Raw genomic sequence first — 88,066 nt, 5'->3', positions numbered from 1 at the left:
ATCTGTAAAGCAACATGAGTAATCCTCGAACCGCAGCTTGGGGATCTTTTATTTAGGGGCGGTATGTTATTAGGCGGTTACAGTTTAGTGTTATTGAGTTTTTGAGGAAGAGGTAAAAAAAGAAGAGCCCCTGTACTGTGTTTTTCAGTACAGGGGCGGGTGATCTTACAAGATTTAAAATACTATTAATTTATCTAATAAAATTCGTATAATTTTTTTGACACAGATGGATTGCGTAATCTTCTCAATGCCTTTGCTTCAATTTGACGTATTCGCTCACGAGTTACATCCATTTTATCACCTATTTCCTCAAGCGTGTATTCATGACCTGATAATAATCCATATCTCATGCACAAAACATCTCTTTCTCTTTTAGGTAATTGATTGAGTGCAGCATATATTTCTTTAGTTTTTATAATATCAGTAATTTGTTCTTCTATATCATCATCGCTTACAATATTAATTTCATCAAGGGATTCAAAGCTATCGTATATGTAATTGTTTTCCTTTACCCCAAAAACCTTCAATATGTTTAGTGTTTGTTTGTACGTCAAATCAGTTTTGGTCGTTATGAGTTTTATTAACTGGGACTCATTTTCATAAAAATTTTCTGAAACAATATTTTCAATAAAATTAATCTGATTTTGAGCATGCACCGGTATCCTAATAAAACTTTCATGATCAGCTATATATCTATCAATTCTTTGCATTACCCATCTTGAACAATATGTAGTAAAATTAGAATGTTCATAAGGATTATACAAGTCTATAGCTTTTAAAATACTAATACAAGCCTCTTGAAAAATATCCTCTAAAGAAATTGTTGTCCTTTTTCTATAGTTGTATGCTGCCTTTAATGCAGCTCGCATATTTTTTCGAAATAATATTTCTTTTGCCTGATTATTTCCACTTCGAATTTGAGTAATAAGTTTATTAACTTCTCCATGTTGTATAGGTAAAACAGACTTTATGGTATCTATTATGTATTTCATATTAGGATAATTAGAGAGAAAATAATTATAGATTTTGTTGTAATCAACTTGAGCATAATCTACAGTTTCTTCGTTTATTTCAAAACTATCGTTTTTATCTGCAGTGTCTGTTATAAGAATCCCCAAATATAGAATTCTATTCATTACATAGTCTGTGTCAAAAATTGATAAATTTAATTCATCACAAACATCGTAAATATTATTGCTTGTAATAAAACCATTTTTATCATATGTTTTTTGAAGATTCTGAACAGCTAGATCTTTATTGCTCATTGTTAAGTCCTTTAATATGATAATTTTCGAGCCATTTTAAGAACATCATCCACATTTACGTCAGTATTATATCTGTTTTCAAACGTTTCAAGAAAATCGTATAAATTTGCAATATAATCAGAAGATTTATCAATTAAGTTCTCGTATAAAACTTCTACACCTCCAAGAACGTAGCTATTATAAAGTTGCTCATCTGCCTCGTTTTTTATTCCTCTGAAAACTTTATCTATTCTTTTTTCGGGATCCGGTTCATTTTCTTTATCTAATAGCATAATTAATTTATAGTTAAAGTTTAAATCATCAGAATTATTCATCTGTATATCCGCCCATATTTTGGTCGATCCACCTTGAGGTGTTGTATCAATATCTGCTTTTCTATTATATAAAAAACCAACAATTGGAGCAAGCAGGTATACATCAAAGTTTCTCTTAAACAAAGAATGCTTTTTCACATTTGTTCCGTCTTCACTTGTCAAAGTAAACTCGCCCGTTAATTTTATAACCATTTCAGAGTGTTTTCCTCTAAAAGAATATTCTCTGTCAAACATACTTTAACCCCTCTCCTTAAAACAAGTTTCGGTTTCTGATTTTTTATCAAACTCAAAACTTGCTCCTATTCTACCAGACATATACTTTTCCGCAATTTCACCATCAGTATCTTTAATGAAAATTATTACCTGTTCAGCAATACTAGGCAGTGTTTCACAAACAGATTGAATTCTTCTTTTATCAAATGCAGACAGTGGTGCATCCATCACAAGTGGATATGCTTCTGCTGACAAATCATAATTGTTGCTGTTATTTGCATCACGTGCCACTTTTATAACACCTGCAATAAAGGCAAAAATAACAGAAATACTCTGAGCTGTAGATGTATCATTCATTATACCACTGTATGCGCTTTCATCTGAAATTATTGTATGAATATTATACTTGTGATCAATTTCAAGTGACAATCCGCCCTTGTAAATGCTTTTAAAAATATCATTAATTGCCGATTGAAGCTGCGAACGGACTTCCTTTTCTCGCTCACTATAATCATGTGACAAAATTTCATAAATCCTTTCAGCATATGCTTTATAAACAGCAATTTTTCTATTATCATTACTTTGTAATGCAAGTTTATTTCGCTCTGTTTCTTGTCTATCTCTCTCCCTTGTAAGACTGCCTATCTGAGTATTTATATTATTTAATTCAGATTGTTTTTTTATTTTATCCTCTTTATAAGAGTTTAATCTTTTTTGGTATTGCCCAATACTCTCAAATGATTTTATTAAATTTTCGAGTTCGACAATCTCGGCTTGTAAATCTTCGTTGGCTACTTTTCTTGCCTCAACGTCGGCAAGAATGTCACGTATAGCTTCATAAATATTCTCGCCTCCTCTTGTTCTATTTTTACACTCATTTGAAAAAGCACTTATCATTGTTCCAAGTGATTGAGGTGGAATATAAGCAAGTAAGTCCTGTAAAGCTTTCAGTTCTTTGCTACCATCACAAATCTCATTTCCACAAATGCAAAAACCTCTTTTTACCAAAAAATCGATTGTTCTGGCATGAATATCTGGTATTCCCTTATCTACTTTATTAGCATCTTTAAGAACACTCAGTGCTTCTGACACAAGTTTTTTAAAAAAAAAGTACCTGTAATTATTCCTAAACGATAATAAAATTTTTTCCGATGATGCATCTATAAAAGTATTATTCCTTTTGATCTCTTCTCTCTTACGATTACATTCGTTCTGGTATCTTTCTCCATCTTTGTTAATGGCAATTTTCTCGCTAAGTTTTTCACACTCAGTGTCTATCATGGGTAACTGCGTTTCTATATCTTCTTTCCTTGATTCTAGTTTGCTAATATCTGCTTGAAGCTCATCATATCTTTGCGAATAGGAAGCAATCTTACTGTCTGTACTTGCATCAAAGGCGCTATTATAACTTCCAATTACAGAACTTTTGCTGCCCGCTCTTTTATCACCACCAATATGCCTTAGTGCTTCAGAATACGTATCTAATCCCAACAGCCGTTTTACAGCAGTGGCGAATTCCTCACTTTTGCCAGATTGAATTTCATCACTCATTTTGTCAATGCGTTCACCATCAAAGAAAAAATAGCGAGAGAGCTCTTTTGGAAGTATTTCCTTTATCTTGGAATTCGTTTGTGACTCTTTTACTGTTTCGGTTTGACCATTTTTATCTTTATAATGAATAATTACCCTTGTTGGTGATGATTTTATATCGCCAGTTCTTTCTTTTTCATAACCCTGACTTCTTACCACTGTATATTCAATTTCTTTATGTATGAGTTTCAGTTCTACAACAACTTTTGTTGCATCACCCTCAGGCATTTCATTTGCGTACGATAAATTTAATACAGATTTTGTCTTAAAATCTGTTTCGCCGTACAAACACCAAGTAAAAGCCTGTGCAAGAGTTGTTTTACCCGAACCATTTTCGCCCATAATAACCGTCACATTTTTCTGAGGATCAACTGAAAACTTAATGTTATGGGTTCCCCTAAACTGACGAAAGTTCTTTAGAGTAATTTCATTTAATAACATTCAACTTCCTCCTCAATAATTTTCTTGATTTTCTTCACCATTTCTGAATCAGAAATACCCTTTGAACCAATATTTTTACCTTCTTCAATGATAATCTGTCTAAGGATATTGGTTGTCTTTTTTTCATCAATAGGAATGTCATTTTTAGTCATAGTAATCAAAATCCTCCCTAATCTCTGATATTTCATCAGTAATATTATAAACATCTCTTATTCTTTTAAGTTTCAAATCAGCTTCAACATAGTTATCAGCAAGCCTTGCGAACTCAAAAGCTCTTTTTAACTCATTTCGTACAAGTTCCAGACCTATTTTTAGTTCAGCCTCAGTTGCAGAATAGGCATTTCCAAGTTTTTGAGGCAAAGTAATAAAGTCGTATATTTCAGCATACTGTTTTCCCTCGTATAACCTTAGTACTCTACCGCGTCTTTGAACATATTCTTTTGGATTGGTTGTGCTTGCCAAAATAAAAGCAATTTTGATACTTGGTATGTTTACGCCTTCATCAAGGCACTTAATTGCTATCAGCGCTTGTAAAATGTCGCCGTTAGCAAACTGTTCCTTTAGTATTTTTCGTTCTTCAATATCTTCTCTTGATGTATATTGTGACACTCTCATGTTAAGTTGGTTTCCCAATAAATCTGTAACAGCATCAATCTGCCTTATTTCATCCTCATCAACAGGGTATGTATCACTATGAAAATCTTTTAATGAGGCCGATCCACAATAAACAAGTATATGATTTTCAGCCACAAATGGGCTAATTTCTTGTCGAAGTGCATAGAGTTTATTCTGAGCAGCTGAAACCAGTCTTGAACGTTTTAAAGTTAAACGCTTTCCTTGTTCTGTAATAGTGTATTTACCATCTTTGCCTTTTTTTATGCACTGTTGAATGGATTTTGTTAACTTATAGTAATCTGTAAGCTCTTCATCAGTTAAATTCACAAAGATAGGATGATAATGGTATTTAGTCAAAAAACCATTATCAATTGCCATTTCAAGTGTGTATTCAATGCATTTATCCCCAAAGTAGGAATATAACGCTTCTGTTCCTGCTTCATCGTTGTGTCGTTCTAACGTTGCAGAAAGTGCCAATCTGTAATTAAAAATAGGATTTAAGTATTTTCGTAAATTTATCGCTCCAAAGTTATGAGCTTCATCAACTACTAAAAGACAATCACCTTTAATTTTGTTTATAGTTTCCTGGACGAATTTTGATGAATAAGTTACATTCGTACATATAAAGCAAAAGAATTCCGCTCCTTTTACGTTCAATTTCTGTCGTCTTATTGCATTTTCAAGCCTATTTTTCCAATCCTTTTGACTAGAAGAACTGTAGCCAATAATCGGTTTCATTCCGAATTTTTCTATATCCTCGACCCATTGCTCAACAAGGTGTTGATAAGGAGCAACTATAACAACAGCTAAATGTCCTCTCAAATCTATATTTAATCTTGAAATTGCTCCCAATCCTGTATATGTTTTACCAGTCCCCGTTGCCATGTCAAATATGCCACAATAGTTATGGTGTACCCATGTATCTATCGCCTTCTTTTGGTAGTCATGAAACACAAATCCATCAGGAATTTTTGCACCAGGAATAGTATATTTTATTAGCTCTCTATAATAAGAAGGCGAATGTGAATAATCAAGGTTTTCACGTTTATATTTATTTATAATTTCTGTTTTGATCTCAGGAAAATCCAAAACTACAAGGTTCGGCTCTGTGTCGTTCCAAATTGATTGAAACGCATTTTCCTTTGCTGCAATACGTTCTTGATCTCCCTTCCAAGAACAAAAAACATCTATCGTTTCATAATTCGCACTTAATGCATTTTCGGATTCGTTCATTGAACCTGAAAATGCAATTACATTGCCATCACTATCTCTTATCAATCCTAGCTTTTCATGATACATTCCCAGTTTTGTTGTGTCTTCAGTAAAAGCAATTTTTATATCAAGTATACCATCACTGATTAGATTAGCAAGTAAATTTAGTTGTTCCTGTTCAATATCGTTTTGTGGTTCACGCAGTTCTCTTAAAAGTGCATTCTTAACTACTTCATGTCTATTTTCATATCCTTTACGAATTGCCTCTTTGTCTTTTTCTGACAAATACGGGGAGGTGACAAGCCTAATTTCACCTCCGTTTCTTGCTAATCCATCTATACCGTTTGAAATGCTTGCTAAAATAGAAGATGAAAAGAAACCGACTGCTCTATCATAACTAACCGCTTTATTTAGCACAGGAATATAAAAATCATTTGCTATGTTATGTAAAAGTGAACGATATTCTATTTTTACGTCTATATCTTTTAAACTCATAATTTTTTATCCCCTATGAATTTTCATTTATATAGTTAAGGATTTCGTTTAGTTTCTCAAAATCTGACTCATTATTAAAAAAACCAACGCTAAATCTTACTGTTCCAGCGGGAAATGTACCTATATATTTGTGCGCATACGGAGAACAATGTAATCCTGTCCTGACAGCTATATTGTTTTGACTTAATATTTGCCCTATTTCATCGCTACTATATCCATCGAATAAACATGACACAACTCCAGCGTGGTCAGTCGGTCTAAAATAATTGATATTGTTCTGTTTATCAAGAATATCGCATAACCTGTTGTAATTTTCTTGCTCTTTTCGACGAATTGTATCTATACCGACTTCTAATATCCATTTGAGCGAAGCATTTAATCCAGCAATCGCTGTAGTATTATGACTTCCAGCTTCGTATTTAATTGGTATATCTTCAGGCATAAATTGATTTGCCGACTCAACCCCGGTGCCGCCTATAATAATCGGATCTAATTTTTGAGGAAATGCGCTTATGAATCCGGAAATGCCAAGTGGCCCATATAATGTTTTATGTCCAGCAAATACCACATAGTCATAGTTATTACTACTAATATCAGTATCTAATAATCCAGCACTTTGACACATATCGGCAATTGTTATTGCCTTATATTTTTTTGCTAATGAAAAAATCTGCTCAATTGGTGCTATAGAACCTGTTACATTACTAATATGACTTACAATAACACAAAAAGGTGCCTGCTCAACAAATTGCGATTTGATCTTGTCAAGATCTAGCATTAAAGTTTTTGAATCTGTTTCAAGTTGAATCAAATTAAAATCAGTATTTTGAGATATGTAATTCAGAGTACGAGTAACAGCATTGTGCTCAAATGGAGATATGTATACATTTGCTCCATCTGGTACACTAATACCTTTTATTATGATATTTAGGGCTTCTGTTGCAGTATTTGTAAAAACCACTTTTTTATTAGAACAGTGGAAAAGCTCTAGTAGTAACTCTCTCGTGTTATCAGCGAGAGCACTTGCACTTGCTGATAACACATGTTGTCCACGCCCCAAGCTAACGCCATTAGTCCTTGCAAATGCATCCATAGCCGTATATACGCATTCTGGCTTTGGAAAAGTTGTTGCCGCATTATCAAAATACGCCAAGTTTTCCATAACCCACACCTTCCTTCTATTACTCACATAGTTTTGATAAAATATCTATTAAAACCTGTCTCTTTTCCTGCTCAGTAATTGACTGTCCCATTTCTTCAATAGCAGCAGTTATGTCCTGATACAACAAATTTGCTCTACTACTATATTTAACCTTTTCGAAATATCTCGTCCTTTCAATTCCATCATTATCAGTAATTATCATTGTGAATTGCTGTGTGGTATTATTTGATTTGTTGCCTGTTTGTTTATCAAAAGCTTCTATTGACTCCTTAAATGCTGTAAATAACTCTCGGAAATTTTGAGCAATAGTATTATTCCAATCATTCAAGCGCAAACCTGTAATAGCTTTTCCTATTCTTTCAGCGAATAAAAATTCATCGTTTGTAATGGTCGAAATAAGATTAAGAATAGCATTTTCATTATTCGCAAATAAATGCTGTGTTGTTTCTGGTTTTAGTTTCTCGTACCACTCTACAAGCGCAGAATTGAAAGTCTCATCCCCACCGCTACCAAATATTTCATATGTCACATTTACAATATAACGCACAAGAGAATTTTTACTATCATCAAATAAATTTTTAACTCTTTCAATTTCATTGGCAAGGTTTTCATTAGGTCTAATTCCGTATATTTCGCTCAATGTATTTAAAAGATAATCCCTCGAGTTAGTAATCGGTTTCTTTAGACTATTTATAAACCTCAGATCATTTTGAAAAAGTGGCCTTTCCGTATCATAGATAATTGTCATTTCTCTTGAACATTTAGGCAAAGAAAGATACCATCTGTTTATGGCGTTTACAATGTATGAAAAACTATTATAACTCTTATCTTTTTCATAAATATAATCAGAAAATATGTTGTCAAGAGTCTTTATGTATTGAGATTTATTGTTATCCCAATCTTCCATCACAACTGAATATAATTCAGGTTTTTCATTTATTGCGTTTAATAAATCTGAAGTCAATCTTATGTCATTACCAGCTTGTTTGAAAACAAGATCCTTTTTTACAGTATTTAAAACAACTGCAATATATATAGGGATAACTCCTCTTTTTAATCCTATACCATGTTCAGGATTAATAAGAACATCGTATAATTTATCAAATGTTTTTTCACCTTTTTCAATTGTGCTTCTAAAAAACGCTTTAATAATACCAAGTACATTAGCAAGGTTAGCATCATGTGGCATTAGATTCAAGCTGTAATTTCCATCGTTGCAAACTAATACCCCTGTTTGAACAAGAGTACTTCTCATAAAAGAAACATCTTGTCCGGAACCTCTTAAACCTAAGTTTTCAAATACTTCTTCATTTTCAAGAAGTGCAGATAGTATTTTTGCTCTGCTATTAATCGCAACACTTGGAAGCTTGTCTTTATTTAACGATTCGTTATTTATAATAGGCGTTAACGGATAAATTGTTTCACAGATTTTTGAAAGCTGATCACTTAATTGTGATTTTCGTTTTATGTTCAGAATTTTGCCTTCATAATAATACTTTGATTTTTGGTATTCTGGCGAAATATATGACATAATAAAGTTTGATACTATTTCACTAAAATCATCGAGATAAAGTGAATATTCATCAAAAAGCACAGAATCATTTACAGCCGCTTCTCTCAATTCCTTTATTGCAAGATATTTTGCAAAAGATGAAGTAACAGCAGTTTCAAAATTAGGAACAACTGTAATATGTCTTCTATTTAATGATTGATTTTTATGTATTTTGCTTATAAAATCATCAAAAGGTTGATTTTCTGAGTTGAACACAGCATAAACTTTACCTGCAATTTCAAATGGCATATCTTTTTTTGCGTCCTTTACATAATTTCCCAAGGTTACGTATTTTATCTCAAAATATCTTGTGATACATTTATCATTGTTATATGCGATCGGATACAGGTATTTTACGTTTACACATTCCTCAATTATTTCTTGTTCTGTTTTTTTCGATATAATAGACAGTGTTCTCTTATCAATTTCTTCTTTTATATCAATGCCACTTGTTTCCTTTAAACAAAGGAAGTTATTGCTAAGCTTTCTATACAGGATATACTGTTCATCAATAAGATTCTGTATACAATCAATTATTTCCTTTGAATCATACTCAATACTGTAAATATTACATATAACATCTGTAGTTGGAGCTAATCGTTCAAACTGTTGTACGAAATTGATAACAGCAATACACTTTATTATCTTAGCCGAAAGAGAGTCAGGGTTGAAATTTCTAAGGATTTTAGTAGCTAAAGAATATACCTTGTGTATATCAGAAGAATTCAATTCCTTGCGAAGTTCATTTTCAAAATAGTCATAAAGATAATCAGGTGTGATAAAGGCTAACTCATCCTTATTAATTTCTACAAACTGTCTTAATGTATTTTTTTGATTTGAACTTAAAAAAGTAAATAGGGTTCGTTCATTTTGAGCTACACGTTCTGAAAGTCTTGGTAAGGCAAATGTAGTAACCGGATGCAAAGGATAACAACCTTCTATCACAAGGTTTTCTTTACCACTAAGCATTGGCGAATTATTATATATGGTATAGAGAGATGAAAAAATAGATTCATTTTTGCTTCGAAATGCTTTCCACAGGTATTCATTTTTTTTGATAGTATGTGAAATTATCTCATACATTTGTGAAAAATTATTCGTTAGATTAATATGTTCAAATCTTCCAGATATTCCGCGCCAACCATCGACTTTATCCTGAGGAAGATTCATGTCAATGTAATTAGAAATATCTTTATGACAAATGAGCATAAGGTGAAGTTGCTGTGATGACGATCGGTTGCATTTTTCGGCTAAATCTTGAAGCATCTTAGTTTCACTATCATTTGCTGACGATATATTAGATTCAAGATATTTACCAAATTCATCGTAAACAATAAAAATACCGCTAAAGCCCTTTTTCTTAAGCTCATAATTAACGTTGTCATAAATATCAACAACATCACCATTGAAAAATGGATTAAAAGTGCCGCCTGAGGAAAGATCCGGATACAAAGCTATAAACTTTTTATATTCATTAACGTCATTTTCAGCAAGCCTATCAATAAAACGGCTGACTGGCTCATTTAATAAGTCACTAAATTTTGCAAAAGTATTTGGATAATCTTTTTCCCATCGTTTTATATTGTTAATAGCAGACTGAAAATGAGTTTCTGGCATAATATCATCTAAATCATTAAGTCTTAATGACTTTTGAAGTGCATTTAAGAACGATTGTGTCATGCTTCCGCCATTTCCACTTATAATCACAGGCAACATTCTCTTGTTTGCAGATATATAATTTTTTATTCTTTGAGCTAATTCCTCATTGCTTTTTTTTACCTTTCCAATAAGAGGTTTAAAATCTATATTGGAATTAAAGAGAATAGATAAAGCAATCATAACACAAAGAGATTTACCCCTGCCATATGCTCCCGTAAGTATTTTTGCTCTAGTATTTGTAGATTCATCAGTACTCACCATAATACTATTAATAATATCAAGGCAAGCATTTGTAGGAATAAAAGCGTTTATTATCTTTTTATCATTAAAGTCATATTCTATATTAACAGAGGACTGAAATCCTTTTGAAATTTCAATCATTTCATTTCTCATAAGTAACACCTATTTCACTTATTGGTTTAATTTATCGTAATAAAGTTGAATGCAGTCAATATATTTCATATCTGTAAGAATTTCAACAATATCTAATCCTGCAGTTCTTACCACTTTTACATAACCTGTTTTTTCAAGTCTATAAAGAATATTAATTATTCTTACCATATCAAGATTAAAGATTCTTCCTATGGATTTTTTTCCTCTTAATAAGCTGCTTATTTTAAGTTCTTTTTTACCATCTGCATTATTTAGTATAATAGCCAACGCAATTAAATCAGGAAGAAGTTCTTCTTTTATCATCACTTTTTTATATAAGCGGATATTATTTTTACTATAAAGATATTCTATTAGGCCTAACTCTACTAAAGGACTTTCGATATTATCTTCTGGGTTATTATTGCTATTTGGTTTTGAATAATATGTATTTATAATGCACTTAAAGTCATCTGATATTGAGCGTTCGCTTGGTAGATTGTTTCCTGACATACGGACGTATTTTTTTACATGACTTTGAAAATCATCTTCTGAAAATTCGATATAATCAAATTCATTAAAAAAAATATACCAGGACGTTGCATCTCCTTCATTCGAAGCTAATCCATAATGAACAAGAGCAAGTGATCCTATCTCTTCAAAATAGGGGTCATTTCTATAAATTGTGGCACCAATATCAGTAAGGCTCTGTTTTCTCTTACCTGAATGGGGTTCATCTGCGATTTTTGTAGCAATCATCCAATATCTTAAGGCTTTCACCATATTCGCACCAATGCCCAATACATCCATTGGATTTCCAGCATCACCAAGAAAAACCCCAGAATTTAATTCTATATTCTTTATTCCTTTATTAAGCCAACCTTTTCTAATGGCAAACGTTTCATGACCTCTAAATTTCATATTTACTAATCCTCTTTAGTTTTTAAATATTTATCCATAAGACAACCGCCGTCAAGATATTTTGCTGTTACACACATTTTACATCGTTTACATTTATTCTCATCTATACGATAAATTCCACCAGATATTGATATTGCACCAAATTTACAAAGTGACTCACATTTAAGACATTTTCTACAAGCGTTAAATTTTCGGACTTGGTATCCTACCATTCTTTGCAAGTCCTCATGCTTGGCTACATTCATAGTTTTAACCTTTACCGAATATTCATAATCAGCTTGTTGAAAAGGCTGAATCGAAAGAATTGGCACATTATTTTTCACGTCAAGTACTATAACTTCGTTTAAGAGCTTTCTTCCAAGCTCTTTTGAAACGCGGCCAAATGGTGTTAGCATATTTAAAAATTCATCATTCAGTGGACGATTCAATCTATAAATCTTTGCATTATCTTCTGCTGTACAATTAGTAAATCGAATTTTTACGTCATCTGCTGCTTTGACTCCATTCCCCCCCTGTCGGGCTTTCCATTTTCCTGTATCAACATAAACTTCAGCGTCAGGTTTACCTATTCTTTTAGCAAAATCAATTAAAAAATCTCTCCATTTTTTGTATTGTTCAGGCATATATATAGATGATAAAAATTGCGCTCGTTCATTATTATTAGGGCAGCACCAGCATCCGACGCGATCATATCCCAAACGATATGCATCATTAAAATCAACATCTTCGCCCAATAGGTATAGCCAAATTTCTATATCCATCCAATAGAAAATAGGAGAAGCAACTTTTTGCTTTTGAATTTTTACGGATTCTGCATCATCTTCCACTCTGTTATATTTACTTCTGCTTACAGATTCACACTTTCTTATTCCATAGAATGTAAGAATATTTTCATCACGATAATAGCGATTTAGTATACGTGTAATAGGTCCAGTCTTAAACATTGAACAGCACCATCTCATCATTCTTGCTGGAGGACCAATATCTTCGCATACAGACATAAAATCCTGTTCGCGATTCATTGCTATTCTAAATATTGCTTTAGGGTTATTTTTTCTAAATCGTTCAGCATATTCTATGGTAGAGGGAAACTCAAGGGTTGTATTTCCAAAAATATGAACTAAACTCGGTTCACTTAGGGCTTTTACAGCTAAATCCGCAGTTACAGTTGAGTCTTTTCCACCGGAAAAAGAAAGAACAACACTTTCTATAGGAAATTTTTCAGCTTCTTTTTTTATGAAAGAATGTGCCTCATCTATTATGTAATTTAGCCTTTCCTTATTTGCGCAAATAAATTTAGTAATTATGCCCTTAAAGTAATCATAATTGTTTTCTTTGCTGAATTTTTGCAATTGTTCTCTGATGTATTCAGGCGAGAATTTTTTGTAATGTTTTGACGTTATAGCAAAAGGCTTTCCATCAAAGTAATATCTATTATTGTTTGCCCATACTGAAGTTTCACAATATTTCATAGGCTCATCTAAGAGTATTTCAATTAATAATCTTTCTTCAGGAAACACAGGGCGCAAATCGGATGATAAATAATTAATTTGACCTCCACATAATGGGCATTCACAATTCTGTTTTTCATTTACGGCTATAATAATTGGTGTCTTGCATTGATTACACCAATAAACCTCAGTTGGAATAACAGCTTCAGTTTTGTCACCGCACAATTCACAAAATTCCGAATTTGTTTCATGCTTGCATTTGTCACACCACATTTTTTTCACTCGATTCTTGCACATATTTATTATATTTTAACACAAATTGTTTAAAATGTCAAGTGCAAGCTCGCTAATGTTAGTGCAACTTTAACAATAATCATATAATGATCTGTATGTAGAAACAACTTTGGCAAGCCACAAAAATTTCTACCAATTAAAGAAAAATGACTATGAGCTATTTAGAAAAGCCTGTATTCCTCATTTCGCTTATCTCAGACGGATCCTTCCTTTGATCCCTACAAATCTCCACCATACCAAAACACCTCCTTCCCCCTAGACTTCCTGCGTATGTATTCATACAACGCCTTTTCCTCCTCACTCGGCGGAGAAAACCCAAAAAGCGTGTTCAGCGACTGTAAAAACGGAGTTCCCTTGTCGCTTGTCGTAACCGATGAAATGCCCATATCCTCAAATTTGCTGAGCAGCTTTGAAACTGACCGCTGACATTTTTCGCTGTTCTCTATCACGCTCTCCATAGTAGGTCGTGAAGCGTGCGCAAGCTGCTTTGAAAAATCATTCATCTTTTCGCCAAGCTTTGTCTTGCCTGAAACGTACTTTTTGATCTGTTTTTTCTGCCAGTAGGGCGATATAAAACAACTGTCTTTGTTAAGCACAAAAACGTCATCGAAAACATCTCTTATGACCTCCATTCTCATGCGGTAAATTTCCACCAGCTTTTGAGCCGTGTATGCTTTCTCGGAAAGCTTGTCCGCAAACTTTTTCCTGCACCTCACTTCAACACGCATCGTGTCTTTGTAATGTTCTTTCTGTTCATCACTGCTGTTCTTCTTACTGCGAACTTCGTGACCCTTATTATATACAACAAATTCTACCTTTTTAGAGTCATTGACAGCATTGAATGAACTGTCAGGATCAAAATCCTCAGTATTCTCCTCAAGCTTCTTGTTGTGATGAAAACCAAGCGTCAAATAAAGCTGACGCATAATGCGTATGTACTGAGTAATTTTGTCCTCAGGGATACCGTGAATATCCTCCGTTAGATCGACCCTCGTGATCTCAAAGTCATCTATCGTCAAGCCGCTAAAACAATACTGTATCTGCATATCCAACCGCTCGACCATATCGCAAAATTCTATAATATTGCTTATATGCTCAGTCTTCATATAAGGCTTATAAAATTTATTAGGATTTATCTTAAGTACTAATTTGTACTTATTGCTGTTTTTATACAATTCAGCCTTACTGCTTCTTCTTGTTTTTATTATAATACCCATGCCACTTAATTCAGTGGAAATAAATTCTTTATTACCTGCCCCTTTTTTAGGGTCTACCATTTTAAAATTTTTAGTTAGTTTAATTATGTCATCGAAGTCGGAACTGTAAGTAAGTTCCAGCGTATCTATGAAATAAATATTCAAGATAATACCTCCTAACAATTAATTTTCAACAAATATTTGTCAAATTAATTTCATGTTATCTTGCTATTTGAATTTTATGTCACAGACAAATATATAAAAATATTAAACTTACAACTATTATTTAGTAAGCAGTATTTATATAATACCAGCTATCAAAACTCCCTAAAATTAGAAATAAGAATTATGGGGGTAAGGGGGAGAGGTATCCTAAAAATGACAAAAAAGGTGCAGCGGTTTCCCATTTATATATAGACAGAAAATCTGAAATACTTACGAAAAAAACACAATGGTAACGGTTGAACCCTTATCATTGTGGTTTTTAAACTTATTTTTTCATAGTAAAATTACAGTATATTTTATAATTTACATATATAGTATGTTAGCTGCTTGCGATAATATGTCCTTCGCTTATGGTAAGATCAAGCAGAAGATTCTATTTATTGGAGGCGGGCGATTTAGAGTTCTTATTATTATAATCCTTTCTGCTGCCACAATTTTTTCTCTTATTGTCTGTTAATGACATAAGAAAATATTCATAACACCTTGTGCAGCGTCGATACCCCTGACCTTGCTTATAATTCAGTAATAAAGAATAATACATCGCCTCCAAAAGTGTGTTCACCCTTAATGAAAGTCCTTTTTCTAAGTCAAAACTCGGTCTAATATTTTTTATGTTATGCTCGATCTCATCGCAAATAACCTTCTTAGCTATGATTATCAATGCTTCTTTCATCTTTGGTGTGAACTTCTTCAAATCCGGTTTGCCGACATATTCTAGTTGGGTTACTATACGTTTGTCTGCTGCACAATTTTCTGTTACATTTTCTATATCTGCTACTTCTTCTATACATCCCTTCACTATCCCAACTTGTTCAAAATACAGCTTCATAAAAACAATAATTTTGAGATCATCTATATTGTTTTCGAGATTTTCAAAATTAAAAAATAGCGCATTGTTTTGATAATAAAGGGAACCTACGTGGTTTACATCATTTATATTTAAATCCGCTTTAATCTTTTCAAGATCAGATTTTTCTTCGCTTTCCTTGGAATTCTCTGCTTCGATTATCTCAGTATCAGATTCTTCTTTGTTTTCCTTGGAATTCTCCGCTTCTTCGTTTTCTTTTTCTGAAATTTCGGGAAAGCACTCTTCAAATATTTCATTCAATTCATCGTTGCTAATTTTTGTTTCATAAGAACCATACTTATCATCGTCACTGTTCGTTCCCCAACTCCCTAGTCTACTACTATCTGTTTTCAAATGATATGGACCATTTATTAGATCATAATAGTTATGCACACAGGATCTGTATGTATAGTTTCGCATTTCTATTTCTACCGGCTTAGAAAGCAATAATTTTAATACAAGTGCAAGTATAGTTTGATAATAATTATCATTATCTAGATTTAACGAGATCTCATGGATCAGGTCAACGAGAATCGAGAATCGCTCTATTAAACAGATCATTTTACCATACTCTATATACTCATCATCTGTAATATGGAAAAAGAAGCCATAGTTCTTTATGAAGTTAAAAAGATTTTTTTTAGTTTTTTCCGGATCATCCTTGATTCTTTCAACATTTCCCTTAGCATCTTTGGCTTTTTTCTTATTTATTATATTCAAGAACAGTTTGACGACATCTTTTTCGCTTTTTAAAGGCACCAGCGTGTGTGCGTCGTCGTCAAACTCAAATCTTCTTGTGCTGATGACGGGAACAATACCGCGAATCGAATCACAACATATTTTACTTGTATCATGTTTCGGAGTAATCAGTATCTTCTGAGACATATCATTATACAAAAGATTCCAAAAATCAAATCTTTCTTCCTCAGAAATGTTACATAATGTGTTGTCAAAGCTATCACATCTTAGATCATTGAAATTTATGATTTTTTTACATTTTGATTTTGCCACCACAATTACCTCCCTATAATTACAAAAACGGATAAAAAATTTTTATTTAGAAAAAAGTCGGCTCTTTTTTTCTAAAATATATCACATTTTTATTATACAAAATAGCTGAAATTGTTCCGAAGCTGTAAAAAGTGTAAAAAGTGCGAATTTGCAACATAAAAAAGAAGGTGATATAATGTGAACATTAAATTATTCGAAAGGATCTTACTTATGGAAATAAAAAATTACCCCAGGGGCTACTCAGCAGGTCCGGACGGTATCTACTATCACGGCGAGCATTTTTCAAACGCTCTTATAGAAATAACCGATTACTACGAAGTAAAGTCATTGACGACAGTTGCCTCAGGTGACTGCTATGTAGAGGTCGCATTTAAAGTCGGCGAGAAAACCTACCCGGCGGTAATTCCGTACATCGGTCTTGAAAAAGCTATGCGCTTTATTCCTCGCAATGAGGTCAAATTTAATAAAAGAGAAAGCACATGTAACGATTTTTTGTCGGGAACTATTAAAGGGGCTATTCTTAATATGGAACCCCGAATCAGATATTCTCTTACCCAAGGGTATAATCGCTTTAAAATAGGTGATGACCAAAATGCGCACTACGTCTTCCTGCTTGGCAACTGCATTATTGGCGATACGGAACGTATAGGCGTTGATATAGCACCGCAGAACGAAGCCCTCGCAAAATTTAAACGCCCGCTGTCAACGCAAAATGCTGAATTTATGCCGTGGGTATCGGATTTTCTTGATTCAGATAATATACCCGGCGTATTGCTTATGGCGGCACTTACGCCATTCATAATGCCACTTATAGACGAATCGCAAAGAAGCAGATTTGAGTTCAACACTTACGTTTACGGCGATTCGGGTTCGGGAAAATCTGCGATAACCAAACTGCTTGTAGATTATTTCGAGGGCAGTCCAAATATTATAAATCTGCACAGCAATAAAAGCGAGATCGACAAGATATTCGAGTACAAGCATTGTTGCGTGGCAATTGACGACCTCTGCGGCACTGATTCCAACAGAGAAAGAGAGAATAACGAACAGAAACTTTCGGAAAATCTCAAACGTGTTCAAACTCCGGGGCAGATAGTCCGTGACGGCAAAAGGATCAAAAATGAAAGTATGCTTTTTGTGACGGGTGAATATCTGCTTAAAAGTTCAAGCACGCTAAATCGCTGTCTTGTAGTAAATCTTAAAGATCCGATACCGCCGAAGGAGATCAACAAGCTTTGCCGTAATAAAGATCAGTATCTTGAAATGGTGCGGTGTTTTATCGAGTGGGTCTGCAAAAACTATGACAGACTTAGCAAGAATCTAAACAGCAGGCTTAGCGATGTGAAAAATCACAAAAGCAAGGCTGTGAGGTATTCGGGCTTTAACCGAAACTATGCTATAAAGTCCTTACTGTTTTGCACCTGCGATATATTTTGTGAGTTTATCAGAAGCGTTTCGAACGATGATATGACAATGATCACAAGGCGCCGTTCTATCGAAAACTCTATCGAAGCACAGATAGATGACACATTGCGTCACCTTGAAAACCGCAGCAGTGAATATGCCTCCTCTCGAAACATAGTCGAGGAAGCAGCCGCCGCTATTTTAAATTCACAAAACGTCTCTAACGATATTAAGGATTTTCGTAACGCGATACGCTTAGATGAAGATCCTCGTTATTTAGATGAAGGCCCTCATTATTATGATAACCAGCTTGAGGGAAGCTTTATCATCAGCGGCAAGGAATTGAGAAATATTTTTTCGTCAAGGCTTTCTGCAAAGTCCATAGGTGAAGCCCTTGCTGACGAAAATGTGCTTATTCTGTCAAAAGACGGAAGCAGAACATACCCTATCAGAAAGCAGGGCAAATCGCAAGGCAAATGGACGAAAAAGTTTTATCACATAAACGCCGATTCGCTCAAAGAGTATGCCCCTTGTTCCGATGAAACGGAAGATAAAAAGCCTAAAAAGCCTAAAAAGCGTGAACCGGGCATGTTCCCGCTACCAAAACAGTATGGAGTCTGGAACAAACGGAAAAAGCAATGATTTAACTTATACATTATTTTCAAGATACCAAGGAGGTAAGCAATTATGGATATGGTCAGAGAAAGGGAACTCAACGTCCCTATATTTCAAAAGCAAAACCTCACTATCGAGGAAGCCGCCGTTTATTCAAACATCGGTCAGCACAAGCTGAGAGAACTCACGGCAGACGAACGCTGTCCGTTCGTTTTGTGGGTGGGGAACAAAAGGCTTATCAAGCGCAGGCAGTTTGACGAGTATATGTCGAGAGCTTATTCTATCTGAACTGCGAGAAATGTGAAAAATGCCGACCGTCCGGAAAGCCGATGGTCGGCAGAATTTTGAAAGGAGAGTTTTATTATGGCAAAAAGGCGCAGAGACAGCAAAGGCATTATGCTGAAAAAAGGTGAAAGCGAACGTGCGGGCGGCGGTTATGATTACCGCTGGACGCAGAACGGCGAAAGGCGCGTGATATATGCACCCACGCTGCAGGAACTTCGTGAGAAAAAAGAGGAAATCTCTGCCGATGTTTTCAGAGGCATAAGGCCTAACGCCCGAAACCTCACGGTAAATGACATCTACAAAATGTGGGTGAGAGATAAAATGGGGCTAAAGGACAACACTATGCTGAACTATATGTATATGTATGAAATGTTCGTTGACCCCTATATCGGCAAAAGCAAGATCTCAGGACTGCTGTATTCGGACGTTAAGGGCTTTTACAATATGCTTTACAGAGAACGCGGGCTAAAAGTTTCTACTATCGACAACGTAAATACCGTGCTTCATCAAGTGCTTGAACTTGCCGTGCAGAACAGGCTTATCCCCGCGAACCCCTCCGACAATGCGATAAGAGAACTGAAACATATGCACGGCAAGGAGATACAGAAACGTCAGGCGCTTACCGCAAAGGAACAGGAACTTTTTCTTGATTACCTCCGCAGCACGCCGCGTTATCAGCATTGGTATCCTGTATTTCTTACAATGCTTTATACAGGTCTGCGTGTCGGCGAGATAACGGGGCTGCGCTGGTGCGATGTTGATCTTGAAAACGGCTTTATCAGCGTCAACCACACACTTGTTTACTACAAGCACGATACAAACAAATGTCAGTTCAGCATACACAAGCCTAAGACAGAAGCGGGAAGCCGCAGCGTGCCTATTATGAGCGAAGTCAGGGAAGCACTCGAACAGGAGAAAGAGTATCAGGATATAGCGGGGCTGAGATGCAAAGTTAAAGTCGACGGCTTTTCTGATTTTATTTTCATAAACCGCTTTGGCAATGTACATAATCAGAACAATCTCAACAGGGCATTGCGCAGGATAATTCGCGACTGCAACAAAAGAGTGCTTTCGGAAGCGCAGGACGGCGAAAACGTCACCCTATTACCTGATTTCAGTTGTCACACCCTCCGCCACACCTTTGCAACGCGAATGTGCGAAATGGGCATAAATCTCAAAGTGATTCAAGACGTACTCGGCCATTCAGATTTCAGCACCACGATGAACGTCTACACCGACGCCACGAGCGACTTCAAAAAGAAAGAATTTCAGACCCTTGAAAAGCTTCTCAAAGGCGGCAGTGCCGAATAATAAAAAAGAGATCACCGATGAACCAAAACATCAGTGATCTCTCATATGTTATCATATTTTTTTATAAGTTTCTGACCGATTGGCGTAAAATTGGCGTAAGCCGTCGGTCAGACCTGCTGAAAACCCCGCAAGATCAAGGGTTTATCACTCCAACGTCTTCATCGTAGGGAACAACAGCACATCTCTAATAGCCGGTGAGTTAGTCAGCAGCATAACAAGTCTGTCTATGCCGTAACCAATTCCGCCTGTAGGTGGCATACCTATCTCCAAAGCTCTCAGGAAGTCCTCGTCTGTGTGGTTTGCTTCCTCGTCACCCTGCTTCAATGCCTCTTCCTGCGCTGCAAATCTCTCACGCTGATCTATCGGATCGTTCAGCTCTGAGTATGCGTTGCACATCTCTCTGCCTGTGATGAAAAGCTCAAATCTCTCTACATAATCAGGATTTTCAGGCTTCTTCTTTGTAAGTGGAGAAATCTCGATAGGGTGATCCATTATGAATGTAGGTTGAATAAGATGCTCCTCAACATATTCCTCAAAGAACAGGTTGAGTATGTCGCCCCTCTTGTGCCTTGCTTCGTATTCAATGTGATGCTCGTCTGCAAGTGCCTTTGCCTCTTCTGTTGTGGCTACCTGTGAGAAATCAACACCAGAATACTTCTTTACTGCGTCGATCATTGTCATTCTCTCAAAAGGCTTGCCAAGGTCGATCATTACGTCACCATATGGTACGCAAGTTGTGCCGCATACCTCCTGTGCAACGTGCCTGAACATATTCTCTGTGAGATCCATCATGCCGTAGTAATCTGTGTATGCCTGATAAAGCTCCATAAGAGTGAACTCAGGATTGTGTCTTGCGTCAACACCCTCGTTTCTGAATACTCTGCCTATCTCGTATACTCTTTCAAGTCCGCCGACAATAAGTCTTTTCAGATAAAGCTCCAGAGAAATTCTAAGCTTAACGTCCTCGTCAAGTGCGTTGTAGTGTGTCTCAAATGGTCTTGCGGCAGCTCCGCCTGCGTTAGATACCAGCATTGGAGTTTCAACTTCCATGAAGCCCTGTCCGTCAAGATATCTTCTGATAGATGAGATTATCTGCGACCTCTTTATAAATGTATCCTTTACCTCAGGATTGCATATAAGGTCTGTGTATCTCTGTCTGTATCTAGTGTCCTGATCCTTCAGACCATGCCACTTCTCAGGCAACGGCAGAAGCGACTTTGAAAGCAGTACGAACTTCTGAGCGTGAATTGATATCTCACCCATTTTTGTTCTGAATACAAAGCCCTCAATGCCAACGATATCACCGATATCGCCCTTCTTGTAATCGTCAAATTCTTCCTTGCCGATCTCGTTCATTCTCAGATAGACCTGAACCTTGTCGCTCTTATCTCTCAGATCGAAAAAGCTTGCCTTGCCCATAAGACGTCTTGACATTACTCTGCCTGCAACGCTTACTGTTATGCGGTTTGCCTCGAGAAGCTCCTTGAGCTTTTCTTCGTCTTCGCCTGCCTGCTCCTTAAGCTCAGCCTCAAGCTTTTCATACTGTGCTTTAGCCTCGGCACAGCTTGCCGTAACGTCATACTTTGTTATCTCAAATGGATTCTTGCCCTTGGCTTTCAGCTCTTCAAGCTTGTCCATTCTTATCTTCTTTAAGCTGTTTATGTCCTCCTGAGTAAGCTCTTCCTCAGGAGCGTTTGTGCGGTTTTCCTCGCTCATTTATATTTTCCTTTCCGTGTGTTTTGTAAGTGGTCTGTTACTTTGAAATGTCGATGACCTCGAATTTCAGCAGACCGGCAGGTGTTTCAGCCTCGAAAATGTCGCCTACCTTGTGCTTGAGTGCAGCCTTGCCTATAGGTGACTCGTCAGAGATCTTGCCGTTGTCAGGGTCAGACTCAGTTGAACCTACTATCTGAAGATCCTCAATCTCGTCAAGCTCGATATCCTTTATCTTGATGATAGAGCCTACGCCTATCTCGTTTACAGAAATATCATCGTCCTCAACGACAGTTGCGTTTGAAATGAGAAGCTCTAACTCATTGATCTTTGATTCAAGGATAGCCTGCTCGTTCTTAGCCTCGTCGTACTCAGCATTCTCGGAAAGGTCTCCGAAAGAACGTGCTTCTTTAAGCTTCTGAGCAACTTCACGTCTTTTTACTGTAATAAGGTATTCAAGTTCCTCCTGCAATTTAGCATAACCTGCTTTTGAAACAGTCTTAGAAATAGCTGCCATAATTAAACACTCCTATATCAATATAATTTTATACGGGTACTATCAACTTAATATTATACACGATTTGCCCTCTTTTGTCAAGGTCGGAAGCCGTCGCAAACGGGCTTTTTTGCACCTTTGGACAGTCTGCACGATTTTACATTTTGCACAAATTTTCACCTCTGACAGCGTGTTAGGATATTGAAAATAATAATAGTATGATTTATAATTATCTTATGATAAAACAAGTTATGAAAAAAACATAGGAGGAAATTTTCATGCCAAACCCCATTTTGCCTGCATGGGAGTATATCCCTGACGGCGAGCCGAGAGTTTTCGGCGACAGAGTTTATCTTTATGGCTCACATGACAGAGCCGCTCAAAGCGACTTTTGCGACTATAAACTGAAAGTCTGGTCTGCACCACTTGATGACCTTAACAATTGGGTCTGCCACGGACACAGCTTCCATACCCGTGATGACCGTGACCATAAGTCCGATACCGAGGGAATGACCGACCGCAAGCTGTTCGCTCCGGACGTTATAGAAAAAGACGGCAGGTATTATCTCTATGCCTATATAGTCGGCTCAAAGGGCGTTGTTGGCGTGTCCGATAAGCCCGAAGGTCCTTTCAAGCTCCTTTCCCAGTATAAATATGACCCTGAGGACGCAGGCGATGACGGCATTTATAATGATGCAGGCGTGCTTGTTGATGATGACGGCAGAGTGTATATTTATTACGGCTTCACAGAATCTAACTTCAACGAGATAGACCCTGCGGATATGTATACCATTAAAAAGGGAAGTTACAAAAGAGCGGTCATTGATGACAGCGACAACGCACCGCAGGAACAGCGCTTCTTCGAGGCAAGCTCCCCAAGGAAAATCGGAGATACATACTATCTTATATATTCCCCATGTGTAGGAAGCAGGCTTGCCTATGCAACCTCAGATAAGCCACAAGGTCCGTTCAAATATCGTGGATATATAATAGACAACGGCGTTGACTATCCGGGTGGAAATGACCACGGCTCAGTGTGCAATATAAATGGTCAGTGGTATATTTTCTATCACAGAATGACAAACAATACCATAATGTCAAGACGTGCCTGCGTTGAGAAAATAGAGATTCTCCCTGACGGAACGATACCGACAGTGGAAATGACCTCGCTTGGCTTTGAAGACAGCCTTGACCCTTTCAAGCCTTATCCTGCGGATATAGCCTGCGTGCTGAAAGGCGGTTGTTTTATCACCGAAAAGGATATCTTTACAAGAAGTATCGTGAACATCACCGAGGGTAATGTTATAGGCTATAAGTATTTTGATTTTGGCGAGGACTTTTCCTCAAAGACCATGAAGATAGCCCTGAAAGTCAGGGGCATGGGAACAGTCGCAAAGGTGGCGATCTATGCTGATGACTATGAGAACAGCGAGCCTGTAGGCTATGTTGATATTGGCACAGGCGACGGAGTTTACACAGGAGTAATCAAGTCACTCACAGGCAGACATTCTATCTATTTTGTGCCTACAGCTTTTTCAGATGAGCTTGCCGATTGGATAGCAGATTATTTCAAAAACAAGCCGCTTTTTGAACTTGAAGAATTTGTATTTATGAAATAGGAGGAAATGACATGGAAAAGTTTAGGCTTATCCCGCTTCTTACTGCGGCGGTCATGGACTGTACTGCACTGCTTGCAGGCTGTGGAAAGGGAAGTGACAGCTCTTCAAAGGCAGAGGAGGGCGCAAAGACCTCTGATGACGGAAGTATAAACAAAGACCTTACCGCAACCGAGCTTGCAAGACTTCTGGGCAACGGCACAAACCTTGGAAACACCATGGAAGCCTACGGCCACAAAAGCTATTCCGCAGACACCGACCCTGAAAGCTTTGAAACTTTCTGGGGTCAGCCTGTCACAACGGAAGAAATGATAAAGGGCATGAAAGCAAGCGGCTTTGACTCTCTCCGTGTGCCTGTGGCATGGACAAACGCAATGGAGTATGAAAAAGGCGATTACACCATAAATGAAGCCTATCTCGACAGAGTGGAGGAGATAATAAACTACGCTTTGGATAATGATATGTATGTTATCATAAACGACCACTGGGACGGAAGCTGGTGGGGAATGTTCGGTTCTTCAGAGCAGAGCGACGTTGACAAGGCGTTTGAAATGTATAAGTCCATGTGGACGCAGATAGCGAACAGATATAAAAAATACTCCGACAGACTTATATTTGAGGGTGCAAACGAAGAGCTTGGTGACAGACTCAATGACACAGACGTGTGCAAAAACTCAGGCTCGCTTTCAAAAGCCGAGTGCTATGAAATGGCCAACAAGATAAATCAGACCTTTGTTGACACTGTTCGTGCAACAGGCGGAAACAACGAACAGCGTTTTCTTCTTATCGCAGGCTACAATACCGATATCACAATGACCTGCTCAAACAAGTTCCAGATGCCAACTGATACCGCAAAGGATAAGCTTCTGCTTTCTGTTCATTATTATACCCCATGGGATTATTGCGGAACAAAGGGTCGCTCAGATTGGGGAACAAAGACAGACTATGAGGAGCAGAACAGACTTTTCAAGAACATGACAAAGTATTCCGAGCAGGGCTATGGCATAATAATAGGCGAGTATGCAGTGCTTACAAACGGCGGTGACCTAAAGAAAGGCACTGACAAGTTTATTGACAACCTCCTTGACAACTGTGACGCCTACGGCTTTGCACCATTCCTTTGGGATTGCAGTGATTTCTTCTCACGTTCAGAACTTAAAATGCGTGATGAAACTGTGGCAAAGATATTTGATGAAAGACGCCGTGATAACCAGTCCTCGATGACAGTGGAGGAGGAAAGAGCCACTGCTGTAAAGAAGCTTGATGAAACTCTTGCGGCTGCACCTGAAAAGCTAACAGATGATACCGCACCGCAGGCTGACGAGAACACAGCGGTGGCATGGATAATGTATCAGAGTGCAGATTTTTCCGTATGCTACAGCGTTGGTGACGAGTATGATCCGGTTTCAAAGAGCGACGGAGTTATCGCAGAAAACGCAGTTATAGACGGTGAGGGAACTTACACAGTAAGCCTTGATATGTCATCAAACAACGCCAACGGCATTGCATTCTCGGCTTTGGGTATCGCAAACGGTGAGAAGCTTTATCCGAACTATATCGCAACTATTGACGAGATAAAGATAAACGGCGAAGCTGTTGAAACCCTAGCGGAGGGCTATACGACCTCTGACGACCAGCTTTGCACAAGAGTGAATCTTGTGAACCAGTGGGTATCCACACCGCCTGAGGACGCAAGGATAGCAGGCGGTGACCTTTCAAAGGCTTCTCCAATAATACTTGACTATGCAGGAAAGATAAACACCCTTGAAATAACATTCACATACGCTCCTGCGGCATAGATCAGAGCATATAAAAACGGCAGTTCAGCATATGCTGTTCTGCCGTTTTGGTTTGTGAAATATCAGAACTGCGAATTTGTCCAGTCCACAATACTTTGGATAGACTTATCACGCTTGTTAATGAACGCTCTTATGCAGTCTGATGAAGCATATCCTCCATGAAGCGCTTCTTCAGCCGAGCCTGTTTCTGGGTATCTTGCAAAGAACTGCTCATAAAGAGGGGAATATATGCTCTCAAATTCTGCGAGTCTATCAAGTGCCTTTTCTTTTTCAAACGTACCCTCAGACATCTTTAAAAGCCTGTCATTGAAATCGTTCCTGAAATCTTCGTTTGACATAAGATAAGCAAAACTCAGAACCGCAGGATTTTTCGTGTCCGTGTCAAGCAGTCCCTTTGGCTTGTAGTTATCCTCTTTCATGGTGTTCGTCCATGCGTCGCCTTCACCGCTCACTCCGCCGAACTCAACGTCATAGAACATGAAACGCCATTTGCCGTCTGCATATTCGTTGGAACTGTCTGTGTTCTGAACCTTCCACATTGACCAGTTTTTGCCCGGCCAATCCCACTTGTTGTTTATCCAAACCTCGGCAAGGAAATAATCTCTCACACTGTCGGTGTCAACAAGCTTTGAGAACTCCTCATAATCTGCCTGTGCGGATAAGTCTCTGTGAGAAGCGAAGAAATCTGTAAGCTCCTTGAAGAAATATCCTTCGTCTGTTTCTCCCTCCGGAAGCTTGCCCTCGTCTAGCTTGTAGCCGCTCTGATAGGTTTCTGCGTCGCCTTTGTAGACCACCACATCGTCTTTGTTCACACCATAGTGGCTTTCAAAATAATTGTCGGAATAGTCCTCTTCCAGCACATAAAGTCCCCAGTATTCGCCATTCAGATAAACAACGCATGGTCGTGAAGCCTTTGTTGAGCCGTCAAGCTCTGTCATAAGACTCTGCCAATAGGTGTCATTGAATTTTGCTGTAAAAGCACAATTTCCACCTGCACGGAGAGTAAGCGTCTTAAAGCTGTCGATAGTTTCATCAGACGCGTTTTTCAGCCCCTCAAAGACCTCATAATTAAACTTCTTTTCACCATATTTCTTTCTGGCATAAAGCCTGAATCCCTTTTGCAGGTCGGAGCGTGAATAGTTTCCCTGTATCCTTATGCCGCAATCCTGTGACAAAGCGTTCGTCACATTTCCCTCGGCTGAAATCTCGTTAAGCTCGATGTGACAATCACGTTCCCATTCCTTGCCACGCTGTTTGTAGTTTGCGTCAAGCTGTCTTGCAGTTTCGTTTTCTATGCTTTCTCCGCTGGCTTTATAGTCCTCAAGTGCCTTGCTGAAAATATCGCCCTTGACGTATATGCCGATCTTGCTGTCGAAAAGGTCAGCGTAGTCCATTGTGATGTTCATTACCGCAAGGTCATGCCCAGCCGCTTCACAGCTTTCTTTAAGTCCTTTTATATGCTCCTCTGCGCTTCCTATGTAAAAGCTGCCTGAGAAGCTTTGCGAAACGCTTCCGTCGCTTTTTTCGCTTGACGCCCTTATAACAGTGCATTTGTCCACCGCATTGTCAGAAGGTGCCTTTTTGTTGCACCAGAAATCCCCTTCGCCAAAGCTGAACTCATTGAAATTTCCCGATATCATTTCTGTCGGCACGGCTGAAACCACATTAGGGTCATTGCTTCTGTCTTTTATCTCGATAGGGGCAGTGTATTCTTCTCTTGTGGCAGAGGTCCTAGGGTCTGTGCCGTCAGTGGTGTAGTATATCTTCTCGCCCTCGTTTGCGGTAAGCTCAAGGCTGAAACCGCTGTCATAAAAGCCGCTTTCCTGCGAAAAACCTATCACGCTGTCATTGAGGTCAAATTCAGGCTTGTCTGTTTCAGGCTCGGTGGTGGTATTATCATAGTCTGAAACACTGCTGTCCGTTTTGCCGGAGCTTTCAGCCGCTTTTGATGAAGCCTGTGAACCGTCCACACCCTTTGAACAGCCTGACAGCATAAGCACTGCGGCCATAAGGCATAATATTTTTCTTGCGTTCATATATTTCCTGCTTTCTGTTTTATGTAAACGTTTTACTTTGCACATATGATTGTACCATAACAAAGTCCTGGAAGCAATAGAAACGCTCCATTTTCGGCATTTGCAACTGTTTGAAGCCCGTTTGTTTGTCTATTATGGATATAAAAAGCGACATAAAAAAGCGTCGGATAAACTACCCGACGCCGTGTGTATTGTATTTTAAATTATTGTTTGTTTTTATTGTAGATTATCATAAGCCCTTTGAGCAGAAGCTCATCGTCAATGACTATGTCACGCTTGCAGTAAGGAACTATTATCTTTGCCACGCCGCCTGTGGAAACCACAGTGCATTTTTCACCAAGCTCGTTTTCTATCCTCTCTATAACTCCGTCAATGCTTGCGGCGTTGCTATGGATTATACCGCTCTTCATACAGTCGATAGTATTAGTGCCTATGACCTTTTTAGGCGGTACAAGGCTGATGAAAGGAAGCTGTGAAGCCTTGCCCGAAAGCGAGTCGAGGGAAGTTCTAAGTCCCGGTATTATCATTCCGCCTATGAAATTCTTTTCCTTGTCTATTACTGATATGGTAGTAGCAGTGCCCATATCTATCATTATGATAGGCACAGGGTAGAGGTTTATCGCCGCAACTGCGTCTGCAACTCTGTCGCTTCCAAGCTGTGCGGGATTGTCGAGATTTATCTTAAGTCCCGTCTTTATTCCAGGTCCTACCACCATGATGCGCTTTTTGATAAGCCTCTCCATTGCCTCTTTCATCGTGAGGGTAACAGACGGCACGACCGACGAGATTATGCCGCCCCTGAAATCTGACATATCTATAGAATGTATCTCAAGAATGTTCTTGAGCATTATGGCATATTCAAGTGCCGTGGACTGCTGATTTGTAGAAAGTCTTTCAACAAAAAGTATCCTGTCGCTTTCAAAACAGCCCATTACTATGTTAGTGTTTCCTATATCGACTGCTAAAACCATTTGTATGTTATCCTTTCGGTGAATTTATGCCTGCGCTTTGTTTTTGCTGGGTATGAACCTTGCCTTATAAAGTGCAGCACCCACTGTACCTGTAACAAATGTACATACAGCCATTTCGACCAGAGCGTTTATGCCTACAAAGGTGCAGATGAATACTATGATATTCTTTCCGCCCATAAGCTCTTTTACATAATCGGTGTTGCCGAAAAGCAAAACAAGTGCGCTCATAAAGAACGCAGTGTTCAAAAACGCAGTAAAAAAGCCCGTAACAGCATATGAAACATAATTGTTTGTTACCTTGCTCATGCCTTTTGCAATAAATCCTACGATAATGCCGTCAAGAAGTCTTGGTACAAATCGCTGAACGAAAGCCAGGACCGGATCGATCGCAACAAGTGCTGCACCCATTCCGCTTGGCACGCCTATTCCGAAACACTGCAAAAAGCTGAGCAGTCCGAAAACTCCTCCAATGACTGCACTTCCCACAGGGCCTACCGTTACAGCCGCTATGGCAATAGGAATTACGTTGAGAGTAATTACCAGCGGTCCGATAGGTATAGAACCGATAGGAGTGAACGAGAAGATCATTGTGAGAGCTGTCATCAATCCCAGTATCACCAATGATTTTGTGTTGACCTTTGTTTTCATATTAAATTTCCTCCTTGTTATTATTCCTCCATCATGGGAGGATACAATACAATACCAATATATTATAGCATATTTTTTCGCATATTTCAATAGCTTAAGCAAATTTTTTATGAATTTTTTTATCTTCATAAACAGGAATATTTCTACACTCACAAATGTATAATTTATTAACAAAAGAAAACGAAATAAGCACTGCAAAATTCCATATAGTGCAAACAAAATCGTGATTTTTCATGTAATTGTGATATTTTTTTCACCTATTTTACACATTCATATGTACATTTAGCTGTATGCACATACTTATATATGCTATGTAAAAGTTAATAATTAATAGAATATTCATAGATTATGTTAGAATAGTTCATTGACATTTTGTATAATTAAAATCAAGCAAAGAGAGAATTTGTGTGAGATTTACACAAACCTCTTTGAACACATTATTACATTACATATAGGAGGAATTAGAAATGAGATTTACATTACCAAGAGACCTTTATCACGGCAAGGGAGCATTGGAGAACCTGAAAACACTGAAAGGTAAGAAAGCTATCATCGTAGTCGGCGGCGGCTCAATGAAGAGAAACGGTTTTCTCCAGAAAGCAGAAGCTTATCTGAAAGAGGCCGGTATGGAAGTTAAGCTTCTTGAGGGCGTAGAGCCAGACCCTTCTGTAACAACAGTTATGAACGGTGCAAAGGTCATGCTCGAATTTGAGCCTGATTGGATCGTAGCAATGGGCGGCGGCTCACCTATCGACGCTGCAAAGGCTATGTGGATCAAGTATGAGTATCCTGACTGCACATTTGAAGATATGTGTAAGGTATTCGGTATCCCTGAGCTGAGAAAGAAAGCACACTTCTGTGCAATTTCTTCAACATCAGGTACAGCTACTGAGGTAACAGCATTCTCTATCATCACAGATTATGACAAGGGTATCAAGTATCCTATCGCTGACTTTGAGATCACACCAGATGTAGCTATCGTTGACCCTGACCTTGCAGAAACAATGCCACAGAAGCTGACAGCTCATACAGGTATGGACGCTCTGACACACGCTATCGAAGCTTATGTTTCAACAGCAAACTGTGCATATACAGATCCGCTTGCTATCCACGCTATCGAAATGATCCAGAAGGATCTCATTGATTCTTACAACGGCAATATGGGCGCAAGAGATAGAATGCACGACGCTCAGTGTCTTGCAGGTATGGCATTCTCAAACGCTCTGCTTGGTATCGTTCACTCAATGGCTCATAAGACAGGCGCAGCTTTCGCTGACTATGGCGCACACATTATCCACGGCGCAGCTAATGCAATGTATCTGCCAAAGGTAATCGCATTCAATGCTAAGGACGAAACAGCTAAGAAGAGATATGGCGTTATCGCTGATTATATGCACCTGGGCGGTTCAAACGATGACGAGAAGGTAAAGCTCCTCATCGAGTATGTAAGAGGCATGAATGATAAGCTCAACATTCCTCACTGCATCAAGAACTATGGTACAGACAGCTATCCATGTGAGCAGGGATTCGTTCCTGAGAACGTATTCCTTGAGAGACTCCCTGAGATCGCTAAGAACGCTATCGCAGACGCTTGCACAGGTTCTAACCCACGTCAGCCTTCACAGGAAGAAATGGAAAAGCTCCTCAAGTGCTGCTACTACGATACAGAAGTTGATTTCTAATTCTCCAGATTATAGAACAGAGAGCGTCCCGAACTTGTTTCGGGGCGTTTTCTGCTTTTTTGTGTATTTCGCTTAAAAACGCTTGATTTTTGCTAGGTTTTATGTTATAATTTTAGTAGACTTGGGAATTTTTATTATATAAGCAGGGGAGAGTGTTTATTTTGCAGGATATGGACTATTATTTTTCTCATTTTCCTGTGCTGGAAACAGAAAGACTCATACTCAGGGCGAAGACCGCTACTGACGCAGAGGATATGAAAACATATATGGCTGACGAGAGCCTTTACAAATATTGGGGAAGAAACATGACAAGGCAGGAAAGAGAGCCATCACTTTTTTTCGGACGCACTCTTAACAACGGCAAAAAGGATCATATAAGCTGGGGGATAGAGCTAAAGAAAAATCATAGGTTGGCAGGGGAGGTAAATCTCTTCAATATCGAGAATGACAGACAGGCAATGATAGGCTATCGAATCTCGGCGGCGTATCAGAACATGGGCTTTGTCACCGAGGCTCTCAGGCGTGTGATCAGATTTTGCTTTGAGGAAACAGGCATTCAAAGGCTTGAAGCTGAGGTCATGACGGTGAACGTGGCTTCAAACAGAGTAATGGAAAAATGCGGCTTTACCTGTGAGGGAACAAAGCGTCAGGCAAAGTTTGTGAACATCTATACAGATTTCAACATCTATGGGCTTCTCAGAAGCGATATTATGGGAGAGCATGCGGCTTCTACATAAGACAGAAAAATAACGGGCGGAAGATTTGGTCTTCCGTCCGTTTTGTGTTGTTCTGTATCAGCTTATCAGCCTATAGCTTTGAACGCTTCTCTTATTGAGCGCACACCGATTATTTTCATTGAGAACTTGCTTGTGTCAACGCTTTTCAGCGAATGTGCAGGAACGATACAAGTTTCAAAGCCCATTCGTTCGCACTCCGCAAGGCGCTGTTCACAGTGGGAAATGCTCCTAAGCTCTCCACCTAAGCCTATCTCGCCAAGGGCGATAAGCTTGTCGCTTATAACCTTGTCTGTCAGCCCCGAATAAAGCGCCAACGCCACCGATAGGTCAGCCGCAGTGTCATCAAGCTTTAATCCGCCTACAATGTTGATGTAAACGTCCAGCCCACCGAAAAAATAGCCAAGCCGCTTTTCAAGCACAGCTATTATTATCGCCATTCTGTAGTAGTCAAAGCCCGTGGCAGTACGTCTTGGGGAGGCAAGCACGCTCTTGCACACAAGTGCCTGAACTTCCGCCATAACAGGCCTTGTGCCCTCCATTATGCAGGCAACGCAAGTTCCCGAAGCGTCTGTCGGTCTGCCCTCCAAAAACATCATAGAGGGATTTTCAACTTCCAGCAGACCGCTGTCAGCCATTTCAAACATACCTATCTCATTCGTTGAGCCAAAACGGTTTTTTATGGCTCGCAGTATCCTGTAGGTGAGATTTCGCTGGCCCTCAAAATACAGCACGCAGTCAACAATGTGTTCCATGACCTTTGGTCCTGCGATAGCACCGTCCTTGTTGACGTGACCTACTATGAACATTGGTATCTCTTCTGACTTTGCCGTCCGCATGAACATATTTGTACATTCTCTTACCTGCGTCACAGACCCCTGCGCTGAGGATATTCCGCTTATGTTCATGGTCTGGATAGAGTCGATTATGACTATCTCAGGCTTTTCTTTTACTATCACAGAGCATATCTGCTCGCAGTCATTGTCTGCAAGAAGATACAGATTTTCAGAATCAACATGAAGCCTGTTTGCACGAAGCTTTATTTGCCGTACAGACTCCTCTCCAGATACATAAAGTATGGTGTGGTCTTGCCCTAAATACTGACATATCTGCAAAAGCATTGTGGATTTTCCTATGCCCGGTTCACCGCCCAGAAGCACCAGAGAGCCTTTCACAAGCCCTCCTCCAAGCACTCTGTCAAGCTCTTTCAGCCCCGTTGCATAACGTATCTCGTTGTAGCTTGCGTCAACACCGCCTATGCCAACTATCTTGTCGGAAATATCCCTGACAGTCGTGGGCTTAGACTTTGCACCGCCCGCCCTGACTGCAAGCTCGACCTCCTCAAAGGTGTTCCATTCGCCGCAGTTAGGGCATTTGCCGTTCCATTTTGAAGTTTCATATCCGCATTGACTGCACACATACGAAGTTTTCACCTTTGCCATATGGACGTTCCTTTCTTCATATTTATCTGATGATTTGCTGATATATAAAAATGCTGCGCCGATTTGTGTAGGGGCTGGAGCCCCCCACAGCCCGTTTATGTTGCGGTGATCGCTCGTGCAAAGCGCTGAAATTACTTGCCCTCAAGACCCTTGAGAGCCTTTATCTCGTCACGGTCGAGCCTTATAACAGAATCCTTTATTACCTCAATATCGTCTTTCTTCACCACAACAACATTGTCGTTTTTATCCATTTTAACTCTCAGCTTGCCTGTGAGCAGATTTACTTCCTCAACAACGCCCTTTCCGTCAGCCGTTTTTACGATAGCGCCCACCTTTGGTGTGTGCTTGAGAAGATCCTCATAGCTGTCCTGCTCGTATTTCAGACAGCACATAAGTCTTCCGCAAGTGCCTGAGATCTTTGTAGGGTTAAGTGACAAGCCCTGCTCCTTAGCCATTTTAATAGAAACAGGCTGGAACTCTCCCAAAAATCTTGAACAGCAGAAAGGCTGTCCGCAGATGCCAAGACCACCAAGCATTTTTGCCTCGTCACGAACGCCTATCTGACGAAGCTCTATCCTCGTTCTGAATACCGCGGCAAGGTCTTTTACAAGCTCACGGAAGTCAACTCTGCTCTCGGCGGTAAAATAGAAAAGAAGCTTGTTGTTGTCAAAAGTACATTCAACGTCGATAAGATTCATTTTCAGCTTGTGAGCGGCTATCTTCTGCTCGCATATCTTGAAAGCGTCCTTTTCCTTTTGTCTGTTTTTTTCGATTGTTTTCATATCGTTAGGGGTGGCAAGCCTTATAATGCCTTTTACGGGGTTTGTGAATCTTGTTTCGTCTATTTCCCTGTCCACAAGCGCAACTTCACCACATTCAACGCCCCTTGCGGTCTCAACGATAACTTTGTCGCCCATTTTCACGTCATAGTCTTTTGGGTCGAAGTAGTATATCTTGCCAACGCTTTTAAAGCGTACTCCGATTATTTTTAACATCTCTTTTTCCTTTCAAATATATATCACGGCAAGACCGCTGTGCCAGATCTGTATCCAAGCGGGTGAACTGTTCACCCTGCAATTTTTTGTAACACAGCCGCAAGCCGTCAGCTACTTTCCTGTGACAGAATATATCTGTCCTGCCAGACTGTTTATAGTCAGGCTTATGTTGCAGTTTGCGTCTATCCTGCCTATGTAGTCAGAAACTATATCGTAAAGCCTGACCGCCTGATCTGAGGAAAGGCTTCTGCTGAGCGTCTTTGCACCCTCTTTCGCACAGCTCACAGACTTTTCACTTTCTCCCCCGAGTCTGAATGCCGCACTGTCACGGAGTATCTCCTGAAAAAGGCTCAGCCCCTCTCTCAGCAACGTTTTTTTGCCGTCTGCCACAAATAGCGTTTTCAAAACGTCATATTCGTTTCCGCCGCACATTGCGTCGCACAGACCTCTTGCAAGCTTCACGCTGTCAAAAAACTGGGAGTGTTCAAGATACTCGACACATCTGCCGATATTTCCACGCCCTGCTGAAACAGCTTCGCTTATGAGCGCAGGGGCAACGGCAGGATATTTCTCCTGCAAACACGCCATGCTCTCCGCCTCCGTGACAGAGGTCATGCCAAGGGAAAGCACTCGTGAGATTATGGTAGGCAGAAAAATTTCCTTGCTTCTCGCCGTAAGTATTATAGCGGTATGCTCAGGCGGTTCTTCTATGACTTTAAGCAGAATGTTCTGCACCTGAATAACAGTGTTCACCGACAAGTCAAGGTCGGGAATTATGTATACTTTCATTCTCGCCTCGTTCGGTGCAACGGGAGCTTCCGCAACTATAGGTCTGATAGAATCGTCAACGATGTAGTTGCCGTTGCTGTTTGCCTTTGCCACCATAACGTCAGGGTGAGCTCCGTCGGCTATCATTCTGCAGGTTCTGCAAACACCGCAAGGCTCGCCTGTCTGACGTTCGCACAAGAGTGCCGCCGCTATCCACCGTGCAAGGGTCTTTTTACCAAGCCCCTTTTCTCCGTGTATCATTATGGAGTGCGGCTCTCGTTTCTTTTTTATCATCTCAGATACGAGCCTGCGAGGCTCACTGTTTCCGTATATTATCAAGCCCTCAGACCCCTTTCTGAAAATTTTCTATCCCTTAGACTTTCTCGAAACGCTCGATATCAGTAACGAAAATAGTTGCGCCGCCGATAGCCACCTCAACAGGATATGAAGCTGCACCGTCAGGCTCCATGATAGTTGATGACGGAACGAACTGCTTTCTTTTCTTTGAATACTTTTTGCAAACCTCTATAACAAGGTCTACCTGCTCATCAGGGCAGCAGATAAGAAAAGTGGTGTTTCCTGACATAAGAAAACCGCCTGTTGAAGAAAGCTTTGTGGCTCTTATGCCGGCTTTCAGAAGTCCTTTATTTACAGCGTAGGTGTCATCGCTGTTTACGATAGCATAGACAAGTTTCATGATTTTGCCTCCTGTTATTTTGATGTAATAATAGCTTTTTTAGCTACACCTTATATTATAGCACATTTATGCGTTCAATTCCATAGTTTTTCAAAATTTTTATTACCTGCGGTGTTATCTCCTCACCGCTCACTGCCACAGGCACTGACGGCTGACAGCTTGTGACGGTCATTCCGCATATAAGACCGCAGGCGTCCTCCACGTTTACGGTGTGCTGAGCCGAAAAAGCCGCCTGCCTTATACCCATTCGTTTTATCCCTTTGGGTATAGCAGGTAAGTCACCGAAAAGCCTTATCCTAGGCTGTTTTATCTCTGAAAACGCCTTTTCAAGTTTCAAAAAGTCCTCCTCGCTGTTGAAAGGCGACGGCATAAGCACAACATATTGTGTGTCGCTGTATTCAGGCTCGATGCCATATTCCCTCAGCCTGTCTGCAAGGTCGTCACCTGTGATACCGCTTTTGTATGCGGCAACAGTTATCTTCATAGGCTCTTCGCCTATGGTATGCCAGCCGAAAGCTGTTATCCTATCTTTGCAGACTTTCACCCTTTCCACAGTGCGTTCAAGGTCACGAGGAAAATCACCATTCACATAGTCAGCGCAAAGGTCAAGGCTCTCCATTATAAGATAGGAGGGGCTTGTTGAGCCGAACATTGACATTATCTCTTTGGCGCAATCATCATAATTCACAGGGGCGTGATTTGAAATATGAAGCATTGCTCCCCCTGTGTAGCATGGAAGCGTTTTGTGAGCAGAGTCACAGCACATATCAGCCCCCAAGTCCATGGGGTGCAGGCTCTCAGTGAGAAACTTCAGATAAGCTCCGTGAGCGTTGTCGCAAAGAAGAGGCACACCGTATTTCCTGCAAACCTCGCTCATGCCCTTTATGTCGCTGAGATCGCCAAGATAGTCAGGTGAGGTCACATAAACGCAATCTGCCTTTGTCCTTGACAGCACCTCCTCAACGTCCTCGGGAGTGACGCTTCCTGCGCATATAGACGTAAACTCACCCTTTGGATATATCCACTCCACGTCAATGTCAAGGAGTATGCAGGCATTTATAAACGCCTTGTGGACGTTTCTTGGTGCGGCAACAGTTATCTTTTTTCCTTGTCCACTGCGACATACTATGCCAAGCATTGCCTTTATGCAAAGGCTCGACCCCTCGGCAGAGTAAAAAGTCCGCCTGCTGCCATAGGCTTTCGCCATTTTGGCTTCGCTCTGTGCGATGATCCCCTCGGCCTCAAAAAGATAGTCCGCACCCTTTATTTCGGTGATGTCAAGAGCCTCAAGACCATGAAATTTCTGCCCTTTGTGACCAGGCATATGAAACCTCGCTATGCCTGACTTTGCATATTCTCTAACGAATTTATTCACAGGTGCGTTCAATGCTATCTCCCTTTCAGTGCGCTTTTGAGCATGGCAGGTTTCATTCCGCAGGAAATGCGCTTTCTTGCAAGCCCGATAGTCCTGGATACTGTGGATTTTGAAACACCCTCTGCGTCGGCTATCTCCTGCATTGTCATGCCCTTTGTATAATACATTATTATATAACATTTCTGCCGTTTCGTCAAATTTTCCCGCACTATTTCACGCATGAGCCTGTTTTCTATGGCAGAGGCAGGGTCGGGACTATCTTTCTCAGTGACCTGAGGACTTGGGATATAGTTTTGTATAAGCTCGTATGATACCTTTGTGTGCTGCATAAAAATCCTTTCTTTATCTTTTTTCGATGTTTTCTGACCATTTTTTTACCCACTATATATTGTGGGCAAATTTTTGGACAAACACAATTTTCAAAATTCTTGTTTAATTTGTGGGAAATTAAACGGACTGTTTGTGCATTTTACCATTGCAATTTAAAGAAATATGTGTTATAATGTATCTGCAAATTTGTTTGAGGGTGTTTTGTTGGACTTATAAATATAAATAAAGAAAAAAGCCGATATGAACATCTTTTGAATGAAAAGGGCGGTATTGTGTAAGCTGCCCGTTCTATTTTGAGCCGAATACTGCGGATAAAAATAAAAACACAGGACAGTGTGAAGCTTTAAGGAGAAGTGTAAAAATTTATGGAGAAAGTAAAGCTTAACAGATTGTCTGAGCTTACTGCTATTGCGAGAAAAAGAGAGCTTACCCCAGAGGAGAAGTCTGAGCGTGAGGCTTTGAGAAATGAGTATCGCAGAAGCGTTATAGCTAACCTGACAGGTCAGCTTGAAGCCACGACGATCATTGAGCCGGACGGCTCAAGAATTAAGGTTTCGGATATGAAACGCAGCGGGGAGGATAAAATAAAGTGACAGGAGTTTCCAGACAGAAACAGAAGCTTTTGACCATGAAAAAGCTTTTTGAGACCAAGACAGACGAAAAGCACACCATTACAGGAAACAGGCTTATCGAGATCCTGGGCGACTACGGCATAAAAGCTGAGCGTAAGACTATCTATGACGATATCAAGACCCTCTGCGACAGCGGAATGGATATTGAGATAACTAAGGACGGTCACTCCAACGCTTATTATCTTGCTCAAAGGCTGTTTCAGGACGAGGAGCTGTATGTTCTTGCAGATGCAGTTGCTTCAAGCAGGTTTCTTACACAGAAGAAATCGAAGGAGCTGTTAAAGAAGATACAATCACTTACATCTGAACACAAGGCAAAGGATCTGCGCCGAATGGTCTATGTGTCAAACAGGACAAAGACCTTCAATGAGCAGATATACTATGCTATAAACAGCATACAAGAGGGCATTTTCAGCGGCTTGGAGATACACTTCAAGTATTACGAATACACCGTTGAAAAACGCAAACAGCTTCGTCACGGCGGCGAGGTGTATACGGTTTCACCGTATTCTCTGGTTTGGGAAAACGACAACTATTACCTTGTGTGCTATTGTGAAAAGCATGAAAAGATATGCCGCTACAGAGTTGACAGAATGACTCAGGTCACTGTTACAGATATCCCCAGGAGGGAGCTTTCCGAGGAGGAGAAGACAGAGGTCACAAATCGTCAGACTATCTACGGAATGTACGGCGGCGAGCTTATGACGCTGCAATTGCAGTTTGACAATAAGCTCATAGATGTTGTAATGGATCGTTTTGGTGAGAAAACCATATGTCACAAAAATTCCGACAATACCTTCTATATAAATGAGGAGGTACAGGTCGCACCAACATTCTGGGGCTGGCTTTTCCAGTTCGGCTCACAGGCAAAGGTGCTTGGACCTGAAAGGGCAGTGGAAATGGCAAAGGACGCTATTTCAGATATTGCCGATTGCTACAAATAAAAATTTGGACAAGGATAAAAGAGCCGAGATATAAATAGGCGAACGTCTGCTGTAAAAGGCAGGCGTTTTTTTATTTGGATATACTGTTTCACTATTGATTATAGCACATATGTTCGATATTGTCAAGGGGTAATGTAAAATTTCCGTAAGATGTGGGCAAAAAGTTGACAGCACAGGGGCGAATATGTTATAATATTTACACAAGCAAAGGCGCTTTGAGTAGAAGATACCCAAAGCGCTATTTTTATAATAAGACAATAACTGCCATATCTATATGTAGGGGCGAACAGTGTTCGCCCGTGTTCAGAAATTGCCATAAATTCTGAATTGTAGGGGACGGCGCCCTCGACGTCCCGATCGAAGTGACGAGGCTTGAATTATCCGGAATTTGTGTAGATCAACATTGTGCGGATACACAAATGAGATCGCAGTAAATGCGATGTGTTTGTTGTGAAAGGAGTGATATACTTGACCACAATGCTCATTTTATCTTCTGTGATAGTGCTGTGCTGTGTGTTTTTCAATAAAATATCGGACAAGTTTGGACTTCCAGCATTGCTGGCGTTCATTCTCCTTGGAATGTTGTTCGGCTCTGACGGGCTTTTTAAAATAGAGTTCGATAACTATAAATTTGCCGAGGAGATATGCTCGGTGGGACTTGTTTTCATAATCTTCTACGGAGGCTTTGGCACGAAATGGAGCGAAGCCAAAAAGGTGGCAGGCAAGTCACTTATACTCGCTTCCGCAGGAGTTTTGCTCACAGCCTTTGCAACTGGAGCATTCTGCAAGCTTGTGCTGGGCTTTGAGTGGCTGGAAAGTCTGCTTATTGGCGCTGTTATAAGCTCCACAGACGCCGCTTCGGTGTTCTCTGTACTTAGAAGCAAAAAGCTGAACCTGCGATACGGTACGGCTTCAATACTGGAGCTTGAAAGCGGAAGCAACGACCCTTGGGCTTATATGCTCACGGTTATAATACTTTCAGTAATGAAAGGCGGTGCAACGGCAGGAGGCTTTGTTGTGAGCTTGCTTGCACAGGTGTTCTTCGGTGTGGGCTTCGGTGCGCTTATATCTTTGGGTGCGGTGTATCTCATAAAACGTGTGCGATTTGACGCCGCAGGCTTTGACGCTATCTTTGTTACTGCCATAGCCATACTATCCTACGCCCTGCCGTCAGCGGTGGGCGGAAACGGCTATCTAAGCTGCTATATAGTTGGCATTGTCCTTGGCAACACAAAAATATCAGGCAAAACAGCCCTTGTGCATTTCTTTGACGGAATAACGGGCTTCACACAGATATTGCTGTTTTTCCTCCTTGGACTTTTGGCATTCCCGTCACAAATGCCGTCAATAATACTTCCTGCGGCGGCGATAGCATTGTTCCTTACATTCGTTGCAAGACCTGCGGCTGTTACTGTTATCATGAAGCCTTTCGGTGCAAAGTGGAAGCAGATAGCCCTTATCTCATGGGCAGGATTAAGAGGAGCGACCTCCATTGTTTTCGCTATCATGGCGACAGTTGATGACGCATATATGAAAAATGACGTTTTCCATATCGTTTTCTGTATCGTGCTTATGTCTATCGGTATTCAGGGTACGCTTCTGCCGCTGTTTGCTAAAAAGCTCGATATGATAGACGATGAGGAGAACGTAATGAAAACGTTTAATGACTACAGCGACGAAACGGAAGTGCAGTTTATAAAGCTTTCAGTTCAGACGGACAGCAATTGGGCAGGGAAGAAGATAAAGGATATACCTTTTCCGAGAGGTCTGCTTGTGGTGATGATACTCCGTGACAAAGAGAAGATAATACCAACAGGCAAAACCCAGATACTTGCAGGGGACGTTGTGGTGCTGAGTGCGGCAGGCTTTTATGACGACAGCCATTTTGTCCTAAGCGAAATGAACCTTGATAAGCATCACGAGTGGTGCGGTCTGAAAGTGTCAGAGATAACAATGTCAGAGGACAGCCTGATAGTAATGATAAAACGTCAGGGGCGTATACTTATCCCAAACGGCAGGTTGCGGCTCAAAGAGGGAGATGTGCTTGTTGTCACATCAGGATAGAGAATATGCAGGCGGCGGATTGACTTGCGTTTTGTGTGAGCCGTTTATATGAAAACCACTTTGCTTTTCTTATCAGCTTATTTTCAGTGTCTTTTCATAAAACTATCATATTGAACAGGTATTATATACACAAGGTCAGAGGAACACCGAGAAAGACCTCAGGCAAAAGCTTTGAGAGCTTGATGAAAGTTCCGTCAACCAATTACTCATAATGAGTTTTTCATATAATGAGTTTTCATATATAATTTTCCTTCATTCTTCTTTTCATTTCATCTCGCTGTGCTCTGAATTTTCAGAGTGCGGCAAAAGTGAAATGGCATGGGAAAATACATAACTTTAGCATTCCCCATTCATAATTTTTTCTTCATATTATACTTCTTACTTCTCTGAAAGACCCTGTGGCTTTTGCCATGGGGTCTTTTGGATTTGTAGAATTTATATCAAAACAAATGTTCTTATCTGTGCATATCGACAAAAAACTTGCTGTCCAAAAAATTACCCCTCAAATTCATGAAGTTGTGTTATCATACATACAGCCCCGAAATAGAAAAAGAAAAATATGAGGATGTGTGTAAAAATGATATGGATAATCATGATGAATGTTTTTATCGTTGCGGCAGGTGCAGGCGGCGACAGGTGGCTTATGAAAACTATAATGAGAATGGTGCTGTTTTTCCTGTTTGTTGCGGTGGCAGAGAGGAACATGGGAGCAGTGTTTGCCGCAGGCATCGTGTTCACAGCGGCATGGGCGGCACTGTCGCTTTTTGAAGCGGAAACCAAAAAGAAACGCCATGCAAATAAGGTCAGACAGTGCCGTGTCAGAAAAGATATAAACCGTACAATACAAATTGAGCAATAATTAACAAAAAAATCACTTATTTTATGGGCATATGTGTTATAATTAATAATGATTATAGTAATTTAGCCTGAGAGGTGATTTAGCTTTTGAAAAATTCTGCTGATTTTGAACTGTATGATAAAATAAAAAAATATAGAAGATCTATTTTGAAAACAAGCGTGTTAGTGCTGTTCGTTGCTTGTCTGCTTGTGTATGCGTGTGCCTGCTATTACAGCGGTGTGAACGCATTTCAGAAAGAGGCTCAACTTTGCTCTGCCATAAATGCGGAAGCAGACCAGAATGTGGCTGCCTTTATGAAGAAAATGGAGGACACTGCCAAGCTTGTAATGGGCAATGAGGACTATGCGAAATATGATCCTACTGATACATCAAAGAGTGAATTTGCTGTGCTTAATGAGGAGAATGTTCTCACTGAGAGGCTTATAGAGCTTAGTACATTGGGCAACTATACTGATTTTGGCATTGTAAGCAGTAATGAACATAATGTAGGAAAGATAACCGACGGTACAAAGGATATCTTTGACGATGAGATATACAAGAGAGTTTCCGACCTTATGGGTGACAGCAAGATAAAATGGTTCACGGGACAGGACGATAACTACAGACGAGTGTATTTCGCAGGCAGGATAAATGACGATCTTATTTTTATCTCCTCTGTGTTTTCAACGGAGTTTGATCTTGTTTTTCTGCCCTCTGACAATTACAGCGAGATAAATACCATGCTGTGTGATGACGATGGCAGGATAATCTATGCTAACGACGGAAAAAGTGTTGTCGGCGAAAAGCTCGATGAAAAGCTCTCTAAATTCCTTGATGGAGGCACTGGCGTCACCGTTTCGGATATGACTACTATCTGTGCTATTGATGATTGCAGTGACGATTGGGTGGTCATTACTACCGTGGATATGTCAGACACTTTGCGTCACTATGTGAAAACAGGGCTTAAATGCCTTGGTATCTTTATTTGCTGCGCAGTCATATTTATTATGATATCTGCGGCAGCGGCGGCGGATAACGACCCGCAGAACGGACCGAAGTTTGGAAAATATCCAAAGGTGGACGAAAATACAGGGCTTTTCACTGCGGAATATACCGAAAACAGCATTATGGATAAAATGGAAACTTGTATCTCAGGCTCGACTATCGCATTTATTATCGTGAAAATAACAAATCTGGAGCTTATAAGGCTCAACTATGGCGAAGAGATAGTGGCGGAAGCTGAGCGAAAGGTCGCCGAAATACTGGTGGAGAACCGCAAGGAGGGCGATATCTGCGGAATTTTCAGGGAGGGCGAGTTTGTTCTGTTTGCAGACCACACGAACTTTGACCTTATGAGAGCCTATGGTAATGTGAGGGCTTATGTTAAAGAGCTTAACGATAAGCTGAAGGAATGTTGCCTTGACGATGACAGGGGTTACATAAAATGTGCAGTGGGTGCGTCGGTCTACCCTGAAACAAGCGATGATTATGATGAACTTTACGAAATGGCAGAAAAAGCCTGCGAGAAAGCAGAACACAGTGAGGACGCAAGAGCGGTGATATATGATAAAAAAGAGGAAGAGGTGAGCCGCAGTTGAGAACACGCATTGTAAGGTGTGCGGCTTTGACCGCTTCAGCAATCTGCACAGTGACTGTCATGACGGGCTGTGCATTGTTTGAAAGAAGAATGGAGCATAATGTAAAGACCGAGGTGTCCTTCTCGTGGTGGGGCAAGGACGCGCGTAACGAGTATACTCTCGACGGGCTTAAAGCCTATCAGAACAGCAATAAGAACGTTGTGGTAAGACCTGAGTATGCAGACTTTGACGGCTTCAAAACACGAATGGACGTGGAATTTTTCTCTGACACTACCGCAGATATCATGCAGTTAAACTACAGTTGGCTCTATGAATATTCTCCCGACGGCGAGGACTTTTATGACCTTAATGAGCTGTCGGAATACATAAATCTCTCAGCATTTGATGATGACAGCCTTTCATATGGCACAATAAACGGCAAGCTTAACGCCTTGCCTACCGGTACGAACTGTATAACCTTCTACTATAATAAGACCATGTATGACCGCTATGGTCTGAGCCTGCCTGAAAATTGGTCTGACCTTATAAAAGCGGCAGAGGTCATGAAGTCAGATGAGGTGTATCCCGTTGAAATGACGAAAAAGGCGGCTTATCTCAGCTCTGTGGCGTATGTGGAGCAGGTAACGGGAAGAAAAATGTTATCTGACAGCGGTGAGTTTCAGTATACCTCGGAGGACGTAAGGCTCATGCTCGCCTTTTATCAGGAAATGCTAAATAAAAAGGTCACAAAACCTGCGTGGGATTTCGATAGGAACGATCTTGAAAAGTGCCTGACGGCAGGCGTGGCTTCCTGGATATCAGACGCAGAGTATTACTGCGAGCCTGCTCAGAAGTTTGGTTTTGACATCGTTATAGGCGACTATCCAAAGCATAAGCAGGCAGTGAGCAGCGGTTGGTATAAAAAGCCCACTAGCGTTTATGCCATAAAGAAAAATACCAAGTCCCCTGAGGAAGCCGCAAAGCTTCTTGACTATCTTGTGAACGGTGAGGAAATGGCTCTCCTGCAGGGTATGGGAAAGGGCGTGCCTGCATCAAAGGCGGCATTGGAAGCCCTTGAAGCGAGGGATATGCTTGACGGGATAGAGTATAAAGCCAACGAGAAAATGGCAAACTCAGACGAGCTTGAAATAATGTCACCGAAGCTCGAAAATCAGGAAGTACTTGACCTTTTTATAAGCACCTCCGAGTCGCTCTATTATGGCAGGGCGGAGATAGAAAACGCTTCTGAAAATCTGTATAATAAGATGAAGGAATTATACAAATAGTTAAACTTGTGAAACAATTAGTGCAAAATGTATTCAAAAATGAATGAGAAGTGTACAGAGTTCACAAAAATAACGAAAGTGTTAAATAAGTCTTGACAATTTATTTGTTTTAAGATATAATTAAGGACGATGTAAGGTAATACATCATAAAACGGTGTGTGACAAAGTGTGTGACAGAATTTTTTGTGAGAATGTCAACATAGTGTTACAAATCGTCAAAATGACCGATTGAAAATTAGTTTTTCGTCAAGTTGAACAAAGTTGAGAAAAAATCTGAAAAACTATTGACATTTTGGACAAGATGATGTATACTTTAATCATGGTGATAAGGAGAACACAAAGAACTCCGAAAGCCGTTTAATTATTGGAAAGTAGCTGCTTAAATCGGCTTGCAGCACTTTTATAAAACAAATTTATTTAATTTATTATGGAGGGATTTTCTATGAAGAAATCTAACAGAAAAGGTTTCACCCTTGTAGAGCTCGTAGTTGTTATCGCTATCATCGGTATCCTTGCAGCTATCCTCGTTCCTACAATGATGAACTATGTAAAGAAGTCAAAGCTCAAGACAGCTAACTCAAACGCTAAGCTTGTTTTCACAACTGTAAACAACGAAGCTGCTGATTTGCTTGTTAATGGCGAAACAGTTGGTTCTGGCGACGGTCAGACAACAGCTGTAAACATTAAGACCGATCTTGGTTCTCTTACTGGTACAACCACAGCGGATAAGCTTGGTAAGGCTGTATACGAGGCGCTTAAGGACAATGGCGACGGTGCTGGTTACTGCGTATATTCTATCGGTACTTCTGGTAACGTTGAATACGCTCAGTGGTCTGATGTTCCGAACCCAACAAGTGGTGTTCTTGGTCAGTATCCTGATCCTTGCAAGGACGCAGACAAGGCTAACAAGGCATTCGGCGCAAAGGTTACTAGCTGGTAATTTTAACTTTGAATTTTCAAGAACCGCTCACATGAGCGGTTCTTTTTTTGTCTGAAAATATATGAAATAGCCAATAAGAATAGTCTGTCTTTGTGCAAATGGTAAAAATGCGCAAAGCGGTTTGCCTTTTCCTTGACAAAATCGGGTAAATTTTGTATAATATACTTGTCGAAATATTAAATGGGGATCAATATTCCGATGAAAGAATTGAGGGAAAGACATGAATAAAAAAGGCTTTACTTTGGTGGAGCTTGTGGTGGTTATTGCCATTATCGGCGTGCTTGCGGCTATTCTTGTGCCAACTATGATGAGTTATATCAGAAAGGCAAAGCTTAAAAGTGCGAACAGCAACGCAAAGATAGTGTTCAATACTGTAAATGCGGTCGTGACTGATATGCAGTGTGAGGGCAAAGATATCGACGTTCAGTCATGTACGGCTGTGGTCGATTGCACCGCAGAGCCTGACGAATCCAAAAAGCTTGAAAAAGCAGTCCATGACGCACTTAGCGTCAATGGCGACGATGCAGGCTATGCCTTTTGGATAGCAGGGGAGGACGGCAGATATAAGCTTGCACAGTGGTGTGATACAAGTTCGCCAAGGTCTAAAGGCATTGTAGGGCAGTATCCTGACCCTGTGAACAAACCTGACGATCTCCCTGAGAATTTCAGTTGGGGCGTTAAATTCTGAAGCTATTGACGATCTGTCATTGCCGTGGAATAATTAAGATAACAAAAAAGAGGCATACTGCTGTAAGCGGTTTACCTCCAATATAGTTTTTTCTTTAAGAAATAACCGACCTATTGGACGTGGGGCGGTTATTTCTTTTTATTGCAGACATTGAGCACAAGCCTAATCATGTCAATATTTGCCGCAAAAAGTTTTACGAAAACATTGACTATTTTCTTAATAAATGGTACAATTTATATGTCAATTATTTTTTGGGAGGATATTAATGAAAGAGAAATTTAAAAGCTGGGCGTTCAGCAAAGAGCATGGAAAATGCGATGTTATAACGCTGATAATATACCTGCTTGGTGTTTGCACTGTATCGTTTTTTCATGAACCGTGGTTTGATGAAGCTCAGGCGTGGGCGATTGCACGTTCGGGAACTATAAAGGAGATACTTTTTGAGATACCACACTATGAGGGTCACCCGCCACTATGGCATTTGATATTGGCGCCTTTCGCAAAGCTTGGCGCACCCTATGAGCTGTCCCTTGCGGCAGTAAATATATTTTTTATGACCCTTGCTGTGGCGGTCTTGCTTTTCAAGTCGCCTTTTCCAAAGCTTATACGTTGTCTGTTGCCGTTTAACTTCTTTTTGTTTTATCAGTACGGCGTTGTAAGCAGACCTTATTCAGTTTTGACACTTTCATTTTTTCTTGCAGCAGCATTTTATCCTTCACGAAATAAAAAGCCACTAAGGTATGTATTTTCATTGGCATTTATGTGCATGATACACTCGTTTGGTATAATATTTGCAGGTGGATTGTGTGTGGTGTGGCTTTCAGAAATAATAAGCAAGTATGTTAAAGAAAAAACATTTTTAAAAATATTTTCTGACAAACACTGTTGGATGATGCTTGGTCTGCTTGTTCTGGCAATAGCTATAATTATAGAGATTTTTCCAAATAGTAACACATATACCCAAGGGCATGAAAACGCAGAGGAACTGTTCTCATTCTCTTTCAGCTATGTTCAAGTAATGTGGTATATAATGTATCTTTCAGAAGCTTTTCTGATACAAATGCCGGACAGTAAACTGGATTCATATGATGTGGCAAGTATTATACCTCAGTTTATCACCGCAGTTTTTGTGTTTGTCATTGCATTAAGTATTTTGCATAAAAATAAAAAGATTCTTACTTTTATAATACCATATTCGTTTTTTGGATTGTTTTCGGCATTAATTTATTCTTCGCCATATCATTCGGGGATGGTTGGTGTATTTTTGATATTTGTGTTTTGGGGTATATTCGCCGATAACGGCAAAATTGAGTTGCCAGAGTACATAAATAAGGCGGTTTCTTCCCTTAGAGGAGGTTTAAAAAAAGCAGTAGTAGCTATAGCTTTTTTGCCTATGATAGTGCCTATTGCATGGAGCGCATATTCTTCATATATTGATATCCGTTTTGATTATTGGTATAAAGAAGCGGCAGAGTTTATCAAAGAATATAGGCTTTATGATTATAAAATTTTGTCGTCATGGACTCAAGATGTGATAAGTGAGGAAAATGATAGCTGGAGGATAGATGAAGTTTATGCGTGTCGTGATTATCCAAAACTTCAAGGTCTTGCTACCGCCATTCTTCCATACTTTGATGACAACATTTTTTATAATTATAACATTGATGACCATGACAAAACTTTTATGTATTATCAATCCTCAACTGAGGAAGAGGCAGAGGCTATAATAAATAAATGGCGAGAGCAAGGTCCACCCGATGTTGTACTTGACCGCTGTCAGCTTACAAGAGTGTATCCTGACATTGACGTAAATGATTATGTTGCGGTAAAGCGTATCACGGCATATAAACCTTATAAGTTTAAAACAAATGACCAATATATAACCATCTATGTAACAAAAGACCTTTTCAACAAAATAGGCACACTAAAAGAAATTACAGCCAAAAAACTCTACTAAAAACCAACACCGCCGAGGACGCCATCGCCCTCGGCGGTATTTTTCTACCCAAAATAAACCCCATAATACCTGCAAGCCTTTATCATAAAATCCTCGCTCACATCAAAATGCTGCGCAAGCAGATAAATACTGTCCAGATTTTTCTTTATGGCTTTGATAAGCTCGCTTTTAGGTATCAGATTTTCTATCGCCCACTTGTCTGCACGGTATTCATGCTGTGAGATGTTGTCTGCCGTGGCGTATCTGTTGTAAAACGCACCCTTTACGCAGTGACCTATCTCGTGAGCAGTGCGCTCTTTCAAAAGCCTTGCAGGCGTCTGACTATCTATGCCGATCGCACAGCCACCTGCGCCAAAAAGCGATATCGCCCCGCACTTTGGACAATCAATAAAATCTATAGTTATGTTCTCTCTACTGCAAATATCATACAATTCCTGTATGTTCGTCATCTCTCACTTTTCACCAGCCTTTCTGCGCTTTGCTTCCTCTCTGAGCATGACCATTTCTGCATACTGCTTGACCTCGTCAAACATTTCGTCCGTCACTCCAAGCGTGCCGTTGAATAATGCATATTTCAGCTTCGTGTCAAAATCTTCTTCCCTACCAGATATAAGATATTGTACGCTCACTCCAAATCTGTTCGCTATCTTTGTAGAATTCTCTGCGGAAAGTCGTTCCGTCCTGCCTTTGCTCAGCTCAGATAAACAGCTCCTCGTTATAGACAGCTCCTTGCACATCTGCGATACCGTCATATTGTTCTCCTCACATAGTTCTTTTATCCTTTTGTACATTTCAGTCATATTTTCTTCCTCCAATTGTGATTATTTCACAAAAGATACAGAAGTCTGTATCAAATTCGCTGATAGCTATTGACTTTTGCAGAAACCTGTAGTATACTGTATGTATCGTTAGTACAGATATCTGCATAAAATCTGGCTTTGATATAATTATAATACATTTTCCTGTAAAAGTCAAGAGGATAAACCGCCCCCTTTTTGACATCTCCGCCCCGAGAGATATACAGAAAACGGTTATCTGAAATGTCATTGCTTTATTTTATTTACAGTATATCATACTAACTGTCCAAATGTCTGTACAAAAAAGGCGAAAGGAGAAAAATGTACGATAATATAGATTATTCCGTAGAGGTAAATTCCATAAAAAGGCTTGCACCCTCAGCGAGCCGATATAATTTCAGAAGCGGTGGAAGCAGAGTTAATACAGCCGCACTGCGAAAGCTTTCACAGTATCGCAAACTAAGGTGGCAGGAGTGGAGGCTTAAAGAAGATATCTGCGAAATGTCCTCGCAGCTTGCCGCAGTGGGGGAGCATTGCGGCAGGGTAGCCCACAGAGGGAAAAAGCTTACTGACTTGTGGCTTGACCTTGCAAAGGTGCAGCTTCGCTTGAGAGAATGTGAGGGGCTTGCGGCAAAAATGCCAAAACGCTATCGTGGCGTGGTGAAAAGCCGCTATTTTGACGGCTCAAAGAAGCACCCACCTGAGTGGGGAAGCTCCGCCGCAGAGTTCGGCTTTCCCTTTGGAGGAGAAGAACTGCGCAGGCAAGTGACAAAGTGCCTGAATGAAATATGTAATTAATAAAACGCCTTACACAAGGTAAGGTTTAAATGCCCGCCACGGCGAACATATAACTCTCCCAGCATATCGCTCCTATGGGCGGAAATAAAAAAATCCGCTACCATAAATGATAGCGGATTTGGTGCAGGTGCAAGCACCTACAAAGTAAAAATAACAACTCAACTACACCTAGCGGCGTAATAGTAAGATTTAAAAGAAAGATGGGCGTAAAATGCCCGCCACGGCGAGCATATAACGCTCCCAGCATATCACACCAATGGGCGGAAATAAAAAAAATCCGCTACCATAAATGATAGCGGATTTGGTGCAGGGGCACGCCCCTGCTGGTGCGCCTGACAGGAATCGAACCTGCGGCCTCAAGAGTCGGAGTCTTGCGCTCTATCCAACTGAGCTACAGACGCATATAAGGAGCGGAAATCCGCTCCTTGTTTTTTTATAAATTTTTTATCTAAGCTTAGCTCCGCATGGCAAGTCCTGATCCGGGAAAATAACGCTTGCCGCACCGTCAGGTGTGTCAGCCGCACATATCATGCCGTTTGACTCAACTCCGCAAAGCTTCACAGGCTTCAGATTGGCTACAATAACTACCTTCTTGCCAATAAGATCTTCAGGCTTGTACCATGCCGCAATGCCCGATACTACCTGCCTGCCGCCAAAACCATCGTCAAGCTGTAAGCAAAGAAGCTTCTTGGACTTCTTTACCTTCTCGCAGTCCTTAACAAGAGCAACTCTCAGATCTACCTTTGCAAAATCATCTATGGTTATCTCGTCAGCTATAGGCGCAGGCTCAAATCCATCGTCAGCCTTTTCCTCAGGCTCTGCATTGCTGCCTATTATCTTGTTAAGCTCCTCTATCTCCTTGTCAACGTCAATTCTTGGGAAGATGATCTCACCCCTGTGAACTGTAACGTCAGCAGGAAGTACACCAAACTTGCCAGCGTTCTCGTATGTGATGTCGCTCTCAGCCGCACCTATCTGCTCCCATACCTTTGGCATTGTTGTAGGCATAAAGTTGCTGAGAAGCGTTGATACTATCCTGATAGTTTCAAGCAGATTGTAAAGAACTGTCGCAAGTCTTGCCTTTTTGCTCTCGTCCTTGCCAAGTACCCATGGAGCTGTCTCGTCAATGTACTTGTTAGCCCTGGATACTACCTTGAATATCTCAGCCAAAGCATTGTTTATCTGAGTCTTGTCCATGAACTCGTCTACCTTTGCAACAAGTCCCTTAGCCTCAGCCATAAGCTCAGCGTCAAAATCGCCGGCCTCTCTGTCAGCAGGAAGCGTGCCGCCAAAATATTTGTCAGCCATAGCTACAGTTCTTGAAACAAGATTGCCAAGACCATTTGCAAGGTCAGAGTTTATTCTGTTTATCATTATCTCGTTTGAGAATGAGCTGTCTGCACCCAAAGCCATTTCACGAAGAATGTGGTATCTGATAGCGTCAGCACCATATCTCTCGCCAAGAATGAACGGGTCAACAACGTTGCCCAAAGACTTGGACATCTTCTGTCCGTTGAATGTTATCCAGCCATGTACAGCAAGATGCTTAGGCAGTGGAAGATCAAGCGCCATAAGCATTGCAGGCCAAATGATAGCGTGGAATCTCATGATATCCTTTGCTACCATGTGAACGTCAGCAGGCCAGAACTTGTCAAAATCATTGTACTGCTCGTTCCAGAAACCAAGTGCAGAAATATAGTTAGAAAGTGCGTCTATCCAAACGTAAACAACGTGCTTGTCATCAAATGTAACAGGAATACCCCACTTGAAAGTAGTTCTTGATACACAAAGATCCTCAAGACCGGGCTTGATAAAGTTGTTTACAAGCTCAGTGGCTCTTGTCTTTGGCTGGAGATAATCTGTCTCAGTGAGAAGCTTCTCTATCCTCTCAGCAAATGGCGACATCTTGAAGAAGTAAGCCTCCTCCTTAGCCTCTGTTACCTCTCTGTGACACTCAGGGCAGCAGCCGTTCTCATCAAGCTGTGACTCAGTCCAGAAGCTCTCGCAAGGCGTGCAGTATTTGCCCTTGTATTCGCCCTTGTAAATGTAGCCCTTGTCATAAAGAGCCTTGAAGATCTTCTGAACAGTTTCAATGTGATAATCGTCAGTAGTTCTGATGTATCTGTCATAGCTGATGTTCATGTAGCTCCAAAGCTTTTTGAAAGTCTTGACTACCTCATCAACATATTCCTTAGGTGTAACACCTTTTTCAGCAGCCTTCTGTTCGATTTTCAGACCATGCTCGTCAGTGCCTGTGAGGAACATGACATCATAGCCCTGCATACGTCTGTATCTGGCAATAGAATCGCAGGCAACAGTGGTGTAGCAGTGACCGATATGAGGATTACCGGAAGGGTAATATATCGGGGTAGTGATATAAAACGGTTTTTTCTCCATATAAAGGACCTCCGTAAAAGAATTTGCATAAGCAGCATTTCTTATATTATACTACTTTACAGTTGTTTCGTCAAGCGGTAAAGCGAGTAAAGTTAGGAGTTAGGAGTGAGGAGTGAGGAATGAGGAGTGAGGAATGAGGAATGAGCAAAGCTGACCAAAGTTGTGCCCCCCGCACCGAGCGTAGCGAGAGATAAAACGCAGGCACAAGCCCGGCGTTAGAGGGCTTGCAGGGTCAAGGGACAGAGTCCCTTGCGGAGTTTGAGGCAGAGCCTCATTCGGCGTAAGCCGACAAGGTGCAGATTAAAGTGTAAAAAGCACACGAGAGCCATATATCAAACAAACCCCATATCGGAGTACAAAATCTGCACCGCCCACCCTCGCCCTGAGCAAATGTAAATCCGCAAAGAGCGTAGCGATTTTGCGGCACAACAAACTTTCCCTAACAATCTGTATGGGCTGGCAATGCCGTGATTGTAATAACTTTGATGCCAATTTATATTAGGCGTACATTGCTGCGATATGTCCCAATAATTCAATGGGTGAAAAAAATATCGGGGCATCGAGAACACCGTCCCCTATACCACCCGATTTGTGCTGATTTAACAAATAATTCATACACCTTTCGTATAAAAATGCTATAATAAAAAGGTTAAAGTATATATTCTAAGAAAAAGTAACTCTAAGGTGGGAATCGTAAAATGGAAGAAGTAAGAGAAAATAAAATGGGAACGCAGCCCATAGGTGATCTGCTGTTCAAAATGTCCCTGCCGATCATGATATCCATGCTCGTGCAGGCTCTCTATAATATCGTCGACAGCATATTTGTTGCCAAAATAAGCGAGGACGCACTCACTGCCGTGTCACTGGCTTTCCCTGTGCAAAATCTTATGATAGCCCTCGGTGCAGGCACTGGTGTCGGTATCAACGCACTGCTGTCAAAATCACTTGGTGAAAAGAATTTCAAGCAGGCTAACAGCGCCGCCAATAACGGCATTTTCCTCTGCCTTGTGAACTTCGTTATCTTCGTGGTTTTCGGTGCATTTTTCACTGAGATCTTCTATCGCTCACAAACCTCAAGCAAAATAATTATCGAATACGGCGACCAGTACCTCACTGTTATCAGCCTGCTAAGTATCGGTCTTTTCTGTCAGATGACCATGGAAAAGCTTTTGCAGGCAACAGGTAAAACTATCTATTCAATGTATACTCAGGGAATAGGCGCAGTGATAAATATTATCCTTGACCCTTGCTTTATCTTTGGCGTGGGCTTCTTCCCTAAGTGGGGCGTAACAGGTGCGGCTGTGGCTACCTGTATCGGTCAGTTCACCGCTGCAGCTTTCGGACTTTTCTTCAATATGAAGTTCAACAAAGAGATAACCATAAACCTTGTGAAGTATAGACCGCAGGCGAAAATAATCAAGAAGATCTACGCTGTCGGCCTGCCGTCCATCATAATGCAGTCTATCTCTTCTATCATGACATACGGCATGAATAAAATACTTATCGGCTTCTCAAACACCGCCGCCGCAGTTTTCGGTGTGTATTTCAAGCTTCAGAGCTTCGTTTTCATGCCTGTTTTCGGACTTAATAACGGTCTTATCCCTATCGTTGCCTATAACTATGGTGCAAGAAAGAAAAAGCGTATCACAGGTGCAATAAAATACGCCATGATATATTCTGTGTCTATCATGATAGTCGGCACTATCATAATGCAGATTTTCCCTGCACAGCTTCTGAAACTCTTTGACGCAAGCGATAATATGCTAAGCATAGGTGTAACAGCCCTGCGTATAATCAGCACACACTTCTTCTTCGCAGGCTTTGATATAATCATAATCTCATCATTGCAGGCTCTCGGCAGGGGACTTTCCTCTATGCTCGTTTCATTTACAAGACAGCTCGTCGTGCTTCTTCCTGTGGCGTATCTTCTTTCCCTTACAGGCAAGCTTGACGCTATCTGGTGGGCTTTCCCTATCGCCGAAATATTCTCGATCATGGCGTCGCTGTTCTTCCTTAGAAGAGCCTACAACGCTGAAATAAAACCAATGGCAGACTAACTAGGAGGTATTTTTATGCGTCTTATTTTTATCAGACACGGCGACCCCGATTACGTTCATGATACCCTTACAGAAAAGGGCAAGCGTGAAGCTGAGCTTCTTGCACAGCGTGTAAAGAATTGGGACGTTTCAAAGTTCTACGTTTCTCCCCTTGGCAGAGCACAGCTCACAGCGGAATATTCCCTGAAGCTTCGTGGCGATACAGCGGAAACTCTCCCATGGCTGAGAGAATTTAACGGCATAATACCCACCTCTGACGGAGGACATCGTATCCCATGGGATATGTACCCCACCGAGTGGGCGGATAAAGAGATATACTATGACCGCAATAATTGGTTCAAGTCCGATTATATGCAAACAGGCAATGTTGAAGAACAGCTTAAATGGGTGCATGAGGGTATTGATAAGCTTCTTGCCGACCATGGTTATATCCACGAGAACGGTATGTTCCGCATTGAAAAGCACAGCGATGAAACCCTTGTGTTCTTCTGTCACTTCGGCGTATCAATGGTGATAATAGGACATATCCTCGGCATTTCCACCATGAATATGTGGCATGGCTTCAATATGCAGCCTACCTCTGTGACAGTCCTCGGCTGTGAGGAGCGTGAGGGCGACTATGGCTTTTTCAGATGCCACGTCATGGGCTGTACAAAGCACCTTGCAGGCGGCAATGAACCTATCTCCAACGCAGGCTACTTCACCGATGTTTTTCAGGATTAAATAAACCCGTAAGGGTGACTTTTTCGCTCGCATATTATTGCATACAAAAATATCCTCTATCCGCTCTGTTATTTCAGGGCGGTTATTTTATTGTGCGAAACCTTAGTTTAAGATAATATAACAGTTAAAGAAAACGTTTTCTTCTAAATATGACTATCATTAGATAACAACATATTCATAATTTGTGAAAAAGCACAACAAAAGCTTCGTGTTTTCGTTGATTTTTTAGCTTGCTTTATGTAAACTAAATGCTTTTACCCCCTTGACTTTATTTTGAAAAGGGCTTATAATATCCCATAGCTTAAAAGAGTATGGGTTTCATATTTTTATATATGTGCCTATGAGAGCATGAAGTTTAGAAGAATAAAAGGAGAGTGAAAGAATATGTTCCAGCTTCAATGGATATGGCACAATCTGAAAGGCTACCGAAAATTCTATGTAACAGCCCTTGTGCTGTCTATCGTATGCAACGCCTTGTATCTTACCACACCTTATTTCAGCAAAGAGCTTGTGGATAAGTTTCTTTCAAGCAAGGACGCACTTTTTAATCTTGAGCATGAAAGAAAGCTGTTCTGGCTGCTGCTTGCAGGCATGGTGGGCTTTACCCTGCTTAGAACTATCTGTCAGTACACCTGCAACATGACCTATGAATTATCATCTCAGGGCATGATATACAGAATAAGGACACACCTTTTCAGACGTATCGAAAATCAGGATATGGAGTTTTATGACCGCAACCGCACAGGCGACCTTATGACAAGGCTCACAGGCGACCTTGATATGGTGCGTCATGCAGTGGCATTCGTTTTTAAAGGTATGCTTGAATCATGTTCGCTGTTTATAGCCTCATCAGTTTATTTCTTTATGGTAAGCTGGAAAATGGCACTTCTTCTGCTGGCTGTTACACCGTTCATATTCGGCGTGGTGGTGCTTCTTGATAAAAAGGCAAAGCCGGTCTACGTTGACCTCCGTGAGAAGCTGTCCCAAATGAATACCGACGCTCAGGAGAACATCTCAGGCAACAGAGTTGTAAAAGCCTTCGCCCGTGAGGACTATGAGATAGAAAAGTTCCAAAAAGCCAATAAAGAATATTCTGATGCCAACAAAAAAGCGTCACTGCTGTGGCTTAAATTCTTCCCTTATATGGAAGCTTTCGCAAACGCCTTGTCAGTTGTAATGCTCCTTGGCGGTGGATTTTTCCTTATAAAAGGGGAAATAACAATGGGCGAGTATGTTGCTATCTCAGGACTTATCTGGGGCATCGCGAACCCTGTCAGAAACCTTGGTATCTATGTGAACGATATGCAAAGGTTCATGGCTTCCGCAATGAAGGTCATCGAGATATACTATGCAAGACCTATCATCACCGACCGTGAAGACGCAGTTGACCAGACAGAAAGGCTTCACGGAGATGTCGAGTTCAAGGACGTTACCTTTAAGTTTGGCAAGCATATAGTCCTTGACAACGTGAACTTTAAGATAAAAGCAGGTCAGACAGTTGCCATAATGGGCGAAACAGGCTCAGGCAAGACCTCGCTTATAAATCTCATTCCAAGATTTTATGATACCAACTCAGGAGAAGTCCTTGTTGATGGTGTGAATGTAAGAAAGCGTAAGCTCTCACAGCTCCGCTCACAAATAGGTATGGCAACGCAGGACGTCCTGCTTTTCTCTGATACCATAGACGGCAATATCGCATACGGCGACTCTGATATGTCCGAAGAGGACGTTAAGCACTATGCAAAGCTTGCGGCGGCAAACGAGTTCGTTGAGAAAATGCCTGATGGCTATGAAACTATCGTGGGAGAGCGTGGCGTAGGTCTTTCAGGCGGACAAAAGCAAAGACTTTCCCTTGCAAGAGCCTTAGCCATAAAGCCTGCCATTCTTATCCTTGACGATACCACCTCCGCCGTGGATATGGAAACAGAAAAGTATATTCAGGACAGCCTTAGAAACCTCGATTTCCCATGCACAAAGATAATAATAGCCCAGCGTATCTCCTCCACAAAGGACGCCGACGTGATAATAATCCTCGATGACGGCAAGATAACCGAAATGGGTACTCATGATGAGCTTATCGCCAAAAAGGGATACTATTACGAGGTGTTCAAGCTGCAGAACGATGGCTTCGGAAAGGAGGCGGTCTAAATGGCAAGAAACCGTTATGACGTTGACGAAGTCCTTGAAACCCCATTTGACTTCGCCCACCTGAAACGCTCCTTTGTGTATATCAAAAAATATAAGGGCAAAATGATAACCGCCCTTGTGCTCAGCGTGTTCGCCGCAATATCAGGACTTCTCGGACCGCTCATCACACAGTACGCTCTTGATAATACCATACCTCAGAAAAATATGGGACAGCTCGTCCTGCTCACCCTCGCATTTGTCGGCACTATAGCCGTGTCCATAACATTCTCCACTATCCGTTCAAGGATAATGACAGTTGTTGGTCAGGATATAATCTTCGATATCCGTACCGATCTTTTCAAGCATTTGCAGGAGCTTCCATTTGAGTATTACGATAACCGCCCACACGGCAAAATTCTTATAAGAGTTGTAAACTATGTAAACTCCGTGTCGGATATGCTCTCAAACGGTATCATCAATGTTATACTCGAGTGCCTTAATATGCTTTTCATCATGATTTTCATGTTCTTTGTGAATGTGAAGCTGTCATTGGTGGTGCTTTCGGGTCTGCCGATATTTGCAGTCATAATGATGATGATAAAGAAAAGACAGCGTAAAGCATGGCAGGACGTTTCAAACAAATCCTCAAACCTTAACGCCTATTTGCAGGAAAACATCACAGGCGCAAGAGTGACCCAGATATTCACCCGTGAGGAAGAAAACGCCCAGATATTCGACAGACTTTCCGAGAAATATCGTAAAAGCTGGATAAACGCCGTGAAATATTCTAACCTTGTCTGGCCTGCTACCGACAACGTTTCTACTCTTGTGAGAGCCGCAATATTCGTGGTGGGTCTGCTGGTGCTGACACCTGCGGCAGTGAGCCTTGGAACTATCGTTGCCATGACAAGCTATGCTTCAAGCTTCTGGCAGCCTATCATGAACCTGTCAAACATCTTCAATAACTTCATCAACAATATCGCCTACCTTGAGCGTATCTTTGAAACCCTTGACGAGCCTGCCACTATCGCAGACAAGCCGAACGCTCAGGATATCGGTGATATCACAGGTGAGGTAAAATTTGATGACGTTACATTCAGCTATGAGCAAGGCAAAACAGTTTTGGAGCATATCTCCTTTGACGTTAAGCCGGGCGAAAGCGTTGCCCTCGTTGGACCAACAGGCGCAGGAAAATCTACAGTAGTTTCTCTCCTGTCAAGATTTTATGACCTGGACAGCGGTAAAATAACCATAGACGGCAAGGATATAAGTCAGGCGACCTTGCATTCACTCCGCTCACAAATGGGCATAATGCTTCAGGACAGCTTTATTTTCAGCGGCACTATTTACGATAATATCCGTTACGGCAGACTTGACGCAACGGAAGAAGAAATAAGAGAAGCCGCAAAGATAGTCTGCGCAGACGAGTTCATCAGCGAAATGAAAGACGGCTATATGACCGAAGTCAACGAGCGTGGCTCAAAGCTTTCAGGCGGACAGAAACAGCTTATCTCCTTTGCAAGAACGCTCCTCTCCGACCCGAAAATACTTGTCCTTGACGAAGCAACTTCATCAATAGACGCACGAACAGAAAAGCTCCTTCAGCAGGGACTTCAAAGACTTCTTGTTGGCAGAACTTCATTTATTATCGCACATAGACTTTCCACTATCAAAAACTGCGATAAGATAATGTATATCGACAACAAAGGCATTGCCGAGTGCGGCACTCATGACCAGCTTATCGCAAAGAAAGGCGAATATTACAAGCTTTATACCGCACAGCATATGGACGAATAAAATAGCATAAAAACACGGGCGAACACTGCCCCCTGCAAATGTGGCTATCCACATCTGTAGGGGCGAACAGCGTTCGCCCGTTTGTTATTTCACCATGTTATCACGTTGTTTATCTTTACTTTATCACTATCTTATCCAGCGTTTCCCCCACCTTGTCGTGGATAACAAGGTCGCAGGAGCCGTCCATGGAAGTCTTGTCCCGATTTATCAGCACAAGATTATCCCCTTGAAAATATCTCACCATTCCTGCCGCAGGATAAACTGTCAGGGAAGTGCCTGCAATAATAAGCGTGTCGCACTGAGATATCTCTCTCACCGCCTCCGTCACAGTTTTATCATCAAGCCCCTCTTCATAAAGCACAACATCAGGCTTGATTATTCCGCCGCAGGTGCATTTCGGAATGCCTGTGCTGTTTAAAATATCCTCCGCAGTGTAGAATTTTCCGCAGTCCATGCAGTAGTTGCGGTGTACGCTTCCGTGAAGCTCCAGCACCTTTTTGCTTCCTGCCGCCGTGTGAAGTCCGTCGATATTCTGCGTTATCACCGAAGAAAGTATGCCTGCCCTCTCCATTTCCGCCAGCTTGTAATGCGCCTTGTTAGGCTTTGCCGTCAGACAAAGCATTTTGTCACGGTAAAAATCATAAAACGCCTTTGTGTGCCGCATAAAAAACGTGTGGCTGAGTATCTGCTCAGGGGGATAATCATATTTCTGATTGTAAAGTCCGTCCACCGACCGAAAATCAGGTATGCCGCTCTCCGTTGATACCCCTGCTCCACCGAAAAATACTATCCTATGTGACTTGTCTATTATCTGCTGCAGCTCCATTTTTATCACTCCTATGAAAAATGCGGTCTATACCGAAGCACAGACCGCATTGATTATTCACGATATTAGTCGATCTTAACGATCCAGCCAAACTCGTCTGGTATCTTGCCCCACTGAATGCCTGTCATTGTATCATAAAGCATCTGTGAAACAGGGCCGATCTTGTTGTTGTTTATCTCCATTACCTTGTCGCCCCACTTAAGATGACCAACAGGTGAGATAACAGCAGCAGTACCTGTGCCGAATACCTCGTCAAGCTTGCCGTTGTCGTAAGCCTCAGCGATCTCCTCGATAGAGATCTTTCTCTCGCTTACCTTGTAGCCCTTGCTCTTGCATATCTCGATAGCAGACTTTCTTGTGATGCCAGGGAGAACAGAGCCAAGAAGCTGTGGTGTAACAACTTCGCCGTCAATAACGAAGAAGATGTTCATTGAGCCAACTTCCTCAACATACTTTCTCTCAACACCATCAAGCCAAAGTACCTGCTCGTAATCCTGCTCGTGAGCTTCTTCCTGACCTGCAAGTGAGATAGCGTAGTTAGCGGCTGTCTTAGCAAAGCCTGTACCGCCTCTTACGGCTCTTACATACTTGTTCTCAACATAGATCTTAACAGGGTTAAGACCGGTTGAATAGTAAGCGCCTGAAGGTGAAAGAATAATGATGAACAGATAGTGGTCAGCAGGCTTAACACCTACATATGGGTCAACAGCGATGATAAATGGTCTGATGTAAAGGGAAGCACCCTCAGTGTGAGGTACCCAGTCCTGCTCCATTTTAACAAGAGTTTTCAGAGCGTAGAGCATATCCTCTTCGTTTATTTTAGGAATTACCATTCTCTCAGCAGAGTTGTTCATTCTCTTGAAGTTCTCCTGCGGTCTGAAAAGCTGAACAGAGCCGTCAGCAGTACGATAAGCCTTAAGGCCTTCAAATATCTCCTGACCGTAGTGCAGGCACATAGCAGCAGGGGAGAGTGAAAGGTCGCCGTAAGGCACGATCCTAGCGTCATGCCAACCCTGACCTGCGTCATAATTCATAACAAACATATGGTCAGTAAAAATGTGACCGAAACCAAGCTTTGTCTCGTCAGCCGGTTTTTCCTTTGGAGTAGTGGTACGTTCGATCTTGATATCTAACATACAGATCCTTCTTTCTTAAATTAATGATCGGCTCGGCAAGCGAACCTTTACCACATATATTATAATACTTATTGTGATCTTTTTCAAGAGGTTTTGCAAAAAAAATTCCTTGTCGCAGGAAAAATATGCAGGATAACATTTTGAAAACTGCATTTTTATACAACTGTATGAAAACTGTTGAGAAATCGTCATAAAATTGTCTTTATATTGTAGGAAATACTCCTTGAAAAAAAGGTGATAGTGTTGTATAATAGGGTAAAATAAATGTGAAACGATTATATTATAATAAGGTTATATAAGGAAAGGTAATGTTATGAACGATAGAGAAAGAAAGGATAATGAGCTTGGTATAGATCTTGATATGAAAGGTCTTACCCTCGACAGCGATGAAGCCGCAAAACCGCAGGCGCAGAACCGCCCTGTGAGCCATGAGGATATGGCAAGAATGATCGCTAAAAATATGGCAATGCAGGACGGCGGCTTTGACGAGCCTATCACTCCCGTAAGAGGAGTTTCAGACTTTGGCGAGGAAACTATCAAGCCTAAAAAGCCCAAAACAACTGAAACACGCAGTAAAAATGCAAAGCCTTCATCAAAGCAGACTTCAAAGAGCGGCTCAAAGAATGGAAAAAAGAAGAAAAAGAAGTCCTCGTCAGGAAAGACTGTCGCAATAGCAATATGCTCAGTTGTTGGTGTTATGATAGTCGCCGCAGGTGGCTTCTATCTGTGGGGCATGAATTCGTATAAGGATAGATTTCTTGGAAATACATATATAAACGGCATCGAGGTCAGCGGAAAGACCAAGGCGGAAGCCTATAAGCTCGTAAGCGAGCAGGCTGTTATCCCCGAAGCCATCACCGTTACAAAGAAAGACGGCACAACATTTTCCATAAAGCTGTCTGAAATAGGCTATAACGATAATACTCAAAACCTTATCACACAGTATTATACTCAGCAAAACCACTATTCATGGTTCTCTTCGGCCATGAAGCGTACGGATTTCACCTTTGAATCTAAGTTCAAGTACGATAAGGCTAAGCTTGAAAAGGTGCTGAAAAGAAAGGTGCTTGACTCTCAAAGCACAAAAGATCCTGAGGACGCCTATATCAAAAAAGGCGACGACAACAGCTATGTTGTGGTAAAAGAAACCACGGGCGACGCTGTGGAGGAGAATAAGATAGACGAGCTTTATTCCTATGTGGAAAATCAGCTTGACGACGGTAGCTTTGACGTTGATATCTCAAAGGCAGATTGCTATAAAAAGCCTGCCATAACAGCGGATATGCTTGAAGAGACCTGCCAGAAGCTCAATAACCTTAACGATATCGAAATAACATTCGATTTTATCTACACCACCGAAACTCTCACGGGTGATACTATCATGGATTGGATAACCTTTGACGAGGATAATGCCGAAGCCGGCTATACAGTTGATGAAGATAAGGCAATGGCATATGTTGAAGACCTTGCAGATAAGTATGATACCTATGGCAAGGACAGAGAGTTCAAGACCACAAAGCGTGGAACTATAACTATCTCCGAGGGCCAGGGCTGTTACGGCTGGTGGATAGACCAGCAAAAGACCTGCGACCTTATCGTGGACCTTGTTGAAAAGGGAGAGTCTGCCGAAACTGAGCCTGTCTACTATGTAAACCCTGACTCAGCCTATGAGTACACCTGCAATAAGGATTGGCGTACAGCCGATAAGGATTACGGCAACACTTATATCGAGGTAGACCTTACCGCACAGCATTTGTGGTATTATAAAGACGGCAAGCTCACAATGGAGTCTGATATAGTTTCGGGCTATCCAAGCAAGTCAAGAAATACCCCTGGCGGTGTTTATAAGCTTTGGTATAAGGAAAAGGGCAAGACCCTCAGAGGATCAGCAGACGGACAGTCTTACGCTTCCTATGTTGACTATTGGAATAACGTTTCCACTATCGGCATAGGACTTCACGACGCATCATGGCAGAACGGCAACTTTGGCGGTGAGCGTTATAAGTCAAGCACATGGGGCTCACACGGCTGTATAAATATGCCTTTAGATAAAGCAAAATACGTTTATGAAAAAATAGATATGGGTACTCCTGTATTTATGTATTGGTAAGAGATAATAGCAAGGCAATACGGACAACTCGTATTGCCTTTGCTTTTAGTTTCAGTTAGGAGAATTTATGTACATTACAGATGAAGACAACCCACGCCTGCCATTTCTGCGTGATAAAACTTCAAAGCTCACCACCTCACCGGGCTGTTATATAATGAAAGACAAAATGAAAAAGATAATATATATTGGCAAGGCGAAAAATCTCCGCAACCGTGTGACAACTTATTTCAGAAAGTGTCAGGATCATCTGCCAAAGGTGTGGAAAATGGTGTCCCACGTCTATGACTATGACTTTATCGTCACCGACTCTGAGTTTGAAGCCCTGGTGCTGGAGTGTTCTCTTATAAAGCAGTATACCCCGAAGTATAATATCCTGCTGAAAGACGATAAGGGCTATAGCTATATCAGGGTCACAAATGAGGACTATCCACGCCTGCAAGCCGTATTGCAAAAATACGATGACGGAGCAGAGTATATAGGACCTTATACAAGCTCGTTCGCAGTAAAACAAGCCGTTATCGAAGCCAATAAAGTCTTTATGCTCCCTACCTGCACCCGAAAATTTCCGCAGGATTTCAGAAAACAGCGTCCCTGCCTTAATATGCACATAAAGCAGTGTATGGGCGTTTGCACAGGAAAATTCTCCAAAGATGAGTATAATTCTATCGTCCGTCAGGCGGTGGACTATATCCGAAACGGCTCGTCAGATTCAGTTGAAAGACTCACCGATGAAATGAACAAAGCCGCTGAGGAGCTTGACTTTGAGCTTGCCGCAAAGCTTCGTGACCGTATCCAAGCCATACAGAAAGCCGCTGAAAGTCAGAAGATAATTAATGACGATATTCGTGACACTGATATAATCGCCATTGCTCAAAATGGCGAAATGGCGTGTGCCAGCGTTATAATGTATCGTGGGGGCAGACTTTTTGATAAGGCTTCCTATTTTCTTGGAGAAAAAGACGACAGCATAAAAATGCGTGAAGATTTTCTCATGCAGTATTATTCCTCCAAAGACAGTATACCGAAAGATATCCTCCTTGACGAGGATATCACAAACGGCGAGATAATAGAGAAATTTCTCCGCCAGAAGTATGACCATGCCGTGAATATCTCCACTCCGAAAAGAGGACAGTTTCTCCGCCTTACCACCCTTGCCAAAAGCAACGCCACCGAGTATCTCTCCATAAAAGTCGGCAGAACGAGCCGTGAGATAACCGCCCTTGAGGAGCTTGCCAAAGCATTGGGACTTCCCAAGACCCCGAAATATATCGAGTGCTACGATATATCAAACCTCGCCTCTACAAATATGGTCGCAGGCATGGTGGTCTTTGAAAACGGCAGACCATGCAAGAAGTATTATAAAAAGTTTTCTATCAAAACAGTTGCAGAGCAAAATGACTATGCCTGTATGCAGGAGGTCATAGAACGTCGCTTTAGAAACTACTTTGAGAAAACAGACGAGGGCTTTTCCATTATGCCCGATCTTATCTTGCTCGATGGTGGAAACGGCCACGTCAATGCCGTTGAGCCTGTCTTAGAGCGAATGGGCGTCACCTGCCCATTGTTCGGACTTGTGAAAGACTCCAAGCACCGCACAAGAGCAGTCGCCACAGGCGGCGGAGAAATAAGCCTTGCAAAGTGCAGAGCGGCGTTCAATCTTGTTACCGCCATTCAGGACGAAGTCCATAGAGTAGCCATAACCTATCAGGCACAAAAGCATAAAAAGAATGCCCACCGACTTGAAATAACCAAGGTCAAAGGCATAGGCGATAAAAAAGCCGCAAAACTCATCACCGAGTATAAGACCAAAGAGGCTCTCAAAAAAGCCACAGTAGAGGAGCTTGCAAAGACCGCAGGTGTGAATATAGACACCGCAAGAGAGCTTAAAGAAATAATAGACGAAATGTAGGGATAACATTGATAGAAAATACCAAAGACATAGACGAACTTGAATTTATAAACAGCTTTTCCCATTCAGGCAAGCCCGTTAAAGACCTATCCAGAATAAAAGCCTTGCTTTCCGACCTTGGCGACCCGCAGGACAGCCTTAAATTCGTTCATATCGCAGGCACGAACGGCAAAGGTTCAATGGCGCAGATGTTCAGCGAGGTCTTTCAGTGCGCAGGGCTGAAAACAGGTCTTTTCACCTCGCCTTATATAATAAGCTATACCGACAGGATAAAAATAAACGGCGTCGATATACCAAAGCCTGCCCTTGCGAAAATGGCAAAGCGTGTGAAAGCCGTCACCGATATGCACTGCGACCGTGAGAATTTCTCTCAGTTTGAAATAACCACCGCCATAGCTTTCCTCTATTTTGCCGAGGAAAACTGCGATATAGTCGTCCTTGAAACAGGTCTTGGGGGACTTTTGGACAGCACCAACGTTATAAAAACCCCTGTTCTCACAGTCATAGGCTCAGTGGACTTTGACCACACCGCCATTTTAGGTGACACCTTGGAGAAGATAGCCTATCAGAAAGCAGGCATTATAAAGCCCCACTGCCCATGCGTTTTGAGCGCAGGCAACGATATGAAAGTTATCCGCACCGTCAGAGAGCAGGCGGTGAAAAATCTTTCTCAGCTGGTTATCCCCGACATCAGCCAGCTCAAACTTATAAGCTGTGACGTTTTCGGCTCAAAGTTTGAGTTCAAAGGACAGCCCTATGAAGTCACCATGGGCGGCGCACATCAGGTGCTGAACGCCATGAGCGTCATAAGCGGCATACGCCTTGTCAACGATACCCTGAAAATTCCGCAGGATAAAATTGCCGAGGGCATCAAAAAAGCCCAGCTCCAAGGCAGAGTGCAGATACTCAGCCGTGAGCCGCTTTTGATACTGGACGGAGCGCACAATCCCGACGGCTTGTCAGCCTTGGCAGGCGTATTGGAGCATTGTGAAAAACACCCATGTTACGCCGTTATGGGAATGTGCAGGGATAAAAACATCACCGAGGCTGTAAAGAAACTCATACCGTATGTAGACAAATTCTACACAGTTGACGGTTTCAGCGACAGAGCCGAAACTGCCTCTGACCTTGCCGACATTATAACAAACGCAGGCGGCAGGGCAGAGCAAAGTCCAAAGCCTGCCCTTGAAATGGCACGTCAGCTAATAAACGAGAATCCTCACGGAGTGAATCTTATATGCGGTTCGCTTTTCCTATGTGCCCAGGTGCTTAATGAAATGAAAGATATATAACAGAAAGGGCGACCCACCCAAGGTCGCCCGATTTTTTTACCTTTATTCCCTAATAGCCGCTTGAACCGCTTTCTTCCAACCACCTATCAGATCACTGCGTTTACCCTCACTCATAGACGGAATAAACTCTCTAAACTTATCCGAAACTCCCACAAGCTCTTCCATACTGCCCCAAAGCCCACAGCCAAGCCCAGCAAGATATGCCGCACCTGTTGCGGTGGATTCCACGTTATAAGGCCTTATGACCGAATGACCCAATATATCAGCCTGAAATTCCATAAGAAAATCGTTGCTTGCCGCACCACCGTCAGCCTTTATGCTTCCGATAGCCCCAGCGTCCTCCTCCATCGCCCTGAGAACGTCATAGGTCTGATAGCACATAGCTTCCAATGTTGCCCTGACTATGTGGCATCTGTTTGTTCCTCTTGTAAGCCCTGTTATCATGCCCCTTGCCTCAGGCTTCCAGTATGGTGCGCCAAGTCCCACGAATGCAGGCACAAAGTATACACCGCCCGTGTCCTCAACGCTTCTTGCAAGCTCCTCAGTTTCTGACGCTGTGCGTATTATGCAAAGCTCGTCACGAAGCCATTTTACCGCCGCACCCGATACGAATACCGACCCCTCCAGAGCATAATTCACCTTTCCTCCTATGCCCCAGGCAATAGTCGTGAGCAATCCATGACGGCTTTCCACAGGCTTTTCACCTGTGTTCATAAGCAGAAAACCGCCCGTGCCATAGGTGTTTTTCACATCGCCCTCACGGAAACAGCATTGCCCAAAAAGTGCCGCCTGCTGATCTCCTGCACAGCCTGCGATCTTTATCCTGCTTCCGAAAATGTTCTCCTCAGTTTCGCCCAAGTCACCCGAACATTCTTTGACCTCAGGGAGCATACAGCTGGGTATGCCCAAAAGTCCCAGTATCTCTCTGTCCCATTCAAGGGTGTGAATGTTGAAAAGCATAGTCCTGGAAGCATTGGAGTAGTCCGTAACGTGTACCCTTCCCCCTGTCAGATTCCATATGAGCCAGCAATCCACAGTGCCGAAAAGTATCTCTCCCTTTTCCGCACGCTCCCTCACACCCTCAACATTTTCAAGTATCCACTTTATCTTTGTGGCAGAGAAATAAGGGTCGATAAGAAGTCCCGTCTTGTCCTTGAAAAACTTTTGCAAGCCCTGACTTTCCATTCGTGCGCAGTCCTCAGAAGTCCTTCTGCATTGCCAAACGATAGCGTTGTAAACAGGCTTGCCGGTGTTCTTGTCCCAAAGTATCGTCGTTTCACGCTGGTTGGCGATGCCGATAGCCGCCACGTCCTCCGCTGTTATCCCGGCCTTTGCAATGACCTCACGAGCAGAACTGAGCTGACTTTCCAGTATGTCCATAGGGTCATGCTCCACCCAGCCGTTGCCGGGGAATATCTGCGGATATTCTTTCTGTACGCTTGCAACCTTTTCACCCTTTGCGTTAAAAAGCACCGCTCTGGAGGAAGTCGTTCCCTGATCTAAAGAGAGTATGTATTCTTTCATAAAATTTCTCCTTATTGCAAAAAAGGGGCGGAATTCCCACCCCTTATAAATCTGTTATCTAAATTTCTAACACTGTTTATTTTCCTACAAAATTTCGCATCACATTATAATGTAGGGGACGGCGCCCTCGACGTCCCGCTTCCTCGCCCGATTAATTGCCGAATAAACTTGTGTTACTCGCAAAATGCTGACGTTTTCACAAACCCTGTAGGGGAACGGTGCAATTTCTGCTTTGCAGAAATGCGACGTCCCGTTTGCCCGATGTTTTGTTTACTTATTCTTTTTCGTTACACCACGTTGCGGATATTCTGCCACACTTTATATCGTCATCAAATAAGACCCGTGTAAAGCAGTATAAGATAAATGATCAACAAAAGCGACAGAACTCCAAGAAGCTTCCAAATACCCTTTATGGCGGACTTTTCCTGCTTTTTAGCTTTAACAAATTCCTCGATAGCGTCCGGAGTGTATTCTTTGTGCATCTGGCTTCCTACTGTTGGATTGAGCATATCATTGATGTTGATGTTGCGGTATTTTTCCTCACGAAGCTTCTTAGGATCGGTTTCCTTGGTGCTGATGTTATCATATGAAGAATTGAGCAGGCTCTTGTCCATTTTCTTCATGTTGATAGCGTCCATAGAAAGCTCTGCTTCCTCAGGTCTGCCAAGGCTGTCACCATTGTCGTAAATATGCTTTGTGTCAACGCTCTTCATAAGCTGATTGTTTGAGCGGTTCGCCCTCAGCATCTTGATAAGAGTGTCAGTGTAGAGGTTTTCCTCTTCCTCAGCCTCGTCAGTAAGGATTATGTCCGAGGTGTCGTTTATCGCCTCGTCAACTGTATCAATAAGGGAAGTAAGTCCCTTGTTCGCCTTCTTGTATGGCTTTTTAGCCGCAGGCTTCGGAGCTTCCGCCGCAGGCTGTGGAGCAGGCTGGCTGTACACAGGTGCTGAAACTGTCTGCTGAGCAGGCTGTGCTGTCTGAACAGGCGTTGGCGCAGGCGCAGGCTGTGAAACTGGCGGAACATGAGCAGAAACAGGCTGGCTTGCAGGTGCAGAGCCTGAAATGCCCTCGTGTCCCGGAATAAAGATCTTTCTCTTTCTTATAGGTGCGTTTATCTCGCCGGGAATACCTCTCTGAGCCATCGGCTTTGTGTTGAATACAGGAGCAGACTGGATGTCCTCTGCAGGCGTCGGTGCAGGTGCAGGAGCTGGCTGTGGCTCTGGTATAGGCTGTGGCTCTGGTGCAGGCTGTACTGCTACAGGCTCAGGCTGAACGGGAGCTGGAGGCGGAACTACCTTAAGCTCAGGATTTTCCTCAGGCTCGTCAGGTATAGGCTCGCTGTCAGGACCGTCCTCGCCAACGATAGCGTCAGCAGAAATGGAGCTTGCAGCCGCAGAGAAATCGTTGCTTTCGATAGCAGAGTCCTCGTCGCCATCAAAGCTTACCATTTTGCCTGTTGTAACATCATAGTATTCCTCGCCGTCCTTGACAGCGATCTTGAGCTTCGGCGCAGGCTCGCCCCTCTTAGGCAGGTTAGCCTGTGGAATGTCAATGTCAGGGAATACTTCGTCAACGTCCACCTTTGCGATCTTAAGTATCTCCATTGCGGATCTGCACTTCATAGAGCCTCTTACCATTTCCTTGATAGGAAGCAGAATTATATCGCAGAATGTGGCATAGAAAGACCTCAGCGCAGACATTGAGCCGTCAAGCATATCCTGCGGAAAACGATGGTCAAAATACTTATCCCATTGCTCAGGGCTTGACATTATCATCTTGTCTATGTACTGACAAAGTGGTATCCAAAGCTCAGGCTCTTCAAAATCTCTGTCATTGGTGATGAGCCACATATAACATCTGAGGAAACAGTCATAGCATGAGATATCTCTGAGGTTGAGCATAACGTCATCAATGTTCAGGGAAGCCGAAAATATAGGATCAGAGAATGCGAAGCATCTGTATCCGTTGCTGGCGATCTTTGCATAAGCCGTTTTCAGATCCTTTTCAGAACGGGAGAAAGGCGGCAGAAAATCAAAATCATAAGGCGTTTCATAATCAGCCGTGTCACCTTTAGCCGCCATATCAAGCAGCTTTTTGTATGTGAGCGTGACATCAGCAGTAGGAGTGTCAACGGCTATGCCGAGCACTCTGAAAGGATTGCAGGCAAAAAGTTCCATTGCCGTTATCCCAAGTGACGGTCTTGTCATAAATAGATCCTCCTCCATGAATTTACTTCATATATACTTAAGCTTTTACCCTTCTTATTCGTGTTATCTTCTTCACGATCGGGTATTTTTGTGTATCTTTATGCCAAAAATAGTTTTCTTAAACTAATTTGTTTTTTGTTTTTAATTAACAAAATAAATAACTTAACAAATATAGTATAGCAAATATTAGTATAGATTACATTAACTAAGCGTGAATTTTATATTTATATTATATTAATACGAAACAAAATGCACAAAAAGAGTTTAAAAAATCGTACAAAAAGTAACTGTCAAAAGGTTTGCAATTTTGGTGAAAATATTGTATAATAAATAAGTATAAGATGTCAGGCATAAAAAGCCGATATCAGATCATCATGCCAATAAAAAGGGGGAGATCTTATGGGTCTGTTCAGCAGAAAAAGCTCCGAGCCCAAAACATCGACACAGCCTAAAAAGCAGCAGATAAATGCTGATGATATATGGAACACGCCTGTGAAGAGAGCAGGCGGAGATACGGCTTTTGTGAAGGAGTCCAGCAGCGATAAGGTACACGCTGAGAAGATAACCGATACCATAGAGCCGGAAACTATCCGCAGCAAGATGGAGCAGCTTGAAAAAGAGCTGGCTGAAAAGAAAAACGATCCCGTAAAGACCTATGCCGACTACGACGTGAACCCGGTAGGACAGGCTGAGATAACTGATGCCCAGAGCGAGTATGAAAAGCTTTATGAGGAGGAACACGCAAGATTTGTAGCTTCTCATAAGGAGGATATAAGCGTGGCGTCCGTTGAGGGTATCGACTCAAAGCTTGAGGAGATATATAGGATACATGACGAGAAAGTGGCTCAGGAGAAGCGTGATACAGGCAATATCGAAGCCATAAGTGCAGAAACTACAGCCGCAAAGGTGGCTGAGCTTCCTTATGCAAAAAAGCCTGAGGACTATGCAGAGTATAAGGATATAAAGGGAATATCCGTCGATGAGGCTCTTGTGGAGGGTCTTGGCTCTGTTGACCACAGCGAGGACGACGACGCTATCGGCTCAGTATCGGAAGAGTTTTTGGCGCAGAAGGTGAAAGAATTTAACGAAAAATATGGCAGATGATCGGGGTAAAGGCAGTCATTAGGGGTATTGCCAGAATAAATTGAATTGGAGAGATAAAATTGAAGATCAATACCGATAACCCTATCATAAAGTTTTCAGGCAAAGGCAAGCCGTTTCAGTATGATAAGTTGCTTTATGCTACATTAAATGAGTATATACTTGATTATAAGAATGCAAGACTTGATAAGCTTACCGATCAGGACGCTTCTATATGCCTTGCGAGAATAATAAGAAAAATGGAAGTCAATGACGTTCCTGTCCAGCAGTTTTTCCATGAAGAGCTTGAAAAGTGGAGCGAGCATACCAACTATGAAAAGATACTCAGACTTTGCGAGCTTATGGCAAAGGATATCTTCGGCTGTTTTGATAAGAACAGAGATGACGGCAACGGCGGCTTCTATAAAACAGACAGGCTCTATTGCGTAAATAATGACGGTGAAAGAGATTATATCGTTTGTGACGAGGTTGAGAAAAAGGGACTTTTCAAGAAAGTTCCAACTCCTGTCACATTGTATTTCAATGATCTTATGGAGAAAAATAAACGTGGCGAGCTGCCAAAATCCAAGTAAATTTTGTATTAACAGATAATAAGGAGAGTATTAACATGGTAAATATAGAAATGGCAAACGGAAAGAATATCAAGATCGAGCTTTATCCTGACGTTGCACCTATCACAGTTGCAAATTTTGAGAAGCTTGTTAAAGAGGGCTTTTATGACGGACTTATTTTTCATAGAGTTATTTCGGGCTTTATGATACAGGGCGGCGACCCGACGGGAACAGGCATGGGCGGTGCAAAAGAGAAGATAAAGGGCGAGTTCCTTGCCAATGGTGTTCGTAACGACCTCAAGCATACAAGAGGCGTTATCTCAATGGCACGTTCAGCAATGCCAAATTCAGCAAGCTCACAGTTCTTTATCATGCACCAGGACGCTCCTCTTCTTGACGGACAGTATGCAGCATTCGGCAAGGTAGTCGAGGGCATGGACGTTGTTGACGAGATCGCAGCAGTTGATGTAAATTTCAACGATAAGCCACTTGTAGATCAGGTCATGAAGAAAGTAACTCTTATTGAGGACTAATAAAAAGGAAAATCATGGGCTGCGGTCTTTATGGCGGCAGCCCTTGTTTACGTCAAAAACAATATCAGGAGAGTAAATAATGGATTTCAAAAAAGTAACAGTGGGATTTTTTGCAGCGGTCATGGCAATGACCTCAGTGTGTTTCGCTGATCCCGAAACGCCTGTGACAACCGATGTGCCAGCCACAGATCCTGTACCGGAAACAACCACTACCACTCAGCCTCAGTGGGAGGACACTGAAACGACTACAACTACCACAGCTCAGACATGGGAAACCACCACATGGGGAACTACCACATCTTATTCCTATGTTCCGGACACTCCGACTTCTACGCCGACAGTTGTAAAGCTTGTGGTCAGCGAGGTAAAGGATAAAAAGTTCACAGCGAAAATAAATATCCAGTGCGACCACCTTATCTCAAACGCCTCTATCTCCGTGGGCTATGACGATAGCCTTGTAGAGTTTGAAAAGTGCGAAACCAATGATAAAGCAGGTGGCATGGCAGTAGACAACGCCTTTGCAGGTAAGTTTGTATATAACTATGTGAACGCAGACGGCACAGACTTTGACGGTGATTATGCGACCCTCCATTTCAAAGTCGCAGACGAAAAGCTCACCTCAACAGTGCTTTATCTCACAGTAAATTCCCTTGATGACGAAAACCTCAATGCCATATCAAATCAGGTAGAGAATGGTATCGTCAAGTATCAGGACGCTGCAGACGTTCAGCAGGACGACAGCGATTATATCGAAATAGACGTTGACTATTCCAAGTACCCTATCGCTCCCGAGGATATAGGGCTTACAGATGTTGACAGCGTAACAGTAGCCAACGGCGAAGTGCTTATATTCGAGGACGGCAAGTTCCAGACCCTCAGCACAGGCGAAACAAAGATAGATATTGTTTATAGGGACGGCTCAGTAGGGCATTTTAAAATAGTGATAAAAGAACCTGAAGCCGTGAAGCTTGAAAGCTCAGAAGCAGAAGCGACCTCAAAAGCCGCAAGTCCGGTGTCGGAAGAAAAGAGCGGTTCATCAATGGGCGTTATTATTGGCGTGGTCTGCGTTTTGTGCGTAGCTCTTATTGCCGCTGAGTATCTTATGATAGTGAAAAACAAAACAGTAGGCGACAATAAGTCAGCCAACAAGGATAATGATAAAGATATCCACGATACAGATGAAAGCGACGATACCAATTTGTCCGAGCCTGACGAACCTGACGAAAATGAAGAGCAGGAAGAAACTGATAATACAGACGACGATACAGACACAGATAAAGAAACAGAAGAATAAACAAAAAGCGGTGCAGAGAATTCAAACTCTGACACCGCTTTGTTTTCTTATTTAGCTATTATTAGACAATTCCTTAAGCTCTCGACCCTCTTTAAGCAGGTCATGCAACCTTTGAGCGTCATTATTTGCAATAGCATCACGATACTCCGTTAATCTTGCGATTATATGCTCTATCTCGTCCACCAGTGGACCACGGTTCATAAGGAAAAGCTCCGTCCACATATCTTCGTTGAGTTTGGCCACTCTCGTAAGGTCTTTGAAAGAACCTGCCGAAAAGCCTGCCTGCTTCAAAAGACTAGGGCTTTTTACATAGGAGCTTGATACAACGTGAGCAAGCTGAGAAGTGAACGCAATAACGCTGTCATGCTCCTCAATGTTTGATACAACGACCTTTGCAAAACCTATGTTGTATGCAAGCCTTGATATCTCCTGCACCACCCTCATAGGAGTTCTGTCTGTAGGCGTCATTATAAAGCTTGCTTTCTCAAAAAGATTGTCCACCGAGTATGCAAAACCCGAAAATTCACGTCCAGCCATAGGGTGACAGCCGAGGAAGTTTACGCCGTTCTCAATGCAAACGCCCTCTACAGCTCTGACTATCTCGCCCTTTACTCCACAAGTGTCAAGAACGATACCGCCCTTTTTGAACTTGCCTGCATTCTCCGTGATGAATTTTATGGTAGCCTCAGGGTGAAGTCCCACGATAACAACGTCACAGCCTGCAAGGTCGTCAATTGCCATTTCACCGTCGATAGCCTCCTGAGCCAGCGCCCCTGCTATCGTTCCCCTGTCAATATCTATACCGAAACAGCTCTCATGAGTGTTCTTTTTTATTGCCTTGGCAAGCGAACCGCCTATAAGTCCAAGTCCAACTATACAAATCTTCATTGTCCGTCATGCTCCTTATGCTTTTACGCTTTTAAGCTTTTATGTAATAAAGTATACCACTAAAATCACACTTTGTCAAGAGCCATGCACACCCAATTATTCACCGCAAAGCTCTGCAATAGCATTAGCGTACATATTCAGATTTATTTTGAAAGTTTCCATAGAAATATGCTCGTCAGCTCCGTGCATATTGTTGTTTTCCTCAGGAAATTCCGCACCGAACGCAACACCGCCCTTTGTGTTGTGAACGTAGGTTATTCCGCCCTCTGCGATACATTTTCCCTTTTCGCCCTTGACCTTTTCGTATACCCTTAATAAGGTCTGAACGAACTCACTGTTTTCGTCCACATAATGCGGCTCCATGCCGTCAAGCTCGTCCACCTTGAAGCCCTTGCTTTCAAGTGCCGAAGTTATGATACCGCTTATCTCAGCAAGCGTCTTGTCAATAGGGAAGCGTATGTCGATACCGCCATGAAGCCTGCCACCCTCAGTTTTAAGGATAGTCAGCGCACAGGTCATCTCGCCTGATACATCGTCTGAAAAACCAAGACCGCAGGACTTTCCGTTGCATTCTCCGTGTGGGAAAAGCTCAGCCAACCCACCAAGGAGAGCATTTTCATTTTTGTATTCTGCCACAAATTTTGTCACCGCATTGTCGCCGTTTTCAGGTCTTGAGCCGTGTGACGATTTTCCTCTGATGAGTTTCTCACTGTCGTCAGCAAACTTCACAATGCACTTGTCCGGGATAGCATTTATAACGCTTCCGCCCTTTATCTCAGCTATCTTATCATCTGAAAATTCAGCAGAGAATGTAAGATGCACCATGCCCTTTTCGCAGTTGAGCACAGGAAAAGAGCCGTCGGGGGTGAACACCATTTCAGGGAAAGGCTGTTTGCTTTCATAATATTCCATGTCCTCACAGCCACCCTCTTCATTGCCGCCGAAAATAACACGGAAGTTCTTTTTTATAGGAATGTTAAGCTCTTTGATAGCCTTTACAGCCCACAGCACCGCAACGCTCGGACCTTTGTCGTCAATTGTTCCTCTGCCGAAAAGCTTTCCGTCAGCTTTAGTCAGCTTGAAAGGCGGATAGCTCCAGCCCTCGCCTGCGGGAACAGTGTCAAGATGTGAAAGCACAGCAAGCTTACATTCTCCCTCAGGGTAAAAATCACCGTGAACAGCATAGCCGTCAAAGTCCTTTGTTGTCATGCCGAGCTTTTCAAGATAAGCCTTTCCCCAGTTAAGAGCCTTGCGAGAACCCTCGCCAAATGGCTTAACAGGGGCGTTTATGTCACCAATGCTCTCGATAGAAATAATCTCGTCAAGGTCACGAAGTATCTCCTCCATGTGCTTGTCAAAATATTCTGCAAATTGTTTCTGATACATATTTATTCCTGCCTTTCAAGTGTGCAAATCATTATTTCCGAGGGATTATTCAGCCTGAATTTACCAAGTCCTGCCGTAACAGCAAGCTTTGCCAATCCCTGTTCAGCGTTAAGTTCGTAAATCCCCTTTGTGTATCGTGGAAAGAATTTCCGCTCGGGAGAAAGTATTCCGCCAATAAAAGGCAATCTTATAACTCCCCCATGACAGTGACCCGAAAACGTCACATCTGCCCCCCAGTCTGCATAAGCACGGAACGCCAGCGGCGTGTGCGAAAGCAAAAAGTTACATTCGCTCCTGTCAGGCTCGCCTAGAAGCTTTGTAAGCTCGTCCTTTGTGATCTGCGGCAGGTCGTGATGTGAAAAATCTTCGTTGCGGTAAAATCTTTGGGGAAGCTGAGTGCCGTATATATTGATGTGATCCTCGCCTATTTTTATCTGCTCCATGTTGTTTCTCAGAATGTGTACTCCACATTCGGTGAGTTTCAAAGCAAGGGCTTCGGCATTATCCATGTTGTCAGTTTCATGGTTACCGAAAATATAATAGGTCGGTGCAATATGTTTTAGCCTTTTCATAAGGGCAAGCTTCGGTATCATGTCCGTTTCATCACGGCTGTAAAGATCACCTGCAAAGAAAATAAAGTCAGGCTCGGCGGCAATGCAGGAATTTACCAGATTGTTGAAATTATCCCCGTAACGCTTCTTGTGAAGATCTGCAAGAAGAAGTATCTTTTTACCAACAAAATTCTTAGGGAGCTTTGATACCTTCAGTTCGTATTTGTTCACCCTTAGCTGTCTGTTTGAAATAAGCATATAACCGCCCAGAAATGCGGCGGCAGCAAAAAGCGGCAGCTTGTATGACATTTTATTACCTCATTCCTACTTGCATAGATATTTTTTCAGATCGTCCATTGCCCATTTTGCGTGGTTGTAGCCGTAATCGTAGAGCCTTCTCAGCTTTGCAGGGTCGCCCTCAGTCCTGCCTACACCGAAGGTGGTTTTTGGTGTGAAAACAAAGACTTTCCCCTCCGCTTTAAGCTCCATAAGCTCTGCGATACATTTGTTGTATCTCTCGGCTCTTGTGGCAAGGGCTTCGGCAAACTCAGGGTGCTTGTGATAATATTTCATGGCAAGCTTTGTAGCAGGCTCTTGGGTCTTAACATAGCCCTTTGGTCGGGTCAGCACAACGATATTTTTGTCACAGCCTGCTTTTATTGCCTGCATATATGGTATTGAATCTGATATACCGCCGTCCATATATTTTTCTCCGTTTATCTCTATCTCAGGGAAAAGCAGAGGAAGCGCACAGGTTGCTCTAAGCAAATTCCAGCGGGTGTCATTTTTTGGCACGTCCATGTACTCAGCCTTGCCGTTTTTTACGTTTGTAACAACTGCACAAAATCTGCCTTTGAAGTTTCTGTAGGCTTCATAATCAAAGGGAAGCTCAACATTAGGCACAACATTGTAGGCATAATCAAGATTATAGTAGCATCGGTTTTTCGGGTCGATAAGATGTCTTGCACCCATGTATTTCTTTGTTCCCATAAACTCAGTTGCAAGGCGGAGATTTCTGCCTATCTGCCCTGAGCAGTAAGAAACGCCGAAAGCTGCTCCTGCCGAAACGCCTATAACATAATCGGCTATTATTTTATCCTCCAGCAGAGCGTCCATTATTCCGCAGGAATAGACCGTTCTGCTGGCTCCGCCCTCTAAAGTAAGTCCAAGCATGATATTACCTCTGTTTCTGAAAAGAGGACGGCTTGACCGTCCCCAATTTTATTTTATATCTGTATCCTTTAAAATTATGCAGAAAACGGGCGAACGATGTTCGCCCCTACAGTTTTTATCTTACGGCTTCAGATGTTGTATCTGCCATGCTGTTATCCAAAGCTGAATTGTCAAGAACTGTTTCTGTGAACTCTCTGCCGTCGTCGGTAAGAGCCTTTTTCAAGTCATCCATAGCGTTCTTTGTTGCGTTGTCGTCTGTTATCCTTACGATAACATTGTCGCTCATAAGCTTCACTGTGGAAACAAGACTTTTAAGATCTACCACACGCTCATCGATTATATAAGTGCTTCCTGAAACCTTGATGTCATAAAATTCCTTTGGCACTGCTGTTGTTGTGGTAGTAACGGAAGCTTCATTGGAGGAAGCACTTACGTCCTTGCCGTCCCCTGAGCCTTCGCCTTTTCCACCGCCTAGTCCAAGTCCAAGATACTGCATTATAAGAATAAGCGCCGCAATGATAATGACGATCAGCATGATACCAAGAAGCTTTTTCTTCTTTTTCTTTTTCTGCTTTTGTCTTTGTTTTTCAAGGTCACTGCGGTAGAGCTTTTCAACATCGTTCTGAATACTCATTTTTATTGTCCTTTCTATTTGGAAGTGTTTATGTATGTAAAGTAAACATTTTCGTATTTGTCTGACACAGCCTGCACAGCGTTTTCCACTATTCTCATGTTACGATAAAGCACAGCGTCACCGTCATAGACCACTGCCGCAAGCATTACTTCACCGTCTGCCGCACCGAGTCCTTCAAAAAGAGATATGAGCCTGCCTGAGATGTCTTCATCAGGGGTCACGGTCATAATATCCTCATCATTACGGGAAATATACAGCTTGTCAGTGCCGTTTTCATTTCGCATATCAAGTGAGATAAGCATACCCTGAGTGTAGCCGTCAAGCGCCTGCTGGTTTTTTGCGGCATTGCTGTTAATGCTCTCAGCCTTTTTATAGGCTTCATCTATCTGCTTTTGCATATCCTCACGGAGCTTTTCAAGCTCGTCAGCGGATTTTTGCTTCTGCTCCTCAAGCTGTTGAGTGACAGCCTGCACCTGAGCTTTTGCGTCCTCTTTCTGACTGTCGGCAGATGCGGAAACATCGGTCATGACCCAGAAAAGCATTATCATGATAACATCGAGCAGGGAAGTCAGCTCAAGGACTATGCCCTTATTTTTCCTGAAACCATTCATGGCTGTTCACCGCTTTGGGAATGTTCAGCGTTGTTTCTTTCAAGATAGAGCTGAACATTTTTCTCGTTATCCTCTATTTTTGCAGAGATTATGCCGTCAAGAAATTTGAAGATTATAGCAAAAACAAGTCCCCAAAAAGTGGAGGTCAAAGCGCCATAGAAATTATCCTGAACGTTTGTCATATCGCCCACCATACCGAGGAGGGAGATAACAGTGCCGAGGATACCCAAGAGAGGGAAGATCCCTGTGAGATTTACGAACAGAGAATAAAGGCTTCCTGTGCGGTTGCGCATAGAAACGATATCTGTTTCACGAATGTCAGAAATATCGCTGTCAGCCTGACGGCGGGAAGCACCTGAATCGGGAACGAAGATGTTAAGATGAAGTTTGTTGTAGAGAACATCAGCCGATTTTTTAGTGAAATAAAAGACGAGGGCGGTCGCGACTGCAACCAAGAAAATTATCATGTCGAAGCCGAAAAAGTTCATAAAAATTACGGAAAAGAGTTTTTTCATGGATAAGACCCCCTATAGAGATAATGATAGCACATTTTGAGGTAAATTGCAAGATGTGGGGGCGGATTTTTAGTGAGGAGGGGAGGAATGTGAAATGAGGAATGAGGAGTGAGGAATGAGGAGTGAGGAGTGAGGAATGAGGAATGAGGAATGGGCATAGCAGACCAAAAGTAAAAATAAAGCACCGAGCGAAGCGAGAGATAAAGCGCACGCTCAAGCCCGGCGCTAGAGGGCTTGTGGGGTCTAGGGGCAAAGCCCCTAGCGGAGTATGAGGCAGAGCCTCATTCGGCGCAAGCCGACTAGGTGCAGATTTAATGAAAAATAGCATATAGAAGTCAGATATTAGATGAAAGTGATATCGGAGAATTAAATCTGCACCGCTTTACTATCCTCCTGCACAACGTAAAGTCCGCAAAGAGCGGAGCGATTTTGCGGCGGTAGGACTTGCCCAAATATTTGTAGGGGCGAACAGCGTTCGCCCGTGTTTAGAATTTGCCATAATTTCAGAATTGTAGGGGAGCGGCGCAATTTCTGCTTTGCAGAAATCCGACGTCCCGCCCCCCTCGCACGTCTTTGTACATCTGCATGACTTTATGGTAAATTCAAACCTCGTCACTTCGAGCGGGCTGTCGCATTTCTGTGAGCTTGCGAACAGAAATTTCGCCAAGCCCCTACAAGCGTGATAGGATAGTTTTTTGTTCTGTCCTACAATGGTTGTAATCGTGGACTTGTTTCTTCGACGGGCGAACGCTGTTCGCCCCTACAGATTTGTTGCCGTAATTTTGTGGCTTTGTACGATTTTTATTCAGTTTTCAAGCTTCAAACAAGGTGCAGGAAGTGCTTTTCTGTGCGATCAGAACCTCTCATCGTGTTCACCTAACTCACGTTGACAAAATGTTTCCTCATACACTGCTACCTTGCAGGATATTCAATTTGGGATAATATCCCTATACTTATCCCGAAAATGGGGTGCTTTGTTGCATAAAAAATGCAACAATTGCAGAAATGTTGCCAAATTAAAATATAAATCATTTGTTTGCATAAATTTGTGCCACTGAATTTGTACATATTGACATGACGTGAATAAATCTGTAAATGCTGTAAAAAATAAATGCAGATTTTCAGGAGGTGATCTTATGAGAACAATGAGAAATCTGCTTGCGAAAAAAGCTGTGGTGACGGTGCTGGCGGTGGGAGTTTCGCTGGCGGCGGTGAATGCCTTTTGGGGCGGTTCGGACAGTGCGCTCTCTCAGCTTGGGTCTAGCGGCAGTGAGGTTAGGGCTATTCAGGAACGCCTTAAAGAACGTGGTTTGTTCAATGATTCTGTGACGGGATACTACGGCGAAAAGACCAAAGCCGCTGTGATAAAATTTCAAAAACAGCAGGGGATAAGTCAGACGGGAACGGCAGGTCCGCAGACACTTCGGGCGCTGGGGATATCCATTGGCTCTGTACCGTCGGCTACGGAGCAGAATATCAATCTTTTGGCGAGGATAATCTCTGCCGAGGCCAGGGGCGAGCCTTATGTGGGACAGGTGGCTGTGGGTGCGGTGATACTCAACCGCATTGAGCACCCGTCTTTCCCTGACACGCTTTCGGGGGTAATTTACCAAAACGGCGCTTTTACGGCGGTGGTGGACGGACAGTTCAACGAGCCTGTTGCCGCTTCAGCTTACAATGCTGCCCGTGACGCTTTGAACGGCTGGGATCCTACCAACGGCTGTGTTTACTACTACAATCCTGCTAAGACTTCAAACGCTTATATGCACGCTAAGCCTACGGTGACGGTTATTGGAAGCCATAGGTTTTGTATGTGAAACAAAAGCCGCCCTGCGCAGTGCAGAGCGGTTTTGTGCTATTTATGTACGAAAAAATAATCGCTGCCGTTTAGGGATATTGGTATGGAGTAGAGGATATCGTCGGAAAAATAGCTGGTGATGTAGCCTGCTATATCGGCGAGCTTTTCGGTGTCGGAAATGTCTATGGCATAGGCGTCTACACATGAGGTCTTGCCTGTTATGGCTATTCTTACATCATTTATATGGAAAACGTCTTTTACTTCTTCGAGTATCTCTCTTGGGCTTCTGTAGCCGGGGGTGACTTCTGCTTTGCCACCGAGGGTTATTGTGACTATTGACATATCAACGTTACAGCTTTGCAGAAGTTCTTCCATTTCCTTGATGTTGTGTTCGTAAAGCACTGTTACCTCACATCTGTTGCCTTGGTCATAAATGCCGCAGGAGGTGAAAGTTGGGCGGTAACCCATTTCTTCCAGGTCGCACAAAAGATTTGATACTTTATACGGGTTTGTTATAGGCGTATCGCTGACGGGAAGTTCGCCTGTCGGCTCTGGGTAGGCGGTGTGGACGTCCACAAGGTCTATATTTACGCCGTATGCTTGGAGGTAGGCTTTTGTGCAGGTGACGTCATTTTCGGTGTTTACTGTTACATCAAGGTAGGTTTCATGGTTTTCGGCGGATATTATGCCAAAGTCTGCGGCTCTTGAATTTAGTGCGGAGAGTATTACGTTAAGATCGTCTGTGTTTTCAAGGTCGGTGAGGCGTTCGGTAAAGGTCGGTATCTCTATATCTGCCACTTCATATGTGCCAAGCTCGTCTTCGGTGAGCTGTTTATCGGTCTGTTCGTCAGAGTCGGTCTGTGAACTGTCATTGTGGATATAAGTTCTTTGCTCAGGAACTGGACCTTTACTCACAAACAGGTTGACTTCTTGCCCTGCTTGTATCTCTTCCCCTGCGGCAGGCTCGGTATTCATGACAGTTTCGGCGGAGACAGTATCGCTGTATCTATCACGTCTCATGGGCGTGCCGCCTGCCTGTACGATAAGCTTTTCGGCTTCGGCATAGGTCTTGTTGGTGACGTCCGGCACTGTGATAGGCTGTGGGGTCTGGGGCGGCTGTGTGGCGGTATCTGTGGAAGCTGTGGAGGATGTGGGAGTAGTGGTGTCGATATCGGGTTTTAAAAGTCCGCTGAATGCGAATGCTCCCACTGCTACGGCGGCGCAGGCTGCCACTGCGGCTATGCCCACGGATTTTCTTCTAAGCTTTATAGGCTGGAGTTTTGCGGCTGTCGGTGCGCTGTCAGATGAAGAGGTGATAAAGGCTTTATTGTCTATTTTTTGCAGGATCGCGTCAAGGTTTTCAGACTTGCTTTCGCTGTGGGACTTTTTCATTATATCTGTCATTTTCATTGCTTTGTTCCTCCTTTTCACAGTATATTTTTTTCAGCTTTTCAAGGGTGCGGTATAGTCTTGATTTTACGGTGGACTGCGACAAGCCAAGGCATGAAGCTGTCTTTTTGATAGTATAGCCGTACTGATAGTGCAGGACGAAAATGCGGTAGGTGGTATCGTCGGAGCTTTTGAGATAGCTCATCACCTGTTCATAGTCGAAAAAGTCGGCGTTTTCAAGGGTAGCAAGGGCTTTTTCGTCGGGGATATTCAGGTTGGTGATATCCTCGAATGTGGCTTTGGGCTGTTGTCTGTAATGGTCTGCAACATAATGCTTGGCTATACGCAGGACGTAATGCCTGACGTTTTTTATTTTCCCCTCAGTGGTGATAAGGGAGCGGTAAAAATCAAGATACACGCTTTGGAGTGCGTCCTCTATAAGCTCTCTGGTGGGAAGCTTTGAGGTAAGATAGCGGTCTATATAATCGTATGTATCATTATAAGCCTGCACGAATGTATCTTTTAGTTCTGTTCCCATGGGTTTTCCCCCTTTCTTTTTGCTCTGTGAGCTTTCACCCTAATAGTCGGAAAAAATGCTGAAAAAGTTTCAGCTTTGTGAAAAGTTTTTTGTAAAGAAAAAGGACGGCAGAAGCCGTCCTGAGAGTGCGTGCTGGGAATAGCCCCGACTAAGCGGGACGTCGGGGGCGCCGTCCCCTACAATAAACGTTTTTGTACCATGCTAAATTTTAGTCTACAGAATAATATTTCTGAAGTCTTGTTTTGAATATCTCACAGATGATATTTGCAGCTACTCCTGCTGTGAATACAGATACGAAAAGTATCAGAAATACTTTTGTTGCTTTGCTCATATTATCTTCCTCCTGTAATTCTGTGACGCTGTTTTTACAGCCCTTTTCTTTAGGTCTATTATACTATAATCTTACTCTGATTGCAAGCGGTTTGTGAAAAAATACGGCTTTTTATAAAAATATTTGCAAAAATCAAAGCATTGTGTTATAATATCTCTATGTGTTATATTTTTATGTAATGAGGAAATTTTAAATGGCAGAAACAGGCAAACAAAGCAGCTATAAAAAGCTGTTTTCAAATACTCTGGTGTTCGCTATAGGTTCTTTCAGCTCAAAAGTCCTTGTGCTGTTGCTTGTGCCTATTTACACCAACTATCTTACTACGGCTGAGCTGGGCGTTACGGACGTTCTCACTCAGATAGCTAACTGGATAATACCTCTTGTGACCATGACTATCACGGAGGCTATAATCAGATTTGGTCTTGACAAGGCTTATGACAAGGTAAAGGTCTTTACTCTTGGCAATCTTATATGCTTCTTTGGTCTGGCGGTGTTCGGTATTTTGCTGCCTATTGTGTCGCTGACGGGCATTGCTGACAAGTATATTGGCGGATACAGCTTGATACTATATGTATATGTATTCACATCAAGCATGAAGTCGCTGTATTCAACTTTCGTGCGTGCAATGGAGCAGGTGAAGCTGTTTGCTTTTAACGGCATACTGACCACGTTCTTTACGCTGTTTTGGACGGCTTTGTTTTATATGGTGCTCCCTGAGGGATTTCTCGGTCACGGCACAGGCATTGAAAAGTATTTGCTCGCTACCATTCTTTCTGACCTTATATCGGTGGTATTTCTCACGTTCAAGTCAAAGCTTTGGAGATATATAAACTTCAAGGATATTGACAGAGAGCTTTTGCAGGTAATGCTTCAATACTCTGTGCCTCTTATCCCTGCTCAGCTTTTGTGGCTCATAACAAACAGCTCGGATTCATTTATGACTACCCACTATCTTGGCTCGGACTACAACGGCGTGCTGTCGGCGGCTTACAAGATACCTAACCTTGTGTCAACGGTGTATCTTATGTTCGGTCAGGCTTGGAATATGTCGGCTATCACTGAGGACGATTCTGATGACAGAGATTCCTTCTATGAGAATGTTTTTGACTTCAATCAGAGCCTTTTGTATATTCTTGTGGCAGGCTGTCTGCTTATCGTTCAGCCTGTGACTAACTTCTGGATAGGCGCAGATTTTCGTGACTGCGTAAAATACTCGCCTATCATCATATATGCGACCATTTATTCATGCTTCACCACGTTTATGGGGTCTATTTATCTTGCTTCAAAGCAGACAAAGAGGTCACTTTTTACGAGCCTTGTTTCAGGTGTGATAAACGTGGGGCTGAATGTTATACTCATACCCAGGATAGGACTTTACGGTCCGCCTATATCCACGGTTGCGGCTTACATGACGGTTTTCATCATAAGAGCCATAGACTCGAGAAAGCTAGTGCCGTTCAGGATAGATATGAAAAAGATGATAGTGAACAACATCGTTATCCTTGTGATGATGTTCATTTGCCTTTTTGAAACTGACCTTATGCACCACCTGCTTTTGTATGCTATCGTGACACTGCTTTTCTTTGCGGTTTTTATACTCAACCGAAAGGCTGTGGAGAGCATATTCTACAAGGTGCTTCCTGCAAGGATAGCTTCACATTTTGTGAGCCTTAGCACTGCAAAGCTTTGCGCAGTTATAGGCGGCTTGGCTGTATTTGTACTCATAGACTTGCTCACAAGGGGCATTATTGTGTATGCTTTGCTTCTGGCAGGCTTTGTCTTTGCAATATACAAAAACAAGAACAGACTTATGTATATCTTTATGGTGCTTATGCCGCTGAGTCTAGTTATCAGGCATGGCATGGTATGGGCAGCGGTGGCATTTCTGATACTGGCGGTGGCTGTTATTATCAAAAACCTCAGGCCAGCAGATGTTTTCATTGGCATTGCGGCACTTGATATACTGCTTGGTGCGGCGGCAGGACTTTGGTTCGGCGTGCTTGCGGCGGCGGTGCAGACACTTGTATGCGGTTTTATATTCCGCAGACAGATATGGGATAAGCTTATTGAATGGGCATATAAAAAGCGGTAGAGATACTGCGTTTTATAGATAAAGGGGCTATGCTCCTATTACACCAATGGAGGTTTTTTATCATGGCAGAATTGAAATTTGAGATCACAGAGCGTATAGGCGTACTTTCTGAAAACGCTAAGGGCTGGACAAAGGAGCTTAACAAGGTTTCCTGGAACGAGAGAGAGCCTAAATATGACCTGAGAGAATGGAATCCAGACCACAGCAGAATGGGCAAGGGTATCACTCTTACTGACGAAGAAGTGGAAACTCTCAAGGCTATTCTCAACGGTGAGGAAATAGAGGACGATATTAACGAGGCTGATATTCTTTAAAAAATTGTAAATGTTCGGTAAACAGTTAAATGATAATCAATTGTTAATCATGAGTTTAAAAATGTTTGCTATAATTTTCGAGAAGAACAATTAAACGGCGGAGTTGTGCGTTATTTCATGCATGGCTGCCGCCGGAAGCTTGCACATAAAAGGCGTTTCGTATCAGTATTTAAAGGACACGGAACGCTTTGAACGTACAGGGCAGGTAATAATATATTCGGAGGGAATTATAGTTATATGGAACAGCATGGCATTAGCAAGCTTGATCTCAAGAGGCGCAACCGTATGCAGGTCCTCAAGATACTCAAGCAGAGAGGCCCTACTTCCCGTATCGACATTGCGGGAACTTTAGAGCTAACAAGAGCCGCTGTCACGATCATAACAAATGAAATGATCGAGCAGGGGATAATACAGGAAATAGGCGAATACAAGCACGTTACAGAAAAAGCTCCGAGAGGCAGAAAAAAGATACTTATCGACATAAATCACCACTACAAGTTCGTTATAGGCGTAACGGTAGAGGAGGATATCGTAAGCGTTGGTCTGTCAACTCTGGCAGGTGCAGTTCTTGATAAGAGAAATCTGGCTATCAACGAAAAGACGGACTACAGCACTATTTTTGATTTCACTGAGAAGTCTATAAACGAGGTACTGGGCGACAACTGCCTTGACAAGAACTCTATTCTCGGCATCGGTTTCGGTATATTCCCGACTATGTATTCAAGACTTGGTATCAGTGTTGAAGATGGCGAGCCTGATTATTCTAAGCTAAAGGCTGCAATAAGAGAGAAAACTGAGCTTCCGCTGGTTTTTGACAACTCTGTAAAGGGTACGGCTATGGCAAATATCGACTTCCTTAAAACAAAGGATATAAACAGACACAACATAGCCTTTTTGCAGTATGGCAACACTATGCACTTTGTTGTGACGAATCTTAACGATCCGATCGTTTCATATGATAACAGAACTAACTTCGTGGATAAGATGATAATCAACCCTTATTCTGACAGGACTTGTCCTTGCGGAAGAAGGGGCTGTGTTGAGAGTGAACTCACTCCATCGGCTACTATGTCAAAGCTTAGGGAAGTATTTTCTGCTGAAAAGACGCCTTTTCTCTATGAGGCGGCAAGGGGAAGCTTTGAGAATGTCAATCAGGATATGATGACGATGGCATACGAGAAAGACGACAAGGCTGTAAAAGAGATACTTGACGGTGAGCTTACGCTGTTAGCGGTGCTTCTTAACAACTTGTATTTTTCTACCAATCCGCAGAAGATAGTGCTTCATCAGTTCAAATTCCAGAATGAAAAGGCGTTCCAGAAATTAAAGGACGCTGTGACAGAGATAGGCGGAGCACTTGTTTCAAGCAAGATCGAGCTTTCTATTATTGAGGACAAACACAGATTCCTGTCAGGCTGTGCGCTTGCAATAAGAGAATTGTTCTTTAACAGGGGCGGATTTGATACATCTTCTAATAATTAAGAGCAACAGAGCAGGGCATTGCCCTGCTTTTTCTTTTATATATAGTATAAACTGAACAACATAGTGAAAAATATCTAAATTATCGGGTAGAAAATGTATAAAATAGAGAAACGATGAAAAAGCTATTGACAAATGTCGCTGTAGATGATAAAATATATAAGTCGCTTGATGAGAGCGATGAATGTGAATAAGGTGATGACAATGAACACTTTTTGAAAGAGTTCAAACGAATTTACAAAGAATTCACAAAGAAAAATCTTGACAAAGCTTAGCTAATATGATATAATAGATAAGCTGATTTAAGACAGCACATTAGAAAACACGAAAAGATCGGAAGTCAAAAAACTTTTTTGAAAAAACTTCAGAAAAGGGGTTGACAAAAGATAAAAAGTGTGATATAATGTAAAAGTTGCACGACACAAAAGAGTGTAACGAAACAGCATCTTGAAAATTGAACAAAGACGAATAGTACGAAACCCTTGAGAGATTCTTTTGAGAAAAAGAATTAAA

71 protein-coding genes and 1 tRNA gene are annotated in these 88,066 nt (G+C 41.9%); 32 read left to right on the top strand and 40 right to left on the bottom strand.

Features of this window, described 5'->3' with window-relative positions:
- Positions 1-194 precede the first annotated feature (194 nt).
- From AB5123_RS05530 to AB5123_RS05480, 11 genes are all read right to left on the bottom strand, one after another.
- The gene (locus AB5123_RS05530; RefSeq protein WP_368364600.1) at positions 195-1,265 is read right to left on the bottom strand and encodes a sigma-70 family RNA polymerase sigma factor; all 1,071 of its coding nucleotides are present in this window, start codon (positions 1,263-1,265) and stop codon (positions 195-197) included.
- A gap of 11 nt (positions 1,266-1,276) precedes the next feature.
- A complete protein-coding gene (locus AB5123_RS05525) occupies positions 1,277-1,813 on the bottom strand; it encodes a hypothetical protein (RefSeq protein WP_368364599.1) in 537 nt (178 codons plus the stop codon).
- 3 nt (positions 1,814-1,816) lie between these two features.
- Positions 1,817-3,823 carry an AAA family ATPase gene (locus AB5123_RS05520; RefSeq protein ID WP_368364598.1) on the bottom strand — a complete coding sequence of 669 codons (2,007 nt, stop codon included), beginning with the start codon at positions 3,821-3,823 and terminating at the stop codon, positions 1,817-1,819.
- Positions 3,814-3,975 carry a hypothetical protein gene (locus AB5123_RS05515; RefSeq protein WP_368364597.1) on the bottom strand — a complete coding sequence of 54 codons (162 nt, stop codon included), beginning with the start codon at positions 3,973-3,975 and terminating at the stop codon, positions 3,814-3,816. The genes AB5123_RS05520 and AB5123_RS05515 overlap by 10 nt, the downstream gene beginning before the upstream one ends.
- Complete coding sequence (locus tag AB5123_RS05510; RefSeq protein ID WP_368364596.1) at positions 3,968-6,145, bottom strand: DEAD/DEAH box helicase family protein; 2,178 nt, start codon at positions 6,143-6,145, stop codon at positions 3,968-3,970. Before AB5123_RS05510 ends, AB5123_RS05515 begins: the two co-directional genes overlap by 8 nt.
- 13 nt (positions 6,146-6,158) lie before the next feature.
- The gene (locus AB5123_RS05505) at positions 6,159-7,307 is read right to left on the bottom strand and encodes an aminotransferase class V-fold PLP-dependent enzyme (RefSeq protein WP_368364595.1); all 1,149 of its coding nucleotides are present in this window, start codon (positions 7,305-7,307) and stop codon (positions 6,159-6,161) included.
- Between the two features lie 19 nt (positions 7,308-7,326).
- Complete coding sequence (locus tag AB5123_RS05500; protein ID WP_368364594.1) at positions 7,327-10,911, bottom strand: hypothetical protein; 3,585 nt, start codon at positions 10,909-10,911, stop codon at positions 7,327-7,329.
- A gap of 18 nt (positions 10,912-10,929) precedes the next feature.
- The gene (locus tag AB5123_RS05495; protein ID WP_368364593.1) at positions 10,930-11,808 is read right to left on the bottom strand and encodes a DUF4007 family protein; all 879 of its coding nucleotides are present in this window, start codon (positions 11,806-11,808) and stop codon (positions 10,930-10,932) included.
- Between the two features lie 5 nt (positions 11,809-11,813).
- Entirely contained in the window at positions 11,814-13,532 is a 1,719-nt protein-coding gene (locus AB5123_RS05490; RefSeq protein ID WP_368364601.1) for a phosphoadenosine phosphosulfate reductase family protein, read from the bottom strand.
- 239 nt (positions 13,533-13,771) lie between these two features.
- Positions 13,772-14,914, bottom strand: a complete 1,143-nt coding sequence (locus AB5123_RS05485; RefSeq protein ID WP_368364592.1) for a phage/plasmid replication protein — start codon at positions 14,912-14,914, stop codon at positions 13,772-13,774.
- Positions 14,915-15,347: 433 nt separating this feature from the next.
- Complete coding sequence (locus AB5123_RS05480; RefSeq protein WP_337671079.1) at positions 15,348-16,832, bottom strand: hypothetical protein; 1,485 nt, start codon at positions 16,830-16,832, stop codon at positions 15,348-15,350.
- 210 nt (positions 16,833-17,042) lie between these two features.
- Here AB5123_RS05480 and AB5123_RS05475 point away from each other — a divergent pair, with 210 nt between their 5' ends.
- The 3 genes from AB5123_RS05475 to AB5123_RS05465 all read left to right on the top strand — a co-directional run bounded on the left by AB5123_RS05475 (position 17,043) and on the right by AB5123_RS05465 (position 20,447).
- A complete protein-coding gene (locus tag AB5123_RS05475; RefSeq protein WP_337812163.1) occupies positions 17,043-18,878 on the top strand; it encodes a hypothetical protein in 1,836 nt (611 codons plus the stop codon).
- 51 nt (positions 18,879-18,929) lie between these two features.
- Positions 18,930-19,139, top strand: a complete 210-nt coding sequence (locus tag AB5123_RS05470) for an excisionase (protein WP_117891941.1) — start codon at positions 18,930-18,932, stop codon at positions 19,137-19,139.
- Between the two features lie 75 nt (positions 19,140-19,214).
- Entirely contained in the window at positions 19,215-20,447 is a 1,233-nt protein-coding gene (locus AB5123_RS05465) for a tyrosine-type recombinase/integrase (RefSeq protein WP_337812164.1), read from the top strand.
- Between the two features lie 144 nt (positions 20,448-20,591).
- On the opposite strand, the gene lysS is transcribed toward AB5123_RS05465, so the two are convergent.
- Positions 20,592-22,163 carry a lysine--tRNA ligase gene (gene lysS / locus AB5123_RS05460; RefSeq protein ID WP_046440215.1) on the bottom strand — a complete coding sequence of 524 codons (1,572 nt, stop codon included), beginning with the start codon at positions 22,161-22,163 and terminating at the stop codon, positions 20,592-20,594.
- 37 nt (positions 22,164-22,200) lie between these two features.
- Positions 22,201-22,677, bottom strand: a complete 477-nt coding sequence (greA, locus tag AB5123_RS05455) for a transcription elongation factor GreA (RefSeq protein ID WP_022287906.1) — start codon at positions 22,675-22,677, stop codon at positions 22,201-22,203.
- A gap of 257 nt (positions 22,678-22,934) precedes the next feature.
- On the opposite strand from greA, the gene AB5123_RS05450 reads away from it, so the two are divergent.
- Together AB5123_RS05450 and AB5123_RS05445 are read left to right on the top strand one after the other, a co-directional pair.
- Positions 22,935-24,275 (top strand): family 43 glycosylhydrolase, encoded by a 1,341-nt coding sequence (locus AB5123_RS05450; RefSeq protein ID WP_046440213.1) that lies wholly within the window; start codon positions 22,935-22,937, stop codon positions 24,273-24,275.
- Between the two features lie 11 nt (positions 24,276-24,286).
- The gene (locus AB5123_RS05445; protein WP_368364591.1) at positions 24,287-26,071 is read left to right on the top strand and encodes a glycoside hydrolase family 5 protein; all 1,785 of its coding nucleotides are present in this window, start codon (positions 24,287-24,289) and stop codon (positions 26,069-26,071) included.
- 62 nt (positions 26,072-26,133) lie between these two features.
- On the opposite strand, the gene AB5123_RS05440 is transcribed toward AB5123_RS05445, so the two are convergent.
- From AB5123_RS05440 to AB5123_RS05430, 3 genes are all read right to left on the bottom strand, one after another.
- Entirely contained in the window at positions 26,134-28,107 is a 1,974-nt protein-coding gene (locus tag AB5123_RS05440) for a CotH kinase family protein (protein WP_301543523.1), read from the bottom strand.
- A 203-nt stretch (positions 28,108-28,310) separates the two neighbouring features.
- Entirely contained in the window at positions 28,311-29,078 is a 768-nt protein-coding gene (locus AB5123_RS05435) for a type III pantothenate kinase (protein ID WP_022287902.1), read from the bottom strand.
- A 24-nt stretch (positions 29,079-29,102) separates the two neighbouring features.
- Complete coding sequence (locus AB5123_RS05430) at positions 29,103-29,726, bottom strand: ECF transporter S component (protein ID WP_038672095.1); 624 nt, start codon at positions 29,724-29,726, stop codon at positions 29,103-29,105.
- A gap of 467 nt (positions 29,727-30,193) precedes the next feature.
- Between AB5123_RS05430 and AB5123_RS05425 the strand changes: the two genes are divergently transcribed.
- Both AB5123_RS05425 and AB5123_RS05420 read left to right on the top strand, forming a co-directional pair.
- Positions 30,194-31,408, top strand: coding sequence for an iron-containing alcohol dehydrogenase (locus AB5123_RS05425; RefSeq protein ID WP_038672093.1), 1,215 nt, complete (start codon positions 30,194-30,196; stop codon positions 31,406-31,408).
- A gap of 152 nt (positions 31,409-31,560) precedes the next feature.
- Entirely contained in the window at positions 31,561-32,145 is a 585-nt protein-coding gene (locus AB5123_RS05420) for a GNAT family protein (protein WP_289148174.1), read from the top strand.
- A gap of 65 nt (positions 32,146-32,210) precedes the next feature.
- On the opposite strand, the gene radA is transcribed toward AB5123_RS05420, so the two are convergent.
- The 6 genes from radA to AB5123_RS05390 form a co-directional block, all read right to left on the bottom strand.
- Positions 32,211-33,584, bottom strand: coding sequence for a DNA repair protein RadA (gene radA, locus AB5123_RS05415; protein WP_046440208.1), 1,374 nt, complete (start codon positions 33,582-33,584; stop codon positions 32,211-32,213).
- A 131-nt stretch (positions 33,585-33,715) separates the two neighbouring features.
- A complete protein-coding gene (locus AB5123_RS05410; protein WP_046440206.1) occupies positions 33,716-34,579 on the bottom strand; it encodes a stage 0 sporulation family protein in 864 nt (287 codons plus the stop codon).
- 111 nt (positions 34,580-34,690) lie between these two features.
- On the bottom strand, positions 34,691-35,686 hold the full coding sequence (locus AB5123_RS05405; RefSeq protein WP_278649747.1) for a hypothetical protein: 996 nt from the start codon (positions 35,684-35,686) through the stop codon (positions 34,691-34,693).
- Between the two features lie 34 nt (positions 35,687-35,720).
- Entirely contained in the window at positions 35,721-36,044 is a 324-nt protein-coding gene (locus tag AB5123_RS05400; RefSeq protein WP_022287895.1) for a cyclic-di-AMP receptor, read from the bottom strand.
- A 55-nt stretch (positions 36,045-36,099) separates the two neighbouring features.
- Positions 36,100-37,431 carry an arginine decarboxylase gene (locus AB5123_RS05395; RefSeq protein WP_337812439.1) on the bottom strand — a complete coding sequence of 444 codons (1,332 nt, stop codon included), beginning with the start codon at positions 37,429-37,431 and terminating at the stop codon, positions 36,100-36,102.
- A 2-nt stretch (positions 37,432-37,433) separates the two neighbouring features.
- Complete coding sequence (locus tag AB5123_RS05390) at positions 37,434-37,748, bottom strand: sigma factor-like helix-turn-helix DNA-binding protein (RefSeq protein WP_278643137.1); 315 nt, start codon at positions 37,746-37,748, stop codon at positions 37,434-37,436.
- A gap of 366 nt (positions 37,749-38,114) precedes the next feature.
- On the opposite strand from AB5123_RS05390, the gene AB5123_RS05385 reads away from it, so the two are divergent.
- From AB5123_RS05385 to AB5123_RS05345, 9 genes are all read left to right on the top strand, one after another.
- On the top strand, positions 38,115-38,342 hold the full coding sequence (locus AB5123_RS05385) for a DUF896 domain-containing protein (protein ID WP_022287892.1): 228 nt from the start codon (positions 38,115-38,117) through the stop codon (positions 38,340-38,342).
- Entirely contained in the window at positions 38,339-39,325 is a 987-nt protein-coding gene (locus AB5123_RS05380; RefSeq protein ID WP_022287891.1) for a YafY family protein, read from the top strand. The genes AB5123_RS05385 and AB5123_RS05380 overlap by 4 nt, the downstream gene beginning before the upstream one ends.
- A 477-nt stretch (positions 39,326-39,802) precedes the next feature.
- The gene (locus AB5123_RS05375) at positions 39,803-41,389 is read left to right on the top strand and encodes a potassium/proton antiporter (protein WP_288163047.1); all 1,587 of its coding nucleotides are present in this window, start codon (positions 39,803-39,805) and stop codon (positions 41,387-41,389) included.
- Between the two features lie 577 nt (positions 41,390-41,966).
- The gene (locus AB5123_RS05370) at positions 41,967-42,248 is read left to right on the top strand and encodes a hypothetical protein (protein ID WP_117896909.1); all 282 of its coding nucleotides are present in this window, start codon (positions 41,967-41,969) and stop codon (positions 42,246-42,248) included.
- A gap of 146 nt (positions 42,249-42,394) precedes the next feature.
- Positions 42,395-43,825, top strand: coding sequence for a diguanylate cyclase (locus tag AB5123_RS05365; RefSeq protein WP_368364590.1), 1,431 nt, complete (start codon positions 42,395-42,397; stop codon positions 43,823-43,825).
- The gene (locus AB5123_RS05360) at positions 43,822-45,090 is read left to right on the top strand and encodes an ABC transporter substrate-binding protein (RefSeq protein WP_368364589.1); all 1,269 of its coding nucleotides are present in this window, start codon (positions 43,822-43,824) and stop codon (positions 45,088-45,090) included. Before AB5123_RS05365 ends, AB5123_RS05360 begins: the two co-directional genes overlap by 4 nt.
- Positions 45,091-45,532: 442 nt before the next feature.
- On the top strand, positions 45,533-46,030 hold the full coding sequence (locus AB5123_RS05355; protein ID WP_368364588.1) for a type II secretion system protein: 498 nt from the start codon (positions 45,533-45,535) through the stop codon (positions 46,028-46,030).
- Positions 46,031-46,250: 220 nt separating this feature from the next.
- The gene (locus AB5123_RS05350; RefSeq protein ID WP_347503275.1) at positions 46,251-46,718 is read left to right on the top strand and encodes a type II secretion system protein; all 468 of its coding nucleotides are present in this window, start codon (positions 46,251-46,253) and stop codon (positions 46,716-46,718) included.
- Between the two features lie 265 nt (positions 46,719-46,983).
- Positions 46,984-48,675: a hypothetical protein gene (locus AB5123_RS05345; protein WP_368364587.1), complete on the top strand. Its 1,692-nt coding sequence runs from the start codon at positions 46,984-46,986 to the stop codon at positions 48,673-48,675.
- 44 nt (positions 48,676-48,719) lie between these two features.
- Here AB5123_RS05345 and AB5123_RS05340 read toward each other — a convergent pair whose 3' ends face one another.
- Positions 48,720-49,124, bottom strand: coding sequence for an ImmA/IrrE family metallo-endopeptidase (locus tag AB5123_RS05340; RefSeq protein ID WP_022287877.1), 405 nt, complete (start codon positions 49,122-49,124; stop codon positions 48,720-48,722).
- Positions 49,125-49,127: 3 nt separating this feature from the next.
- Positions 49,128-49,475 carry a helix-turn-helix domain-containing protein gene (locus AB5123_RS05335; protein WP_022287876.1) on the bottom strand — a complete coding sequence of 116 codons (348 nt, stop codon included), beginning with the start codon at positions 49,473-49,475 and terminating at the stop codon, positions 49,128-49,130.
- A gap of 318 nt (positions 49,476-49,793) precedes the next feature.
- Between AB5123_RS05335 and AB5123_RS05330 the strand changes: the two genes are divergently transcribed.
- A complete protein-coding gene (locus AB5123_RS05330) occupies positions 49,794-50,270 on the top strand; it encodes a hypothetical protein (RefSeq protein WP_347503274.1) in 477 nt (158 codons plus the stop codon).
- A 324-nt stretch (positions 50,271-50,594) separates the two neighbouring features.
- Here the strand turns inward: AB5123_RS05330 and AB5123_RS05325 are convergent.
- A tRNA-Arg gene (locus tag AB5123_RS05325) sits at positions 50,595-50,671 on the bottom strand.
- Between the two features lie 43 nt (positions 50,672-50,714).
- Complete coding sequence (gene metG, locus AB5123_RS05320; protein ID WP_337812215.1) at positions 50,715-52,667, bottom strand: methionine--tRNA ligase; 1,953 nt, start codon at positions 52,665-52,667, stop codon at positions 50,715-50,717.
- 698 nt (positions 52,668-53,365) lie between these two features.
- On the opposite strand from metG, the gene AB5123_RS05315 reads away from it, so the two are divergent.
- The 4 genes from AB5123_RS05315 to AB5123_RS05300 all read left to right on the top strand — a co-directional run bounded on the left by AB5123_RS05315 (position 53,366) and on the right by AB5123_RS05300 (position 59,371).
- A complete protein-coding gene (locus tag AB5123_RS05315) occupies positions 53,366-54,724 on the top strand; it encodes an MATE family efflux transporter (RefSeq protein WP_022287910.1) in 1,359 nt (452 codons plus the stop codon).
- A 15-nt stretch (positions 54,725-54,739) separates the two neighbouring features.
- A complete protein-coding gene (locus AB5123_RS05310) occupies positions 54,740-55,447 on the top strand; it encodes a histidine phosphatase family protein (RefSeq protein ID WP_302343006.1) in 708 nt (235 codons plus the stop codon).
- Positions 55,448-55,831: 384 nt separating this feature from the next.
- The gene (locus tag AB5123_RS05305; protein WP_195221009.1) at positions 55,832-57,595 is read left to right on the top strand and encodes an ABC transporter ATP-binding protein; all 1,764 of its coding nucleotides are present in this window, start codon (positions 55,832-55,834) and stop codon (positions 57,593-57,595) included.
- Positions 57,596-59,371 carry an ABC transporter ATP-binding protein gene (locus AB5123_RS05300; protein WP_038672069.1) on the top strand — a complete coding sequence of 592 codons (1,776 nt, stop codon included), beginning with the start codon at positions 57,596-57,598 and terminating at the stop codon, positions 59,369-59,371.
- A gap of 115 nt (positions 59,372-59,486) precedes the next feature.
- Here AB5123_RS05300 and AB5123_RS05295 read toward each other — a convergent pair whose 3' ends face one another.
- Positions 59,487-60,197, bottom strand: coding sequence for an NAD-dependent protein deacylase (locus tag AB5123_RS05295; protein WP_038672067.1), 711 nt, complete (start codon positions 60,195-60,197; stop codon positions 59,487-59,489).
- A gap of 65 nt (positions 60,198-60,262) precedes the next feature.
- Positions 60,263-61,333, bottom strand: a complete 1,071-nt coding sequence (locus tag AB5123_RS05290; RefSeq protein ID WP_118157616.1) for a branched-chain amino acid aminotransferase — start codon at positions 61,331-61,333, stop codon at positions 60,263-60,265.
- A 313-nt stretch (positions 61,334-61,646) separates the two neighbouring features.
- On the opposite strand from AB5123_RS05290, the gene AB5123_RS05285 reads away from it, so the two are divergent.
- The 3 genes from AB5123_RS05285 to AB5123_RS05275 all read left to right on the top strand — a co-directional run bounded on the left by AB5123_RS05285 (position 61,647) and on the right by AB5123_RS05275 (position 66,644).
- On the top strand, positions 61,647-63,443 hold the full coding sequence (locus tag AB5123_RS05285; protein ID WP_242998271.1) for a L,D-transpeptidase family protein: 1,797 nt from the start codon (positions 61,647-61,649) through the stop codon (positions 63,441-63,443).
- A 67-nt stretch (positions 63,444-63,510) separates the two neighbouring features.
- Entirely contained in the window at positions 63,511-65,352 is a 1,842-nt protein-coding gene (gene uvrC / locus AB5123_RS05280; protein ID WP_368364586.1) for an excinuclease ABC subunit UvrC, read from the top strand.
- Between the two features lie 8 nt (positions 65,353-65,360).
- Positions 65,361-66,644: a folylpolyglutamate synthase/dihydrofolate synthase family protein gene (locus AB5123_RS05275; RefSeq protein ID WP_368364585.1), complete on the top strand. Its 1,284-nt coding sequence runs from the start codon at positions 65,361-65,363 to the stop codon at positions 66,642-66,644.
- A 42-nt stretch (positions 66,645-66,686) separates the two neighbouring features.
- On the opposite strand, the gene glpK is transcribed toward AB5123_RS05275, so the two are convergent.
- Positions 66,687-68,168, bottom strand: a complete 1,482-nt coding sequence (glpK, locus tag AB5123_RS05270; RefSeq protein WP_267300961.1) for a glycerol kinase GlpK — start codon at positions 68,166-68,168, stop codon at positions 66,687-66,689.
- Positions 68,169-68,497: 329 nt separating this feature from the next.
- A complete protein-coding gene (locus AB5123_RS05265; RefSeq protein WP_368364584.1) occupies positions 68,498-70,375 on the bottom strand; it encodes a hypothetical protein in 1,878 nt (625 codons plus the stop codon).
- Between the two features lie 399 nt (positions 70,376-70,774).
- On the opposite strand from AB5123_RS05265, the gene AB5123_RS05260 reads away from it, so the two are divergent.
- The 4 genes from AB5123_RS05260 (at position 70,775) to AB5123_RS05245 (ending at position 73,854) form a co-directional block, all read left to right on the top strand.
- Entirely contained in the window at positions 70,775-71,479 is a 705-nt protein-coding gene (locus AB5123_RS05260; protein WP_022287921.1) for a hypothetical protein, read from the top strand.
- A 59-nt stretch (positions 71,480-71,538) separates the two neighbouring features.
- Complete coding sequence (locus AB5123_RS05255; protein WP_022287922.1) at positions 71,539-72,048, top strand: hypothetical protein; 510 nt, start codon at positions 71,539-71,541, stop codon at positions 72,046-72,048.
- A gap of 35 nt (positions 72,049-72,083) precedes the next feature.
- Positions 72,084-72,560, top strand: a complete 477-nt coding sequence (locus tag AB5123_RS05250; protein WP_337812102.1) for a peptidylprolyl isomerase — start codon at positions 72,084-72,086, stop codon at positions 72,558-72,560.
- Between the two features lie 79 nt (positions 72,561-72,639).
- Positions 72,640-73,854 carry a hypothetical protein gene (locus AB5123_RS05245; protein WP_302839203.1) on the top strand — a complete coding sequence of 405 codons (1,215 nt, stop codon included), beginning with the start codon at positions 72,640-72,642 and terminating at the stop codon, positions 73,852-73,854.
- A 51-nt stretch (positions 73,855-73,905) separates the two neighbouring features.
- On the opposite strand, the gene AB5123_RS05240 is transcribed toward AB5123_RS05245, so the two are convergent.
- The 7 genes from AB5123_RS05240 to AB5123_RS05210 form a co-directional block, all read right to left on the bottom strand.
- Entirely contained in the window at positions 73,906-74,742 is an 837-nt protein-coding gene (locus AB5123_RS05240; RefSeq protein WP_302839202.1) for a prephenate dehydrogenase, read from the bottom strand.
- A 96-nt stretch (positions 74,743-74,838) separates the two neighbouring features.
- Positions 74,839-76,128, bottom strand: a complete 1,290-nt coding sequence (locus AB5123_RS05235) for a Sapep family Mn(2+)-dependent dipeptidase (protein WP_302839201.1) — start codon at positions 76,126-76,128, stop codon at positions 74,839-74,841.
- Positions 76,129-76,130: 2 nt separating this feature from the next.
- The gene (locus tag AB5123_RS05230) at positions 76,131-76,988 is read right to left on the bottom strand and encodes a metallophosphoesterase (protein WP_278643108.1); all 858 of its coding nucleotides are present in this window, start codon (positions 76,986-76,988) and stop codon (positions 76,131-76,133) included.
- Between the two features lie 15 nt (positions 76,989-77,003).
- Positions 77,004-77,852 carry a patatin family protein gene (locus tag AB5123_RS05225; RefSeq protein WP_278643107.1) on the bottom strand — a complete coding sequence of 283 codons (849 nt, stop codon included), beginning with the start codon at positions 77,850-77,852 and terminating at the stop codon, positions 77,004-77,006.
- A 115-nt stretch (positions 77,853-77,967) separates the two neighbouring features.
- Positions 77,968-78,486 carry a hypothetical protein gene (locus AB5123_RS05220; RefSeq protein ID WP_117957208.1) on the bottom strand — a complete coding sequence of 173 codons (519 nt, stop codon included), beginning with the start codon at positions 78,484-78,486 and terminating at the stop codon, positions 77,968-77,970.
- A 14-nt stretch (positions 78,487-78,500) separates the two neighbouring features.
- On the bottom strand, positions 78,501-79,097 hold the full coding sequence (locus tag AB5123_RS05215; protein WP_117891885.1) for a cache domain-containing protein: 597 nt from the start codon (positions 79,095-79,097) through the stop codon (positions 78,501-78,503).
- The gene (locus tag AB5123_RS05210; RefSeq protein WP_118159722.1) at positions 79,094-79,612 is read right to left on the bottom strand and encodes a MotA/TolQ/ExbB proton channel family protein; all 519 of its coding nucleotides are present in this window, start codon (positions 79,610-79,612) and stop codon (positions 79,094-79,096) included. Before AB5123_RS05210 ends, AB5123_RS05215 begins: the two co-directional genes overlap by 4 nt.
- A gap of 1,145 nt (positions 79,613-80,757) precedes the next feature.
- Between AB5123_RS05210 and sleB the strand changes: the two genes are divergently transcribed.
- Positions 80,758-81,429: a spore cortex-lytic enzyme gene (sleB, locus tag AB5123_RS05205; protein ID WP_117891938.1), complete on the top strand. Its 672-nt coding sequence runs from the start codon at positions 80,758-80,760 to the stop codon at positions 81,427-81,429.
- A 38-nt stretch (positions 81,430-81,467) separates the two neighbouring features.
- Here the strand turns inward: sleB and AB5123_RS05200 are convergent, their stop codons facing one another.
- From AB5123_RS05200 to AB5123_RS05190, 3 genes are all read right to left on the bottom strand, one after another.
- Positions 81,468-82,820 carry a PASTA domain-containing protein gene (locus tag AB5123_RS05200; protein ID WP_337812660.1) on the bottom strand — a complete coding sequence of 451 codons (1,353 nt, stop codon included), beginning with the start codon at positions 82,818-82,820 and terminating at the stop codon, positions 81,468-81,470.
- Complete coding sequence (locus AB5123_RS05195; RefSeq protein ID WP_038672038.1) at positions 82,771-83,337, bottom strand: RNA polymerase sigma factor; 567 nt, start codon at positions 83,335-83,337, stop codon at positions 82,771-82,773. The genes AB5123_RS05200 and AB5123_RS05195 overlap by 50 nt, the downstream gene beginning before the upstream one ends.
- A 208-nt stretch (positions 83,338-83,545) precedes the next feature.
- Complete coding sequence (locus tag AB5123_RS05190; protein WP_022287987.1) at positions 83,546-83,668, bottom strand: hypothetical protein; 123 nt, start codon at positions 83,666-83,668, stop codon at positions 83,546-83,548.
- A 193-nt stretch (positions 83,669-83,861) separates the two neighbouring features.
- On the opposite strand from AB5123_RS05190, the gene AB5123_RS05185 reads away from it, so the two are divergent.
- The 3 genes from AB5123_RS05185 (at position 83,862) to AB5123_RS05175 (ending at position 87,556) form a co-directional block, all read left to right on the top strand.
- Complete coding sequence (locus AB5123_RS05185; RefSeq protein WP_368364583.1) at positions 83,862-85,760, top strand: lipopolysaccharide biosynthesis protein; 1,899 nt, start codon at positions 83,862-83,864, stop codon at positions 85,758-85,760.
- A gap of 62 nt (positions 85,761-85,822) precedes the next feature.
- On the top strand, positions 85,823-86,074 hold the full coding sequence (locus tag AB5123_RS05180) for a YdbC family protein (protein ID WP_022287989.1): 252 nt from the start codon (positions 85,823-85,825) through the stop codon (positions 86,072-86,074).
- Positions 86,075-86,311: 237 nt separating this feature from the next.
- On the top strand, positions 86,312-87,556 hold the full coding sequence (locus AB5123_RS05175) for an ROK family transcriptional regulator (protein WP_216947352.1): 1,245 nt from the start codon (positions 86,312-86,314) through the stop codon (positions 87,554-87,556).
- The last annotated feature ends 510 nt before the right edge of the window (positions 87,557-88,066 follow it).

Source organism: Ruminococcus sp. RTP21204st1_B2_RTP21204_210225 (assembly GCF_040914135.1).
In the GTDB taxonomy this organism is placed as follows: Bacteria; Bacillota; Clostridia; order Oscillospirales; family Ruminococcaceae; genus Hominimerdicola; species Hominimerdicola aceti.
Note: the sequence above shows the minus strand (reverse complement) of the source record. Positions and strands in the feature narration are given on the sequence as shown.

Bases quoted from the DNA above. Each gene is read 5' to 3' on its own strand.
- AB5123_RS05260 (WP_022287921.1), top strand. From the start codon at position 70,775: ATGGGTCTGTTCAGCAGAAAAAGCTCCGAGCCCAAAACATCGACACAG.
- AB5123_RS05370 (WP_117896909.1), top strand. From the start codon at position 41,967: ATGATATGGATAATCATGATGAATGTTTTTATCGTTGCGGCAGGTGCA.
- AB5123_RS05250 (WP_337812102.1), top strand. From the start codon at position 72,084: ATGGTAAATATAGAAATGGCAAACGGAAAGAATATCAAGATCGAGCTT.
- AB5123_RS05410 (WP_046440206.1), bottom strand. From the start codon at position 34,579: ATGTTAAAAATAATCGGAGTACGCTTTAAAAGCGTTGGCAAGATATAC.
- AB5123_RS05515 (WP_368364597.1), bottom strand. From the start codon at position 3,975: ATGACTAAAAATGACATTCCTATTGATGAAAAAAAGACAACCAATATC.
- AB5123_RS05355 (WP_368364588.1), top strand. From the start codon at position 45,533: ATGAAGAAATCTAACAGAAAAGGTTTCACCCTTGTAGAGCTCGTAGTT.
- AB5123_RS05335 (WP_022287876.1), bottom strand. From the start codon at position 49,475: ATGACTGAAATGTACAAAAGGATAAAAGAACTATGTGAGGAGAACAAT.
- metG (WP_337812215.1), bottom strand. From the start codon at position 52,667: ATGGAGAAAAAACCGTTTTATATCACTACCCCGATATATTACCCTTCC.
- AB5123_RS05350 (WP_347503275.1), top strand. From the start codon at position 46,251: ATGAATAAAAAAGGCTTTACTTTGGTGGAGCTTGTGGTGGTTATTGCC.
- AB5123_RS05440 (WP_301543523.1), bottom strand. From the start codon at position 28,107: ATGAACGCAAGAAAAATATTATGCCTTATGGCCGCAGTGCTTATGCTG.
- lysS (WP_046440215.1), bottom strand. From the start codon at position 22,163: ATGAGCGAGGAAAACCGCACAAACGCTCCTGAGGAAGAGCTTACTCAG.
- AB5123_RS05425 (WP_038672093.1), top strand. From the start codon at position 30,194: ATGAGATTTACATTACCAAGAGACCTTTATCACGGCAAGGGAGCATTG.
- AB5123_RS05215 (WP_117891885.1), bottom strand. From the start codon at position 79,097: ATGAATGGTTTCAGGAAAAATAAGGGCATAGTCCTTGAGCTGACTTCC.
- AB5123_RS05285 (WP_242998271.1), top strand. From the start codon at position 61,647: ATGAACGATAGAGAAAGAAAGGATAATGAGCTTGGTATAGATCTTGAT.
- radA (WP_046440208.1), bottom strand. From the start codon at position 33,584: ATGGCAAAGGTGAAAACTTCGTATGTGTGCAGTCAATGCGGATATGAA.
- sleB (WP_117891938.1), top strand. From the start codon at position 80,758: ATGAGAAATCTGCTTGCGAAAAAAGCTGTGGTGACGGTGCTGGCGGTG.
- AB5123_RS05520 (WP_368364598.1), bottom strand. From the start codon at position 3,823: ATGTTATTAAATGAAATTACTCTAAAGAACTTTCGTCAGTTTAGGGGA.
- AB5123_RS05500 (WP_368364594.1), bottom strand. From the start codon at position 10,911: ATGAGAAATGAAATGATTGAAATTTCAAAAGGATTTCAGTCCTCTGTT.
- AB5123_RS05190 (WP_022287987.1), bottom strand. From the start codon at position 83,668: ATGAGCAAAGCAACAAAAGTATTTCTGATACTTTTCGTATCTGTATTC.
- AB5123_RS05470 (WP_117891941.1), top strand. From the start codon at position 18,930: ATGGTCAGAGAAAGGGAACTCAACGTCCCTATATTTCAAAAGCAAAAC.
- AB5123_RS05245 (WP_302839203.1), top strand. From the start codon at position 72,640: ATGGATTTCAAAAAAGTAACAGTGGGATTTTTTGCAGCGGTCATGGCA.
- glpK (WP_267300961.1), bottom strand. From the start codon at position 68,168: ATGAAAGAATACATACTCTCTTTAGATCAGGGAACGACTTCCTCCAGA.
- AB5123_RS05510 (WP_368364596.1), bottom strand. From the start codon at position 6,145: ATGAGTTTAAAAGATATAGACGTAAAAATAGAATATCGTTCACTTTTA.
- AB5123_RS05210 (WP_118159722.1), bottom strand. From the start codon at position 79,612: ATGAAAAAACTCTTTTCCGTAATTTTTATGAACTTTTTCGGCTTCGAC.
- AB5123_RS05345 (WP_368364587.1), top strand. From the start codon at position 46,984: ATGAAAGAGAAATTTAAAAGCTGGGCGTTCAGCAAAGAGCATGGAAAA.
- AB5123_RS05525 (WP_368364599.1), bottom strand. From the start codon at position 1,813: ATGTTTGACAGAGAATATTCTTTTAGAGGAAAACACTCTGAAATGGTT.
- AB5123_RS05265 (WP_368364584.1), bottom strand. From the start codon at position 70,375: ATGACAAGACCGTCACTTGGGATAACGGCAATGGAACTTTTTGCCTGC.
- AB5123_RS05430 (WP_038672095.1), bottom strand. From the start codon at position 29,726: ATGAAAACAAAGGTCAACACAAAATCATTGGTGATACTGGGATTGATG.
- AB5123_RS05385 (WP_022287892.1), top strand. From the start codon at position 38,115: ATGGAGAAAGTAAAGCTTAACAGATTGTCTGAGCTTACTGCTATTGCG.
- AB5123_RS05295 (WP_038672067.1), bottom strand. From the start codon at position 60,197: ATGGAGCTGCAGCAGATAATAGACAAGTCACATAGGATAGTATTTTTC.
- AB5123_RS05180 (WP_022287989.1), top strand. From the start codon at position 85,823: ATGGCAGAATTGAAATTTGAGATCACAGAGCGTATAGGCGTACTTTCT.
- AB5123_RS05465 (WP_337812164.1), top strand. From the start codon at position 19,215: ATGGCAAAAAGGCGCAGAGACAGCAAAGGCATTATGCTGAAAAAAGGT.
- AB5123_RS05450 (WP_046440213.1), top strand. From the start codon at position 22,935: ATGCCAAACCCCATTTTGCCTGCATGGGAGTATATCCCTGACGGCGAG.
- AB5123_RS05310 (WP_302343006.1), top strand. From the start codon at position 54,740: ATGCGTCTTATTTTTATCAGACACGGCGACCCCGATTACGTTCATGAT.
- AB5123_RS05475 (WP_337812163.1), top strand. From the start codon at position 17,043: ATGGAAATAAAAAATTACCCCAGGGGCTACTCAGCAGGTCCGGACGGT.
- AB5123_RS05290 (WP_118157616.1), bottom strand. From the start codon at position 61,333: ATGTTAGATATCAAGATCGAACGTACCACTACTCCAAAGGAAAAACCG.
- AB5123_RS05185 (WP_368364583.1), top strand. From the start codon at position 83,862: ATGGCAGAAACAGGCAAACAAAGCAGCTATAAAAAGCTGTTTTCAAAT.
- AB5123_RS05235 (WP_302839201.1), bottom strand. From the start codon at position 76,128: ATGTATCAGAAACAATTTGCAGAATATTTTGACAAGCACATGGAGGAG.
- AB5123_RS05340 (WP_022287877.1), bottom strand. From the start codon at position 49,124: ATGACGAACATACAGGAATTGTATGATATTTGCAGTAGAGAGAACATA.
- AB5123_RS05375 (WP_288163047.1), top strand. From the start codon at position 39,803: ATGCTCATTTTATCTTCTGTGATAGTGCTGTGCTGTGTGTTTTTCAAT.
- AB5123_RS05195 (WP_038672038.1), bottom strand. From the start codon at position 83,337: ATGGGAACAGAACTAAAAGATACATTCGTGCAGGCTTATAATGATACA.
- AB5123_RS05305 (WP_195221009.1), top strand. From the start codon at position 55,832: ATGTTCCAGCTTCAATGGATATGGCACAATCTGAAAGGCTACCGAAAA.
- greA (WP_022287906.1), bottom strand. From the start codon at position 22,677: ATGGCAGCTATTTCTAAGACTGTTTCAAAAGCAGGTTATGCTAAATTG.
- AB5123_RS05330 (WP_347503274.1), top strand. From the start codon at position 49,794: ATGTACGATAATATAGATTATTCCGTAGAGGTAAATTCCATAAAAAGG.
- AB5123_RS05390 (WP_278643137.1), bottom strand. From the start codon at position 37,748: ATGCAGCACACAAAGGTATCATACGAGCTTATACAAAACTATATCCCA.
- uvrC (WP_368364586.1), top strand. From the start codon at position 63,511: ATGTACATTACAGATGAAGACAACCCACGCCTGCCATTTCTGCGTGAT.
- AB5123_RS05505 (WP_368364595.1), bottom strand. From the start codon at position 7,307: ATGGAAAACTTGGCGTATTTTGATAATGCGGCAACAACTTTTCCAAAG.
- AB5123_RS05530 (WP_368364600.1), bottom strand. From the start codon at position 1,265: ATGAGCAATAAAGATCTAGCTGTTCAGAATCTTCAAAAAACATATGAT.
- AB5123_RS05495 (WP_368364593.1), bottom strand. From the start codon at position 11,808: ATGAAATTTAGAGGTCATGAAACGTTTGCCATTAGAAAAGGTTGGCTT.
- AB5123_RS05490 (WP_368364601.1), bottom strand. From the start codon at position 13,532: ATGTGGTGTGACAAATGCAAGCATGAAACAAATTCGGAATTTTGTGAA.
- AB5123_RS05230 (WP_278643108.1), bottom strand. From the start codon at position 76,988: ATGTCATACAAGCTGCCGCTTTTTGCTGCCGCCGCATTTCTGGGCGGT.
- AB5123_RS05315 (WP_022287910.1), top strand. From the start codon at position 53,366: ATGGAAGAAGTAAGAGAAAATAAAATGGGAACGCAGCCCATAGGTGAT.
- AB5123_RS05435 (WP_022287902.1), bottom strand. From the start codon at position 29,078: ATGGTTTTAGCAGTCGATATAGGAAACACTAACATAGTAATGGGCTGT.
- AB5123_RS05225 (WP_278643107.1), bottom strand. From the start codon at position 77,852: ATGCTTGGACTTACTTTAGAGGGCGGAGCCAGCAGAACGGTCTATTCC.
- AB5123_RS05220 (WP_117957208.1), bottom strand. From the start codon at position 78,486: ATGAGTATTCAGAACGATGTTGAAAAGCTCTACCGCAGTGACCTTGAA.
- AB5123_RS05300 (WP_038672069.1), top strand. From the start codon at position 57,596: ATGGCAAGAAACCGTTATGACGTTGACGAAGTCCTTGAAACCCCATTT.
- AB5123_RS05240 (WP_302839202.1), bottom strand. From the start codon at position 74,742: ATGAAGATTTGTATAGTTGGACTTGGACTTATAGGCGGTTCGCTTGCC.
- AB5123_RS05200 (WP_337812660.1), bottom strand. From the start codon at position 82,820: ATGAAAATGACAGATATAATGAAAAAGTCCCACAGCGAAAGCAAGTCT.
- AB5123_RS05445 (WP_368364591.1), top strand. From the start codon at position 24,287: ATGGAAAAGTTTAGGCTTATCCCGCTTCTTACTGCGGCGGTCATGGAC.
- AB5123_RS05400 (WP_022287895.1), bottom strand. From the start codon at position 36,044: ATGAAACTTGTCTATGCTATCGTAAACAGCGATGACACCTACGCTGTA.
- AB5123_RS05175 (WP_216947352.1), top strand. From the start codon at position 86,312: ATGGAACAGCATGGCATTAGCAAGCTTGATCTCAAGAGGCGCAACCGT.